Origin of the sequence: Paraburkholderia sp. MM6662-R1 (genome assembly GCF_050436245.1) — a bacterium.
In the GTDB taxonomy this organism is placed as follows: domain Bacteria; phylum Pseudomonadota; class Gammaproteobacteria; order Burkholderiales; family Burkholderiaceae; genus Paraburkholderia; species Paraburkholderia tuberum.
Genome location: NZ_JBNDLV010000004.1, coordinates 170496 through 285336 on the forward strand (window position 1 = coordinate 170496; position 114841 = coordinate 285336).

General features: G+C 63.4%; 109 protein-coding genes, 1 tRNA gene and 2 pseudogenes (2 of these 112 only partly in view). 42 read left to right on the top strand and 70 right to left on the bottom strand.

From position 1 onward, the window contains the following. Together OKW39_RS30545 and OKW39_RS30550 are read right to left on the bottom strand one after the other, a co-directional pair. Positions 1–126, bottom strand: the 5' portion of a protein-coding gene (locus tag OKW39_RS30545; protein WP_429564363.1) for a hypothetical protein. The gene continues 81 nt to the left of window position 1, outside the view; the window shows 126 of its 207 coding nt (coding positions 1–126); the start codon lies at positions 124–126; its stop codon lies beyond the left edge, outside the window. Positions 127–146: 20 nt separating this feature from the next. Then, positions 147–881 (bottom strand): SDR family NAD(P)-dependent oxidoreductase, encoded by a 735-nt coding sequence (locus OKW39_RS30550; protein WP_090810503.1) that lies wholly within the window; start codon positions 879–881, stop codon positions 147–149. A 130-nt stretch (positions 882–1011) separates the two neighbouring features. On the opposite strand from OKW39_RS30550, the gene OKW39_RS30555 reads away from it, so the two are divergent. Both OKW39_RS30555 and OKW39_RS30560 read left to right on the top strand, forming a co-directional pair. Then, complete coding sequence (locus OKW39_RS30555) at positions 1012–1590, top strand: TetR/AcrR family transcriptional regulator (protein WP_090809671.1); 579 nt, start codon at positions 1012–1014, stop codon at positions 1588–1590. A gap of 690 nt (positions 1591–2280) precedes the next feature. Next, positions 2281–2634: a BON domain-containing protein gene (locus OKW39_RS30560; protein ID WP_184070392.1), complete on the top strand. Its 354-nt coding sequence runs from the start codon at positions 2281–2283 to the stop codon at positions 2632–2634. Between the two features lie 225 nt (positions 2635–2859). Here the strand turns inward: OKW39_RS30560 and OKW39_RS30565 are convergent, their stop codons facing one another. The 7 genes from OKW39_RS30565 to OKW39_RS30595 all read right to left on the bottom strand — a co-directional run bounded on the left by OKW39_RS30565 (position 2860) and on the right by OKW39_RS30595 (position 8230). Then, complete coding sequence (locus OKW39_RS30565) at positions 2860–3051, bottom strand: hypothetical protein (protein ID WP_429363890.1); 192 nt, start codon at positions 3049–3051, stop codon at positions 2860–2862. 214 nt (positions 3052–3265) lie between these two features. Beyond that, on the bottom strand, positions 3266–4018 hold the full coding sequence (locus OKW39_RS30570) for a hypothetical protein (protein ID WP_429564364.1): 753 nt from the start codon (positions 4016–4018) through the stop codon (positions 3266–3268). A 259-nt stretch (positions 4019–4277) separates the two neighbouring features. Next, the gene (locus OKW39_RS30575; protein ID WP_429564365.1) at positions 4278–4541 is read right to left on the bottom strand and encodes a hypothetical protein; all 264 of its coding nucleotides are present in this window, start codon (positions 4539–4541) and stop codon (positions 4278–4280) included. Next, complete coding sequence (locus OKW39_RS30580) at positions 4468–4761, bottom strand: hypothetical protein (RefSeq protein WP_429564366.1); 294 nt, start codon at positions 4759–4761, stop codon at positions 4468–4470. The genes OKW39_RS30575 and OKW39_RS30580 overlap by 74 nt, the downstream gene beginning before the upstream one ends. A gap of 398 nt (positions 4762–5159) precedes the next feature. Further along, on the bottom strand, positions 5160–6143 hold the full coding sequence (locus OKW39_RS30585) for a hypothetical protein (protein WP_429564367.1): 984 nt from the start codon (positions 6141–6143) through the stop codon (positions 5160–5162). Positions 6144–7068: 925 nt separating this feature from the next. Then, a complete protein-coding gene (locus OKW39_RS30590; protein ID WP_429333766.1) occupies positions 7069–7380 on the bottom strand; it encodes a hypothetical protein in 312 nt (103 codons plus the stop codon). A 466-nt stretch (positions 7381–7846) separates the two neighbouring features. Continuing rightward, positions 7847–8230 (bottom strand): hypothetical protein, encoded by a 384-nt coding sequence (locus OKW39_RS30595; RefSeq protein ID WP_090809669.1) that lies wholly within the window; start codon positions 8228–8230, stop codon positions 7847–7849. Positions 8231–8474: 244 nt separating this feature from the next. Here OKW39_RS30595 and OKW39_RS30600 point away from each other — a divergent pair, with 244 nt between their 5' ends. The 5 genes from OKW39_RS30600 (at position 8475) to OKW39_RS30620 (ending at position 10652) form a co-directional block, all read left to right on the top strand. Next, a complete protein-coding gene (locus tag OKW39_RS30600) occupies positions 8475–8918 on the top strand; it encodes an Hsp20/alpha crystallin family protein (RefSeq protein WP_429363899.1) in 444 nt (147 codons plus the stop codon). Positions 8919–8946: 28 nt separating this feature from the next. Continuing rightward, a complete protein-coding gene (locus OKW39_RS30605) occupies positions 8947–9354 on the top strand; it encodes an Hsp20/alpha crystallin family protein (protein ID WP_429333763.1) in 408 nt (135 codons plus the stop codon). Positions 9355–9639: 285 nt separating this feature from the next. Further along, on the top strand, positions 9640–10203 hold the full coding sequence (locus tag OKW39_RS30610) for an Hsp20/alpha crystallin family protein (RefSeq protein WP_429365538.1): 564 nt from the start codon (positions 9640–9642) through the stop codon (positions 10201–10203). Positions 10204–10251: 48 nt separating this feature from the next. Then, positions 10252–10324, top strand: a tRNA-Lys gene (locus tag OKW39_RS30615). Between the two features lie 178 nt (positions 10325–10502). Beyond that, complete coding sequence (locus OKW39_RS30620) at positions 10503–10652, top strand: hypothetical protein (RefSeq protein ID WP_429564368.1); 150 nt, start codon at positions 10503–10505, stop codon at positions 10650–10652. 170 nt (positions 10653–10822) lie between these two features. On the opposite strand, the gene OKW39_RS30625 is transcribed toward OKW39_RS30620, so the two are convergent. From OKW39_RS30625 to OKW39_RS30645, 5 genes are all read right to left on the bottom strand, one after another. Next, a complete protein-coding gene (locus OKW39_RS30625; RefSeq protein WP_429564369.1) occupies positions 10823–12172 on the bottom strand; it encodes a DUF3734 domain-containing protein in 1350 nt (449 codons plus the stop codon). An 11-nt stretch (positions 12173–12183) separates the two neighbouring features. Next, positions 12184–12966: a 3-hydroxybutyrate dehydrogenase gene (locus tag OKW39_RS30630; RefSeq protein WP_429564370.1), complete on the bottom strand. Its 783-nt coding sequence runs from the start codon at positions 12964–12966 to the stop codon at positions 12184–12186. A 28-nt stretch (positions 12967–12994) separates the two neighbouring features. Then, entirely contained in the window at positions 12995–13774 is a 780-nt protein-coding gene (locus tag OKW39_RS30635; protein ID WP_429564371.1) for an acetoacetate decarboxylase, read from the bottom strand. Between the two features lie 422 nt (positions 13775–14196). Then, positions 14197–14346 carry a DUF3331 domain-containing protein gene (locus tag OKW39_RS30640; RefSeq protein WP_090809656.1) on the bottom strand — a complete coding sequence of 50 codons (150 nt, stop codon included), beginning with the start codon at positions 14344–14346 and terminating at the stop codon, positions 14197–14199. Between the two features lie 83 nt (positions 14347–14429). After that, complete coding sequence (locus OKW39_RS30645; RefSeq protein ID WP_429564372.1) at positions 14430–15722, bottom strand: NAD(P)/FAD-dependent oxidoreductase; 1293 nt, start codon at positions 15720–15722, stop codon at positions 14430–14432. A gap of 135 nt (positions 15723–15857) precedes the next feature. Here OKW39_RS30645 and OKW39_RS30650 point away from each other — a divergent pair, with 135 nt between their 5' ends. Beyond that, positions 15858–16520, top strand: coding sequence for a TetR/AcrR family transcriptional regulator (locus OKW39_RS30650; protein WP_429564373.1), 663 nt, complete (start codon positions 15858–15860; stop codon positions 16518–16520). A gap of 49 nt (positions 16521–16569) precedes the next feature. Here the strand turns inward: OKW39_RS30650 and OKW39_RS30655 are convergent, their stop codons facing one another. The 3 genes from OKW39_RS30655 to OKW39_RS30665 form a co-directional block, all read right to left on the bottom strand. After that, the gene (locus tag OKW39_RS30655) at positions 16570–17616 is read right to left on the bottom strand and encodes an FUSC family protein (protein ID WP_429564374.1); all 1047 of its coding nucleotides are present in this window, start codon (positions 17614–17616) and stop codon (positions 16570–16572) included. Positions 17617–17932: 316 nt separating this feature from the next. Then, positions 17933–18745, bottom strand: coding sequence for an IclR family transcriptional regulator (locus OKW39_RS30660; RefSeq protein ID WP_090809648.1), 813 nt, complete (start codon positions 18743–18745; stop codon positions 17933–17935). 109 nt (positions 18746–18854) lie between these two features. Continuing rightward, entirely contained in the window at positions 18855–19421 is a 567-nt protein-coding gene (locus tag OKW39_RS30665; protein WP_090809646.1) for a VOC family protein, read from the bottom strand. Positions 19422–19568: 147 nt separating this feature from the next. On the opposite strand from OKW39_RS30665, the gene OKW39_RS30670 reads away from it, so the two are divergent. The 4 genes from OKW39_RS30670 (at position 19569) to OKW39_RS30685 (ending at position 23909) form a co-directional block, all read left to right on the top strand. After that, a complete protein-coding gene (locus OKW39_RS30670; protein ID WP_090809645.1) occupies positions 19569–20420 on the top strand; it encodes a fumarylacetoacetate hydrolase family protein in 852 nt (283 codons plus the stop codon). Positions 20421–20477: 57 nt separating this feature from the next. Then, complete coding sequence (locus OKW39_RS30675) at positions 20478–22010, top strand: bifunctional 3-(3-hydroxy-phenyl)propionate/3-hydroxycinnamic acid hydroxylase (RefSeq protein ID WP_429564375.1); 1533 nt, start codon at positions 20478–20480, stop codon at positions 22008–22010. A gap of 90 nt (positions 22011–22100) precedes the next feature. After that, complete coding sequence (locus OKW39_RS30680; protein ID WP_429564376.1) at positions 22101–23447, top strand: MFS transporter; 1347 nt, start codon at positions 22101–22103, stop codon at positions 23445–23447. A 75-nt stretch (positions 23448–23522) separates the two neighbouring features. Then, positions 23523–23909, top strand: a complete 387-nt coding sequence (locus OKW39_RS30685; protein ID WP_429564377.1) for a nuclear transport factor 2 family protein — start codon at positions 23523–23525, stop codon at positions 23907–23909. Positions 23910–24433: 524 nt separating this feature from the next. On the opposite strand, the gene oxlT is transcribed toward OKW39_RS30685, so the two are convergent. From oxlT to OKW39_RS30710, 5 genes and pseudogenes are all read right to left on the bottom strand, one after another. Further along, positions 24434–25723, bottom strand: a complete 1290-nt coding sequence (gene oxlT / locus OKW39_RS30690; protein ID WP_429564378.1) for an oxalate/formate MFS antiporter — start codon at positions 25721–25723, stop codon at positions 24434–24436. Positions 25724–25833: 110 nt separating this feature from the next. Then, positions 25834–26142: pseudogene (locus tag OKW39_RS30695) on the bottom strand (gamma-glutamyltransferase); the annotation flags it as partial. A gap of 218 nt (positions 26143–26360) precedes the next feature. Continuing rightward, positions 26361–27107, bottom strand: a complete 747-nt coding sequence (locus tag OKW39_RS30700; RefSeq protein WP_429363914.1) for a GntR family transcriptional regulator — start codon at positions 27105–27107, stop codon at positions 26361–26363. Positions 27108–27228: 121 nt separating this feature from the next. Further along, entirely contained in the window at positions 27229–27447 is a 219-nt protein-coding gene (locus tag OKW39_RS30705; RefSeq protein ID WP_429565464.1) for a methyl-accepting chemotaxis protein, read from the bottom strand. Beyond that, complete coding sequence (locus tag OKW39_RS30710; protein WP_429564379.1) at positions 27435–28187, bottom strand: methyl-accepting chemotaxis protein; 753 nt, start codon at positions 28185–28187, stop codon at positions 27435–27437. Before OKW39_RS30710 ends, OKW39_RS30705 begins: the two co-directional genes overlap by 13 nt. Before the next feature lie 63 nt (positions 28188–28250). Between OKW39_RS30710 and OKW39_RS30715 the strand changes: the two genes are divergently transcribed. The 4 genes from OKW39_RS30715 to OKW39_RS30730 all read left to right on the top strand — a co-directional run bounded on the left by OKW39_RS30715 (position 28251) and on the right by OKW39_RS30730 (position 31547). Then, positions 28251–28394, top strand: a complete 144-nt coding sequence (locus OKW39_RS30715; protein WP_429564380.1) for a hypothetical protein — start codon at positions 28251–28253, stop codon at positions 28392–28394. 61 nt (positions 28395–28455) lie between these two features. Then, entirely contained in the window at positions 28456–29292 is an 837-nt protein-coding gene (locus tag OKW39_RS30720; RefSeq protein WP_429564381.1) for a PadR family transcriptional regulator, read from the top strand. Positions 29293–29360: 68 nt separating this feature from the next. Next, entirely contained in the window at positions 29361–30197 is an 837-nt protein-coding gene (locus tag OKW39_RS30725; RefSeq protein WP_090809630.1) for a siderophore-interacting protein, read from the top strand. Between the two features lie 66 nt (positions 30198–30263). After that, positions 30264–31547: an MFS transporter gene (locus tag OKW39_RS30730; RefSeq protein WP_184011232.1), complete on the top strand. Its 1284-nt coding sequence runs from the start codon at positions 30264–30266 to the stop codon at positions 31545–31547. 48 nt (positions 31548–31595) lie between these two features. Here OKW39_RS30730 and OKW39_RS30735 read toward each other — a convergent pair whose 3' ends face one another. The 10 genes from OKW39_RS30735 to OKW39_RS30780 form a co-directional block, all read right to left on the bottom strand. Then, positions 31596–32690, bottom strand: coding sequence for an AI-2E family transporter (locus OKW39_RS30735; RefSeq protein WP_090806509.1), 1095 nt, complete (start codon positions 32688–32690; stop codon positions 31596–31598). Positions 32691–32938: 248 nt separating this feature from the next. Further along, entirely contained in the window at positions 32939–33121 is a 183-nt protein-coding gene (locus tag OKW39_RS30740; protein WP_018425391.1) for a CsbD family protein, read from the bottom strand. Between the two features lie 179 nt (positions 33122–33300). Then, positions 33301–34578 (bottom strand): hypothetical protein, encoded by a 1278-nt coding sequence (locus tag OKW39_RS30745; RefSeq protein ID WP_429564382.1) that lies wholly within the window; start codon positions 34576–34578, stop codon positions 33301–33303. Further along, on the bottom strand, positions 34578–36221 hold the full coding sequence (locus OKW39_RS30750; RefSeq protein ID WP_429564383.1) for a hypothetical protein: 1644 nt from the start codon (positions 36219–36221) through the stop codon (positions 34578–34580). The genes OKW39_RS30745 and OKW39_RS30750 overlap by 1 nt, the downstream gene beginning before the upstream one ends. A 300-nt stretch (positions 36222–36521) precedes the next feature. Next, positions 36522–37685: an enoyl-CoA hydratase/isomerase family protein gene (locus OKW39_RS30755; RefSeq protein WP_429564384.1), complete on the bottom strand. Its 1164-nt coding sequence runs from the start codon at positions 37683–37685 to the stop codon at positions 36522–36524. Next, complete coding sequence (locus tag OKW39_RS30760; protein ID WP_429564385.1) at positions 37682–38482, bottom strand: enoyl-CoA hydratase; 801 nt, start codon at positions 38480–38482, stop codon at positions 37682–37684. Before OKW39_RS30760 ends, OKW39_RS30755 begins: the two co-directional genes overlap by 4 nt. Then, positions 38479–39396, bottom strand: a complete 918-nt coding sequence (gene mmsB, locus OKW39_RS30765; protein ID WP_429564386.1) for a 3-hydroxyisobutyrate dehydrogenase — start codon at positions 39394–39396, stop codon at positions 38479–38481. The genes OKW39_RS30760 and mmsB overlap by 4 nt, the downstream gene beginning before the upstream one ends. A 31-nt stretch (positions 39397–39427) precedes the next feature. Next, entirely contained in the window at positions 39428–40969 is a 1542-nt protein-coding gene (locus OKW39_RS30770; protein ID WP_184054522.1) for a CoA-acylating methylmalonate-semialdehyde dehydrogenase, read from the bottom strand. A 117-nt stretch (positions 40970–41086) separates the two neighbouring features. After that, the gene (locus OKW39_RS30775; protein WP_429333698.1) at positions 41087–42778 is read right to left on the bottom strand and encodes an AMP-binding protein; all 1692 of its coding nucleotides are present in this window, start codon (positions 42776–42778) and stop codon (positions 41087–41089) included. Between the two features lie 146 nt (positions 42779–42924). After that, positions 42925–44058: an acyl-CoA dehydrogenase family protein gene (locus OKW39_RS30780; RefSeq protein WP_184066390.1), complete on the bottom strand. Its 1134-nt coding sequence runs from the start codon at positions 44056–44058 to the stop codon at positions 42925–42927. A 222-nt stretch (positions 44059–44280) separates the two neighbouring features. Here OKW39_RS30780 and OKW39_RS30785 point away from each other — a divergent pair, with 222 nt between their 5' ends. The 7 genes from OKW39_RS30785 to OKW39_RS30815 all read left to right on the top strand — a co-directional run bounded on the left by OKW39_RS30785 (position 44281) and on the right by OKW39_RS30815 (position 51072). After that, entirely contained in the window at positions 44281–45327 is a 1047-nt protein-coding gene (locus tag OKW39_RS30785; protein WP_184031459.1) for an AraC family transcriptional regulator, read from the top strand. A gap of 85 nt (positions 45328–45412) precedes the next feature. Next, positions 45413–47035 (top strand): NfeD family protein, encoded by a 1623-nt coding sequence (locus tag OKW39_RS30790; RefSeq protein ID WP_090806529.1) that lies wholly within the window; start codon positions 45413–45415, stop codon positions 47033–47035. Beyond that, on the top strand, positions 47032–47802 hold the full coding sequence (locus OKW39_RS30795; RefSeq protein WP_090806531.1) for a slipin family protein: 771 nt from the start codon (positions 47032–47034) through the stop codon (positions 47800–47802). The genes OKW39_RS30790 and OKW39_RS30795 overlap by 4 nt, the downstream gene beginning before the upstream one ends. Before the next feature lie 214 nt (positions 47803–48016). Continuing rightward, positions 48017–48283 carry a DUF4148 domain-containing protein gene (locus tag OKW39_RS30800; RefSeq protein ID WP_090806533.1) on the top strand — a complete coding sequence of 89 codons (267 nt, stop codon included), beginning with the start codon at positions 48017–48019 and terminating at the stop codon, positions 48281–48283. Positions 48284–48426: 143 nt separating this feature from the next. Beyond that, positions 48427–48921: a YaiI/YqxD family protein gene (locus tag OKW39_RS30805; RefSeq protein WP_429564387.1), complete on the top strand. Its 495-nt coding sequence runs from the start codon at positions 48427–48429 to the stop codon at positions 48919–48921. Positions 48922–49086: 165 nt separating this feature from the next. Continuing rightward, positions 49087–50388, top strand: coding sequence for an NCS2 family permease (locus OKW39_RS30810; protein WP_429363935.1), 1302 nt, complete (start codon positions 49087–49089; stop codon positions 50386–50388). 150 nt (positions 50389–50538) lie between these two features. Then, the gene (locus OKW39_RS30815) at positions 50539–51072 is read left to right on the top strand and encodes a cytochrome b (RefSeq protein ID WP_090810140.1); all 534 of its coding nucleotides are present in this window, start codon (positions 50539–50541) and stop codon (positions 51070–51072) included. A gap of 165 nt (positions 51073–51237) precedes the next feature. Here the strand turns inward: OKW39_RS30815 and OKW39_RS30820 are convergent, their stop codons facing one another. Beyond that, positions 51238–51528, bottom strand: a complete 291-nt coding sequence (locus OKW39_RS30820) for a DUF1488 domain-containing protein (RefSeq protein ID WP_026226687.1) — start codon at positions 51526–51528, stop codon at positions 51238–51240. 305 nt (positions 51529–51833) lie between these two features. On the opposite strand from OKW39_RS30820, the gene OKW39_RS30825 reads away from it, so the two are divergent. Then, positions 51834–52142: a 2Fe-2S iron-sulfur cluster-binding protein gene (locus OKW39_RS30825; RefSeq protein WP_429564388.1), complete on the top strand. Its 309-nt coding sequence runs from the start codon at positions 51834–51836 to the stop codon at positions 52140–52142. A 54-nt stretch (positions 52143–52196) separates the two neighbouring features. On the opposite strand, the gene OKW39_RS30830 is transcribed toward OKW39_RS30825, so the two are convergent. The 3 genes from OKW39_RS30830 to OKW39_RS30840 are packed head-to-tail and all read right to left on the bottom strand — an operon-like array spanning position 52197 to position 53355. Then, positions 52197–52391 carry a YqaE/Pmp3 family membrane protein gene (locus tag OKW39_RS30830; RefSeq protein WP_090806541.1) on the bottom strand — a complete coding sequence of 65 codons (195 nt, stop codon included), beginning with the start codon at positions 52389–52391 and terminating at the stop codon, positions 52197–52199. A gap of 21 nt (positions 52392–52412) precedes the next feature. Further along, a complete protein-coding gene (locus OKW39_RS30835; protein WP_429564389.1) occupies positions 52413–52652 on the bottom strand; it encodes a DUF1653 domain-containing protein in 240 nt (79 codons plus the stop codon). Positions 52653–52710: 58 nt separating this feature from the next. Then, positions 52711–53355, bottom strand: coding sequence for a helix-turn-helix transcriptional regulator (locus OKW39_RS30840; RefSeq protein ID WP_018425410.1), 645 nt, complete (start codon positions 53353–53355; stop codon positions 52711–52713). A 237-nt stretch (positions 53356–53592) separates the two neighbouring features. Here OKW39_RS30840 and OKW39_RS30845 point away from each other — a divergent pair, with 237 nt between their 5' ends. From OKW39_RS30845 to OKW39_RS30865, 5 genes are all read left to right on the top strand, one after another. Continuing rightward, positions 53593–53811 carry a hypothetical protein gene (locus OKW39_RS30845; RefSeq protein ID WP_090806545.1) on the top strand — a complete coding sequence of 73 codons (219 nt, stop codon included), beginning with the start codon at positions 53593–53595 and terminating at the stop codon, positions 53809–53811. Positions 53812–54402: 591 nt separating this feature from the next. Then, positions 54403–54684, top strand: a complete 282-nt coding sequence (locus tag OKW39_RS30850; protein ID WP_184054546.1) for a hypothetical protein — start codon at positions 54403–54405, stop codon at positions 54682–54684. Between the two features lie 144 nt (positions 54685–54828). Beyond that, the gene (gene infA, locus OKW39_RS30855) at positions 54829–55098 is read left to right on the top strand and encodes a translation initiation factor IF-1 (RefSeq protein WP_090806547.1); all 270 of its coding nucleotides are present in this window, start codon (positions 54829–54831) and stop codon (positions 55096–55098) included. 742 nt (positions 55099–55840) lie between these two features. Further along, the gene (locus tag OKW39_RS30860; protein ID WP_090806551.1) at positions 55841–56416 is read left to right on the top strand and encodes an ANTAR domain-containing response regulator; all 576 of its coding nucleotides are present in this window, start codon (positions 55841–55843) and stop codon (positions 56414–56416) included. 7 nt (positions 56417–56423) lie between these two features. Beyond that, positions 56424–57575, top strand: coding sequence for a CmpA/NrtA family ABC transporter substrate-binding protein (locus OKW39_RS30865; RefSeq protein ID WP_429333691.1), 1152 nt, complete (start codon positions 56424–56426; stop codon positions 57573–57575). A 91-nt stretch (positions 57576–57666) separates the two neighbouring features. Here OKW39_RS30865 and rhaS read toward each other — a convergent pair whose 3' ends face one another. From rhaS to rhaM, 6 genes are all read right to left on the bottom strand, one after another. After that, positions 57667–58677 carry a rhamnose ABC transporter substrate-binding protein gene (gene rhaS / locus OKW39_RS30870; protein ID WP_429333690.1) on the bottom strand — a complete coding sequence of 337 codons (1011 nt, stop codon included), beginning with the start codon at positions 58675–58677 and terminating at the stop codon, positions 57667–57669. A 39-nt stretch (positions 58678–58716) separates the two neighbouring features. Further along, a complete protein-coding gene (locus tag OKW39_RS30875) occupies positions 58717–59748 on the bottom strand; it encodes an ABC transporter permease (protein ID WP_090806558.1) in 1032 nt (343 codons plus the stop codon). Beyond that, positions 59741–60796 carry an ABC transporter permease gene (locus tag OKW39_RS30880; RefSeq protein WP_429564390.1) on the bottom strand — a complete coding sequence of 352 codons (1056 nt, stop codon included), beginning with the start codon at positions 60794–60796 and terminating at the stop codon, positions 59741–59743. Before OKW39_RS30880 ends, OKW39_RS30875 begins: the two co-directional genes overlap by 8 nt. Continuing rightward, a complete protein-coding gene (locus tag OKW39_RS30885) occupies positions 60793–62322 on the bottom strand; it encodes a sugar ABC transporter ATP-binding protein (protein WP_429564391.1) in 1530 nt (509 codons plus the stop codon). The genes OKW39_RS30880 and OKW39_RS30885 overlap by 4 nt, the downstream gene beginning before the upstream one ends. A 47-nt stretch (positions 62323–62369) precedes the next feature. Beyond that, positions 62370–63263 (bottom strand): amidohydrolase family protein, encoded by an 894-nt coding sequence (locus tag OKW39_RS30890; RefSeq protein WP_429564392.1) that lies wholly within the window; start codon positions 63261–63263, stop codon positions 62370–62372. Between the two features lie 74 nt (positions 63264–63337). After that, on the bottom strand, positions 63338–63655 hold the full coding sequence (rhaM, locus tag OKW39_RS30895; RefSeq protein ID WP_429564393.1) for an L-rhamnose mutarotase: 318 nt from the start codon (positions 63653–63655) through the stop codon (positions 63338–63340). Between the two features lie 121 nt (positions 63656–63776). On the opposite strand from rhaM, the gene OKW39_RS30900 reads away from it, so the two are divergent. Further along, positions 63777–64772 carry a LysR family transcriptional regulator gene (locus OKW39_RS30900; RefSeq protein WP_429564394.1) on the top strand — a complete coding sequence of 332 codons (996 nt, stop codon included), beginning with the start codon at positions 63777–63779 and terminating at the stop codon, positions 64770–64772. A 19-nt stretch (positions 64773–64791) separates the two neighbouring features. On the opposite strand, the gene OKW39_RS30905 is transcribed toward OKW39_RS30900, so the two are convergent. The 5 genes from OKW39_RS30905 to OKW39_RS30925 all read right to left on the bottom strand — a co-directional run bounded on the left by OKW39_RS30905 (position 64792) and on the right by OKW39_RS30925 (position 68832). Further along, the gene (locus OKW39_RS30905) at positions 64792–65574 is read right to left on the bottom strand and encodes an SDR family NAD(P)-dependent oxidoreductase (RefSeq protein ID WP_090806570.1); all 783 of its coding nucleotides are present in this window, start codon (positions 65572–65574) and stop codon (positions 64792–64794) included. Positions 65575–65631: 57 nt separating this feature from the next. Beyond that, a complete protein-coding gene (gene rhmD, locus OKW39_RS30910) occupies positions 65632–66810 on the bottom strand; it encodes an L-rhamnonate dehydratase (protein ID WP_184066173.1) in 1179 nt (392 codons plus the stop codon). A 110-nt stretch (positions 66811–66920) separates the two neighbouring features. Then, a complete protein-coding gene (locus tag OKW39_RS30915) occupies positions 66921–67673 on the bottom strand; it encodes an SDR family NAD(P)-dependent oxidoreductase (RefSeq protein ID WP_429564395.1) in 753 nt (250 codons plus the stop codon). A 163-nt stretch (positions 67674–67836) separates the two neighbouring features. Further along, positions 67837–68070 (bottom strand): hypothetical protein, encoded by a 234-nt coding sequence (locus tag OKW39_RS30920; protein ID WP_184066177.1) that lies wholly within the window; start codon positions 68068–68070, stop codon positions 67837–67839. Between the two features lie 144 nt (positions 68071–68214). Then, a complete protein-coding gene (locus OKW39_RS30925; protein ID WP_429333682.1) occupies positions 68215–68832 on the bottom strand; it encodes a copper-binding protein in 618 nt (205 codons plus the stop codon). 943 nt (positions 68833–69775) lie between these two features. On the opposite strand from OKW39_RS30925, the gene OKW39_RS30930 reads away from it, so the two are divergent. Next, positions 69776–70051, top strand: a complete 276-nt coding sequence (locus tag OKW39_RS30930; protein WP_090806576.1) for a hypothetical protein — start codon at positions 69776–69778, stop codon at positions 70049–70051. 118 nt (positions 70052–70169) lie between these two features. On the opposite strand, the gene OKW39_RS30935 is transcribed toward OKW39_RS30930, so the two are convergent. Then, on the bottom strand, positions 70170–70478 hold the full coding sequence (locus tag OKW39_RS30935) for a hypothetical protein (RefSeq protein WP_167368698.1): 309 nt from the start codon (positions 70476–70478) through the stop codon (positions 70170–70172). Positions 70479–71265: 787 nt separating this feature from the next. On the opposite strand from OKW39_RS30935, the gene OKW39_RS30940 reads away from it, so the two are divergent. Beyond that, positions 71266–71592 carry an H-NS family nucleoid-associated regulatory protein gene (locus OKW39_RS30940; RefSeq protein WP_429333681.1) on the top strand — a complete coding sequence of 109 codons (327 nt, stop codon included), beginning with the start codon at positions 71266–71268 and terminating at the stop codon, positions 71590–71592. Here OKW39_RS30940 and OKW39_RS30945 read toward each other — a convergent pair. After that, entirely contained in the window at positions 71589–72209 is a 621-nt protein-coding gene (locus tag OKW39_RS30945) for an arsenate reductase ArsC (RefSeq protein ID WP_429564396.1), read from the bottom strand. The genes OKW39_RS30940 and OKW39_RS30945 overlap by 4 nt on opposite strands. Positions 72210–72491: 282 nt before the next feature. Continuing rightward, positions 72492–73205 (bottom strand): J domain-containing protein, encoded by a 714-nt coding sequence (locus OKW39_RS30950; protein WP_429363955.1) that lies wholly within the window; start codon positions 73203–73205, stop codon positions 72492–72494. Positions 73206–73579: 374 nt separating this feature from the next. On the opposite strand from OKW39_RS30950, the gene OKW39_RS30955 reads away from it, so the two are divergent. From OKW39_RS30955 to OKW39_RS30970, 4 genes are all read left to right on the top strand, one after another. Further along, complete coding sequence (locus tag OKW39_RS30955; protein ID WP_429363957.1) at positions 73580–74404, top strand: NADPH-dependent FMN reductase; 825 nt, start codon at positions 73580–73582, stop codon at positions 74402–74404. Positions 74405–74726: 322 nt separating this feature from the next. Next, positions 74727–74942 (top strand): hypothetical protein, encoded by a 216-nt coding sequence (locus OKW39_RS30960; RefSeq protein ID WP_008917353.1) that lies wholly within the window; start codon positions 74727–74729, stop codon positions 74940–74942. A 203-nt stretch (positions 74943–75145) separates the two neighbouring features. Then, a complete protein-coding gene (gene iaaH, locus OKW39_RS30965) occupies positions 75146–76600 on the top strand; it encodes an indoleacetamide hydrolase (RefSeq protein WP_429333677.1) in 1455 nt (484 codons plus the stop codon). A gap of 101 nt (positions 76601–76701) precedes the next feature. Beyond that, a complete protein-coding gene (locus tag OKW39_RS30970) occupies positions 76702–77490 on the top strand; it encodes a CDP-diacylglycerol diphosphatase (RefSeq protein ID WP_429564397.1) in 789 nt (262 codons plus the stop codon). A gap of 51 nt (positions 77491–77541) precedes the next feature. Here the strand turns inward: OKW39_RS30970 and OKW39_RS30975 are convergent, their stop codons facing one another. The 18 genes and pseudogenes from OKW39_RS30975 to OKW39_RS31060 all read right to left on the bottom strand — a co-directional run bounded on the left by OKW39_RS30975 (position 77542) and on the right by OKW39_RS31060 (position 103114). Then, on the bottom strand, positions 77542–79206 hold the full coding sequence (locus OKW39_RS30975) for a glycoside hydrolase family 44 protein (protein ID WP_429564398.1): 1665 nt from the start codon (positions 79204–79206) through the stop codon (positions 77542–77544). Beyond that, entirely contained in the window at positions 79184–80359 is a 1176-nt protein-coding gene (locus OKW39_RS30980; protein ID WP_187610752.1) for an alginate O-acetyltransferase AlgX-related protein, read from the bottom strand. The genes OKW39_RS30975 and OKW39_RS30980 overlap by 23 nt, the downstream gene beginning before the upstream one ends. A 4-nt stretch (positions 80360–80363) precedes the next feature. Beyond that, positions 80364–81773 carry an MBOAT family O-acyltransferase gene (locus OKW39_RS30985; protein ID WP_429564399.1) on the bottom strand — a complete coding sequence of 470 codons (1410 nt, stop codon included), beginning with the start codon at positions 81771–81773 and terminating at the stop codon, positions 80364–80366. A 153-nt stretch (positions 81774–81926) separates the two neighbouring features. After that, positions 81927–82622 carry a cell division protein FtsQ gene (locus OKW39_RS30990; protein ID WP_429333673.1) on the bottom strand — a complete coding sequence of 232 codons (696 nt, stop codon included), beginning with the start codon at positions 82620–82622 and terminating at the stop codon, positions 81927–81929. Between the two features lie 50 nt (positions 82623–82672). Then, positions 82673–83323 carry an SGNH/GDSL hydrolase family protein gene (locus OKW39_RS30995; protein ID WP_184066211.1) on the bottom strand — a complete coding sequence of 217 codons (651 nt, stop codon included), beginning with the start codon at positions 83321–83323 and terminating at the stop codon, positions 82673–82675. 52 nt (positions 83324–83375) lie between these two features. Further along, complete coding sequence (locus tag OKW39_RS31000) at positions 83376–87122, bottom strand: cellulose synthase subunit BcsC-related outer membrane protein (RefSeq protein WP_429564400.1); 3747 nt, start codon at positions 87120–87122, stop codon at positions 83376–83378. A gap of 312 nt (positions 87123–87434) precedes the next feature. After that, positions 87435–89843, bottom strand: a complete 2409-nt coding sequence (gene bcsB, locus OKW39_RS31005; protein WP_429564401.1) for a cellulose biosynthesis cyclic di-GMP-binding regulatory protein BcsB — start codon at positions 89841–89843, stop codon at positions 87435–87437. Positions 89844–89883: 40 nt separating this feature from the next. Further along, positions 89884–92220, bottom strand: a complete 2337-nt coding sequence (bcsB, locus tag OKW39_RS31010) for a cellulose biosynthesis cyclic di-GMP-binding regulatory protein BcsB (protein WP_429564402.1) — start codon at positions 92218–92220, stop codon at positions 89884–89886. Positions 92221–92340: 120 nt separating this feature from the next. Continuing rightward, positions 92341–94473, bottom strand: coding sequence for a UDP-forming cellulose synthase catalytic subunit (gene bcsA, locus OKW39_RS31015; RefSeq protein WP_429564403.1), 2133 nt, complete (start codon positions 94471–94473; stop codon positions 92341–92343). Between the two features lie 103 nt (positions 94474–94576). Then, positions 94577–94999, bottom strand: coding sequence for a BcsR/BcsP family cellulose biosynthesis protein (gene bcsR, locus OKW39_RS31020; RefSeq protein ID WP_090806611.1), 423 nt, complete (start codon positions 94997–94999; stop codon positions 94577–94579). Positions 95000–95454: 455 nt separating this feature from the next. Continuing rightward, a pseudogene (locus tag OKW39_RS31025) lies at positions 95455–95649 on the bottom strand (tetratricopeptide repeat protein); the annotation flags it as partial. A gap of 91 nt (positions 95650–95740) precedes the next feature. Continuing rightward, positions 95741–96880 carry a mannitol dehydrogenase family protein gene (locus OKW39_RS31030; protein WP_429564404.1) on the bottom strand — a complete coding sequence of 380 codons (1140 nt, stop codon included), beginning with the start codon at positions 96878–96880 and terminating at the stop codon, positions 95741–95743. 25 nt (positions 96881–96905) lie between these two features. Next, on the bottom strand, positions 96906–97916 hold the full coding sequence (locus OKW39_RS31035) for a zinc-binding alcohol dehydrogenase family protein (protein ID WP_090806615.1): 1011 nt from the start codon (positions 97914–97916) through the stop codon (positions 96906–96908). A gap of 113 nt (positions 97917–98029) precedes the next feature. Then, positions 98030–98344, bottom strand: coding sequence for an L-rhamnose mutarotase (locus tag OKW39_RS31040; RefSeq protein WP_429564405.1), 315 nt, complete (start codon positions 98342–98344; stop codon positions 98030–98032). Between the two features lie 57 nt (positions 98345–98401). Beyond that, on the bottom strand, positions 98402–99418 hold the full coding sequence (locus tag OKW39_RS31045; protein WP_429564406.1) for an aldo/keto reductase: 1017 nt from the start codon (positions 99416–99418) through the stop codon (positions 98402–98404). 114 nt (positions 99419–99532) lie between these two features. After that, complete coding sequence (locus OKW39_RS31050) at positions 99533–100477, bottom strand: ABC transporter substrate-binding protein (protein ID WP_429363983.1); 945 nt, start codon at positions 100475–100477, stop codon at positions 99533–99535. 68 nt (positions 100478–100545) lie between these two features. Then, the gene (locus OKW39_RS31055) at positions 100546–101574 is read right to left on the bottom strand and encodes an ABC transporter permease (RefSeq protein ID WP_429564407.1); all 1029 of its coding nucleotides are present in this window, start codon (positions 101572–101574) and stop codon (positions 100546–100548) included. After that, on the bottom strand, positions 101567–103114 hold the full coding sequence (locus OKW39_RS31060; RefSeq protein WP_429565465.1) for a sugar ABC transporter ATP-binding protein: 1548 nt from the start codon (positions 103112–103114) through the stop codon (positions 101567–101569). The genes OKW39_RS31055 and OKW39_RS31060 overlap by 8 nt, the downstream gene beginning before the upstream one ends. A 244-nt stretch (positions 103115–103358) precedes the next feature. Here OKW39_RS31060 and OKW39_RS31065 point away from each other — a divergent pair, with 244 nt between their 5' ends. From OKW39_RS31065 to OKW39_RS31085, 5 genes are all read left to right on the top strand, one after another. Continuing rightward, on the top strand, positions 103359–104099 hold the full coding sequence (locus tag OKW39_RS31065; RefSeq protein ID WP_187626522.1) for a FadR/GntR family transcriptional regulator: 741 nt from the start codon (positions 103359–103361) through the stop codon (positions 104097–104099). Positions 104100–104563: 464 nt separating this feature from the next. Next, entirely contained in the window at positions 104564–105868 is a 1305-nt protein-coding gene (locus OKW39_RS31070) for an ATP-grasp domain-containing protein (RefSeq protein WP_429402951.1), read from the top strand. A 10-nt stretch (positions 105869–105878) separates the two neighbouring features. Further along, positions 105879–108578 carry a CoA-binding protein gene (locus tag OKW39_RS31075; protein WP_429564408.1) on the top strand — a complete coding sequence of 900 codons (2700 nt, stop codon included), beginning with the start codon at positions 105879–105881 and terminating at the stop codon, positions 108576–108578. A 201-nt stretch (positions 108579–108779) separates the two neighbouring features. Beyond that, entirely contained in the window at positions 108780–110078 is a 1299-nt protein-coding gene (locus tag OKW39_RS31080; RefSeq protein ID WP_090806631.1) for an MFS transporter, read from the top strand. A gap of 53 nt (positions 110079–110131) precedes the next feature. Further along, positions 110132–110914, top strand: a complete 783-nt coding sequence (locus tag OKW39_RS31085; protein ID WP_429333662.1) for a substrate-binding domain-containing protein — start codon at positions 110132–110134, stop codon at positions 110912–110914. A gap of 42 nt (positions 110915–110956) precedes the next feature. On the opposite strand, the gene dctA is transcribed toward OKW39_RS31085, so the two are convergent. After that, positions 110957–112258, bottom strand: a complete 1302-nt coding sequence (gene dctA, locus OKW39_RS31090) for a C4-dicarboxylate transporter DctA (RefSeq protein WP_429564409.1) — start codon at positions 112256–112258, stop codon at positions 110957–110959. After that, a complete protein-coding gene (locus OKW39_RS31095) occupies positions 112255–113223 on the bottom strand; it encodes a LysR family transcriptional regulator (RefSeq protein WP_090806635.1) in 969 nt (322 codons plus the stop codon). Before OKW39_RS31095 ends, dctA begins: the two co-directional genes overlap by 4 nt. A gap of 479 nt (positions 113224–113702) precedes the next feature. On the opposite strand from OKW39_RS31095, the gene OKW39_RS31100 reads away from it, so the two are divergent. Beyond that, positions 113703–114841, top strand: partial view of a molybdopterin-containing oxidoreductase family protein gene (locus OKW39_RS31100; protein WP_429564410.1) — the 5' portion only. 1009 nt of this gene lie beyond the right edge of the window; only the first 1139 of its 2148 coding nucleotides appear in the window; it begins with the start codon at positions 113703–113705; the stop codon falls past the right edge of the window.

A 114841-nucleotide genomic window follows, 5' to 3' on the forward strand; every position in this document is an offset into this window, starting at 1 on the left:
CCCGCTGCGCGCGATGCGCCACGCGAGCCACAGCAGACACGCGGAGCCGAGCGCCTTCAACGCCGTTTGCAGCGACAACAGCGCGAGCAGACGTGACAATACCCGCTGGACAATCACCGAAACCAATCCAGCTTTTCGGCGCGATTTCAGATAGCCGAGAAGCCGCCGTCGACAGACAATTCCACCCCATTCACGAAGCTCGAATCATCTGAAGCAAGAAACAGCGCGACCGTCGCAATTTCCTCAGGACGACCCATCTTTCCCCGCGGGATCAGGGATTCGAACATCCGCTTCGCCTCCTCGGTGAGAACCTGGTCCTGCATCGGTGTGGCGATCGGTCCCGGGCTCAGCACATTCACCCGGATATTCCTGCCCTTCAGTTCGTTAAGCCAAGTGCGTGCGAATGAGCGCAACGCCGCCTTGCTCGCCGCATACACGCCGTAACCAGGAAAACCTTTCACCGAAGCAACCGACCCGGTCATGAAGATCGATCCGCCATCGTTGAACAACGGCAACGCCTTCTGAACCGTAAACAGCGTGCCGCGCGTATTCAGGCCGAAGGTCGCATCGAAGTCCTGCTCGGTAATCTCGCCCAGTGGAACGGCTTCGCCCATGCCAGCGCTCGCGAACAGGATGTCGATCTTGCCCTTTTCACGCCTGACTGTATCGAACAGGCGGTCGAGGTCGTCGAGATTGGCCGCGTCGCTGCGCACGCCGGTCACGTTCCGGCCAATCTGCTTGACGGCTTCGTCGAGCACCTCCTGCCTGCGGCCCGTGATGAAAACATAGGCGCCTTCTTCGACGAACCGCTTGGCGCTCGCCAGCGCCATGCCGCTCGATCCCCCCGTGATGACTGCAACCTTACCCTCAAGCTTTCCCATGACATCTCCTTTCGTCGTGTCGGACAGCGTCTCGGTTCCCATCTGCACAAATGTGCTGTATCTTGTGGATCACTGATCCAGATACGAATTCATTATAGACGGATCACCGATCCGTTTGTCAAGGCGATTTATGCGAGCCGACGCCAGAAAAAATTACAGCCATCTACTTGCGGTCGCGCGTGACGTCGTCACCGAGCATGGCGCCGATGCGTCCATGCGAGATATCGCCCGCCGGGCCGACGTCGGGTTGGCCACACTGTTTCGCCATTTCCCGACACGAGAAGCCTTGTTCGAAGCGTTGCTGCGTATGAACGTGGACGAACTGATACAGCAGGCAGCCAAACTAGAAACGTCGAATCCGCCTGACGAAGCGCTGGTGTCCTGGTTTCGCGAAGGGGTTGCATTCGTTCGTAGCTATAGCGGCATTTGCGCCTTGTTCGCGACCGCGCACGCGGACCCTGACTCCGCGCTTCACGCTTCGAGCACAGCGCTGCGTTCAGCGGGCGCGCGACTACTGCGCCGTGCTCAGGCCGAGGGAACGGCGCGCGCCGATATGGATGGGGTCGACCTGTTCGCCCTGATGTCGGCGCTCGGCTGGCTCGACGGCCAACCCGGATTCGCGCCACGCGGGGATCATCTCTTTCACATTATTACGAGCGCCATCCTGACAAACCGGTCGAGCAACGATGTCGAGAAGGCAACGTGTTGAATCAGATCGCCGACGCATACTTTCCTACCAGGAAAGCCCCGGGGATTCGAACCAGACGACGCAAAGCTAACTGGAGCCGACACTCGAATGGCCACTACCGCACTTGATCGATCGGCCGCTTCTGGCCGATCTTTGTCCGACGTCGATCAACGGCACGCGAGCAACTTCTGCCCTTCGACGTGGAAAGACCGCAACAGCAACTTCCAAAGTACAGCGGCCGTTCACGCGGATGTCTATGCGCCACACAAGGCGCGCGCGACGGTCAAAAGGAGAGCCTTGACGGCCTGCCTCGAAGTACTCAGCTTCAACGTCCGATACAAAGACTACGAGCGTCATAACCACACGGGCGCTAGCTGGAGCGCAAACACGCGCCAGTTGAGGCGTTCAGCGTTCCTTGCCATGTGTACTGGAGTCGGGCGCCTCCGTGCAGCGCGTTGAGGCGTAACCTTTCAGCACGCTGATCGTGCACGTGGTGAGGTGGCTTCCAATGCGTCACGCGTTCGGATCTGCGGTGACGCCTCGCCAGCGATACTGCGGCTGCTCATTCGCGAACTCGCCGATGATCGGCCTGCCAGCGGGCACGCGCGTCTGGATACGGGCTTTCCCTTAATCGTGCAAGCAGCTTTGTTAGAAGCGGAATGTTGGCTATCTTTGACTCACCATCTGCCAGGCCGAACGAGAGAGGCAATCATGAAAGCATGGAACGTCGTGAATCTGCTCGTCGTCGTGGGATGCGTGACGTTGACGTCGAACGTCTACGCGCAAGCCAGCAACGCTATGCCGATGGGCTCGAGTCCGGCTGCAAGTTCAGGCAAGGCGACGCCAGCGGACAAGAAGCTGGCTCGGGATGTACGCAAGGCGTTGTCGAAAGCGCCCAACTTCAACGTGTCGAACGTATTCGTCAAGGCGCGCGGCGGCGTCGTAACATTATCAGGCAGCGTGTCGGACGGTCCTCAGATCCAGCAGGCCGCGGAAGTGGCGAAGGGCGTGCCGGGTGTAACGTCGGTGAGTAACCATCTGACGCTCTATACGAAAGGCTATTGACGCTTCGAGGCGGCGCCGGGAAGTACTGGCCGTTTTCAGCCGTGAAAAGAGGAGCCGACGCTCTCGCAGGACGAGATGTTCACCGTGCCGGTGGACTATCCCTCCTGGTGCGTGGGCCACGAACGCTCGGACCTGAAGTATCTGAAGGATTCGGTGCGCGCGATGTACCGATGAAACGTTGTTCCAACAGCGCGAAAGGCACTTGCCGACCTGATACTCGGTCGTTCAAGTCCAGTTCGAATGTTCCTTGCGCAGCTTATCCGGCCTCGGGTTGGATTTAGAAATGTTGGCGTGGGTGCGAAGGAACGCGAGATAGTTGTCGTCTTCGGCCAGCAGGTAATCATTGAACTGTTCGGTAGCAGGGTCGGCGTAGACGATGTAGCCGCGTTCGTTGACGAGAAGGATGTCGTTAGGCATGGCGGTGTCTCCTCGAAGATTAACAGTACTTGAAAAGCAGGGGCCGAACAACCCGTGCTACGAGCATGACTAGGTCGGTAAGGCCGGTCTTCGTGGTCAGGGTGCTGAGCCCTCGCGAATTCCGACTCGATGGGGGGAAGGATTGCGTTCGTCGTCCCAGCTCCGGCCATTCGCCGCGCGCGATACCCGTCGCGCGGCGCGCCGCACGCCCGGTTCAATGCGATCGGCCGTGGCCGCCGCCACCCCAGTAACGGCCGCCGCCCCAGCCGCCACCGCCACCGCCACCGCCACCGCCGCCCCAGCCGCCACCGCCGCCCCAGTTCGCGTGACCGGCGCCCGAAGCGCTGCTGCCGTAGCTACCACCTCCCCAGCTGGCGTGACTGCCGCTCCACGCACCCTGTCCATTTCCCGAGTAAGCGTGGCTGTAGTAGCCGTTTCCATAGTACCCATGGCCCCAGTAGCCGTGGGCGGCCCAGTAGGTGTGATGGCCATAGTGGTAGTGGCTGTAACCGCCGCAACACCCGCCCCAGAAGGCGAACGACACCGACGGCCACCAGTAGTAGCCCGGCCAGTACCCGTAGTACGGGTATGGATACGCGTAGGGGTAGGCCGGTGGATAGGCGATTGGATAGTACGCCGGCGCGCCATAGGCGGGCGCGGGGGCGAAATCGTACGTCGATGGCGGCCCGTCGGGCGACGTGCCGTCGGGCATGTTGAATTCCTCTGGCGCCGGAGCCGGCTGCGACGGGTCCCCGGGCGCGACGGGCACGCCATGCTGCGTGGCCGCCGTCGGCACGGCGGGATAGCCATTCGGATAGGCAGTGGAATAGGTAGCAGGATAGCCCGGGTAATACCCGTAGCCTGGATAGTAGCCGTACGGTACGTAGTAACAACCAGACAGCGCGCCGGACAACGCAAGAACTGCAACGGCGCTGCCGGCGCGCAACGTTGCATCGAGCGGGTTCATGACATGCTCCCTCGTTATTCGCGCGGCGACATGCGCCTCACACTTTCCATTCAGCTTATGTCAGGGTTCCATGTTGCACGTTATAAAGTGGTAACGGCGTATTTCAGGTAGTGCCCCCCCCGGAGATTGAACTGAACATCGCGAGGTCGTATCCGCCTTCAGCTTTTCGCTGATCGCCCAGATTTCCTTGAGCTTCAGCGGAGGCTTCTGATCAGTGAGCTTTACGCTGGGCCGCGTGCAAGGCACCGTGAGGCCCGAACTAGCCTTTTTGCATCCAGTACTCGCCCTCGCATTTACTCTCATTTAGGTTCTGTGAGACGTCCGTGTTGGTCATAAAGTGAAGGATGCCGCAAATGCCACGCAGCTTCCCCGTGCCGCCGGTGAGCACCGTGCTTCCTATGACGGTGCGGACATCGACGGACTGGCCGGTTGCAGACTGTGAGATCCCGTCAAACTTGCCGAGAATCTTGTCGCCGCCTTCCAGGTTGTAAAAACCCATAGCCGATGACGGTGCCGTTGCCATCGACGGTGTCCACGGTGCCGCGCAGCCATTGCTCCGTGACGCTTACGCCAGCAAACATCAACGCGCCCTTGGGAAAGGTGCGATGCAGTTCATAGAGTGCGAGCGAATGCCCCGGTATGTCTTCAACGTCCAGCAGGTGAAGCAGCGTGTATTTCGAATTTTCGCCTGACACCTCGCAGGATATTTTCTCCCGCCTTTGAGCGGAACTTGACTGGTTCATAGTCAGCCTCCATTGCGTAGTCCGTTCACCTTGCCGATGACTTTGCCACTAACTTCGGTAGCGGGCCACCCGGCTCTGTCGACTAGCTAGGCGCTAGGTCTACGGCTGCTCACAGGGGTACAACAGCCGCTCGCTGCACCGGATGCTAACTTACCGCCAACCGCTGTGGGCCCGCACACCGGGCCTGGCCCATGGTGTCTGTGGAGAATCCTTAGAAGATCGCATGGAGCTCATGCTGACAGCCAACCATCAGGGTGAGGCCGCGGCGAGCGCTAGGGCTCGACACGGCTTGCCGCTATTGCGCTCGCTACCTGACTCCCACGCGGGCTTTTCAAACCGTGGAATTCCTAAGCCGCCCACAAAGTGTGCGACAACGGACGGCAGCAAAAAGGGAGTCCTTAAGGCTGCGCCAGCGTTGCGACGTGCATCGTGAAGGGCATTTCGGTATTCGTACTATGCCACGTCGGGACCGCGTGCTCCGGGCGGTTGCCGACGGAGCCCAGCAGCCCCAGCGCGTCGATAGTGCCAAGGAATTGCTCATATTCGCCGACAGCTGGCTGCTCAGCGATGCTGCATGCAAAGGTCAGAACCCTGAGACGGCTCAGCTTTTCCTCCTCCAGGTCCGCGATAGCGTTCTCGATGACGAGCGCTCCTTTACTGTGTCCAACCAGCGTCCTGATGTGGTCGGTGTGTTTCAGAACGGAGTGCAGTACGTCAGAAGAGCCGCTGCCATGCTGGAACACTGGAGCCTCGGTTGGGGCCGTTTTCGCTCCCGGCACGGTCGCGACCAGACTCCTTCCTACAGATGCGGCTCCCGGCGACAACACCGCCAGTGTGTTCTGAAGAGGCTGCTTCATCCAGTACGTAAAAATTCCGAACCCGAGGAAACCACCCAGTGCCTGCTGGACGACGTCAGCTAATCCGTAGCCGGGAACAATGCCTGCCACGGGCTTTCCCATTGCGCGGGAAACATTCCACGCCAAGGCCGCAGATCCGAGGGCTGAGCTTCCCACGCCACTTACCGAGATTGAGTCAATACGGCTCACGCCGTCTTTGGCGCGGAGGAACTCGGAGACATCGAAGAAGCACTGGATGTGAGGAGTCGTGCTGGCGTCAACGATTACAATGGCACCCTCTGGGTTTGCTAACGCGCTCAGGTCGACCTCTTGAAGCGCTCGAGCAAACTGCGCGCCGAAGTCACAGGGGCCGTGGATGGTCACGTCCAAACCGTCGAGTTTCATCGCGCGATGAAAAGCAGTGACGTCATAGAAGACCATATCAATGAGCGTATTGGCGAACCGAAGCGAGCTGATGAGCGGCTTGATCTGCGCGCGCTGCACCTCGAAATCGGACAGTTTGAAGGGCTCGTATACAGTAGCCATGGGGATGCTCACAGAATGCGCGACCATACGCCTTTCTGCCGTCACGTATCACACTCCCAATGATCCGCAGGGCTGGGACAACTGCGCTGGTACGTGAAGCGTTCCTTCGGCTAGGGAGCAGGCCGACTCGCACAAAGGTAGTTAACCCTGAAGCATTGCGGCGGCCAATCTACGTGCTAGGGCCGCCATGCATTGCGCGATCGCTCCACTGGCATCCGGCAGATTCCAGAGTAAGCCCAGCCACTCCAATGACATGCTCGTGGTCGGGCGACCGGCAGCATCTGGCCGAACCCGGTCCGATGATCCGCGCAGAAACAACTACATCGCATAGTCAGAATTGTCGCGGCAAGCACTGACCCATGCCACCGGCCGAGATGCGTTCTGCATCACTTTTCGGTGTCTAGGTGTTCCAGCAATTCGTCCACGGATCATCTCGCATCCTTGTGCCTTGCTGCTTCGTTAACGCACTCCAATCACCGTAGATGCGGCCCGGCGCGGCCGAGACTAGAGCGAGGACGCGGCGCGGGACTGCTGCCGTCGTTGTGGCGATTCGAGGCAACGAGCGGCATAGTGCGGCATAATGCAATTCTCTCAGGTTCTGGCGCGGCCCTCGGAATAGCCAGAATCTTTAGCCGACCGCAACCCGGTCGGCTTTTTTTCGCCCCGAGGGGGCAGCATCAACTTAAGCTACCGTCCAGAACACGACGTTTGCGTCCGTCCGAACCGCCATCCCTTCGCCGAATCCTGAATTTCCGTAGACGACCCGTTGCCGACGGTCAAGTCGTCGCGGTTCAAACGGCAGGTATCAAAGTGGAACGGCCATACCGCGCAACGAGTAGCATCTTTTCTGCCGCAATAATGGCAGATTCAATGTGTGCCAAAGATATCTGCATCCAGATCCCGCTCACCCGCAGGTATCGTCCGGCTACGGGATCTGAGAAAGATTTCGCTTCGCCTCCAGCAATTCGATCAGCGCTTGATCGCGCTGGCGAAGCATTTCTGAAAAATCGTATGACTGAAGTTCAGCATCGACGCCCCTCGCAATAGACTCAATGTAGTCGTCCGTGTCCGGATATTTGCCGAGGTCTCTAGCCCACTCACGCTGGGCGGCACCCAGATGCTGCAGCACATGCGTGTTGCCACCGGATCCTCCGGAAGCGTGAAGATTGAGAAACGGACCGAGCAGTGCCCAGCGCAGGCCTGGGCCGTAGGAGATCGCGGCATCGACGTCCTCCACAGAGACGACCCCGCGCAGGGCAACGCGCCCTGGAGCGCATTGGCGCCGATCACGATATTGATAAAGTGCGGCGCGTCGTCGAGCCCCTCGTTGATGGCGCGCTGAACATCCTTGGGCGAAGTCGGCGAGGCTGACCGGCCACAAGGGGACCCTCGACGACGTAGGCTACATCGTCGACATTCGCCATAAATTTGACGCATCGGGCGTCTTATCAGTTGTGGCGCGCCGTTCCGGAAGCCGATTGATCGAATCCAGGCGGCGAACAATCTGCGTTCGAATGCGCTATCAGGGATATGACACGCTCTTCGAGACCCTCCCGCATCCGGCTGCAGGATGCTCCGCAACGAGGGCGGCCGAATCCGGTCGGATACTCCTCATTGCATTGCAGCAAAGGCGCCGCCGCCGTCCGCACCGGCAGGCGCGCAGTTCGCCCTTGCCGATCCCCCGCTCCTTGCCTGCCGCTACGTCACTGGATCAGCGGCACCACGCCGAGCTTTTCAGCCAGCATCCTTTCGTAGACACCAAAGTGCAGATCGACCTCTTCCTGGGTGACCACGGTCACGAAAATAGTGATCTGCGCGGGCTGCAGGCCCAGCACCGTCGCGATCGCCGCTTCCAGCTGGGGCGCGCATAGCCGGTCATCGGCGAACGTGGTGCCGACAGCAATCTCGTAAGCGGACTCCTGCCGGAACACCACTTCAACCAGCCGCGCCCGGGCGCTCATGTTGCTGTCGATCGCCAGCCGGATGACTTCGACCGCCGTGCGCATCGTCTCGGTCGGGAACCCCTTTGTTGAGCGCAACCGGATACGGTGACGCCCAAGAGTGAGCCAATCGTATTCGAATTCCATGGTGTCCTCGCATGGTGTTGCAGGGTGTCGTGAACGTAGGGGTGCGGCAATCCAAATTCAAGAACAAAAAGTCGCCATGGCCCACTTGAAATTTCTGTTTTCAGTCCTATCTTGAATATCGCTCGGGCAGCCGCGCCAGCATGGCGGCGCGCTGCGTGTTTCGATTTGTTTGCCGCAGCATGGCAGACGGACTGGAGCGCGTATGCCGGTTCGTTTTCCTGCTGCATCCAAGGAGGAAACGATCATGAGTGATCTCTACTTCGGGACCGACCTTTTCAGCGAGTTCGACCGTCTGCAACGGCAGATGGCGAGCCTCTTCGGCGGTTTCCCGTCCAGCATCCGCTCGGGGCGCCTGGGCGCCTTCCCGCAGGTCAACATCGGTTCGACCGACGACTCTATCGAGATCGTTGCGTTCGCGCCCGGTATCGATCCGGCGCATCTCGACGTATCCATCGACAAAGGGCTGCTGACCATCAGCGGCGAGCGCCAGACGGGACAGCCGGAAGCGGCCGGCGACGACTTGCGTACTTATGCGCAGGAGCGGTTCGTCGGCACCTTCCGGCGCGTCATTGAACTGCCGCAGCATGCGGACCCTGACAAGGTCACGGCGCAGTACACCAATGGTTGCCTGACCGTGAGCATCGGCAAGCGGGAGACGTCGAAGCCGCGGGCCATCAATGTTCAATGAAACCGGTCGCAGAACTGAGGAGGACATCATGAACGACACGACAGAACTTGCCAGGAAAGACGAAACTGCGGTGGCCCGTCGCGAAGACGAGCAGTCGCAACGCCCGATCACGCTAACGCCGCCCGTAGACATCTTCGAGGACAGCCAGGGCATCACCCTGTGGGCCGATCTGCCCGGCGTTACAAAGGACCGCCTTGAAGTGAAGGTACACGACGGCAACCTGTACATCGAGGCCGAGGCGGTGGTGCCCACGCCCGCGGGGCTGCGCCTGCAACATGCGGAGATCCGCCAGCCGCATTTCGCGCGGGCGTTCGCTCTTGGGGCTGACTTCGACGCAACAAAAATCGATGCGAACCTGAAAGACGGCGTGCTGAAGCTGACCATACCGCGCCGCGACGAAGCCCGGCCGCGCCGGATCGAGGTGCGGACGGACTGAAGTCGGCAGGTGGGCAGCAACGACAGGGAGAAAACCGGTGGCGGTCGTCCGGCCGCCACCTACTGACTGCGGAGGCCTGGATGCGGACGTCATACATGAATGCTGGCGCGGACGCACGCTCAGCATACGGCGCGGTGCCGGTACGTGAGCTCAGGACGCGCCGCGGATCGCGAGGCGGCCGTGACGGCATTCCGCAGATGCAGTCCGGAATGCCGAGGGCAGAGTCGTGACTTCAGCGCAATGACTGGAATCCAGTTCTCCGGCCAGACTGTAGAGGAGGATACGATGAATACGGATCCGAAAAAGTGGAATCCCTTCAAGTTCCTACGCGGGGCGGCCCGCAAGTCCGATGCGGACAGCCCGGAAAGCCCCCCGGCGAACGAACAGTGGCGTGCCCCGTGGCCTGACATTCCGCGGCTGTTCGCACGCGAACCGTGGCGTGCTTTGGAAGAGTTCTTCCATGACCCGTTTGCAGGTCGCGGCGCGCTCGAACGATGGTTTGGCGACTTCAGTTCATCGCGCTTCCAGCCGCGCATCGACGTGGTCGACGAAGGGAAGGTGTTGCGCGTGACCGCCGAGCTGCCCGGGATGGAGCGCGAAGACCTGAGTGTGAGCGTCGAGGACGGGGCGATCGTGTTGCGCGGCGAAAAGAAACAGGACGTGCGCAGCGAGGAAGACGGCTGCTACCGGCTCGAGCGCGCCTATGGAAGCTTCATTCGCACGATTCCGATGCCGGAAAACGCCGACCCCGATCACGCATTGGCAAAATTTGATAACGGTGTGCTCACGTTGACCGTGCCGAAATCGGAGCCGGCGCGATCCACGAGTCGCACGATCGATATCGGCTAGGCCAAACAGGCAAGAAGTGCCTTGGTCGCGGTGGACATCGGGCGAGACGGGCCGTTAGCTCAGCTGGTAGAGCAGCGGACTTTTAATCCGTTGGTCACTGGTTCGAATCCAGTACGGCCTACCCCGTCGGCTCGCTTGAGTCGGACCTTTGCACGCGCGACTGGACTGGATAGCCGGTGGCCGGTCAGGGGGTGCCGGATGAGCGCATCGGCTCGAGCCCGGCTTGCGGAAAGTTTCTCGTCAGCGTGTAGCTTGGTCATTCGATGCTCTTCTTGCGGAAGACTCGCCGAGCTTGATCGATGAATTCCACCAAGGGCGTCCAGCGACACCCTGCTAACGAGAAAGTTGAAGGTCTTTTCAGGGTAGGGAGTGTGAGTTCGCAGATGCAGGAAGCTGCCGTCGGGTTGCTCAATGCCGCCACCGTCAGCAATGCGCCGCCACATTGCTGACGGCCTGCTGGCTCGCGCGGGAAATCATCTGTTCCGACTCTCCGCGCTTCTGCTTGGCTTCGGTAGTCGCTTGCGCTACTGGACGCGCAGCCGAACTCACCTGCGGCAGCGCCCCTTTGGCTGGCGTGGAAAGGGACCGGCCAACCTGAACCCGGCCGGCCCCACGATGGCTAGCGGCCTGTCGCATCCTGCACAGCTTCCTTCGTCGTTTCCCCAGGTGGGGCGGACTTCGGCGCTGCCACTTCGAGATGCGGTTGCGCGACGCCCGCTTTATGGCGCCTGCGCGAGTAATGCGCTGGCTTGGTAGCGCCCTCCAGTCGCGCCGCGTAAGGCGCGCCCCCGGGACGATGCACGTCGTGCGTCACGAATCCCGAATCGTGATTCGGTATCGCAAACCAGTCCGGATGCTCAAACGACGCGCGAATGTCGTCCAGGCCCGTCTGCCAGTGCTCGCTCATCGTGTCGATGCTGAATTCGTAATCCTTATAGTGCCCCTCATACGCCTTGTTCTTGTATATGAGGTGCACAACATTGACCGTACTGCCATCGGCAACTTCCCGTGCCTCCCGGATGAGCGGATGCTGCTTCTCCAGGCCCGGCGGCACATGCTTCAGTAGCTCCTTGATGAGCTGTGCATGACGCTGGTTCGACCCGAGCATCGCGGTGATAGCGCGGGTCCGGCTGGAATACTGGATGTCCTTGGCGCGCTCGGACACATCCAGCATGTCGCCCGGGAGGCCGCCGCTCGAACTCCACAGGTCAACCTGGAAGACCAGGGTGTCCTTGTGCTGCGGGTCGCTTACAACCTCGGTCAATGGCGTGTTCGACACCAGACCGCCGTCCCAGTAATATTCGCCATCAATCTCGACGGCAGGAAAGCCCGGAGGGAGCGCACCCGAGGCCATGAAGTGCTCTGGCGAAAGGCGCATCTGGGTGTTGTCGAAGTAGACCAGGTTACCCGTGCGCACGTTGACCGCGCCGACGGAGACGCGAATATCGCCGTCGTTGATTCTGTCGAAATCGGCGAATTGCAGAAGGGTCGCCCGAAGCGCGGTGGTATCGTAAAAGCTCACTTCTTCTGGCGAGCGCTTGCCCATCCCTGGGATGGGCACCGGAAGGCGCGGCGAGAAAAAGCCTCGCTGCCCTTCGGTGAGTGCGCGGCCTGCCGCCCAGCAGCTCGACCACTTGCGCGACAGGTCGTGCATGCCCGCGGCGCGGGGTAGCCACGCGCCAAGGTTCCCAAGCATGTCCGCCGGCTGGCAGATGGTGTTCCAGAATCCATGCAATGCCTCGGTACGCTTGCCCGGAGCGTTGCCCGCGATGATGGCTGTGTTAAGCGCGCCGATGGAGATGCCGGAAATCCAGTCCGGATGAATGCCAGCTTCCTCGAGGCCTTCGTAGACGCCGGCCTGATAGGAGCCCAGCGCGCCGCCACCCTGTAGCACGAGAGCGACCTCGTCATAGGCCGGAAGCTTGAAAGTCTTGCGAGGTGTGCCTGATGTTTCTTGATCTTGACGCACTGGGCGGCTCCTTAGTGCATCGACCAGCCGTGGCTGACGATAATGGACTGGCCCGTCAATGCGGACGATTCGAAGCCGGCGAGGAATGCCACGGTGTTGGCGACGTCTTCCACCGTCGTGAATTCGCCGTCGACCGTTTCCTTCAACATCACGTTCTTGACGACGTCTGCTTCCGAAATGCCCAACGCTATCGCCTGCTCCGGAATCTGCCTGTCGACAAGCGGCGTGCGCACGAACCCCGGACACACGACATTGGCCCGTACACCGCGCGAACCACCTTCCCTGGCTACCACGCGTGCGAGACCGAGCAGTCCATGCTTGGCCGTCACGTAGGCAGCCTTCAGCTTCGACGCTTCGTGCGAGTGGACCGAGCCCATATAGATAATCGACCCACCGTTGCCCGTAGCGTACATGTGCCTGACCGCAGCTTTGGTCGTGAGGAACGCGCCGTCCAGATGGATTGCGAGCATTTTTTTCCAGTCGGAGAAAGCATAATCTTCAATCGGGTTAACAATCTGGATGCCCGCGTTCGAGACCAACACATCGATGCTGCCAAGCCTGTCGACAGCCTGCTGGATGCCGGCGTTGACCGCTTCTTCGCTCGTCACGTCCATTGATACAGGCAGCGCTTTGCCACCCTCCTTGCGGATGCTCTCGGCCACGCTCTCAGCAGCCTTGAGGTTCAGGTCCGCGATTACCACCGACGCGCCGAGCGCCGCGAGCTTGCGTGCGCACTGTTCACCGATACCACTTGCAGCGCCCGTCACGAGCGCGACCTTGTCTTTTACGGACATGCCTTTTCCTTAATATGTCAGAGGGTGCTTACTGATTCGCGGCAAGCTTGAGTGCCGGCGCCTCGGCGAGGTAATCGAAAGCCACCTCCCCGATGTCGAGCGTGAGATTGGCGATAACGTGCCGCGCGCCGACGATTTTGCGCACCGGCAAATCCGCCACCGGAGCCAAGGCATGGGGGTGCAGCTCAAGCGCGGCCGGACCGCCCCACGCGCCGAGCACCGTGACATCCCGCAGGAAGTAGCGCACGAGCTCGCAGATGCGGGCTGAACCGTCGACGTGCGGAATGACTTTCAGTAGATAGTTCGGCGTGTCCGCCAGCTTCTTGCGCTCGACCTCGAGGTCAAGTGGCTCGTACTTGTAGCCCATCGTGCCCGTGGCAATGCGCTGGGTGCCATAGTCGAGCGTTCCAAGCAGCGTGTCGTTGCCGTCAACACGCAATTTCGGACTCGCCAGCTTCTTGGGGAAGCCCCAAATCTCACGACCACCGGCAATCGGGCCTTCGTCGTCGAGATACATCGCGTGTGTGTAGCTGCCTGGCGCGCCGGCATCATCTCTTACCGAGATAACCTGGCCGCTTTCCGTGTAATCGCCGAATCCCGACGAGTCTGGCATGCGAATGAATTCGTAATGCACGAGGGGGCTTGCGACTGTCAGTGGTTCCGGCACCACGGCGCGCAATGCGTCCATGTCGGTCTCGTACGAAACGATGAAGTACTCACGATTAAGGAAGCGAAACGGCGGGCGGGGGTAGGAAGGATTGTGGACGGGCATCGCAAAAGCATCTTTGCGGATTTGTTCGATTTTCAACTATCTCTCCAGTAGTGACGTCAAATGACGTCGCGTCTTTAAAGCCCACGCATACGCACCAGAGGTGCTGTGCTGCACACCGCGCCTCTGCCTTATCACAGCGTGTCGGGTTCGAGTGGCCCTGTGCTTTGCATCGTTGTACAAAGCACGGGCAATAGTAGCGCCTTGGTCCATGCATCGGTGTCCTTGCTGGCCGTAAAACACTGTCCCCCTCGCCGCAACAATTGGTTCGATCCTTGTGCGCGTCAGCTTCTCATCGGCAAAACGCCGCATATAGCGATGTCGCTTCGTGATAGGCAATGTCGCACATATAGGAATACCTATTAATTGCCACATGGCTCGTTGTTTCGTCCCCGATGCCTCGCTTGCTTCTGGCATGTCGATTCGAAACCGCGTCCCCGAGAATATAAACGCGCGCAAGGTCACAGTTGGACATTAACGGAAGCCGCGACCATCATTGCGCCTGCGTTTCGCGGCGGCGGATCGCCTGCTCTGGGAGAGTACACGGCGTCGCCCGCCTCAATCGGATGACCGCTCAACACGCACGTCCCCGGCCCCTTCGCGATGAACACCCGTCAGGGCTGGTAATCACAGCGACCGCTGCACGAGTCGCACCAGGAAACCGACAGGGTCTGCAAAGGGTTCGGCGCCACTTTCAGGTCAGGCGGATCTTCGGTTGGACGAGACCGTTGATCTGTTCCGCTGTCCACAGCAGCGTCGCCTTTCGAAAGCCATGGAGAGCCTGCTGATGGCGCCGGTAGAGCATGGCGTGACTCAGTTGAGCGAAACGTCCGCGCACGAAACCGCCACGAAAGAGTCCGAAGCGCCCAAGCGTGCCGAACGCGTTGTAGTCGCTCAGCGAGACGAGCGAACCGAAATCGCGGAAACGGAAATCGGCAAGTGGCTTGCCTGCAAGCCACCCCGGAAGGTGACGCGCGAGATGCTCGGCCTGCTGCGTGGCGACCTGCGCGGTCGGTGCAAGTTGCCGTTCGTGACCGGCAAGTGTCAGGCTTGCGCAATCGCCAAGCGCGAACACGTGATCGTCACGCGAAGACTGCAGACTCGCTCCGACGACGATCTGGTTGGACCGGTTCGTTTCGAGTCCGTCGAGATTGTTCATGAAATCCGGCGCCTTGACGCCCGCTGCCCAGACCATCAGATCGGCCTCGGCAAGCGTGCCGTCGCCGTGGCGAAAACCATTCGCCTCTGCCGCGGTAACACGCGCCGAAGTCAGCACGCGAAAACCGATATGCTCGAGCTGCGACTGGCTCGATGCCGATATCTCCGGCGCAAACGCCCCGAGCACGCGCGGGCCGCTTTCGAGCAGCGTCAGACTTAGCCGCTCTCGCACAGTCGGGTCTCCGTAACTCGACGCAACGTCAAGGAAGCGGCTCAGTTCAGCGGACAGCTCAACACCCGTTGCACCCGCGCCGACGATCGCCACACGCAGTGGTTCGTCCTTCGCGACGCTTCGAAATACGCGCGCTCGCAACGCGGCGTTGAACGCTTCGGCCTGTTTTTGACTGTCGATGAAATGGCAGTGCTCTTTCACGCCCGGCACGCCGAAATCGTTCGCCCGGCTACCCAGCGACAGCACAAGCACGTCGTACCCGACCGTTCGCGGACCGAGCACTACTTCACCTTCCGGCGTCCTGAGCTCGTCGAGCTGGACCAGCCGCCGGCTTCGATCGAGCCCGTTCATTGCGCCGGGCTGATAGGTGAAGCCGTGATCGCGGGCATGGGCGAGGTAGATCACCTGCTGCTGCTGAACATCGCGCGTGCCGGCTGCAATAGTGTGCAGCATCGGCTTCCATATGTGCGTCGGGCTGCTGTCGATCAGCGTGACGCTGGCCCGGCCGCTGCGCCCTAACAGGTCGCCGAGTCGGGTAGCCAGCAAAATTCCCGCAATCCCGCCGCCAACGATGACAATTCGTACTGGTTGCGACATAATAAATTCAACGCATGATGAATAAATCGCATCGTAGCCTAAAGCACGAGCTCCGTCAAACCGCGGCCCTCCTCAGCGTCTCACGCGCCGTCAGTTAAACTTCGGCTGAATTGACGATCCACAACTCACACCCAAATGAACGACGTAACGTCAGGACCTGCCAGGCTGATCGAGAAAAAGCGTACCCGCGGACGACCCGCGTACAGCGCTTCCGTCGGTGCCGACGTCCTCCTGCGACATGCCCGGCGCACCTTCGCAAAGCGTGGATTCGACGCTACCAGCGTGCGGGAAATCGCGCGCGACGCGGGTGTCGACCCGGCGCTGATCGCGCATCATTTCGGGTCGAAAGAAGCGCTATGGGTTGCGGTGGTAGAGCAGATCGCGGATCAGGCTGCGCCAATGATCGACGCCACAGCCAGGTTGCGCTCGGCCACGCTAGGTGCGCGTGAGCGTGTCGAACACGCAGTGGTTCTTTTCATCGATCAGGTTTTCGACGAACCCGACCTTGGTATGTTTTTTTCGACTGCCGCGACCGAAGAAGGCGAGCGCTTCAACATACTCATCGGGCGTCTGGTGCGCCCCTATCACGACGTGTTCGTGCCTTTGCTCGAAGATGCATCGAGGGCGAAGGAATTGAAACCGCACCACCCCGAGGTCATGTTTTCCATGCTGATGAACGCCATCAGCAATACCGTGGCTTACCACCATATGCTGCGGGCTTTCTCGTCACTTCCTGAAGATCAGACCAGGTTCAAGCGCGCGGTGCGGGACACGGCGCTGAACATGATCGGAAAGTAATCAGCAAGACCCAATGCGCTTCGCGACAAGCCCGGAATCCTCCACCTGCTTATCGTGCGCGTCGTCCCCTGACGCATTCGCTGCCCAAGAGAACTACCATGGCGATGACCGCCCCAAGGAACGTGTCCACGATCCGCTCGCCGACGAGGGCGAGGGGAGCGCTCGTCCCGCCCACCGCTGAGATGGTCAACGCGGTTGGGGTAATGAAGGTCAGGGCCAGGGCGTAGTGCCGCGCGGCCACGACTTCGATCGCGAACTGGAGCAGCGCGAGGACCCCGACGAGCCAGAGGCCTTTCGGGTCGACGAGCTGGATCAAGCCAAAGACAGCCGCGCCCAAGACCGTGCCCACAACGCGATGCACGGCCCGAATGGCACTTGAGCGCGAGACGTGGCTGCCCTGCAGCACCGCACCCGCGACCATAACCGTCCAGTAGGCACGGTGCTCCCCAAAAGACAGGCTCAGCAAGCCGGCGCTGGCGACCGCAACGATCACCCTCGCGGCGATCGTGGCCTTTTCCCCGTCGAGCAAGCCGGGAGGAAACCGCATGCGCAAGCTGGACGCTTCGCCCTTGCGCTGGTGCACAAGCGGCAGCGCGAGGGGTGCGATCACGAGCAAGTACGCACTGAGCGCGCCGACCGCGACCAGAGAGGGGATCATAAAGACGCCAAGGGGCGAACCGCTGAAACGCGCGGAAGCGGCCAGATGACCGCTGACACCGGCGACCAGCACGAACTGCATCGGCCCGGGCGGGCCCATTCCGACACCGAGCAGAATGATGCTGGCGAGCGCAGCCACGGCGACGAGGCAGGCGATGGTCGGCCACGCATTCGTCGCGCACAGTACGCCCAGCGTGGAGGCGGCCACGAACCCCGCCGCGACGAACGGCAAGGCCTGGAGCCGGTCGCCCAGGCGCAGCGTCGAGCCGTAGAGAGCCGTGAAGGCGCCGAGAGAAGTGATGAGCCCGAGTGACGGGTGGCCGGCCAGCATGAACGCGCTCAGAGGCACGCCCATGGCGACGCCCCCTCCGACGCCGGCCGACCACCGCCACGGGCCGTCGTTGAAGCCGAGCAGGCTTTTCAGTACGCGGGGCGGCAAGAAAGGTCTTCTCATTTGGGATTGTTTTGTGAAGCGGCCAGGCGATTGGAATGAAATTTGAATCGAAGGCCGGGATCGCGTTTTCGCTCCGACGGCGCTCCGGATTGCACGCCTTGTCTGTCGACACTTCAGAGCCGCATTCCGCAGGGTCGCAAGTGACCAACCGCCTTTTTGCGGCTTCAAGACGGCCCTCTCCTGACGACCCGTCGGTCTACACGTTCGTGCTACCAGTTCGTTCGTCGCAAGTGCCGCTTCCCCCGAACCCACCGAGGTTCAAGTGCGCGAGCGCGATCGAATGACGTTCACGTGACGGCCATCATGCGGACCGCTTGCCTCGCGCAACGGTGTGCGACGACGTGATGGCTCCGGTCCTCCGACTTTCAACCAACGCACGCGTACGCTGCGAGATTCGCGCCGCTGCCTCCCGGATCGATTCGACAAGACGGTCCAGATTGGCAAATTCGAGTCGCTGGGTCGGCACGATCACCGCAAGCGAACCGACTGCTTCACTGGAGTCGTCCGTAAATAGCGGCGACGCCAGTGCAGAAACGCTGCTTTCCAGTTCGCCCCTCGACAGATAAAAACCGGCACGCCGGATTTTGAGCAGCGACGCGCGAAACTCGTCGAGTGTCGCCCCAAGGCCGCTTTGCGCGATCTCGTCAGCATACTGATCGAACAGGACCGCGAGCTTGGCCTTCGGAAAGGTGGACAGGATCGCTTTTGGAGCGGCGCCGAGAAACAGGGGGCGAGGACGGCCCCGGCCGTACCGGAGGTCAAGCGCCGCGCCGTGAGTCTCACGATGCGTGTCCACGAGTTCGTTACCGTACCAGCGCGACATCACCACATCGAAGCCGGAGTGTTCACTCAACTCACGCATGATCGGCTGCCCGACCGCAAGCAGCGGATCCGACATGCGCAGGTGGTAGTCAAGCTTGATGATGCGAGGGCCGAGACCATAGTCTCCTCCTGCAAACCGGATGAGCAAGCCTGCATCCAGGAGCTCGCGTACATAGCGATAAGCCGTTGGGGTTGAGCAATCGAGTTCGGCGGCAACGTCTTCGACGGACAGGAACGGCTTCGCCTCCGAAAACAGCTCGAGTATGGATAAAAGTCTCGTAATGCTCGACATCTATTGCGCTGCGCCTCCTCGTGTGTGAACGGAATTATATGCACTGGCAAGATCGCCATTGACGCCTTCAACGACCACCGCACGGAAACAGTCGCACGCAGCGCCACGCTTATGCAAGCCCCATGCGCTCGGCCATTTCGGTTTGCCAGACACTTCGCGGCCTGAATCCCGATAGCGTTCTTGCGTGGCGTTCAACAGCCGCCATCAGTTCAGCATCGGGCAAGCCGAAGTCCACCGGCACCCGCATCGGCTGGTCGACGTACCACGGCGTGTCGATGTAGAGCTCGAGGCGATTGCCCTCGGGATCGCGCGCATAGATCGAAACCGAATTGCCGTGGGTGACGGGGTTGATTTCCTGCAGGCCTTCCGCAATGAACTGCCGATGAAACCGCCTCAACGTGGCAAGGCTGTCGGCTGTGAACGAAATCTGGTTGATCGGATTGAACGCCAAGTGCTCGGGGCGGCCGCTCGCGAGCACGATCTGGTGATGCACCGCGGGATCGCGGCTCAAGAATACCAACTGCACAGCGCCGTGCGGCGTCTGCAGCGAACCCCGATCCGTCACGGTGAATTCCATCACCCGCGTATAAAAGTCCTCCACGCGCGCCATGTCGCTCACATAGAAGCCCATGTGACTGAGCGACAGCCCTGCCCTCGCTTTCTTCATACCGTCCATGCCTGTCTCCAAGTAGTGATAAACCCTAAGAAAAAACACGTTGTGACATTAGATAAATTTAGTATATTCTCACTATAAGATAAATGCACGGGTTTTTTACGAATCCTGGCCTTGATCCTACCTACTTTTTATCTACCCGGAGCATCAATGAAACTCGCCAGCTTCTCCACCCACCTTGGCTCATCGTTCGGCATCGTTCGCGATGAAACCGTGTTCGACCTTGGCAAACGTCTCGGCGGCCGTTATGCCGATCTGAAGGCACTGATTGCCGCCGACGCATTCCGCGAGGCCGCGCAGGCCGCCGATGGCGCGCAGGGCGACTACCCGCTGTCGGAAGTCACGCTGCTGCCTGTGATCCCGAACCCTGAACAAATCTTTTGCGTGGGACTCAACTACGCAGACCACGTCAAGGAAACCAACCGCGAAACCACCGAGCATCCGGTCATCTTCATGCGGGTGCCGGCTTCCCAGGTGGGCCATGGCCAGCCGATGCTGCGTCCGCCTGAGTCGCAGAAGTTCGACTATGAGGGTGAGATTGCCGTCATCATCGGGCGCGGTGGACGACGCATCGCCGAGGCCGACGCGTGGAATCACATCGCTGGCTACGCCTGCTACAACGACGGTTCCGTGCGCGACTGGCAGCTTCATACGGGCCAGTGGGGCCCGGGCAAAAATTTCTATCGCACCGGCGCGTTCGGACCGTGGATGGTGACGAGCGACGAGATCGAACCCAATGCGGTGATGACGCTCGTCACCCGCCTGAATGGACAGGAAGTGCAACGCGCGACGACGCAGATGCTGATTCACGGCATTGCCAAACAGATTGCCTACCTGTCGACGTTCACCCCGCTCTCTCCGGGAGACGTGATCGTGACCGGCACGCCTGGGGGCGTCGGCGCGAAGCGCAATCCGCCGCTGTTCATGAAGGCCGGCGACGTGGCGGAAGTGGAGGTTGATCGGATCGGCGTTCTGTCCAATCCAATCGCCGACGAAGCGTAAAAGTCGTAGCCGGGCGCGTTCGTGCGCGCTCGGCGTGTCTATCTGGCGGAACAAGACATGTTAGAGAAAACCATTTCGACGCACGCGTGCGACTACGACGTGGCCGTTATCGGTCTCGGGCCCACCGGGGCGACGCTCGCGAACCTGCTGGCAATCGAAGGCTTGCGGGTGCTGGTGCTGGAGCGAGACAAGGAGATTTTCGCGCTTCCTCGCGCGGTGCATTTCGACGGTGAATGCATGCGCGTGTTCCAAACCCTCGGTTTAACCGACAAGCTGCTACCCAAGCTGTTCGTGGGTCCCGGCATGAAATTCGTGAACGGGGAAGGCAAGTTGCTGATCGACTGGCAACGGCCAACCTGTATCGGACCACAGGGTTGGAGTGCGAGTTACAAGTTCCATCAGCCCGATCTCGAGAATGCGTTACGCGAGCGTCTTGCGCAGCAATCGAGCGTTGACGTCCGGTTGCGCCACGAAGTGTTCGCGCTTGACGAGGCGAGCGATGGCGTCCAGTTGCGCTTCGAGGATACGTGCTGCGGCAAACTTGGACGTACCACCGCGCGATATGTAGTCGGCTGCGACGGTGCACGCTCGATTGCGCGACGCTTCATGGGCACCGAATTGACCGATCTGAAATCGCATGAACGCTGGGTTGTGGTCGACGTATTGCTCGATGCGCCGCGGCCCGATCTTGGCGACTACTCGGTCCAATACTGCGACCCGGCGCGCCCGACCACTTACACGCGTGGTCCCGGAAATCGGCGCCGCTGGGAAATCATGGTGATGCCCGGTGATGACGTGACGCAACTCACGTCCCCCGAATGGCTGTGGGACAAACTCGCTCGCTGGATTTCTCCGGCCGATGCGCGCCTCGAACGTTCTGCCATATATACATTTCACTCGGTCGTGGCGAACGGTTGGCGCCGTGGCCGACTGCTGCTTGCAGGCGATGCCGCACATCAGACGCCACCCTTTATGGGCCAGGGGATGGGAGCCGGCATTCGCGACGCGTCGAATCTCGCGTGGAAGCTTGGTGCCGTCATTCATGGCGAAGCGCCCGATACCCTCCTCGACAGCTACGAATCCGAACGCTCGCCGCACGTGCGCTTATTTATCGAAACGGCGGTACAGCTCGGCTCAGTCATTCAAACAACGAGGTCAGACCTGGCCGAAGTCCGTGATGAAGAAATGAGCGCAGCGATTCGCAATTTCGTGACCCCACAACCCAGGCTTGGCCCGGGCGCATGGATCGATGAACCATCGGGCGTGGCCGGGCATATTGCACCGCAACCCCGCCTGCTGGACGGACAACTCGTGGACGACGTGGTCGGCTATCGGTTTGCGCTGCTTGCGCGACCGGAATTGCTCCGTGAATGCCCCGACGTCGCCAATAGCGCTGCGCAAGCGGGCGTCGGGATTGTGGCCAGCGATGGAGCGGCTGTTCGCGAGTGGTTGGAGTCGATCAACGCTCCAGCGGTGCTTGTACGCCCCGACCGGTATGTGTACGGCGTCGCGCAGGACGGTGAATCCTTGCAAAACCTTCTGCACCACGCCGTATCCGGCTTGCAAACCGAAGGTGCTGTGGCCATGTGAGCCCGCAACCCCCGTTGTCACGCGAGATGTCTCGCGGTCGACGCACATAGACCATCGGACAAAGAATCCGATAATCAAATTGGAGGAGTCATGGGAATATCCCACAACCCGGTCGGCGGCGCCGACCGTTCACAGCCATCCGGCTTGTCCCGGTCGCAGTGGAAAATGATTCTCATCGCAAGCCTTGGCGGCTCGCTGGAATTTTACGATTTCATCGTCTACGGCTTTTTTGCCCATAACATCGCGGCCCAGTTTTTCCCGAACTCGTCGTCGCTGGTCAGCATGCTGGCTACTTTCTCCGTGCTCGCAATCGGGTACGTGATCCGACCGCTCGGCGGAATTGTGCTCAGTAGCTGGGGCGACCGGTATGGCCGACGTCCAGTGTTTCTCGGCTCAATCATTGCGGTCACGACCGCGACGATCTGTCTTGGTCTGCTGCCCAACTTTCAGAGCTGGGGCATGACCGCATCGATCCTGTTGATCCTGCTGCGCATGCTTCAGGGTTTTTGCGTGGGCGGAGAAATGCCCGGCGCGATTACCTATGCAGTGGAAGCCGCGCCGCATCGGGCGGGGCTCGCCGCGGGCATTATTATCTGCGCGGTGAACCTGGGTGTTTTGCTGGCCACATTCGTCAACCTCGGCATCCAGACCTACCTGTCCGCCACGGACGCGGCGGCGTATGGCTGGCGGATCGCGTTTCTTTTCGGCGGCGTTTGCGGGATCGCCTCCTACCTGATGCGCCGTAATCTGGACGAGTCGCCCGAGTTCAAGAGGATGCAAGGAGCTGTCGTCAAACAGCCGTTTCGCGAGACCTTGCAACGTCATGGCAAAGCGGTCGTGACGGGGGCACTGGCGATCGCCGTGATGGCCGGCGTCAACGGCATACTTTATGGCCACATGCCCGCCTACCTCGTCCAGCAGCTGCACTATGCACCACGGACCGCGGCAATTGCCCAGAACGCTTATCTGATCGTCAGTTCCCTCGGCCTGCTCGCCGCAGGCTGGCTCGGGGACAAGATTCCGCGCCGGTACCTGCTTCGAGCGTCAGCGGCGCTGCTGATCGCATTGAGCTACCCGTTCTATGAAGCGCTGGCGAGACATACCGTCAATCCGGTGGTGCTGTTTGTGCTTGCCGGCGTGGTTTTTTCACTGGCAAGCGGGACATGGGCGTCGGTGCTCGCCGACCAATTCCCTGTCCAGGTCAGATTCAGCGGAATCGCGCTGGCTTACAACCTGGCCGTTGTCGTATTCAGCGGCTTTGCGCCCTTGCTGGCGACCATGCTGATTCGCATGACCGGCTCCTTGGCAGCGCCAGCCTGGTATGTCATCGCCGCATGCACGGTCGCGCTGCTTGCGAGCTATGGGTTGCCGACGGGAAAGTCTCGGGCCGGGTCGCCTTCGAAGACAGATGGACTGAGCGGCGAACTGTTGCGTTGAGCCGAATCGAGCCACGACGCGGCCGGCACCGTCTCTGGCAAGAGGTATCCATGCAGTATTTTCGGGAGATTTACGATGAAAGATGCGTCCGTTCAGGCCGCCGTCGAGGCGTTGGAACAACAGCGCTGCGACGCCACGGTGGCTGGAGACCTGCACAAACTCGCGTCGCTACTCGACGACGATCTGACGTTCGTCCATTCAGCTGGCTACGTTCACGGCAAGTCGGAGTATCTGTCCTTCCTTACCGAGAAGATCAAGGTGCGTCAAATCGTGCGTCCGCAACCGCTCGCGTATAGGTTCCTGCCAGACACCGTGATCACGACGGGCCATCTCGAGCAATCCCTGGTGCGCAGGACCGATGGATCTGAGCTCAACATTCGCGCGCTCATAACTGAAATCTGGGTCAAACGCGAGGGCGGCTGGAAACTGCTGCATCTCCATTCCGGGCGCTTGCCGGATTGACGCAGATCCCTATCTTGCCGTCCGTCTCGGGGTAAGCCTGGACACCGATCCTGAACAGGTTCGCGAACTCCCCCTGCTTGTGCGCGATGGAAGCAATCGTAACGATGCGTGGCCGGTCAGGCGATTCAGTCGCGGCAAGTTCGAGAGCGGGCATGAGCAGCGCCGAGAGTGTGTAGCGGCCAGGCATATTGGTGCCGAACTGCAGCTCCAAGCCATCGGCGGCGTTCCGCGAGTTTCTTCTGCGCGAACGAGCGGACCGACGCGACGGAAGCGTGAAGATTGAATATGTGGGATCGAGACTATCGCGGCGGCGAACCAAAAACATATCCGGCGACAATCAAGCCGCGAGCCGCGGGAGCGTCACTGGAACATCCACGAGTGAGCCCGCTTCAACGTACAAGACCGACGGCGGCTGAACGACGCCTGTTAGAAGAGGCGTGACTGTGACGGTATGCGCGGCGCGCCCATGAAGGGCGCGCGCCACCCGGCAATTAGTTGTACAACGAACGAGCACCCACTTGCCGTCAAACGCCGCGCGGTGCGGCAAGAAAACGGCGGCGCATCGGCTTGAGAACCGCAATCGCGAGCAATGCGGTAACGATGTCAAGCGTGATCGCCGCGCCGAACACCGGCAACCAGCTACCCGCGTGCTGGTGCATCAACGCCGCGAGCGGGCCGCCCAGGATCGAGCCGATGCCCTGCGAAATGTAGAGCCAGCCATAGTTTTCCGTGGCATGCCGCGTGCCGAACGTGTCAGTCAGCGTCGCCGGGAACAGCGAGAAGATTTCGCCCCAGCCGAAGAACACCACGCCCGAGAGCAACACGAACAGCACCGCGTTATCGCGCGTGAACAGCCACAGCGCCATCGCGACGCCTTCCAGGGCGAACGCGAAGAACATCGTGTTTTCGCGGCCGACTTTGTCGGACACCCAGCCGAACAGCGGTCGCGTGAGCCCGTTCGTGAAGCGGTCGATCGTCAACGCAAGCGGAAGCGCCGCCAAGCCGAACACGAGCACTTTGGTCACGCCGAAATCGGCGGCGAAGGTGGCCATTTGCGACGTGACCATTAGACCGGAGGTCGACATCATCGTCATCATGGCGAACATCAGCCAGAAGATCGGCGTCCTGAGCGTCTGTGACGGGCGCAGATTCGCCACCGGCGAACCGGCCTCATTCACATTCGCGCCGGCGGCATCATGCGCGGGCGGCACACGCAAGCCCTGCGATGCGAGCAGCCCTACCACCGCGAACGCGGTGCCGAACATCCACAGCGTCGCCTCGACACCGCGCGCCTGCAACGACGCTGCGATCGGAAACGTCGTGACGATCGCGCCCATGCCATAGCCGGCGGCGACGGCGCCCGCCGCGAAGCCTCGCTGCGCGGGGAACCAGCGCACCATCAGCCCGACAACGCCAACATATACGATGCCCGTGCCAAGGCCGCCGATCACGCCATACGTCAGATAGAGCATCGGCGCACTCTGGACCTGCGATGCGAACACCCAGCTCAGGCCGGACATCACTGTGCCGAACGAGATCAGCGTGCGCGGACCGAAGCGGTCGATCAGCTTGCCTTGAAACGGCGAAAAAAACGTCTGCAGAATGATCAGCAGCGCGAACGTCACCTGCAGTTCAGGCAACGCGATGCCCAATTTCGCGGCGAGCGGTTTGGTCATCAACGTCCAGACATATTGCGGACTCGAGATCGCCATCATGCAGACGAGACCCAGTCCAAGTTGAATCCAGCGGTTATGCGTGACGGACGTCGAGACATTCTCGATACGCGGCGCGATCGGTTGCAAGCGTGTGTTCATGGTGTTCTCCGTTTCCTGAGCGCATGCCAGCCGGCATGCGCGAGACGTGCGCCGTCCTCCGGGCCTGAACGGCCGGAACGGCAAGTCATTTGAGAAAAAGCGCGCGGTGTCTACCAGCCCGCAGCGGCCCCGTCACTGCGCGGATCGTAGCCCGCTTCGATTAACCCATCAGGGTGCCGAACGATTGCGCCGGCATGCCCCATCGCTTCATCGTAAGGCGCCATCATCTCGACCTCGTGCCCGAACGCGCTGAGCGTTGCTGCCGTGTGCGCGGCGAAGCGTGGCTCGAGCTTGAGCGTGTCGGTCGATTGGCCCCATGTGCGGCCGAGCAGCCAGCGAGGCGCGTCGATCGCCGCCTGCGGGTTCCAGCCGAAATTCGCGATGCGTGAAAACACGGCGCTTTGCGATTGGGGCTGTCCTCGTCGAGCGAGAAACTGCAGCGCGCCGCGAGCGCATTCGGCGCGACGGCCATGCCCCTCGCGCCGCGCGTCGGATTCAGAAAACTAGATGACATATTGGACGGGGCTTTTGCTTGTATACATACCATCACTAACGCGAGAAGCATGCCAGCACGCGAGTCGCCCGCTCATGCGCGCCAGATAGGGTTTCGCACGGCTCGGTACGCGCGGCGATGTCGCTACCTGGTGCCCCGCAACCTGGGTGGTGCATAGGGGACCGCATTCGGCCCCATTGCAGTGCGTGCGCGTTGCAGGCGCTCGCCCGTCAAGGTGCGCACCGCAACGCGGCTACCCTCGATATGGCGCGCGATCAACGCAACGCTACGATCCGTTTCGCGACAACGAATCGCATCGAGGATCGCGACATGTTCGCCGTAGGTTTCGTCGATGCAGTCGCCGTACACGAGATCGAGCCGCCGCACGACCCGGATGCGATCGGTCACGCGCTGCATCGCATTGGTCAGCTCGGCGTTATCGGCGGCCTGCACGAGGGCGTGATGAAATGCTTCGTCGAGCGCGACCATCTCGCGGCCGTCACGCCGACGATGAGCAGGCGGGATCTTCCAGATTTGTTCAAGCTGACCGAGCATCTGTGCGACGCCTTCGGAGAGCGCTCCTTCGGCACTCGCAAGCTTCGAGACCGCAAAGGTTTCAATCAGCTTGCGCATTTCGTACAGGTCTTCGAAGCGCTTGAAATCGACCGGCACGACTTCCCAGCCGCCGCGCACATAGCCGCGCATCAGGCCGTCACTTTGCAGGCGCTGCAAGGCCTCGCGCGCAGGCGTGCGGGACACGCCGAAGCGCTCGGCGATGCTGCCTTCCGTCACGCGGTCGCCGGGCAGCAGGCGCATATCGAAGATATCTTCGCGGACACTGACATAGACATGATCAGCCCGCGAGGGGGGAATGCCGGTGATGTCGTTCACGCTTGGAACCTGAGTTGGCGAGTGTCGGGGCTGAGATTATTGTCCGACCCGAACGCGCCATGTCAACACGCGATGAAAAAACCGGCATCGCACGGACATCAGCCGCGAGCGAAATACGCCTTTACAGCCGACAGAAACGTATCGATGTCCGCGCGCCTGCAGCGCGGACGATTTCGATTGAATTGAAAATCGGGTTATGCCGCCATGCGCTCACGAGTAGCTGCTGGCGAGCGAAAGCGCCGGGTTGCGCGAGGACTCTGACCTCGCCGGCCACCACGGCAAAACCACGTCCCTGGCTACCTGCCCGCGCGGCCTCGACCGCCGCGTTCAGCGCGAGGATGTGGTCTGGAACGCGATCCCGTTGATGACCGAGATGATCTCCGCGATGCGCGCCGACGACGCCCGTATCCCATGCATCGTCTCCACCACCCGGCCGACCGCCATGCCGCCTTCCCCAGCCGTTTCCGAGGCGTGCCTGGCAAGCTCGTCCGCGTGTCCCGCGTTCGCAGCGTTGGTGGCCACGCTCGCGTCGAATTCCTTGAGTGCGCCGGTGGCCTGCTCGAGCGCGCTGGCCTGGAGCTCGGTGCGCGCGCCAAGATCGGCATTGCCGGCGGCAATCGCGTGACTCATGTCGGCGACTGCATCGGCGCCATCGCGCACCTGTCCCACGATGTCCGCGAGCGCTTCTCTCATCCGCACGACAGTCGCCATCACGCTACCCGTATCGCCGGTGCGCAAGTCGGCGCACTGGGAAAGATCGCCGCGCCGGATCGCATCGGCGAACGCGATCAGCTCTCGCGGCTCGGTACCGAGCGACCGGCCTATGTTGCGCACGACAAGCACCGCAACGCCAAGACCGATCACGCACGCAAGCCCGGTCAGCGCGAGCATCATCAAGCGGAAATCGACGCTTATCTGGCGTGCCTCGGCGCTGCCCTGCCGGTTCAGTGCTTCCTGAAAGTCGATCAACTGGTTGATTGCCGCGAGCCACTCGAGCAGCGCGGGGGCTGACGTCCGTCTCGACGGCCAGTACCTCCTTCGCGCCTTCAGCAGCCACGCTGGCAATCGCCTGCGTCGCATGCGCCAGGCGGTCCTCACCCAGATCCGCAATGCACACGCGAAGCCCGAGCTGCGCGAATCGACGTGGTCAACGCCGTCAACGCGCAGAACCTGATCCTGCCGGGCGGCACCGCGAAGATCGGCACGAAGGAATACAACGTACAGATGAACGGCAGCACGGACACCGTAGCCGCGCTCAACGAGCTGCCTACCGCAAAAAGAGTTTGACAGACAATCTTAAGATATATATCTTAAGATGCATCTTACGACACTCATAGGAGAGTCCCAGATGCGTCATCCTCATCATTTTTCCGGTCCGCGCGGCGCGCGCGACCGCTTTCACGCCGGTTTCCGCCTTCCGTCGCCGCAGGCGAGCGAAGTCGCCGACCTGGGCGCCGCCGAAGCATCCTCCGGCGCCCGCCACCACTACCTGCTGCACGTTTTGCGTCACGCCTTTGGCCGCCATCACGAGTGGCGCTTCGGCGGCCGTGGCTCGCGCTTCGGCGGTGGTTTCGGCGGTCCGGGCAGATACGGTGGCGGCGGCCCCGGCGGCTTCGGCGGCGACGGCGATGGTTTCCCGCGTGGCCGCAAATTCAGCTCCGACGATCTGCAACTGCTGCTGCTATCGCTGATCGAAGCGCAGCCGAGTCACGGCTACGAGTTGATCAAGGCGCTCGAAACGCGCTCGAACGGCTTCTACAGCCCGAGCCCCGGCATGGTCTATCCAGCGCTGACCTATCTCGAAGAACTCGGCTACGTCACCGTGCAGCTCGAAGGCAACCGCAAGCGCTATGAGCTGGCGGATGCGGGCCGCGAATATCTGGCCGCGAACCGCGAGCGCGTCGAGCTGATGCTCGCGCGACTCTCGCATATCGCACGCAAGATGGATTCGGTGCGCCGCGCGTTTGCCGGCGAGGAGCCGGCCGACGTCAGCGAAGGCGGCTGGGTGCCCGAGCTGAATGAAGCGCGCCGCACGCTGAAGAACGCGCTGCTGCGCCGCGACAACGCGCCGGCCGACGAACAGCGCCGCATCGCAGCGATCCTGATGCGCGCGGCCAAAGAAATCGAAGGCGGCAACCGTGGCGACATCGCAAAGCCCGGCAACGACAGCGAGCCGACCACCTGACAACGCGCGCGCGCCCGTCCACGAGGCGACCCGCGCGTCCTCCCGAACCGAACTGGAGCATCGCCCACATGCAAGAGCAAAACACTCGCCCTGATCTCGCCGTGCATCGCGTACGGCATCCGTTGAAGTTTCGTCTGCTGCAGGTCAAGCAGGTGCGCGCGCTGACGCCGCACCTGATTCGCGTGACCTTCACCGGCGCCGATCTGGACGACTTCGTCTCAGCCTCGTTCGACGACCACATCAAGGTCTTCTTCCCCGACCCCGGCGCCGACAAACCTACGCTGCCGCAAGCCGGCCCCGACGGCCCGGTGTTCCCGGAAGGCAAGCGGCCGACCGCGCGCGATTTCACGCCGCGCCGTTTCGATCGCGACGCCCGCGAGCTCGACATCGAGTTCGCGATGCACGACGCGGGCCCCGCGGCGACGTGGGCCGCGCAGGCGCAGGCCGGCCAGTATCTGGGCGTCGGCGGCCCGCGCGGTTCGCTGGTGATTCCGACCGGCTTCGACTGGCATCTGCTGATCGGCGACGACACCGCGCTGCCCGCGATCGCGCGCCGTCTCGAAGAGTTGCCGGCCGGCACGCGCGTCGCCGCGGTGATCGAGGTCGCCGATCCGTCGGCGCGCATCGAGTTCACGACGCAGGCCGAGCTGCACCTCGTCTGGTGCTATCGCAGCGAAGCCGACACCCGGACCGGCGCGCGCAGCGAAGCGCTGTTGCACGCGGTGCGCGATACCTGGCTGCCGGTGAACGGTGAAGGCTATGTGTGGGCCGCCGGCGAAGCGGCGACGATCCGCGCGGTGCGTCAACATCTGTGCGGCGAGCGCGGCGTCGACAAAACGCGGATTCGCGCGGCCAGCTACTGGAAACAGGGCGCGGTCGCGGTCCACGAAACGATCGACGACTGAGCTTCTGCTCGCGTGGCTCGCGGCATTAGCGGCGTACTTCGAACAACGACAAAAGGAAATCAAGCGATGTACTCAATCACTGCACGGCACGAGCGTCGTTTGTTGTGGCTGCTCGCGCTCACGCAGTTCACGATCATCATGGACTTCATGGTGATGATGCCGCTCGGCCCGCAGATCATGAGCGCGTTCCAGATCGCGCCGGCCGCGTTCGCGACGGCCGTATCCGCGTATTCGTGGTGCTCGGGGCTCTCGGGCCTATTCGCGGCGACCTATATCGACCGCTTCGACCGGCGCCGTCTGCTGCTCACCATTTACGCGCTGTTCGCGCTGTCGAACCTCGCGTGCGCGCTCGCGTCGAGCTTCGCGCTGCTGCTCGCCGCGCGCGCGTTCGCGGGCATCACCGGCGGCGTGCTCGGCTCCGTGATCATGGCGATCGTCGGCGACGTGATCCCGCTGCAACGGCGCGGCGCCGCGACCGGCACGATCATGACCGCGTTCTCGCTCGCGGCGATCGCCGGCGTGCCGGCCGGCGTGATGCTCGGCGCGCAGTTCGGCTGGGCGGCGCCGTTCTTCCTGCTGGTCGCGTTGTCGCTGCTGGTGTGGTTCGCGGCCTCGCAACAGGTGCCCTCGCTGGCCGCGCATCTGAGCCGCCGGCAGCCGCCGCTCGCGGAAGTACTGCCCGAGCTGTGGCGCCTGCTGAGCAACCGAAGCCATCTGAACGCGTTCGCGCTGACGTTCATGATGATGATCGCGCACATGCTGGTGATCCCGTTCATCGCGCCGATGCTGGTCGCCAATCACGGCGTCGCGCCGCGACAGCTGTCGTGGCTGTACATGGCCGGCGGTGCGGCGACCTTCTTCACGTCGCGCCTCGTCGGCAGATTCGCCGACCGCTTCGGCACGCAGCGCGTGTTTCGCTGCGCGGCGCTGCTGTCGTTCGTGCCGGTGCTGTTCATCACGCATCTGCCGAACCTGCCGTTCTACGCGCTCGTGCTGTTCTTCCCGTGCTTCCTCGTGTTGATGAACGGCCGCATGGTGCCGATGCAGGCACTGCTGACCACGGTCCCCGAGCCCGCGCGACGCGGTGCGTTCCTGAGCGCGAACAGCGCGCTGCAGGCGCTCGGCACCGGCACTGGCGCGTGGCTCGGCGGCTTGATGCTGAGCACGTCGGCTGATGGCCGCATCGCCGGGTATGGAACCGTCGGCTGGGCGGCGGTGGCGGTCGCATGCGCGGCGGTGCTGTGGGTCTCGCGCGTGAAGGGCGTGCCGCGCGAAGTGGCGGCGGCCAGCGCCGCTGGCGCGACGATGCCTCGCGCCGGCATCGAAGCTCACATCGCTGGAGAAGGTTAGCGATGCCAGGCAGCGCTCGGTGTCGCTGCGCCAACTGCGAGCCGCGCGTTACGCCTCATCGTCGGTGCTGCCCGTCAGCGCGCGCCGCGCGGCCTCGCCCTGCCCGTGCGACGCCGAGTAAAACACGCGCGCCCGGCCGATCACGATTTTCAGCGTCGCGATCACGGGCACCGCGAGAAAAATCCCAGCGACGCCGCCCAGCTGATCGCCCGCGAGCAGTCCGACGATCACCAGAAACGGACTGACCTCGACGCCTTCGCTCATCAGATACGGATTGAGCACGTAGTCCTGGAACAGCCGGTACAGCCCGATAAAAATCACGAGCCACAACAGGTGCGGATAGCCGCTGAACACGGCGACCACGAGCGTGATCGCGACCGCGGCAAGCGGCCCCGCGAACGGCACGAATTCGAGCAGCCCCGCGCTGACCGCGAGCAGAAACGCGTACGGCACGCCGAGCAGCGAGAACACGACGCCGTAGCTAAATAGCGTGGCGAGCGACAGAAACAGCAGCGCGCGCACGTACTTCGACAGCAGCACGTTCAGATCGACGACGATCTCGTTCCACAGCACGCGATGCCGGCTGTTCAGCAAACCCAGAAACGCGTCGCGCATCCGTTCGCCGTCCTTGATCAGCAGGAAGCTCAGGATTGGAATCAGCACCAGGTAGATCAGGTTGCTCGCCGCGTGGACGACACCGAGCCCGAGGCTGCGCGCCAACGGCACGGCGTTGTCCGAGCCGGTCTCGATCTGGCTGCGCACGAAATCGACGATCCGCTCGCGCAGCGGTTCGAGAAAATGCGGCAGCGGAAAACGGTTCGGCACATCGGTGCGCAGCAGCGCGGGCAGTTGCGTGAAGAGGCGCGTCGCCTGATCCTGCAATTCCACGCCGAACAGTGAGCCAACCACCGCGAGCAGCGCGACCACGACGACGAACACGACCGCGATCGACACGACGCGCGGCATGCGGCGCGGCCTCACGCGTTCGACCAGCACCACCATCGGGTAGATCAGATAGCTGAAAAACACCGCGAACACGACGACGAGCACCGTCGTCGACGCGATATAGATGAGGAAAAATAGCAGCGCGAGCAGAGACGCGGTCCAGACTTTCCTGGCCGCGCCGACGTCGAATCCCAGCATGAAGCGTCCTCGAATGGGCGATGCGGCGCCGGCGCGACGAGTGCGCCGGCTGACTCTGGACCGTAACAGAAATTTACACGTTCCGGGTGTCGAACGCCGCGCCGCGAGGGCGCGACGCGGCGAACACCGGCAGCGTGCGAGGCGCTACGCACGCGGTGCGTCATTGCACGGCTTGCGTGCCTGACTTGATGCGCCCGAAACCGGGGGGCGGGATAAATGAAGCTGCGGATACGTGAAGTTTCGGCTCGCTAACTCTTCACACGCTCTCGTACCTCTTCGGTTTCTTCGCCGATTCTCGCCTGTATCCTGCCGGCTATTTTTTCGGCCGCTCCTTCGGCCTGTTTCGCGCGATTGCCGGTGACCTTGCCAATCGCTTCCTTGACCGAGCCCTTGAGCTCCTTCGCTGTACCTTCTACACGATTCCTGTCCATGGTGCCTTCCTGCTAGGTTTGACTGTGGAGTTGCCTGCTGGCGTTGCAACGAAACAGCCAACGTACGGCGCGACGCGCCTCGTTATGGCGCGGATCGCTTCGCCAGAGGCGATCCGCGTCGGAGCAACCTTAAAATTCCTAGCATCCGGCGTTCCCGATACCCAGTGCGCCGCGCATCGTCACCTCACCGTGACGGTGTCCTTCGCGGCGTCGTTGGCGGCATCCTTGCCGTGAGCCGGATCAGAATGATCATCTTTCGCGCCATGAAAGATATGCTTGAAAAGTTCCTTGTTCTTTGCGCCATTCAAGAGGTTTCGCAGCGCGGCTTCGTCATCGGCCGGCTTGAACGAAAGCACTCTCTTGCGGTAGCGCTGCCTGCGTTCATCGAGCATGTAACTCGCCGGTAGCGGCAGTTCGCGGCTGCCCACGTCGAGATCGATGCCTTCGAAGGTCAGCAGCCCCGCATCGTGATTGATGAAGCACGCGGGAGGCTTGGTCCGGTCGATCACGTAGACGCACTGCTTCTGCAGATTGCCGGCGTCGGGCAGCTTGCCGCGGAAGATCTTGTCACGCAGGAACGTGCACATTTCTTCCCAGCACTCCTCGGTGGATTTTCCCGCCGCGCAGGACCGCAAGATTTCGGTCTTCAGAATGGCCTCTGGCACGGCATAGTAAATCGGATAACCGGCCCTCAGGTAAAGTTGCAGTTGCAACACTTCGTAACAGCGGCCCAACGCATGGATCGACGGCACGAGCAAAGACCGTTCATCCGACTCGTCGCCTTCGGTGGGTCCGGTCGCCGTCTGACTGCGGATCGACGGATGTTCCGGCAGCCCGGAATTCTCCGGTTCCGGCTGTCCGCCGCCCCACAGGATCAGATCGCGAAACAGGATCATCGGCAGGAACGAATGGACGATCAGATCCGTCGACGCCCTGCGTTTGGCGCGCTCGTTCGCATCGGCTTCCACCGGCAGCGTGGGATGCCACTTGCGCGACGAGCGCACGATATCGCCGATCGCCTTCGCCACGCAGATGCCGTTCGGTAGCCCGCCCCCCTCCTCGTCGGCCCAGGTCTGCACCAGGTCCCACGGCTCGCCAATCGGCACGCCGAGAAAGTAAAGACCGAGCGACACCGCCGTCAGCAACTCGACGTAGAACTGATTCGCCTGATATGGCGCCGCAGGAATGCCCCGCATCAACTGCGAATCGGCGAGCAGCTTCTTGCCCGATCCGACCTTGCACAGCGCGCCGGCGCAGTGCTTGAGCCGGTCGACGAGACCGCGCACGTCGCGACCGGCAAGCGGCGACTGCCCGCCGACCAGATGGTGTCTGACCATCAGCGAGATCGGCGTCGTGAAGTTCGACCGGTCCGTGTTTTTCGTCGGCACCACGAGGGACATCACCAGGTCGCTGATGATCTCCAGGTCGGCCAGCATCGCATCGATGGAAGTAGTCATCACTCGACCTCCGCTGCTATCTCTTCGATCGACGGATCGTATTGGCCGTCGATGGTCGCCGTCTGCCCCGGCTCGGACGTGGCGATGATCGCCACGGCATCCCGGATCAATCCCTTGCAGCGCGCGGCCAACACTCGCTTGCGAATTCCCGATGGCGCGTCCCCTTCGTTCGCCCATTCCTTGAATCCGAGTCTTTCGAGTACGTGATCCTCGTTCTGTCCGAAGGTGGCCGCGCCGTCCGCGGGTATGGCCTGATGGGCATCGGTCAGGCAGGTGCAGATGTACTCCTCGACGGTCGGGCCACGCGCCGCCAGCGTTTGAATTTCACGCTTGGCCCAGCGGGCGAGCGATACCGAGATCTCATCCATGTCGTGCGTCAGGTTGCGCACCTTGACGTCCTTGCCGCGATCGTCGCCGAGAATCTGATAGACGGTCCGGTCGACCACATGCAGCCACAGCGAAGTCTGCGCAATGCGGATCTTGTGTTCGCACACGACGTCTTTCGAGTCGGCCTCGAGCGCGCGCCGTACGTGCCACAGCACGACGTAATGCCATACGAGTCCAATGAACTTGCCGAAGAAGAGTGCCTTGTCCTGCATCGAGCCGTCGTCGAACTCGGGATATTCGAGGGGCGTCACCAGCGTCATCTTCGTGCGCGCGCCTTCCTTCAAGGTCCGATAGAGCGTCGCCGCGGGGCTGCTGCGATAGCCGTCCCAGGACTCGCGCGCCCACCATTGCTTGTCGATATCGAAGAAACGATAGATCGAAAAAATGCCTTTTTCAGACTCCTGAACGTTCGCCGCGCCGCCGTGAGCCTGGTGCGCCGCGCCCGGCTGCAAGCGCTTCCTCTCCTCTGCGCGGGACTGGTCGTGGTTCGGGTCGCGATAGGCGTCGTAAATCACGCGAAGACCATAGCGGGTTCCCATCGCGTTATCGATGCTGGCCACCTTGTCGCTGAGTTCCTTGCGGATGGTCTCGAGCACCGCTTCCTGCTCGTCGACGAGCTTGCGTTGCTGCTCGAGCGCGCAATAGTGTTCGGCGGCCACGTAAATGGCGGCGAGCGCCAATGCGAGTACGACCGCATCGGTATAGCCCTCCCATATCTCTCCGCCGAACAGCAATACCGCGGGGACGTAGCAGAACACCGGAATGCACCAGCGCGACGCGAACCAGCTTCGCAGGATGCCGACTACACCCTTCGAGCGGGAGTCGACGTCGGGAGCGGCCTCGCCTTCCTCTTCCGCGATACGCTTCTTCTCCTCGAACTCGCGTTCCGCGAGGGTCCGCGCCCGTTCTTCTTCTCCACGGCAAATGTGGACATAAAACACGAGGAACGTGAAGGCCGTGACCAGCAACGCAAGCAGCCAGCTCTCGCCCATGCTGGTTGCGCGATCCGCGTCGCTGACTTCCTTCATCACCGCGGCGATCTTTTTAACGCACTCGATGCCGGGAAGAAAGCAATCCGCATCCGGCACGCGATGCGAAAATGTCACCACCCAGTAGATACCGCTGCCCACCAGAACCGCAATGCCGCCTAGCGCAGTGAGGACGAGCTTTTTTGCATGAGGGCCCTGCTCGAGATGGGAAGCGGGTTTGTCGCCGAAGGGTTTGGAGCGGCGATTCTCATCTGACGGCTTTTCCATACGCATTGCCTCCTGATCGATCAAGAGCACGGGAATGCGGGAAGCGGTGACGTATAAACGCACCGTAGGTCGGACGAGCGCCGTGATGAGGGCTGCGAGGAGGCTTTGCCGGTCGGGACGGGGCTGAACTATCTATCTAAGATTGCGCCCGGAAAGATGTCAATTGGCGCGCGTAGTCTGTGTCCGCCAGACCACAATTGGCGCCGGCGGCTGATGGGCGGGACATGCCAAGCAGACCTAAGGGCGGGCGCGGGTGCGCCGGGCCGCGCGCCCCGCGCGGCATGCGATACGCCGCGCAAGTCAGTCGCCATGCTCCGCGCCCAGCGCCGCCAGTGGATGCGCGTCGCCATGCCACGGCGAACTCAGGAAATGCCGCACGCGCTCGGGTTGCACATCGGCGAGCGTCGCCGGTGACCAGCGCGGCCGACGGTCCTTGTCGATCAGTTGCGCGCGCACGCCCTCGCGGAAATCGCCTTCCTCGATCGAGCGCTTCACGATGCCGAGCTCCATCCGGAAGCAATCGGCAAGCGTCATCTGCCGGCCGCGCAGCAGCGCTTCGCGCGTCACGTGCAGCATCGTCGGCGAATGGGCGGTCAGTGCGTCGTAGGTCGCTTGCAGCCATTGCCGCACCTCGCGCGGCGGTTCGCGTTCGAGATCCTGACGCAGTGTCGCGACGATGCGCTCGACGCCCGAACGCCGGTCGAAGTGGCGCAGGATCAGTTGCGTCAGCGCGCCGAGCGGCGCGTGCGGCACGATATTGCACGGCGGCTCGAACACGGCGCGCAGCGCGTCGATGCGCTCGCCGTCGTGCGACATGCGCTGCAAACGTTCCTCGAAGCTCGCGAGCCAGTCGGCCGGCACGCACAGGTCGGCCAGTTGCAGGCGCATCGCGTCGGCGCCCGCTAGCGTCGCGCCGGTCAGCCCGACATACAGCGCAAGCTCGGCCGGCATCACGCTCAGAAAGCGGCTCGCGCCGACGTCGGGCACGAAGCCGATGCGCGTCTCCGGCATCGCGATGCGGCTGCGTTCGGTCACGATGCGCAGCCGCGCCGCCTGGCCGAGGCCCATGCCGCCGCCTATCGCGATGCCGTCGAGCAGCGCGACCACCGGCTTCGGAAACGTGTGCAACGCGTAATCGAGCCGGTATTCGTCGACGAAGAACGCGAGCCAGCGTGGGTCGCCCTGCGTCGCGAGCCGATGTACCTCACGCACGTCGCCGCCCGCGCAAAAGCCCTTGTCGCCAGCGCCCTTCAGCACCAGCGCGACGATCCCGGCATCGGTGCGGCAATGCTCGACCAGCACCGCGAGTTCGCGCACCATCGCGTGCGACAGCGCGTTGAGCGCGGCAGGCCGGTTCAGCGTGATGATCGCCACGCGGTTGACGACGCGAAACAGCACGTCGGGTTCGGCTTGCGGGTTCGTCGCGGCGCGCATTTCGACCGCAAAGCCGCGCAAAGTGCTCATCGCTGCGTCTCCCGCGATGCACGGCTCGTCTCCCAGCGCGGCGCGCGTTTTTCGAGGAACGCGTTGACGCCCTCGCGCTGATCGGCGCCATCGAACAGATCGACGAAGCGCTCGCGTTCAAGCGCGAGCGCGGCGGCCCGCGGCACGCCATGCCGCGCCTGATGGATCAGCGCCTTGCTGAAGCTGACCGCCTGCGGGCTCAAACCGGTGACGCGCTGCGCCATGTTCAACGCGGCTTCACGCGCGGCGCCGCGCTCCACCACTTCTTCGACGAGACCGATGCTGAGCGCGGTCGCCGCATCGACGCGCTCGCCGGTCAGAATCATCCGCTTGGCCCAGCCTTCGCCGACGAGCCACGGCAGCGTCTGCGTGCCGCAGCCGCATGGCAGCAGACCGACCGCCGTCTCGGGGAGCGCCAGCACCGCATGCTGCTCGGCGATGCGGATATCGCAGGCGAGCGCGCATTCGAGACCGCCGCCCATCGCAAAGCCGTTGAGCGCCGCGATGACGACGGGCCGCGCGTTCTGCAGCGATTCGAAGGCCGCGCCGAAACGCGCGGCCGCGGTGCGCGCGACTTCGCGACTGCCGTCGGCGAACGTGTTCAGATCGGCGCCCGCGCTGAAAAACTTCGGACCGTCGCCGGTGATCACGAGCGCGCGCACGCGCGCATCGGCGTTCAACTGCTCGACGGTGCGTTGCAATTGCAGCAGACCGTCAGGCGTGAAAGCGTTCGCGGGGGGCCGTTTCAACGTGATCAAAGCAACGGCGCCGTCATGTGCGTAATCGAGGTCGATCATTGCGTGCCTCCCTGGCCGTTAGCGCCGCGCTCACGCGAGCGATACAGCTTGATCACCGCCGAAAAGTCCAGGCGCCCCGCGCCGTTCGCGCTCATCGTTTGATAGAGCTGCTGCGCGAGCGCGCCGAGATAGACCGGTTGACGCACGCCGCGCGCGGCATCGGTGGCGAGGCCGAGGTCTTTCAGCATCAGGTCGGTGCCGAAGCCGCCGGTATAGCCGCGCGAGGACGGCGCGGTCTCGATCACGCCCGGCATCGGGTTATACGTGTCCGAACTCCAGCAGCGCCCGGTCGACGTATTAATGATGCTACCGAGCACCTTCGTGTCGATACCGAGCGCCTCGCCGAGCGACATCGCCTCGGCGACGCCCGCCATCGAGATGCCGAGCACCAGGTTGTTGCAGATCTTCGCGACCTGGCCCGTGCCGGTGTCGCCGCAATGCACGATGTTTTTTCCCATCGCCGACAGCACTGTCTTGACCTGCTCGTACGCGCTCGCACTGCCGCCGACCATGAAGGTCAGCGTGCCCGCCGCCGCGCCGCCGGTGCCGCCCGAGACCGGGGCGTCGACGAAGTTGTTGCCATGAGCCGCGGCGAGTTCGGCAAACGCTTTCACGCTGGCGGGATCGATCGTGCTCGAATCGATGATCGGCACGCCCGGCGCGATGCCGGCGAGAACGCCATCGTCCGCGACGAGCACGCTGCGCACGTGAGCCGCGGCGGGCAGCATCGTGATCACGCATTCGACCTCGCTCGCGGCGGCTTGCGGTGAGCGGGCCGGCTGCGCGCCCGCGTCGACGAGCGTGCGCACAGCTTGCGCGCTGAGGTCGAACACGTTGAGCGCGTGGCCCGCCTTCAGCAGGTTCAGCGCCATCGGCGCGCCCATATTGCCGAGTCCGATAAAGCCTATTTTCATGGTGTCGTCTCCGGGTGTGCCCTCAGTGCCTTCAACGCAGGCGGATCGTCGTGTTGACGCCATCGTTGACGGTGTCGTCGTCGAACCAGCGCGCGGTGACCGTCTTGGTCTGCGTGTAAAACTGCACGACCTGCTTGCCATAGGGACCGAGATCGCCAAGCTTCGAGCCGCGCGAACCGGTGAAGCTGAAAAACGGCACCGGCACCGGGATCGGAATGTTGATGCCGACCTGGCCGATATCGATCTCGCTCTGGAACTTGCGCGCCGCCGCGCCGCTTTGCGTGAAGAGGCCAACGCCGTTGCCAAACGGGTTCGCGTTGACGAGCGCGATCGCGTCGTCGAGCGTCGCCACGTTCAGCACCGCGAGCACCGGCCCGAAAATTTCGGTGCGGTAGATTTCCATGTCGGCCGTCACGTCGGTGAACACCGTCGGGCCGATGAAGTTGCCCTGCTCGTAGCCGTGCACGTTCACATCGCGGCCGTCGAGCACGAGCGTCGCGCCCTCTTTCACGCCCGCGTCGATCAGACCGAGAATGCGCTGCTTCGCGGCGCGCGACACGACCGGCCCGACATCGGTGCCCGGCTCGTGACCCGCGTTGACCTTCAGCGTCTTCGCCTTCGCGACGAGTTCGGGCAGCCACTCGCGCGCGGCACCGACCAGCACCGCCACCGAACTCGCCATGCAGCGCTGACCGGCCGCGCCGAACGCGGCGCCGGCGAGCGCGTTGAGGGTCTGTTCGCGATTCGCGTCGGGCAGCACGACCGCGTGGTTCTTCGCGCCCATCATCGACTGCACTCGCTTGCCGTGTTCGCTGCCGAGGCGATACACGTGCGTGCCGACCGCCGTCGAGCCGACGAACGAAATCGCCTTCACCAGTTCATGCGTGCACAGCGCATCGACGACTTCCTTGCCGCCGTGCACGACGTTCAGCACGCCCTTCGGCACGCCGGCTTCGAGCGCCAGTTCGACGAGCTGCATCGTCGACAGCGGGTCCTGCTCGGATGGCTTCAACACGAAGGTATTGCCGCACACGAGCGCCATCGGGAACATCCACAGCGGGATCATCGCGGGGAAATTGAACGGCGTGATGCCGACGCATACGCCGAGCGGCTGGCGCAGCGTGTAGGTGTCCACACCACCGGCGACGTTCTCGGCGAACTCCCCCTGCTGCAACGTGCCGATCGAACACGCGTGCTCGACGACTTCCAGACCGCGGAAGATGTCGCCCTCGGCATCGGGAATCGTCTTGCCCTGCTCGGCCGACAGCGTCTTCGCGATGCGCGGCATATGCTCGCGAATCAGCGCCTGGTACTTCAGCATGATGCGCATGCGCGCGCCGATCGGCGTGTCCTTCCACGTTTTGAACGCGGCGTGCGCGCTGCGCACCGCCGCGTCGACTTCCGCGACGGTCGCGAACGGCACGCGCGCGAGGACCGCCTGCGTGGCCGGGTTCACGATGTCGCGCCACTCGGTCGTCTTCGATTCGACGAACTCGCCGTTGATCAGCAGTTTGACGGTGGCCACGGCGCCGGCAACGTCGCGGCCGGTCTCGTTCGAAGCAAGGGTGCTCATGCTGAAACTCCTGTGATTTAGAAAACAGTGCCCCGACGCGTCGAATCCGAAGCTCGAATTCAACGCGTGCGATTCAAACCGGGGCGGCAAACCAGCAATGGCGAGGAATAAAGACAGTCACCGCAAGTCGGGAAAATCCTCTTCCCAATACTCGTCCGGCAGACGCGCGGGCTCGGCTGCGCGCTCCATTTCGCGGCGCCGCAATTCGACGCGGCGGATCTTGCCGGAGATCGTCTTCGGCAGTTCACTGAATTGCAGACGGCGAATCCGCTTGTACGGCGCGAGTTTTTCACGCGAGAACGCGAACACCGCGCGCGCGAGTTCGGGACCGGCTTCGTAGCCGTGACGCACGGTGACGAACGCCTTCGGCACCGCCAGACGCAACGCGTCCGCGCTCGGCACGACGGCCGCCTCGCCGATCGCCTCGTGTTCGATCAGCACGCTTTCGAGTTCGAACGGACTCAGGCGATAGTCGGACGACTTGAACACGTCGTCCGAGCGGCCGACGTACACGTAGTAGCCGTCGTCGCGACGCAGCGCGACATCCGAGGTGCGATAGAGGCCGTTGCGCATCGACTGCGCGGTCGCGTTGGCGTTGTTCGCGTAACCCGTCATCAGGCCGAGCGGCCGTTCGGCAAGCGGCAGCGCGATTTCGCCTTCGCCGACCGGTTGGTCGTCGGCGTCGAGCAGCTCGACCCGGTAGCCCGGCAACGGACGCCCCATCGAGCCGGCCACGACCGGCTGGCCCGGCGAATTGCCGATCTGGCAGGTCGTTTCGGTCTGGCCGTAGCCATCGCGAATCGTAATGCCCCACGCGTGCCTGACGCGCTCGATGACCTCCGGATTCAGCGGCTCGCCGGCGCCGACGATTTCGCGCAGCTTCACCGGATAGTCGCCGAGCGGCTCCTGCACGAGCATGCGCCAGACGGTCGGCGGCGCGCACAGCGTGGTGACGTTGAAGCGCACGAGCGCGGCGAGTGTGTCTTTCGGCACGAAGCGCGGGACGTTGAACACGAACACGCAGGCCTGCGCGTTCCACGGCGCGAAGAAGCAGCTCCACGCGTGCTTGGCCCAGCCCGGCGAGCTGATGTTCCAATGGATGTCGCCGGGTTGCAGGCCGATCCAGTACATCGTCGACAGATGCCCGACCGGATAGCTCTGGTGCGTATGCTCGACCAGCTTCGGCTTCGAGGTGGTGCCGGACGTGAAGTACAGCAACAGCGGATCGCTGGCGTGGGTGACACCATCCGGCGTGAAATGCGGCGAAGCCTCGTACGCGGCGGCAACATCGATCCAGCCGTCGCGCGGCGCACCGACCGACAGGCGGGTGAGCGGCACGTCGAGCGCATCGAATTTGCCCAGCTCCGCGCTGTCGACCACGACGAACTTCGCGCCGCCGATCTGCACGCGGTCGCGCACGTCCTCGGCGGATAGCTGCGTGGTGGCGGGCAGCACGATCGCGCCGAGCTTCATCGCGGCGAGCATGACGTCCCATAGCTCGACGCGGTTCGGCAGCATCAGCAGCACACGGTCGCCGCGGCCGACGCCCGCGCCGCGCAGAAAGTTCGCCATCCGCGACGAGCGCTCCGACATCTGCGCGTACGACAGACGCAGGCCGTCGCTGGAAGGATCGTCGACGATCCACAGCGCGGGGTTGTCGTTGTCATGCGCGATCGCGTCGAAGTAGTCGAGCGCCCAGTTGAACTCGCCGAGCGCGGGCCACGCGAATTCGCGGTACGCGCGCTCGTAGTCGGTGCGATGGCGCACTAGCAGATCGCGCGCTTCGAGAAAGGCTTTCGCTGCTGTCATCGTCGTCTCCTGTCGACCAGAGTTAGCGCTTTAGCGCTTACTTCGGTCTCATGCAACGTAGTGGCGCGGGGCGCGCTCGGTTATTTTCGCCGCGGTGATCCAGGCGAGCATCCACGGCCAGGCTATTGTGCGCTCAAACGCCGCCCTCAAACATGGCGCGCGATCACCATCCGCTGCACTTCGCTCGTCCCTTCGTAAATCTGCGTGATCCGTGCATCCCGATAGTGGCGTTCGACCGCATAGTCCTCCAGATAGCCGTAGCCGCCATGAATCTGGATCGCGTTCGAACAGATCTCCTCCGCAAGCTCCGACGCGAAAAGCTTCGCCTGCGACGCCTCCGACAGACACGGCCGCCCCGCCGAGCGCAGCCGTGCCGCGTGATGTACGAGCAGGCGCGCGGCATTCAGGCGCGTCGCCATGTCGGCAAGCATATTCGCGATCGTCTGGTGGTCTTTCAGCGGCTTGCCGAACTGTTCGCGCTCGTTCGCGTAGCGGCGCGCGGCGTCGAACGCGGCGCGCGCAATGCCGACTGCCTGCGCGGCGATGCCGATGCGTCCGCCTTCGAGATTCGACAGCGCGATGCGCAGACCCTCGCCCGGCTCGCCGAGCAGATTGGCCTCGGGCACCGCGCACTGATCGAGCGAGATCGGACAGGTGTCGGACGCGCGAATGCCGAGCTTGTGCTCCGGCCGGCCGACGTCGAAACCCGGCGTCGAGGTCGGCACGATGAAGGCGGACAGGCCGCGCTTACCGCGCTCGGGATCGGTGACCGCGAACACGATTGCGAGACCGGCACGCGCACCGTTGGTCACGAACTGCTTGCTGCCGTTCAGAATCCACTGCCCGTCGCGCCGCTGCGCGCGGGTGCGCAGATTGTTCGCCTCGGAGCCCGCCTGCGGCTCGGTCAGGCAAAACGCGCCGATCGTCCGACCGATAGCGAGCTCGCGCAGATAGCGGTCTTTCTGCGCGGCGCTGCCGAAGTTCAGGATCGGCGCGCAGCCGACCGAGTTGTGCACGCTCATCAGCGTCGCGCAGGCGGCGCAACCGGCCGCGATCTCTTCCAGCGCGAGCGCATAGGCGACGTAATCGGTGTAGGAGCCGCCCCACTCGGCCGGCACCATCATGCCCAGAAAGCCGAGTTCGCCCAGTTGCGCGACGACCCCGGCCGGCAGTTGCGCGTCGCGATCCCATTGCGCCGCGTGCGGCGCGAGGCATTCGGTCGCGAAGTCGCGCGCGGCGTCGCGGATCATCCGTTGTTCGTCGGTGTAGAAGCTGTCCATGACTGCGTCCTCGTTGGTGCTGACGGCCGTGCTGGCGATCGCTGTGATGCGGCAAGTGTAGGCAAGCGGCCCGCGCCGTTCGATGCTCGCTCCGCTCATTCTTGCTGAGCGCTTTTGCCATACTGCTACCATGCACGTGCATGGAGCCTCGCCATTTCAGGGGGCTTCATGAACCACGATCCAGCCTATGCTGAGCGCTTTTGCCAGAAAAGCCGAATCCCGATGAAAAGCGACAAAGGCACGATCTCCGTCAGTCTCGTCGAGGAAACGCTCGCGCTCGCGACGGCGCGCGGCCTCGACGCGCGAGCGCTCGCCGAAGCGGCCGGCATTGCCGCGGCGATGCTCGCGTCGCCGAAAAGCCGCGTATCGTCGGCGCAATACGGTGCGCTGTGGGCCGGCATCGCACGCGCGCTCGACGACGAATTCTTCGGCCAGGACTCGCATCCGATGAAAAGCGGCAGCTTCATCGCGATGACGCAGACGGCGCTGGGCGCGCGCAACGGCGCGCAGGCGCTTGCGCGCGCGGTCGGCTTCATGCGGCTCGTGCTCGACGATCTCGGCGCGACGATCGACACCGACGCGCAGCGCGTGCGCCTGAAGTTCGTCGAGCGCGCGGGCACGCGCAAGCCGGCGATGTTCGCTTACGCGACGTATTTCATCCTCGTGTACGGGCTCGTGTGCTGGCTCGTCGGCCGGCGCATTCCGTTGCTCGAAGCGCGCTTTCGCTGCGCCGCGCCGCCGGCCGCGCACGAATACCGGCTGATGTTCTGCGAAGACATGTATTTCGACGAGCCCGAGTCGTCCGTCGATCTCGACCCTGCGTTTCTGGAACTGCCGGTGATCCAGACTTCGCGCTCGGCGCGGCCGTTTCTGCGCGATGCGCCGGGCAGCTTCATCGTCAAGTACCGCAATCCGGGTTCGCTCGCCGCGCGCGTGCGCAAGACGCTGCGCGCGCTGCCGATGTCGGGCTGGCCCGCGGCCGATCAGATGGCCGCGCGCCTGCACGTCGCCGAGGCGACGATGCGGCGGCACCTGAAGCAGGAGGGCCACACGTATCAGTCAATCAAGGACGCGCTGCGGCGCGACATCGCGATCGCCGAACTGCAGCGCACGCAGCGCACCATCGCCGATATCGCCAACGCCGTCGGCTTCGCGGAGCCGAGCGCGTTTCATCGCGCGTTCCGCAAATGGACCGGCATGCGCCCGACCGACTACCGGCCGGCCCGGGCCGCGGGGCTCGATCTCACGCGACGCGCCGAATCGGACTAAGCTTTAAGCGGCAACAGGCCAGCCTTGATCGAGGGTAGGGGCCCGCGCCGCCGGTTCGCACCGGCTGGCGCGACGGCCGTCAGCGATGAACACGACTCCGCGTCTCCCGCTCCGGCAGTCCGGTCCGCGCAGGCCGCTTATCCGCGGCGGCATCGTGGGCCGTTTGATGCGCGGCATCGCCGTGCTCGGCGTGCTATGCGCGTTCGGCTTCGCGACGCGCGAAGCGCTGGCGCCGCTGCAAGCGGCCAATGCGGCGAGCGCGGCGAACGTCGCCGCCGCGACCGCCAACAGCGTCGTCGTGATTCCGGTGAATGGCGCGATCGGACCGGCCACCGCCGATTTCATCGTGCGGGGCTTGCAGCGCGCGGCCAGCCAGCGTGCACAGCTCGCGGTCCTGCAACTCGACACGCCCGGCGGCCTCGATACGTCGATGCGGCAGATCATCAAGGCGATCCTCGCCTCGCCGGTGCCGGTCGCGACCTTCGTCGCGCCGAGCGGCGCGCGCGCGGCCAGCGCCGGCACCTACATCGTCTACGCGAGCCATATCGCGGCGATGGCGCCGGGCACCAATCTCGGCGCCGCGACGCCGATCCAGATGGGCATCGGCGGCAACGAGCCGCCCGCCGGCGGCCCGCCGGCAACGCCAGCCACCCCTGGCACGCCGGGACTGCCGCACATGCGCACGCTGCCTGGCGGCGCGTCCGCGCCTGCGTCACCCGGCGCATCATCCGAAGCCGCCAGCGCTCTGCCGCTCGACACCCAATCGACCGAACTGCGCAAGCAGGTTCACGATGCCGCCGCCTACATCCGCGGCCTCGCGCAGATGCGCGGCCGCAACGCCGAGTGGGCCGAGCGCGCGGTCCGCGAAGCGGTGAGCCTGTCCGATGAGGAAGCGCTCGCGCAGCACGTCGTCGATATCGTCGCGCGCGACGTGCCGGACCTGCTGCGCCAGGTGGACGGCCGCACGTACGTCACGAGCGCGGGCAGCGTCACGCTGCACACCGCGCATGCGCCGCTGATCACGCTCGAACCCGACTGGCGCAGCCGCTTTCTCGCCGTGATCACCGATCCGAGCGTCGCGCTGATTCTGCTGATGCTCGGCATGTATGGCCTTTTCTTCGAATTCGCCAATCCGGGCTTCGTGCTGCCCGGCGTAGTCGGCGCGATCAGCCTGCTGCTCGGCCTGTTCGCGATGCAGATGCTGCCCATCAGCTACGTCGGCCTCGGGCTGATCTTTCTCGGCATTGCCTTCCTGATCGGCGAAGCGTTCCTGCCGACCTTCGGCTCGCTCGGCTTCGGCGGCGTAGTCGCGTTCGTGGTCGGCGCAACGATGCTGATGGATACCGGCGTGCCCGGCTATGGCATCCCGCTGCCGCTGATCGCCGCGGTCGTCGTGTTCAGCGTCGCGTTCGTGCTCGGCGTGTCGCGGCTCGCGCTGCGCGCGCGGCGGCGGCCCGTGGTGACGGGCTCGGAGGCGCTGATCGGCTGCCTCGGCGTGGTGCTGGACGGCGGCTTGCTGCCTGAACCCGAACACGCGGCGGGCGGCCCGCTGGCCGGCTGGGCGCGCGTGCACGGCGAGCGCTGGCGCGTCTCGAGCACCACGCCGGCAGCACCGGGTCAGAGCGTGCGCGTGACGGCGCGCAACGGCCTCACACTGACCGTGGTGCCCGTCACGTCGGTCGACGCCTTACAAGGAGAACGCTCATGATCGGCTTCACATTCGGCTTCGGCAGCATCCTGATCCTGCTCGTGGTCGTGCTGATTGCGTCGTCGGTGCGGATTTTTCGCGAGTACGAACGCGGCGTCGTGTTCATGCTCGGCCGCTTCTGGAAGGTCAAGGGGCCCGGGCTCGTATTGATCATTCCGATCGTGCAGCAGGCGGTGCGCATGGATTTGCGCACCATCGTGTTCGACGTGCCGACGCAAGACGTGATCACGCGCGACAACGTATCGGTCAAGGTCAACGCGGTCGTGTATTTCCGCGTCGTCGATCCGGAGAAGGCGGTGATCCAGGTCGCGCGCTACTTCGAGGCGACCAGCCAGCTGGCGCAGACGACGCTGCGCGCGGTGCTCGGCAAGCACGACCTCGACCAGCTGCTGTCGGAGCGCGAGCAGTTGAACACCGACATCCAGAAAGTGCTCGACTCGCAAACCGACGCGTGGGGCATCAAGGTATCGATCGTCGAGATCAAGCACGTCGATATCAATGAAACGATGATCCGCGCGATTGCGCGTCAGGCCGAAGCCGAGCGCGAACGGCGCGCGAAGGTGATTCACGCGGAAGGCGAGTTGCAGGCATCGAAGCAGTTGCTGGAGGCGGCCCAGACGCTCGCGCGGCAACCGCAGGCGATGCAGTTGCGCTATCTGCAGACGCTGGTGACGATCGCCGCCGACAAGAACTCGACGATCGTGTTTCCGCTGCCGATCGACCTCGTGAGTGCGGGGCTGGAACGCTTCAACAAGCCATCGGCGTGATAGGACGATATTTGTCAGGACATCCATTCGGCGCGGATTAGCGTCGACGTTTCGGCATACCCGCCCGCTTGCGCGTTGCTTGCGCTGAGGTGGCGAACGAGGCTCGCGGCGGGTTCGATTTGCCGGCAGAAGTGGTGCGTTGCTTGTACCGCCTTACCCGGCGCACCGAAAAACCACCAGGTCCGGCTGTTTTTCCGCTCCGCAGGAGCTCGCCATGAAACTGTCTTCCCGCATTGGACTCGGCGCGCTGTTGGCCGCCGTGGGTATCAGCACCGTCTACGCGCAAGCGGTGACGCAGCCCGCCGACCCGTCGGCGCCGAAAACGCGCGCCCAGGTCCGCGCTGACCTCGCGGAATGGCTCGCCGCCGGCTACGATCCGTTCGACTGGATCGACTATCCGGAGAACGCGCAGCGCGCGAGCCGCATCGTCGCGCAACACCGCGAGCAGCAGCAAGGCAACGCCCGGACGGCCGTGCAGTAAAGCGGTCGCGGCTGGCGTAGTCGCAGCAGCCTGAATGCCGCCCGCCGCGAGCGGCATGGCAAGGCTTGCGTCGCGCCAAGGTATCATCCGGTCCCTCCATCCCCCACGCAGCAAACCAGCCGCACACAGCCGGAACCCGCACCATGCCAATCTGGGTCGATGCCGACGCCTGCCCGGCCGTCGTCAAGGACATGCTGTATCGCGCGGCGCGCCGGACCGGCATGCCGCTGACGCTGGTCGCCAATTCGTTCCTGCGCGTGCCGCCGTCGCCGCTGATCCGCGCGATCCAGGTGCCGGCCGGCTTCGACGCCGCCGATCAGTTGATCGTCGAGCGCGTCGTCGCGGGCGACCTCGTGATCACCGCCGACATCCCGCTCGCCGCCGCCGTGCTGGCAAAAAATGCCCACGCGCTCGATCCGCGCGGCAACTGGTACACGCCCGGAACGATCGAAGAACGGCTGCGCATGCGCTCGATGCTCGACCAGTTGCGCTCGAGCGGCGTCGACACGGGCGGGCCGGCCGCCTTCAGCGCGCGCGATGGCAAGGCGTTTGCTGGCGAACTCGATCGCTGGCTCGCGCGTCAGGCGCCTCGCAATGATGCGCAGGCGCCACAGTCGCACGGCAAGCCGCCCGCCTGACGGGCCCGGGCGGCCTGCTCGCGCCGCCACAGGCGCCGGGGCGCTGCCGTTCGTGATTACAATTCCGCCGTAACGCCGCCGCGCGGCCTGCCTTGCTGCGCCGCGCTGTCACCGCCTCGATGACAAAAACACTGTCTGAACGACGAAAGAGAGGAAACCCGCCACATGGACTCGATCAAACGCTACTTCGGCTTCGACGCCGTCGACACCAACCTGCGCACCGAAGTGCTAGCCGGCGTGACCACTTTCCTGACGATGGCCTACATCATCTTCGTGAACCCGGCGATTCTCGGCGACGCCGGCATGCCGAAGAGCGCGGTGTTCGTCGCGACCTGCCTCGTGGCCGCGCTCGCGTCGCTGATCATGGGTCTGTACGCGAACTACCCGATCGCGCTCGCGCCCGGCATGGGCCTGAACGCGTACTTCGCATACACGGTCGTCAAGGGCATGGGCTACACGTGGCAGGCCGCGCTCGGCGCGGTGTTCATCTCCGGGTGCCTGTTCCTGATCGTCACGCTGTTCCGCGTGCGCGAGGTGATCGTCAAGGGCATTCCGCATTCGATCCGCATCGCGATCACCAGCGGCATCGGTCTCTTTCTCGCGATCATTTCGCTGAAGTCGGCCGGCGTGGTGGTCGGCAATTCGGCCACGCTCGTCACGCTCGGCAATCTGCATGACCCGCACGTCGTGCTCGCGGCGGTCGGCTTCTTCGGCATCGTCACGCTGGATCATATGCGTGTGCGCGGGGCGATCCTGATCGGTATCGTCGGCGTGACGATCCTGAGCTTTTTCTTTGGCGGCAACCAGTTTCACGGCATCGTGTCCGCACCGCCGTCGATCGCGCCGACGCTGTTCCAGCTCGATATCCGCAGCGCGCTGTCGAGCGGCGTGCTGAACGTGGTGCTGGTGTTCTTCCTCGTCGAGCTGTTCGATGCGACCGGCACGCTGATGGGCGTCGCGAACCGCGCGGGGCTGCTGGTGGAAGGCAAGATGCATCGCCTGAACCGCGCGCTGCTCGCGGACAGCACCGCGATTCTCGCCGGCTCGATGCTCGGTACTTCGTCGACGACGGCGTATATCGAAAGCGCATCGGGCGTGCAGGCCGGCGGCCGTACCGGCATGACCGCGATCACGGTCGCCGTGCTGTTCGTCGCGGCGCTGTTTTTCGCGCCGCTCGCCGAAGTGGTGCCGCCGTATGCGACCGCGCCCGCGCTGCTGTACGTGTCGTGCCTGATGCTGCGCGAACTGGTCGACCTGCCGTGGGACGACGCGACCGAAGTCGTGCCGGCCGCGCTGACCGCGCTGCTGATGCCGTTCACCTACTCGATCGCGAACGGCGTCGCGTTCGGCTTCATCTCGTACGCGGGACTCAAGCTGCTGACGGGCCAGGCGCGCCAGGTGAAGCTGGTCGTGTGGATCATCGCGGCGATTTTCCTGTTCCGGTATTTCTATCTCGGCAGCGAATGAGGAGGTCGCGCGGCCGGGGGGTCGAATGTGTCGTCGGGTTCGGGGACCGTTTATCATCCGATGTTTCGAATGATGATCGACCGGGTCGCGACCGACCGGGTCGCGATCGACCCGGTCGCAGCGGCACGGGTCGCCACCCCAGGAGCCTCGATGTCCTCATATAACCGCACGACGGACCGCTACACGAAGCCCGCGATTTTCTTTCACTGGATGATTTTTCTGCTGGTCGCGCTGGCCTATCTGGCCATCGAAATCCGCGGCCCGCGCGGCTCCGACAGCCGCGCGTTCTGGACCGGCGTGCATTTTTGGGCCGGCACGCTGGTGCTCGGGCTGGCCGTGTTGCGGCTGCTGTGGAGATTGTGGGCCGGCGCGCCGGAGGAGCTCGAAAGCAATCGGCTGCTCGCTTTTCTCGGGCGCTCCGCGCACCTCGCGCTCTATGTGTTCATCTTCGCCCAGCCGCTGCTCGGCATGCTGATGGTCAATGCGGGCGGGCGGCCGGTGTCGCTCGCATGGACGGACATCAGCTTCACGCTGGTGCGTGCGGATGCGATCGCGCGGCCGCTGTTGAAGGACGCCCACGAGTGGCTCGGCAACGTGTTCTATTGGGTGATCGGACTGCACGCGCTCGCGGCGATCGCGCACCATGTGGTGTTCAAGGATCGGGCGCTGCGGCGGATCATTTGAAAGTAATGGAGTTGGCTGCGTGCCGCCGATGCATTGCACGCGGTCGCGGCTTGCGCGCAGGCCAGCCAGCGGTAGCGGCACGGGTGAATCCGAACTTCGCGCTTCGGCAGCAGTCGCGCTTGCCGAAGCTTCGGTACCGGTAGCCAGCCGATAATTTCAGATTGGTCAGTTACGCCAGTTCGCCTCGTAAAACCGCACGTAACCGCTTCTGAGCACGAGACACTGCGCGCGCGTTTCCGACAACAGCCGGCGCGTGGCGGCCTCGATGCGCGGCCGGTGCGCGTCGAACGCGACGATCATGTCCTCCAGCCGGGGGGACGCGGCGCCGAAGTGATCTTCAAGCGCTTCCGCGGTGATCATGCACTCCACCCTCTGCCCATCGACCATTGCCGGAAACGCCAAAGTAAGTTCGCGACCTGAATATTCAGGGGCTTCGTTCGGGAATTGGATCTGCATGGGAGTCACCTGGAAGAGTGCGCGCACGATGCGCTCGGGTAATGCACGCGCTGATTGCTTGCTACCGCGTCCGCCGCTCGTTCCTCCTTGTCCCATGCAGCCGGCGCGGGCCGTCGCCTCGACGCGGCATCGTCAGTTCGCGCCACGCGGAGGTGAATTGATTTACTTTAGACGAGTTCGGGCCAGGTGCAAGATTTCCCCGATTTTTTCTTGAAGGCGCGACTGACGCGCCGATGTTGCGGCGCGGCATAAAGCGGTGTCCGATCCCGTGTAAAGTGTCGCGCACCTAGTCATTGACCTGCACGATGTCCGCCCCTACCCGCCCGCCCGTGGTTCGCGTCGAACCGCTCGGCCAGAGCTTCGAAGCGCCCGATTCGCTGACGATTCTCGAAGCCGCCGCTTTCGCCAATCTGCGTTTGCCGCGTTCGTGCCGCAACGGCACGTGCCGAACATGCTTGTGCCGGTTGACGTCCGGGCGTGTGCGCTACTCGATTGACTGGCCCGGCGTGAGCCGCGAGGAAAAGGCGGACGGTTATATCCTGCCGTGCGTGGCGGTCGCGGAAACCGACGTGGTGATCGAAGTGCCGGATGCGGTCGCGATACCGGCACGGTGAGCGCGAGCGTGGGGGCCTGGCGCCGCGCTCGCCGACGCTTTCACGCGCTGTGTCTTAGCGCCCGTTGCCCATGGCGCGGGCGATTTTCTTGTCCGTGTTGTACTGGCTCAGCGAATACACCGACCAGATGGCCGCCGGCACCCAGCCGATCAGCGTGATTTGCAGAATCAGGCAGATGATGCCCGCAAACGGACGGCCGATCGTGAAAAACTGCAGCCACGGCAGAATGATGGCAAGCAAAAGACGCATTCGGTTTTCCTGTTCCTGTGATTACGGCAGCATGGGTGAGTCCGCGGGGGACGCATCTGCCTCGTTGCTGAACTCGTCGAGCGGCGCAAAACGCGGCACGACGCCTTCCTGCTCTACCAGCTCGAAAAACACCGTCGCTGGACGGGTCCAGATCGTTCCATTGGCCGCCTTGTAGACGATCATCGTGACCGTCGGATCCGATTCGAGCGTGGCCTCGCAGACCAGCTCGTAAATGCCGCCTTTGTAGTGTTGGTAGCGCATGGTGTTTGACCTTATTTTGGGCGTCGTCGAAGCATTTTCAAGCACGGCGCGCCTGAGCTCAGCCGCCCTCTTTCATCTGCTTCAGGATCTTGTAGACGGTCGCGCGGCCCATCGTCAGCACCGCGGCCACGTAATTCGCCGAGCTGCGGCCGCGAAACGCGCCCTGCGCGTGCAGCGCCTCGACGATTTCACGCTTGTGCTCGCGCGTCAGCGCATTGATGCCGATCTGCCGGTCGCGCAGCCACGTGTGCAGATACGTGTTGATGCGGTCCTGCCAGTCGTCGCGGAACAGATCGTCGGCAGGCGCGTCCGTCATCGCGCCGCCCTTGATGAACAGATCGAGCGTCGAGCGCACATCCTCGAACACCGCGATGTTGAAGTTCACGCACAGGATGCCGGCGGGCTTGCCGTCGTCGTCGAACAGGATGTTGCTCACGCAGCGCATGCGGCGGCCGTCCCAGTTCAGCTTCTCGTAGGGGCCGATGGTCTGGCCGCGCGCCGCGAAGTGCGCGTCGTCGAGCACCGACGGCGCGCCCACCTCGAGCCGCGACAGATTGTTCACCAGATACGCGATGGTCTGATCGCGCAGATCGTGAATCACCACCTCGGCGCACGGATAGAGCAGCGCGGCGATGCCGTCGGCGATCGGCGCGTAGCGCTTCAGCAGCAGGTCTTTGACAGGAGACACGTTCGGGTTGCGCATGGAAAAAACGCGAGGTTCGAAGGAGGCGGCGCGCGATAGCGGATGACGACGAAGCCAGATGCCCGCCGTGGACGCCGGCGCGCCCGCTCGGTCCGCAATTCAGGAAGCCGCCATTGTAGCGGCCTCGCGCTGGCGCCGCGACTCGACGCCGGACGGCAATTTTGTCTACCTCGCGAGCGCATTTTTTTCGTGCGATAAACACTGATCCGCCGACACCCAACCGAACGGAACCAACCGATGGCCACACTCGAAGCGCTTCGCGCCGTGCTCGACGACAAGCGCACGCCGGAGATCATTCGCAACCACATCATCGATTCGCTGCAGTACGCGCTGCGCAACCATGGTCAGGTCTTCACGGCCAAGGAAGTCGAATGGTTGACCGGCTGGGACGATGCGCGCCTGCCGCTGGCGGCCGCGCGCGAATTGCGGAAGCGCGTCGCCGAGACGTCGCGCTGACGCACGCGTTCGAATAGGAGCCTCGCGCGCGCCACTCGCGCGATTCGCGAGCCCGTCATCGGTCCCGCATCCGACACGACTTCGCCAACTGCCCGCGAAGCCCCGCCAGTCGGGCGTTCCGGTCGTGCGCTGAAGTTTGCGCTATCCAATCAGGCCTATTTCAGGCATCATGTTGCAATTGTTGCACCTCGCACCCATATAGCACTGGCAGCACCAGGCAGTCTCAACCCGGCATCTCCGCACCACCCCCGACTGTTCGACCGCCCTTATCTGCGATCCCGTCACTCCGGCAATGCGCCGCCCGTATTCGCCGTCGCGAGAAGTACACCGAGCGGTTCAGCATCATGCGTCCGGCGCCCGAATTGACGCGCCGCTTCAGCGTTTTTTCGGTCGAATCCGCGTTTTCGCGCGACCGCTCGAGCCATTGTCATTGAGCCCGCCGGGTCTAGCAGGCCTGTGCCAACCATTTTTAACGCGGCGCGCCCATCGGTGCTGCGCCGCCGGTCCGTACCGTGACGCGTCAAAGGAGCGTTGCCGGAAGCGGCGCCCCGCACGCGGCGCGTGGACCACGCAATACAGGACATGTTTCTCATGAATCCAGCAGTCAAGACCTACAAAGGTTACGAAATTCACCCGCTCGTTTATCCGCGCCGCCCCGCGGGCGCGCCAGCGACCCGCAATCCGGGCGCCGGTTACGACGCTTCGGTGCGCATCTGCCGCGTCGGCGCCAATCCGGCGGCCGACGGCCGGGTATTTCGCCTGCAGTATCTGTTTCCGTTCGACGGCATGGGCAAGGCGCGCATCGCGTGCATGGCGCATGCGGAACGGCTGATCGACGGCCAGGTGAGCGGTCAGTCGGTCACCGATCTTTGAGCGGCGTCATCGGCGCGTCACTCATGTCGCTCAGCGTGCTTTCGGGCGCCGCTGCTTTTCAAACGAATCCACAGTCGCGCCGCTCGCAATGCCTGCGGCCGGTTTCCCCTATTTCCCCTTTATCCCATCGACCAGGAGTTATGCATGGCGAAAGAAGAACTGCTTGAACTTGACGGTATCGTCGACGAAGTGCTTCCGGATAGCCGCTACCGCGTGACGCTCGACAACGGCGTCGTGGTCGGCGCCTATGCGTCCGGGCGCATGCGCAAGAACCATATCCGTATTCTCGCGGGCGATCGCGTGACGCTCGAATTGTCGGTCTACGACCTGACCAAGGGGCGGATCAATTTCCGCCACAAGGACGAGCGTGCGAGTGGCGGCGGTGCGCCACGGCACGCGGCGCGGCGGAGGTAAGCAGGGGTCACGGCGCCGCCCTGCGTACCTGTGATGTTGTGCAGGCGATGCGGGCAGCCCGCCCGAACCCATGCGAAAGCGCGAGGCCCGACAGACTCGCGCCATACCTTCCGACTCCGCGTTCTGCTTGAACGCGCTACGTCAGCCTCGCCGCCCAAGCGCGTGAAATAGACGTCTTCCCTGACATTCGGGGTGCTCTCCAGCGCATGCGCGAACGTCGTACGCCGCAACACGCGCGGCGTCTTGATTGGAATCTGGCGGCACGCCGCTTCGGCGACCACGCACGTCGCAGCGCGTCTCGCTAAACTCCAAACACCGCCCCCAAATCCTCCCCACCCGCGCTTTTGCGCACCTGCTCGACCACCCGCTCCTCCAGCTCCATCTGCGCCCGCTGCTGACCTCGATCAGCCCGTTGATGACGACGATTCGCGGACGCGACCGGCTTGAGCTTCTACGGCGCGTCATTGTCATTGCTGACCAGTCTGCCGGTGGTCGCGACGAACGCGATGCGCCGCTTCGGTGCATCGGGCGTCCGCTGTCCTGCATGCCCCTCGCCGGTGCAGCGCGACCGGCGTGGCCGCGTCACCTCTTTCGCGGACGATTCGCAGCGATCGCCCGCAAAAAACCCAATCGATCCCCGCCATTCGCGCGAATGCGTTCACACACCTCGCCAAGCCCCGTCGCGCGAAGGCTGGCATATCCATTGCTTTACAGATAGTCAGATGTCCCTTCCCCCGACTCCATGCTGCGTGTTCTCCTTGTCACCGACACCGACAAACCGATCGGCGATCTGCGCGACGCGCTCGCCTGTCTCGGCTGCGAAATGCTCTCCGGCACCGCGACGCCGCAGGCGCTGCATCGCGCGGTTCAGGACGAGCGGCCCGACGTCATCATCATCGATACGGAGTCGCCGTCGCGCGATACGCTCGAACAGCTCGCCGTGATGCACGCGACCGCCCCGCGCCCCGTGCTGATGTTCAGCCACGACGCGAACCAGCAACTGATCCGCCAAGCGGTCAACGCGGGCGTCACCGCGTATCTGGTCGAAGGCCTCGCGACCGAGCGGCTCGCGCCGATTCTCGAAGTCGCGCTCGCGCGTTTCGCACAGGAGTCGCAATTGCGCGAGCGGCTCGCGCAGGCCGAAAACGAACTGGCCGAGCGCAAGCTGATCGATCGCGCGAAACGCCTGCTCATGGATCAGCAGAAACTCACCGAACCGGCCGCCTACGCGAGTCTGCGCAAACGCGCGATGAACCAGGGCGTCAAACTCGCCGAGGTGGCGCGCGAGGTCGTCGCGTCGGCCGGCTCGCTCAAATGATGCGCTCATGAATCCAGCCACTTCCGTCACCGCCGCGGCCTTTGCGGAGCCGCCTGAAAAGACCCATCTGCGGCTCGGTTTCGTCGCGTTGTCCGATGCGGCGCCGCTGATCGCGGCGAAGCTGCTCGAGTTCGGCCATGCGCACGGGCTCACGCTCGAACTGTGCCGCCAGCCGTCGTGGGCCGCCGTGCGCGACAAGCTGCTAGCCGGCGATCTCGACGCCGCGCACGCGCTTTACGGGCTCGTGTATGGCGTGCAGCTCGGCCTCGGCGGCCCGCGCACCGACATGGCCGTGCTGATGGTGCTGAACCGCAACGGCCAGGCGATCACGCTCTCGAATCGGCTCGCCGAGGCGCTCGCGAAGCATGGGACATTGCGCGAGGCGCTCGCCACGCTCGGCCGCAAGCCGGTCTTCGCGCACACCTTCCCGACCGGCACGCACGCGATGTGGCTGTACTACTGGCTCGCGGCGCAAGGCGTCGATCCGTTGCGCGACATCGACAGTGTCGCGATTCCGCCGCCGCAAATGGTCGCCGCGCTTGCCGAAGACCGGCTCGACGGTCTGTGCGTCGGCGAGCCGTGGAATGAAATGGCCGAGGCGCACGGCGTCGGCAAAACGATCGCTTATTCGAGCGAGGTGTGGCCCGAGCATCCCGAGAAAGTGCTCGCCTGCCGACGCGATTTCGTCGATGCGCATCCGCGCACGACCCGCGCGCTCGTGCAGACCGTGCTCGAAGCGTGCCGCTGGCTCGACGGCGCCGGGCATCGCGACGAGATCGCCCGCTGGCTCGCGCGGCCCGATTACATCGGTATCGACGAGACGCTGATCGCGGCGCGGCTCGGCGACCACCTCGACACGGCGAACCCGCGCCGCCTGCCGATGCGTTTCTTCGACGACGGCGCGGTCAACTATCCGCATCCATTCGAAGGCGCGTGGTTCCTCACGCAGTTCGAGCGCTGGGGGATCATCGATGCGCACAACGACTACGACGCGGTCGCCGCGCGCATCAACCAGACGCAGTTGTATCGCGAGGCCGCCGCACGCGTGAACGTGCCGGTGCCCGGCGAGGACGTCACAAGGGAACTGATCGATGGCGCGGTGTGGGGAAGCGGCTCACCATCCGCCGCTTATGCGCGGCGTTTTGCGATCCGCCGCTGAGCGGACCGCACGCGAAATCCCCGAGATCCGCTGCGCCGACTGCCCACGACCCGCCAACGGCGATCAGGTGGACAGTCGGCGTTACCGAAGCTCAGAAGTTGTACTTGTCGATGTTGCTCGCATCGAACGTGGTCGGCGGCCCGAGAATGATTTCGCCGTGCGCGCCAATCGTGCGCTTGCCGAGCTTGCCGGCGTCGAACGTTTCGCCCTCCTTACCCGTGATCGTGCCCGACGCGAGCGACGCCGCCGCGTACGCGGCCAGATAGCCGAGCTCGCTCGGATCCCACAACTGGAACGCGGTCACGGTGCCGTTCTTCACGAACGCGCGCATCTGGTTCGGCGTGCCGAGGCCCGTCACCGCCACCTTGCCCTTGCTCGACGACGACGAGATATAGCGCGCCGCCGCCGCGATGCCGACCGTCGTCGGCGCGACGATCGCCTTCAGGTTCGGATACGCCTGCAGCAAGCCCTGCGTTTCGACGAAGGACTTCTGATCGTCGTCGTTGCCGTACGCGATCTTGACGAGCTTGATCTTCGAGTACTCCGGTTTCTTCAGTTCCTCCTGCATCCACTTGATCCAGGTGTTCTGGTTCGTCGCGTTCGGCGTCGCCGACAGAATCGCGAATTCGCCCTCGCCGCCCATCAGCTTCGCGACCAGTTGCACCTGGCCGCGGCCGATGCCTTCGGCGTTCGCCTGATTGACGAACAGCTGGCGGCCTTCGGGCGCGGTATCGGAGTCGAACGTGACGACCTTGATGCCCTGACCCATCGCCTTCTTCAGATACGGCACGACCGCGTTCGCATCGTTGGCGGCAATCACGATCGCGTCCTGGCGCTGCGTGATCAGCGTGTTGATGTACGACACCTGCGACGACGCGCCCGCATCCGACGGCCCGACCGCCTTGCCCACGCCGCCGAACTCCTTGATCGCGGCGAGGCCGCCGTCGTCGGCGATCACTTCGTACGGGTTGTTGATCTGCTTCGGCACGAACGCGATCTTCAGCCCGCTTTTCAGTTCCGCGGCGAACGCGCCACCGCAGCTGATCGCGAGCAACGCGGCGCAGAGCGCGGCCATGCCGGTGTGACGTAGAGGTTTGAACATGAAGTGTCTCCTGCGTTGTTGTTGGACAGAGAGGGGAAGCTAGGTTGCGGATGAAGAAGACGTGGCGGCGGACTTCGCGATGAAACGCCGGTCGCGCGCCGCCCGCCAGCGCGCGACGAGGTTCGGAATCAGCACCGACGCGAGCAGCAGCACGCCGGTCACGATGGTCAGCGTTTCGCTCGATACGTCGTCGAGCGTCAGCGCGTTCTTGAGCACGCCGATGATCAACAGCGACAGCAGTACGCCGACCATCGAGCCGCGTCCGCCGAAAATGCTGACGCCACCGAACAGCACCGCGGCGATCACCGACAGCTCGAAGCCCTCGCCGTTATCGCCGCGCGCGCTCGTGAAGCGCAGCGTATAGACGATGCCCGCGAGCGCGCTGACGAGACCCGACAGCACGAACAGGCGCAAGCGAATCTTCGCGACCTCGATGCCGGAGAACGCGGCGGCGGTCGGATTCGCGCCGATCGCATAGAGACTGCGGCCGAACGCGGTGGCTTGCAGCAGAACCGTGAACAGCACGGCGGCGGCGATCACGATCACGAACGGCAACGGAATGAACGTGGGGCCAAGCGTGTTCATGCCGAACGCCGTATACGCGGCCGGAAAATCCGCGACCGCCCGATCGCCGAGCAGCACATACGCGAGACCGCGAAACAGCGCGAGCGTACCGATCGTGACCGCGAGCGACGGCAGGTTCAGCTTGACGATCACGAGGCCGTTCAGCAGGCCCGCCAGCGCGCCGCCGATCAGCACCACGACGATCACGACCGGCATCGGCAGACCCATGTGCCACAGCACGCCCATCAGCGCGCTCGACGCGCCCAGCACCGACGCGACCGACAGATCGATTTCGGCGGCGACGATGATCAGCGTCATCGGCAGCGCCATTAGCGCGATCTCGGTCAGATCGGCGAATACGTTGCTCAGGTTCGCGCCGGTCAGAAACACCGGCGACAGCCAGCGGCCCAACACCAGCGACACGATCAGCACGATCACCAGCAACACTTCCCATTGCAGCGGCGTTTCGCGCTTGCGCGTGAGCAGCGCGGAATCGGGTTTAGCCATGATCGCGTTTCCTCATCATGCGTTTGGCGACGGAGCGGGCCAGCAGCGTATCGGCGGCGATCGCGGCGACGATCAGCGCGCCCTGGATCGCCTGCTCCCAGAATGGCGACACGTGCAGCACGACGAGCGCGATGCTGATCACGCCGAGCACGAGCGCACCGAGCGTCGCGCCGAGGATCGTGCCGACGCCGCCCGTAATCGCGACACTGCCGACCACCGCCGCCGCGACGACCTGCAATTCGATGCCCTTCGCGGTGCTGGCATCGACGGTGCCGAAGCGCGCGAGCCACAACGCGCCCGCCAAGCCCGCAATCGCGCCGGACAACAAAAAGCCCGACATCACGCGACGCTCGACGTTCACGCCCGCAAGCCGCGCGGCTTCCGGATTCGAGCCGATCGCATAGTGCTCGCGACCGCCGCGAAACTGCTTCAGATACACCGACAGGCCGGCGAGTACGACGATCGCGATCAGCGCGAGCGTCGGGATGCCGAGCAGCGTGCCGGTCGCGAGCCGCGAGTACGCGTCGGGCAGACTGGTCGCGTTGATCTGGCCGCCGTGCACCCATGCGTAATCGGCGCCGCGAAAGATGTACAGCGTCGACAGCGTCGCCACCAGCGAAGGCACGCGCCCCACCGCGACGAGCAGCGCATTGATGCCACCCGCGACGAGCCCGATCGCGAGCCCCGCGGCCAGTGCGACGAGCACCGGCATATGCGGGAACCCAACGTACAGGCTGCCCACCGCGTACGCGCTGATACCCACCGTCGAGCCGACCGACAGATCGATATGCCGCATCAGGATCACGACGGTCATCCCAGCCGTCAGCAGACCGATGATCGACACGTTCAGCAGCACGTCGCGCAGGTTCTGCAGATTCAGGAACTGCGGCTTCGCGAGCCCGGTCCCCGCGATCAGCAGGATCAGCACGACAAATAACGTGGTTTCGCGGCTCTTCGCGACGCTCGCGACGAGGCCGCCCGATGAAGCGGCGGAACGCTTCGGCAGCGACTGCCGCACCGGCGCGGGATGGGTCGAATGGCGCATCATGCTGCACGTCCCAATGGTGAAAGTCCCTGACCGAGCGCGGCGCCCATGATGCGCTCCTCGTTCGCGTCGGCGCGCGCGAGCTCCGCGCTGATGCGGCCTTCGTGCATCACGAGCACGCGATCGGCCATACCGAGCACCTCGGGCAACTCGCTCGAAATCATCAGCACGGCCATGCCATCGCGCACGAGTTCGGCGAGCGCGCCATACACCTCGGCTTTCGCGCCAACGTCGATGCCGCGCGTCGGTTCGTCGATGATCAGCACTTTCGGGCCGGTCGCGAGCCACTTGCCGAGCACGACCTTCTGCTGGTTGCCGCCCGACAGCGTACCGACCGGCGCCCCCGGGTCGCTCGCCTTCAGGCGCAGACGCGTGCCCCACTTGTTGGCGAGCTGCGTTTCGCTGCGCGTCGAAATGAGCCCATGCCGAACGAGCCGTCCGAGCACCGTCATCGACGCATTGCGCGCGATGCTCAGTTCGAGCGCGAGCCCTTGCTGGCGGCGATCCTCCGGCACCAGCGCGAGCCCGGCGCGCACCGCGGCCGCGGGCTTGCCGGTGTCGAGCCGCTTGCCGGTCAGCCACACTTCGCCCGAATCGAGCGGATCGATACCGAAGATCGCCCGTGCGACCTCGCTGCGTCCCGCGCCGACGAGGCCCGCGAGCGCGACGATCTCGCCGGCGCGCACGTCGAACGAGACATCCTTGAACACGCCGATGCGCGTCAGGCCGCGCACCGACAGACGCACGTCGCCCGGTGTGCAATCGGCCTTCGGATAGAACGTTTGCAGATCGCGGCCGACCATCTTGGCGACGATCGCGTCGGTGCTCAGATCGGCGGTCAGCGCGTCGAAGACTGTCGCGCCGTCGCGCATGATCGTCACGCGCTGCGTCAGCGCGAACACTTCGTCGAGCCGGTGCGTGATGAACAAAATCGCGACGTCGCGTTCGCGCAGCTTGCGCACGATCGCGAAGAGCCGCTCGACTTCGGGCAGCGACAATGCGGCCGTCGGTTCATCCATGATCAGCACGCTCGCGTTCAGCGACAACGCCTTCGCGATTTCGATCACCTGCTGATCCGCGATCGACAGACCACGCACCAGTTGATCCGCGCGCAACTCGACGCCGAGCGACGCGAGCAGTCCGTCCACTTCGCGATGCATCGCGTCGTACTGGATGCGGGCGAAGCGGTCGACCGGCTGCCGGCCCATGAAGATGTTCTCCGCGATCGACAGATCGAAGAACAGCGTCGGCTCCTGATAGATGACCGCGAGCCCGGCGTCGCGCGCTTCGGCCGGCGTCGCGAAGCGACGTGGCTCGCCCTTCACCAGAAGCTCGCCGGCGTCGGGCTGATGCACCCCGGCGAGAATTTTCACGAGCGTCGATTTGCCCGCGCCGTTCTCGCCGAGCAGCGCATGCACCTCGCCGGGCCACAGCACGAGGTCGCCGTCGGACAGCGCGCGCACCCGGCCGAAGGATTTGCTCGCGTGCCGCAATTCGAGTCGCGGCACCGTGGAAGGGGATGGCTGCACTGCGTGTCTCCTTTTTTGCGGCTGTCTTCTCTTCGACGCGCCGCGCGTCAAATCCGGTAGTACCGTTGCGCGTTGCGTCGAAACAGCGCGTCCTTCTCAGCCTCGCTCGCATCGCCAACGATCGCCGCATACGCGCGCCACAAATCCGTATACGAACCAAATAGCCGGTCGACGGGAAAATTCGACGCGAACATCGCACGTTCGACGCCGAACGTATCGATCGTTTCGAGCACATAAGGCCGCAGGCTTTCGACGCTCCAGTGATGATCGAACATCGCGAGCCCGCTGATCTTCACCGCGACGTTCGGACACGCCGCCAGCAGGCGCATGCCTTCGCGCCACGCGCGGTAACCGGCCACGCTATTGCGATCGACGAACATGCCCGCATGATTGACGACCAGAAGCGTGTCCGCATGCGCACGCGCCAAGGCGGCCGCCTCCTCCATTTGCGACGGATACAGTTGCAGATCGAACGACAGGTCGTAACGGCGCAGCAACGCGAAATGCTCGCGCCACCGCAGCTCGCGCATGTAATGACGGCCGACGTAATCGAACAGTTTGTTGTCGTGCACGTTGAGAATCTGCCGGATGCCGCGCGTATTCGCGAACGACGCATGCGCTTCGAGCAACTCGGGCGCATTTTGCGCGGACAGGTCCACGGCGGCGACGATCGCATTCGGCATGCCGCGCGAGGCGTCGCGATCCGCGATCGACTGCAACCAGCGCGTTTCCTCGACGGGATCGGCCGGATCGTGATTCGCTTCGACGTGCACGAGCTTCAGCACGTCGATGTCGCCCGCTTCACCGAGCAGATCGTCGAGCAGATAGTCGTGCTTCAGATCGCGCGCATCGCCGACGAACGACACGCCCGGGTTCTCCAGCCACGGATAGCGATGCGTCTTCAGATCCCACAGATGGATATGCGAATCGACAACCTGCATGCGGCACCTTCGTCCGGTGAAAAGCGTTTCGAGGTTCGTGCGTCGTTGCGGGGTTCAGCTGCGTTCAGCGCGACTCAATGACTGAGATGAAAGACCGGTTCGAGCGTCTGCGACAGCGGCGTGTGATCGGGCGCGGTCTGCATGATGTCGGCCATGTAATCCCACCATTTGCGCATCACGTCGAGTTGCGGCAACTGGTCCATCGTGTGATCGCTGGTGCGCGAGAGCACCGCGAAAAGATGATGCGTGTCGGGGTCGAAGAAAATCCGGTAGTCGCGCACGCCGGCGTTGTGCAGCGCGTCAACGAGCTCGGGCCAGATCTGCGTATGACGCCGTTCGTATTCTTCGCGCATGCCGGGGTTCAGCACCATCCGAAAAGCGATTGTCTCCATGGCGGCCTGTCTCCTGTCGACCTCTTCGGACGACTATAATTCCTGCATCGATAGCCTCTCAATCCGTTGTTGGGATTGGTCGATCCACAAACCGAATCGCACGGGCACTCCTACTGGCACCATGAGCCAACATTCAGCCGCCGTCGCACTCGTCAATCGTCTCAAGTTCAAGCATCTCGCCCTGCTCGTCGCACTCGACGACACCCGCAACCTGCATCAGGCCGCCGAGACCGTCAACGTCGCGCAACCGAGCGCAAGCCGCATGCTCGGCGACATCGAGGAAGCGTTCGGCTTCCTGCTGTTCGAGCGCAACGCGCGCGGCATGACGCCGACGCCGCTCGGCGTCGTCACGCTCGCATACGCGCGCCGCGCGCTCGCCGAGCTCACACGCTTCGCCGAAGACCTCGATGTCAAACGCCGCGGCGGTCACGGCCAGTTGACCGTCGGCGCGATCATGGGCGCCGCGCCCGATCTGCTGGCGATGTCGGTCGCCGCGCTGAAGACCGAAAGCCCGCTGCTCAGCGTGCGCATCCTCGGTGAAACAAGCGATCAGGTCGTGCAATTGCTGCATCGGCGCGAGGTCGATCTCGCGCTGGGGCGCCTGACCAACCCTCTGCAGCACAACGACTTCGGCTTCGAGCCGCTGGCGCGCGAAACGCTGCTGCTCGTCGTGCGCGCCGTGCATCCGCTCGCGCGGCGCACGCGCATCACGTTGCGCGAACTGGTCGCGTGGCCGTGGGTTGCGCAACCCGTCACGAGTCCGGCGCGCGTGCTGTTCGAGGAAGAACTCGCGCGTGCCGGGCTCGCCACGCCAGTCAATCTGACCGAATGCGCGTCGATCTTCGCGACGCTGCAATTGCTCGAGAATTACGATGCGGTCGCGATGCTGCCGGAGTCGGTCGTGCGCGATCATGTGCGCGGCGGCCTGCTGGTCGCGCTGCCGCTCGAAATCGGCAAGAGTCTCGCCGGTTTCGGCATTCTCACGCGCAAGGAAGAGCAGCTCGCCGAGCCGGCGCTGCGCTTCATCGAACTGCTGCGCGGCTTCTCGCGCGACCTCGCGCGCGACGATCCGGCCGCCGCACCCGGCACGCCGACTACGCCCGTCACGGTCAATTGACGCCCGCATCGCGCGTCGCCTATTGCAGGTTCACGAACAGCCCGCCGTCGACGAGCAGCGCGGCGCCCGTCACATAGCGCGCGCGGTCCGAGGCGAGAAACACGACGCAATCGGCGACGTCGTCGGGACGCCCGAGGCGGCCGAGCGGAATGCGCTTTTCGAAGTAGGCCTTCTTCGCTTCGTCGGCGAGATCTTCGGCGTTCAGATCGGTCGCGATCGTGCCCGGCATGACAGAGTTGCAGCGGATGCCGAACGGCCCCAACGCAATCGCGCACGACTGCATCAGCGAATGCACGCCGGCCTTGGTCGGCGTGTAATGCGTTTGCATGCCGCCGCCCACCAACGCGCTGATCGAACTCGTCGCGACGATCGCGCCGCCAGTGCCCTGCTTTTTCATCTGCTGCGCGGCAGCCTGCGTGACGAAGAACGCGCCGTTCAGATTGACCGCGACCGTCGATTCGAGCACGTCCGCCGGCATGTCGAGAAACGCGTGAAACGGGCAGATGCCGGCATTGCTCGCGAGCACGTCGAGCTTGCCGAACGCGTCGAGCGTCCGTCGCACCAGCTCCTGCCCGGTGTCGCGCGCCGCGACGTTGCCTTCCACCGCGATCACGCGCCGCCCCAACGCCTCGATTTCGCCGACGACTTCCTCGACCGCCGAGCGCCGGCCATACGATGCGTCGTTGTCGCCCCAGTAGTTGATCGCCACGTCCGCGCCTTCGCGCGCGCAGGCCACCGCGATCGCGCGTCCGATGCCGCGCGAGCCGCCGGTGACGATCACGACTTTGTCCTTGAGCAGCACCCTAATCTCCTTTGCGGCGATTCGCCGTTCGGCACAGGTTCAAAACGTTCGACACGTTCAATGCTGATAAGGCCGCACCAGCGCGCATTCCGGATTGAGCCGCACGCCAAAGCCCGGCGTGTCCGGCACCTTCATACGCCCGTTCACCGGCACCGGCTCGTCGAGCAGCAGCGGATTGAACATCGGCACGACCTCGTCGGCTTTCGGCGCCATCATCAGAAACTCGGAGAACGGCGAGTTATGGCGCGTGACGACGAAGTGATAGCTATACACCGACGACCCATGCGGCACCACCATCACGTTGTGCGCATCGGCGAGCGCGGAAATCTTGATCAGCTCGGTGATGCCGCCGCACCAGCCGACGTCGGGCTGGATCAGATCGCAGCACTGCATCTCCAGCAGCATCCGGAAGCCCCAGCGCGTCGCCTCGTGCTCGCCGGTCGACACCATCATGCCGCGTGGCACGTTGCGGCGCAGTTCGGCGTAACCCCAGTAATCGTCGGGAGGAAGACATTCCTCGACCCATTTGAGGCCGTATTCGTGCGCGCCTTGCGCGAGCCGCGTCGCGTAGCGCAGGTCGAGGCTCATCCAGCAGTCGTACATCAGCCAGAAGTCGTCGCCGACGCGCGAGCGCATGTCGGCGAGCTTGTCGAGGTTTTGCCTGAGTCCGTCTTCGCCTTCCGCGGGACCATGCTGCAACGGCAGCTTGCCGCCGATGAAGCCCATCTCCTTCGCGAGATCGGGCCGCGCGCCGGTCGCATAGAACACCAGCTCGTCGCGCACCGGACCGCCCAATAGTTGATACACGGGCTCCTTGCGAACCTTCGCGAGCAGATCCCACAGCGCGAGATCGACACCGGAAATCGTGTTCAGCACGACGCCCTTGCGCCCGTAGTAAAGCGTCGCGAAGTACATCTGATCCCACATCTTCTCGATGTCGGTCACCAGCTGCCCTTCGAGAAAACGCGCGAGATGCTTCTCGACGATAAATGCGCCGATCTCGCCGCCGGTCGTCACCGCGAAGCCCACGGTGCCGTCGCTCGCTTCGATCTCGACGACCAGCGTGCCGAGCACATTGATGCCGAACGACTGGCGGCTCTGGCGGTACTCGGGATAACGCGCCATCGGCGTCGCGATGTGATCGTCGATCCAGTGTCCGCCGGCCTGGTCGTGATAGTCCGCGCCGCCGCCGCGAACGATGAAGGCACGCACGTGCCGGATGGTAGGCATGGCCATGAAAGGGCTCCGTGAGAGAGGCGTGGAAGCGGCTCGACAACGCGCGTTCGACGCGTGTGCAATACGCTGCGGGACGTGAGCACTGCGTGAGCAATGCGCGAGCAGCGCGCTCAATAGGTGGCGCGGCCGCCCGACAGGTCGAATACCGAGCCGGTGCTGAACGCGCAGTCTTCGGAAGACAGCCACAGGATCAGCGACGCCGCTTCTTCCGGCAGCAGGAAACGGTTCATCGGAATCTTCGACAGCATGTAGTCGATGTGCTGCTGCGACATCGAATCGAAGATTTCGGTCTTGGCCGCGGCCGGCGTGACCGCATTGACGAGGATGTTTCTGGTCGCGAGTTCCTTGCCGAGCGACTTGGTGAGCCCGATCAACCCCGCTTTCGATGCGCTGTAGTGCGAAGCATTCGGATTGCCCTCCTTGCCCGCCACCGACGCGATATTGACGATGCGGCCGTAGCCCTGCTTCAGCATCTGCGGCACGACCGCGCGGCAGGTCAGGTACGGGCCGATCAGATTCACGTCGATCACGCGGCGCCACATGTCGGGCGCAAGCTCCCAGGTCGTGCCGTTGCCGCCGGTGATGCCCGCGCAGTTGATCAGCACGTCGATCGAGCCGTGCCCGGCGACCGTTTGCGCGGTGGCCTGCTGAACCGCGGCGTCGTCGGTCAGCTCGACCGTGATGGCGCTGACCTTACCGAGTTCGCTCAGCTCGCGCTGGCTGCGCGCGAGCCGTTCGCTATCGACGTCCCACAACGCGGCCGACGCGCCCGAGCGCAACGCCCGCTGCGCGACCGCGTAGCCGATGCCACGCGCGCCGCCGGTGATGACGACCGTGCGCCCCTCCAGATCGATCCGATTCATTGCTGTGCTCCTGTAGGCCGCCGTGCGGCGTGCCATCGAGTTGTTGTATATCGCTGCGGTCAATATACGGGCGGTGCGATGCGCCAACAATTCGACTATTGGAGGGGGCGATAGCAAAAGTGGATCGGCAGCGGGGAGCGGGCGCTAAAGGGAAGCGAAGCGGCTAATCATCGGCAGCGACGAAAAGCATCGAGACATACAGAATGGTCGACACGACGATGATGCCGACGCCGAGCAGCACCTTGGTCTGGTCGAAGTTGATCCCGCCGATGATCGCTATGCCGATCCCGAACACCGACGATAACGTGCCGAGCGCCGCGAGGCCCACGTGTATCTTGCTGCGGACCAGCCGTTTGCGCTCCGATTCGGCAGTGGTTTCCGTTTCGCTCTGTTCCATTCCCCGCTCCTTCGCGCGCGACGCGATGACCATCGTGAAACCTGAGCCGCAATGGCCGGCGCGACGTCGAACCGCCGGTTGCGGTTCGACGCCGCGCACCTCGATACGCTTCAGCGTAGTTTATTTAAGCCTTCTCGATCGCCGTTATTTGACGTCCGCGCCATTGCGCGACACCGACGCCGCGATGGCCGAGACGAACACCGCGCGCACCGAATCGCCGACCTTCAGTTTCTCGAGCGCAATGTCCGGCGCCACGTCGAGCGTTTCCGTGCGCGACGGCCCGCGCAGCGTGATCGTGCGCTTCTTGCGATCGATCTTGCGCACCGTCGCGACGACCTCGATGCGCCGCGCCGATGCAACGACACCGTTGGCCGCAGGCTGCGTGACTTCGGTATCGATGCGCTGGCGGATGCCGTTCGGCGCGAGTTTGTCGACGCCGACCAGCACCGCCTTCTTGTACGCAATCGTCACGACGTCGCCGACATGCAGCTTGCTGACGTCGGCGGCTTGCGGATTCACGTCGAAAGTTTCCTCGCCGCCTTGCGGGCCGCGCAGCGTCACGCTGTTCGTCGCGGGATCGATCGCGACGACGCGCGCCTTAACGTGCAGCAGCGCGGCGGCGCCAATTGCCCGCTGTTCCGGCGCGGACGCGGCCGCGTTGTCCTGTGCCAGCGCCGGACCCGCCGCGGCGACGCAAACCACCAACGCAACCGCGATCGCCTTCACCCGCATGAGCCCGGAGTCCGTTGAATTACAAGCCATGAAATGCTCCTTTTGATTGCGTCGATGTTACGGCAAATGTTTTGTCGCAGATCGCGCACTACGCTTAGCACCGGCAAGTGCAATCGCTTCGAATAAAAAGAAAAAACGGACTATTAATCGCTTTTATCGGACGGGGTTACGCTTTCTGAAACCAATGGCGGTTCCTTTCTAATGCGTCGATTTGTCCCGGAGAGCCAATCGCAAAAAGCGCGTGCTTCTCCATGCGATGCAATCGGTATGCGGAGTCGTGGCGGATGAGCTTGCGCAAGGCGCCGCGCGGCTTTGCGCATGCGTTCCCGCGAGCGTCAGCGGAGGGGTAGAGAGCTAGCCATAACATATTCCTCGCAACGAGATGGACTACCGGGCGACCCAACGTGAGCGGGTCCGGAAATTGCCGAACGTTATGACTATTTCAAACGGTTTCGGGGATGCTAGCAAACGCGCAAAGGAATGGCAAGACAAGTGGCTGCGCATCGCCATTCCCGATTAATCGGGTTTGCCGCGTCAAATCTTTTATGACGGTGGGCGATTCATTTGCCATAAAAATATGATCGCTGCAATTCGCTGAGCTCAGATGCCCGGCGACGCCGTCCTCGCTCTGACTCTGTCCGGTTGCCTGACAACAGTCGAATCGGCGCATTCGATATGCATTGAAAAGCGGTGGGCGCGCGGCAGATTGGCAATCGCCGAACGACTCCGCACAAACCCTTAATGGATGATACTGAAGCGATTACGCATCGCTGCGCGACGAATACAAAAAATTGTCGTCAATCATTGGAATACTGCGAACACGGGTTATTGATCGAGCGAATTTTGCCGTCAAGGCAACGAAAAGAACGCTTGAGCCGATGGCCACGGTCATGTGGGCATCACAGGCACAGCGTTTGCTAAAGCTCGCGTCACCGTCTAACGCACACACATTGTTTATCGAAGGACACCACACATGGTCACGACTCGCCCCTGCACCGCCGCCTGCGTCATCGACGGCCTCCTCGTCACGCTGACGTTCTATCCGGACAACGGCGTATTGCGTATTGCCGATTCGTCCGGCGCCTGTCTAAGAGAAACGCGCTGGCATGGGTCATGGCGCGCTCTGCTCGAGGAGTTCCGCGGCTACTACGAAGCGGCGGAAAACGACGCGGCGCGCGGCGTCGACGATATCGTCGCTCGCCTCGGCGAGCGCTGCGCTGATGCCCAGCGGGAATTGGCATCCGCGTGAAATGGCATGCGCTTGCGATCAAGCGCGTGAAAGGCGGCGGCGGCAGCGCTCGGCACCTGTTCGTTGCCTCGCGATCCGGGGTCGTTCCTGGCGCCCCGCTGCCGCTCGCGAACTCTGGTCATTGACCGAAATAAGTCTTGCACTCCGTGCTGAACGAGCATGACTGGCTGCGCCGGCCTCCCGCTTGCGACTCGCCCGCCGGAACACCACCATACGACGCGTTGCGTATGCCCTGCTCGCGCGGGTCCCAGTTCTGACCGAACGACATGTCGGTCGTCGCCTGCGCCGATTCGTCCGCATCGTGCTCCATCATCGCGCGACCCGACACGGCGTGCTCCGCCTGGCCGCTCAACTCCTCGGCGATGGCCGTTCTCGGCGCGAGAAACAGAACGGCGGTCGCGGCAATCATCAATATACGTACTCTCATTTCCGGACTCCTCGAATCCGGCGCAGCAGTGTTCGTCCTCCACAAGAATTGATCCGCGAACAGCCAACCTGCCCAATCGGGCCGAGGAACGGAGCGATGCCAATGCGCTACTGCTGCGACGGGTCACCGAACTAAACAGATGAAGAATTACCGCGCTTGCGCCCGATACTCGACGCGTTCCCGAGCGTCGGCGGAATCGGCGCGCACAAGGCGGCTGTAAGTCTGCATTCGCAGCTTGTCGTCCTTCTTTTATAGTTCGCGCACCCCGGAATTCAATCCAGGAGCATCCAGCAGTGTCGCCAATCGTCCACACCGTTCGATAAACCGCATTCACCGACAAATTCAACGTGAACTAAGCGTGCTTTGCTCGCGCATTGCGCTATCATGTTGCTACAACGCACAAAAAGCGAACCCGCACATCGACGAAAGTCCGGTGAAAGACGGACAGCGTGGAATGACTCCATCCATTCGCAATCATTGCATCGAGACACAGAGTTTTTCATAGCGAACGTCAGGCTTACCGGCCTCGTTCGTCGCGTTGCGACATGCTGAAATATTTGCTGATCGAGACTCTCGGTTCGAGGGTCGGTTGTTCCAGCGGCCGTCTTTGTCCGAGGCCGTATTGCAATTCAGGGAGCAACGTTTTTTAACCCGGCACATGGCATTTCCGTCAATCGACAACCCCACCGCGGGGCGGCCCCATTCAGTCGGGCTCGACGCTTCGCAGCTTTTTCCCCGCAATCTGTCTTCGACAGCACGCTGCACGTTTTAGAAGGACGAATATCCTATGGACGAAAGGAAGCGAGATAGCATGATTGCCTATCTCCGCCATCGTATGGAAGAGTTTGGTATCAGACCAGAAGACCTTGCCGCAGCGCTGGCGACCGAGTCATTGGCCAAAAAGGCTGAGCGCTATCGCAATGCGACCGGAGACAGCTGGGACGGCAATGGCGAAATGCCGCAATGGTTGAAGCAGGCTATTAGTGCCGGCCAGAGCATTGAGCATTTCGAATTGGCCACAAAACCGGCGCCCACGCCCCAACCGAAAAAACAGGTGGACTGGTCGAATGACCCGTTCGCCGGCACGCGGCTCGGGCGCCCGAATAACCGCTAGGTGCAGGCCGCCGCGCTCGAAGGCGCGGGCACAATGGCTGCGGCTTCGAAACGAACCGCCGTGCCACGCACCGGTTTTGCGCCACCGCTTGCCACATTGACGGCATTCACCGTATTCCCCGCATTGGCGGCATTCGCCGCATCGACGAGATTCGCGTGATTCGAGGCAGGCTGCGCATATTGCGGCAGCTCGATAAGCGCGCTGACCTGCCGGACGATCTGCCAGAAGGTCTTGTCGAAAAGACAGGCCTGCTCGTCAGCGGACCCGTGGCCGCCCGCGAGCGGATCGGTAATGGTCCAATAGACGAACGCCGGTGCGCCGGGAAATACCGGCGCGTGCAGTCCGCCGACGAATTCGTCGAGCGCGATCACGATGTCCATGCGCGGCGCCCATTCGCCGGTGAATTCGAGCCAGCTTTTAGGGCTCAGCACCGCGCGCCCGGAAATGCCGGGCCGCAATTGCGCGACCGCGAGTGGATGAAGGCGCGCGGCCGGTTCAGGGCCCGCGCTGAACGCGTCGAACCGGTGCCCCGCCAGTTCGCGCAGTAAAGCTTCGGCAATGATGCTGCGGATCGAATTATCGCGGCAGAGAAACAACACCTTATATTTTCTGGACACGCTTACCCCGTACCGATGTTTTTTATTGGCCTCTGGGCGGAATTGTGCCGCTCCAGTCTTGCGCCCCCGTGACACAACGGCGTCTTTATTATTTGCGCCTCGGGATTCGCACCAGGTATCTCGACTCACGGGCACAGAGCACAACTTTGCGAACGATCGGCAGTGTACCAGTGTCCGGCCCACTGTTTCAGCACCCTGTCAATATTTGCCAGATCAACCGACGCTGCCGCCGGCCCGCCGGTCCGGCACGATGGGCCTGGCCCGGTCGCCGTCGGCGGCGGGTCAGAACTTCAGGCTGTTGAGGAACTGAAACCACAGGTTGCCGAGCGCGCCGGCCGGATGCATGTCGCTGACGGTTTCGTCGCGCTTCGCATGGTTCTCGCGTCTGGAAGGCTGCGTGTCGTGAGGGGCGGTTTGCGAGGCCGCGCCGGTGTCTTGCGCGCGGTCCGCCAGTTCGGGCTCGGACGCCTCGGCTTGCGCCGCTTGCGCGCTCTTCGCGGTCTTTCCCGCGCGCTGGGCGTTTTGCGCGGCGTCCGCCTCGTCGCGGCGCGCGGCCTGCAACGCCGCGACGCTGTCGGCGATCTGCGCGGCGCGCTGCGGTTCGCATTGCCGCCCGAGCAGCACGCCGAACAGCACGTCGCGATTGTGGCCCTGGTCGGCGAAGCGGATCGCGATCGACACCATCTCGGCATACGCGGCTTCGTCGGCCGCGCGCGCCGCTGCCTCGCGCTTCGCCTGCGCGCGTTGCCGACGCGTGTGCTGCGCCTCCCACTCGCGCATCTGCTCGGTGTAGACCGCGTCGTAGACGTTGCGCTGCTCGGCATCGGACAGGATCGCGTACGCGTCCTTGATTTCCTGGAACGCCGCGCGCGCCACTTCCTCGGCACCGTGGTTGCGGTCCGGATGCCACTTCATCGCGGCTTTCCGGTAGGCCCGCTTGATTTCGTCGTCGGTGGCGTGCGCGGGCACGCCGAGCGTCTCATACAGGGTTGCCATGCTGGACTCGATCTCGCGAAAAATCACTGCGGGCATCGTAGCATGCTCAAAGCGGCGTCATCGTGACCCGGCCTCCACGCAAGCACGCGCATGCCGGCATTGCCGCGATGGCACGGCGGCAGATCGTCCTCCAACGGCCCACGAAAAAAAGGCCCCACCACTTGCGTAGCGAGACCGAGTCCCATGTCTAAGGAGATGTCATGGAGGAGACGAGCCCATCTTATCGTCAGACCCGCACGCGCCCAACCAACGGTTCGCCATATGCTTATCGGCCGCGCGCTCACGTGCATTGCAAAGCGGCTCGGCGACCTGCTCATGCATGGTTATATCGTTAGAACAAAAAGTCCTTAGCCGCGCGGCGGCCGCTCATTAAGATGACGCTTCAAAGTCCGGTTCGCTCCGGCCGGTCCGTTCGCGGCCATGCACGTGCGTTGCTAGCGCTGCATGAGTTCCGCATAAACCGCACCGTGAACCGCAATCGAAGGAGCATTTCGTTGAGCAGATCCGATCATTTCCGCCCGCCGCTCGTCGTCGGTATTGGCGGTACGACGCGCGCGGCCTCGTCGACCGAGCGCGCGCTCGCCTTCGCGTTGCGCGGCGCCGAAGCCGCGGGCGCCCATACCCGCCTGTTCGGCGGCACTTTTCTGCATAGCCTGCCACACTATGCGCCAGAACAGCCGGCCCGCACCGACGAACAACTCGAGCTGATCGAGGCGGTGCGTCGCGCGGACGCGGTGATCATCGCGACACCCGGCTATCACGGCGGCGTGTCCGGGCTCGTGAAAAACGCACTCGACACGCTCGAGGAATTGCGCGCCGACGAGCGCCCGTATCTGGATGGCCGCGCGGTGGGCTGCATCGTCACCGCCTACGGCTGGCAGGCGGCGGGCTCCGTGCTGACGTCGCTTCGCTCGATCGTGCATGCACTGCGTGGCTGGCCGACGCCGTTCGGTGCCGGCATCAACACGCTGGAGACGCGCTTCGATAGCGCGGACAGCTGCTCCGATCCGAAGGTGATCGAGCAACTCGCGACCGTCGGCCAGCAGGCCGCGCAGTTCGCGCTCGCGTTCAATGCACAGCGTGCGCACGGCACGCCCGCCGCGTCGAGCCATGCGACTGCGAGCCTGGCCGGCGCACCGAGCCCCGCCACCTCCATCGCCACTGACGGTCGTCCCGCGCGCGTCCTGCACCCGGTCTGAATACTCCCCCAGGCACCGTGACGCCGCCGCAATCGCGCGCGGCGCCACGCTTTGCGCCGAGCGACCGTGCGCCACATAACAGACACCGCGCCTCCACGCGAATAGAGTCACCGGACACAGCGACTTCGATCCAATCCGGGCTTCTGATTACCACTGCGGCCCCGCGCTGGTTTGCTTTCGACGAAAGATTGGTTCAACCGCTGCAGAGCGCGCCCTACGCTTGACCTGCCCGCCGCTTCACTCACCTATGGCAACGACAGGGCCGCGCCGCACGCATTGGTATTCCGCACGACATTCGCGGGCACACAGACAAGTCAAGATCATGAACTCACACATCCGCTACAAGGGCTACGAGGTCGAAGCGGCAACGCAACTGCTCCCCAACGGATTATTCGCCGCCAATCTGACGATCGAGCAGCGCGACGAGAATACGCGCAAGGCTTATTCGTTCGACGCGCTCGACTACTTCTTCGACGAAGAGCATGCGCTCGCCTACGCGTCGGACTGGGGGCGTATGTGGATCGATAATCACCAATAAGGCGATCCCGGAGCGCATCGATGTCGATGACAGCGAGCACGACAAGCGTTGCGCATCGCCCGGCATCGGGTTTCAGGCGGATGTGCCAGAATAGGTGAACCCTTGCGTTCGCTGTCTGCCCGCGTGACCTGTCCGCTACTTCGACGGATGCAGTCGAAACTCGCGCCGCCCGCGACGCACCCATCGATACGGAGACGCCGGTCATGACATGGACCGTCGACGCACAGCTCGCGCTCAGCGCGACACAAGCGGTCGAGGCGCTGCAATCGGGCCGCCTCAAAGCCGCCGACTACGTCGCCACCCTGCTCGCGCGCGCCGCCGCGCTCACGCACCTGAATGCGCTCACCACGCTCGACTTCCACGGCGCGCTCGCCGCGGCGCAGCGCATCGACGCATTGCCGCCGACTGAGCGGGCACGTCTGCCGCTCGCCGGTTTGCCGATCGTCGTCAAGGACAACATCAACACCGCAGGTCTGCCGACGACGGCCGGCACGCCCGCGCTCGCGGGCTTCGTGCCGAACACCAACGCCCCATCGGTGCAACGCCTCCTCGACGCGGGCGCGATCGTGCTCGGCAAGGCCAACATGCACGAACTCGCGTTCGGCATCACGAGTACCAACCTGTCCGCGCACGCGGGGCCGGTGCGCAATCCGTACGATCCGTCGCTGATACCGGGCGGCTCGTCGGGCGGCACCGCGGTGGCGATCGCCGCGCGCATCGCGCCCGCCGGACTCGGCACCGACACCGGCGGCTCGACCCGCATCCCGGCCGCGCTGACCGGCACCGCGGGCTTGCGTCCATCAGTCGGCAATGGCGGTGCCGAGCGGCGCTATCACGACCCCAACGCGGTGGTGCCGATCAGCCATACGCGCGACACCGTCGGGCCGATGGCACGCAGCGTCGCCGACCTGGCGCTGCTCGACGGTGTGATCACCGGCGACGGCACGTTGCCTGCGATTGCGCTCGATGGCTTGCGCATCGGCTTGCCCGCGCCGCTGTGGGATGCTCTCGAGCGACAGGTCGAGGACGTCGCGCGCGCCGCACTGCAAAAGCTCGAAGCGGCGGGCGTCACGTTCGTGCCGGTCGCGATGAGTGAGTTGGAGTATCTGAACGGGATGGTCGGCGCTCCGCTCGCCATTCACGAAGCGCGCGACGACGTGCTCGCGTGGTTGGTCGCGAATCGGGCGCCGGTGCAAACCGTCGCCGCACTGGCCGTGCGCATCGCGAGCCCGGATGTGCGCGCGATCTACGACGACGTGCTCGCCGACGTGCTCGGCTCGCACTACTCGGCGGCGCTCAACTACTGGCGACCGCGGCTGCGGAACTACGTCGCCGCGACGTTCGCGAATGCCGGTCTCGACGCGTTGCTGTTTCCGACGACGCGGCTCGTCGCGGTACCGATCGACGATCTGAACGGCTCGTCGACGGTCACGATCGACGGCGGTCCACCGATCGATACGATGGAAGCGTTCCTGCGTAATACCGACCCGGCCAGCACATCCGGCATTCCGGGGCTGTCGCTGCCGGCGGGTATCAGCGCGAGCGGGCTGCCGGTCGGCCTCGAACTCGATGGACCGCTCGGCTCGGACAGGCGCCTGCTGGCCATCGGTGTCGCGTTCGAACAGGTACTGGGAACGTTGCCCGCGCCGGTGCTATGAAGCCCGTGTTTCACGTGCGCGCTATCAGGTTTGTGCTTTAATGCCTGCGCGTTGCAGCCCGCATTCCGACGCTTTGCCCGCCCGAACCTCCCTAAGCGACGATGACGAACCCCGCCACCGCCCTCTCATCTCGCGGCCTCGTACGCCGCGTCGTTCACTTGAGCGCCGTGCTCACGGTCGCTTTCGCCGCCAGCGCCTGCGCGCGCCTCGCGACGGTCGATTCCAACGCGCTGTGGAAGATCGTCGACATCCGCTGCGTGCCGTCGCAGCAGGCCACGGGCACACCGGGTCAATGCACGGTCGTCGATCTCGACAAACGCTACGTCGTCCTGAAGGACATTCTCGGCCGCTCGCAGTTTCTGCTGATGCCGACCGATCGCATCACCGGCATCGAAAGTCCGCTGATCCTCGCGCCCGATGCGAAGGACTACTGGCGTGACGCGTGGGATTCGCGTCATTACGTGCAGCAAGCGGTCAAACGCGAGTTGCCCGACGATCAGCTCGGCCTCGAAATCAACTCCGAATCTCGTCGCTCGCAAAACCAGCTGCATATCCACATCGATTGCATGCGGCGTGAAGTCAGCGCCGCGCTCGCCGATCACGCTCACGACACGCCCGGCGAGTGGCGTTGGCAGACGCTCGATGGCGAGCGCTACAGGATCATGCGGGTGAACTCGCTGAGCGGCGCCGACAACCCGTTCCGGATCGTCGCCCGCGACAATCCCGATCCGGCGACGATGGCCACGCAAACCATCCTGGTTACCGGCGCGGGCCCGTCCGCGGCTCGGGATGGCTGGCTGATCGTCAACAGCGGCATCGACATCGAAGGCGGCAGCGGCACGGCCGAAGGGCTGCTCGATCACGCGTGCCGCGTCGCGGACGATCATTGAGCGTTTGCCGAACACGCAGAATTGGCCCGCACCAGCATGCGAGTAACGGAGTCATTGCCGGCCCGCGCCGTGCAAAACCAGCAAGGTTACGGTTTTCGGCGGCAGAGTAAGGTGCAATTGGCCGCTCGCATAGTCGGTGTCGTGCAGACGGGATAGGGCATTGTCCATGAGTTGCCAGGTCTGGGCTTTGGCTTGAGTCACATCAAAGTTGTTGATCGCAATGGTGGCGTCAGCCGGTTGATCAAGCTGCTTGTTGATAACCACGATGGTCATGACGCGGTCGTGATCACGCACGGCGGCAAAGGACGAGACCCGATCCGGGTCGGGCTGCGTGTCGGCGATGCTGGTGGTGCCGAAGCCCGAGCCCTGGCCATCGTAGTTGCGATAGAGCTTGATCGCCTTGTAGACCGGCATGTCCCGATTCAATGTGCCCCAGCGCGTGGCAATGTCCAACCCTTCCCGGCCAAAGATGCCCAGCACGTCGGCCTGGGCCGTGGCGCCGTTCATGGTCGTATCGCCGCCCCAACTGTATTCCGTCAGCGCGATCGGCGTACCCGCGTAGTAATAGCTGTCGACCCACCGCCGCATCAACGGAATCAGGGCCACCACGCTATTGATCCAGGTCGGATCCTTGTAGCTCGTATCCCACAGGTCGCGCGTGGAGCGGTTACGGGCGAGTTCGATGGCAGGCGTTTCAGCCGTGGCCGCATTCTGGTTTTCCTTGAATTCTCCGCCCTGTGGGTAAAAGTGCAGGCTGAAAACGTCGACAGGGCGGTCGGCCTGCTTCCATTGCGTGAGCAGCCATGGGACGTAATCCATGCCTCGCGTTTCGTTTTCCCGGTCCGGCGGATTGCCCTGACCGTGCGCGGCGAAGTACTGCTGATCGAAGCCGCTAAAGCGATACCCGGTCCAACCCCACTCTTCCGGCGCCACGACCCGCGCGCCCGGGTCTGCCGCCTTCACGGCGTGCGAATAGGCGATCACCTTGTTCGCTACCTCGCTGGCATGGGCGCCGATGGGATGCATGTCGCGATGGTTGAGTTGCCACAGACTCGGCTCATTGTCCATCAGGTAGTAATGCACACCGTCCGAGCCGGCACTACCGGATCCACGCATGAGTTGCCTGACGCGCTCCTGCTGGCTCTGCGGATCGTCCAGCAACGAAGCATCGTCCGGGTCGTTCCTGATAGGGGTGCCGTCGGGTGCGATGCCGTTGCCCGCGTCAGACAAGCCGTGAGCGTCGACACTCTGCTGCTTGCCGTACCTGTTGACCGAAAAACTGACCAGCGGCTTACCGTCCTTATCGAGTCGCGCTACCCTGCCGATCATCGGGATGGTCAGCATCGGTAAAGCGTGTCCGTCACGGGTAAGCGCCGCGAAACGGTCGTTATATTGGTAGATGTCTTTTGGATCGGTCGGCAGGCTTTCGAAAAACCAGTCCTGGCCCGTGTTGTGTGCGTCGACCCGCCAGTTGTAAGCCGAAGCGGTGTTGCCGCCCGAGCGGTTGATCGGCACGCGCAGATCCCGCAGGATTTCCGCCGTCCCGAAGTTCAAGCCATAGATGAGCGGGCTGATTGGATGCCGGTTGGCCGCGGCATCCACCGTAATGGTCACCGGCAGCGGCGCAGCCATGGGCAGATCGGCGTATAGCAGCGCGCCCGCCCCTAGCATCAGCGCCATCAAGCTATGGCAGTTAAAGTGTGCTGGCTTCGACATGCGGAGTCCGTGAGTCTATGGCGCTGGATTTCGGCACGACGACCGTATCTTCCGCTTCGAGCGGCGACTGCAGATCCCGTTCGTCCAATTCCCAAACGACGAGCCTGGGCGGTGTCTGAGCATAAGCCGGACTTGCGAAATAGGCGCGCGCCGAGCCGCCGAACTTGCCGCCCTCGCGTGCGAAATTACCCACGCCTGTTCCGAGTGCCAAAGCGAGCTGAGGCACGAAATCGGACGTCGTCGAATAAGAAGTGCCGATCACGGCGATGCCAGGCAGATCGGCATCGCCGAACAGATCGTCGGCTGACGCGGCCGCCTGAGCCTGAGGAATGTAGTCACGGCTGGCCGCAATCTCAGGCCTCGGCTGCCAGGACGGCGGCAAATCATCCAGGCCGGCCAGACGCACAAGATCGCCGGGCCGCCGGCCGGGAGGCTTGTCCGTGACGCGATAGTCGGGCTTACTCGAACCCAGCGGGACCCCCATCGCACGGATGCGCTGCGCCACGGCCTGCGCCGCGGCACCCGCGCCGTCCTCGGTCCAGTGCGTGTCAGTCCGAAAAAAAGCGCCGCCCGGCGCGCCACGCAGCGCCGCACTGAGATCCAGCACCTGCACGCCGTCAGCGGTCAGACGCGAGGTCCAGTCAGCGAGACGCGCACCCAACGAAACCGGACGATACAGACTGCACAGATGTTGCGGCTCGATACGCGACTTGTCGGGCACCACGACGACCAGCAACGCGATACCGTGCCTCGCCAGCTCGCGCTGCACGGCGGCCACCGTGTCCGCGCGCGTGGCGAGATGACTGTCGCTATCGGCATACACGCTGAGTTCGTCGCGCAGGAACAACCAGCCCGGGCAGCCCTGCCGCACGCGCGGCCCCAGATCGTGCAGCGTCAGCCAGCCCAGCGCACGCTGCGCGCGCGCCGCGTCGGCGGCGATCGGCGTATCGGCCATGCGATTGGCGAGTTCTTTCGATACCGCACCGTCCAGAATGCCGGCGCGGGTCACGGCATGAGGCAACACCGATTCGGTCGTCGACGCGAACCTGAGATTGGAAAGCAGGCCCGCGAACAGGAAGACCATCAGGATGACGGCAGCGATCTTGCTGGCGCGCGAGGCGGGTAATTGAGGTAGCGGCTTGGGATCTTCCATGGCGTCAGAACTGGAAGTAGAGGAAAGGCACCGCGCCGCGCGCGACGATCAGACCGAACGACAACAGAAAACCCGCGAGCGGCCACCCCGCCTGCCATAGCTGCCGCAGCGCCGTGTCGGGAAGGCGATCCCAACGCTGTTGCCAGAGCGGCAGCAGCACGCACACGATGCCCAACCCGGCAGCCAGAGCGTGCACGGGCCGCAGCAGCACGAGCGTCGCGTCGCTCAGGCCGATGCCATTCAAACCGAACTGGCCGCGATACATGGCGAGCGCGGCAGGGAAACCCGCCGCGCGAAACAGTGTCCACGCGAGCATGACGAAAACCAGCGTCAGCACGTGCGATAACCAGGACGGCATGGTTGGCATGTCGAACCGGCGCCAGAGGCGCGCGACCATCAGGGCGATGCCATGAGCGAGGCCCCACAGCAGGAAGTTCCAGCTATCGCCGCCGTGCCACAGGCCGGCGATCGCCATGGTCAGCAACAGATTGCGGCAGGCTTGCCACTCACCGCGGCGGTTGCCGCCTAGCGGGATGTACAGGTAATCGCGTATCCAGCTCGACAACGACAGGTGCCAACGGCGCCAGAAATCCTGAATGCTGCTGGCAAGGTACGGATGGTTGAAGTTCTCGGGAAAGCGAAAGCCCAGCATCTGCCCCAACCCGATTGCCATGGCGCTGTAGCCCGCGAAATCGAAGAACAGCTGCAGCGTGTAGAAACCGCAGCCCAGCCAGGCGTCGGCCAGCGTGGGCGCGTGCAACGAGAAGATCGCGTCGACCATCGGCGAGAGTGTGTCGGCCACCAGCACCTTCATGCTCATGCCCACCATGAGCCGCCTTGCGCCGGCTGCAAAACCGTCCCAGTCGATCTCGCGCGACACCAGCTCGCGCCTCACCCAGGCATAGCGAATGATCGGCCCCGCGATCAGATGCACGAACATCCCCTGATAAGCGCCGTAACGGATCACGCTGCGATCGGCCGCCACCGTGCCGCGCTGCACGTCGATCAGATAGGAGATGGATTGCAGCACGATGAACGAAAGCCCGATGGGCAGCACGACGTGTCGCCAGGGGATGGACCCTGCATGGCCTGCCCCCAGCACACTGTCGAGACTATCGACCACGATGTTGGCGTACTTGTACCAGCCCAATATCAGGACGTTGACGACGATGAACACGGCCAGCCAGCCGCCGCGTGCACGCTGGCTCGGCGCCCTGTCTATGACCATGCCGCCGAACCAGCCCCAGAAGGTCAGCGCGATGAACAGCAGCAGAAAGACCGGGCTCCACCAGCCGTAGAAAAGCCAGCTGCAAAACAGCAGCACGCCATTGCGCCATCGCGCGGGCAACGCGAGGTAGATCGCCAGAAAGGCCGGCAGAAACAGCGTCAGGAATTCGAGGGACGCGAAAACCATGCATCGTTCTCAATCGAAAAAGATATCTGGACCGACGCGCCATCGCGAAACACACCGAACCCCGCTCTGCCCGTCGTAACCAGATGACAAACGGGGAACAGCCGGAAATCGGCGATGAGCGGCGTCGCTTTCAAGGAGGAGCCGCAAATGCGATCAGTGGCTCACCGCGTCGTTCGCCATGAAGATGCGCGAATGCGCCCCGCCCGGCACGAGCAACACCGTATAACGCTGCCCCGCCGCGAGCGTACCCAGGCTGAGCGGCTGCCCCACAGGCTGGCCGCCGCAGACCAGCTGCACCGAGAGGGCGACCGGGTTGACCTGGCGCCGCCTGGCTTGTCCCACAGCCACGCCGTCGAGCAGCACGATGTCGCGACCCGGCACTTTCAGCGTGGGTGCCGCGCAGCCAGCGTCGAGGTTGTAGAAAGCCACCGAAGCTTTGAGCGCATTGAAGTCGTCGGGTTTTTCGCGGACCGTCACCGTATGCAGGCCACCCGCTTTATCCGCGCCATCGAGCGCAACGATGCTGACGAACTCGCCAGGCTGCACCGTCGCCGATACGTCCTGGTGCGCGCTACCGGCTCTCAGTGTGCCGGCCACCGGTTTGCCGGCGGCGATCGGAAGGAAGTGAGTGGCCGGGTTCGCGGCGTCGAGCGTCAGACGCGCTTTCGACCCCACCGCGCTCACGTCGACCGGACCCGAACCGCCATCGACAAAACGCACGAACGACGAGTCCTCCGCGGGACCGGTCGGGTATAGCGGAATTTCTGCGGCCATGGCCGGCTGCACGGACAAACCGAGACCGGACAGAGCGAAGCCGGACAACAACAGGGAGGAGAGGAAATTTTTCATTCTTTTCTCAAACGGGAAACCTGGACAGGCGCAGCTCGAAGCCCGGCGCGTCATTTCTGCGGAACGACAGGCAGCTTGACCAGTGCCTTCATGATGTCCGTGCCCCAGTACTTGTAGCCGGTCGTCGTCAAATGCTGACCATCGACCGTCGCCCATTCGCCCGGCCTGGAAAACGTGAGCGAGTCGATGTACTGACACGGCGCGACATTGGCGGCGAGGAAAGACGACAGCTGCTTCACACGGGCGAAGCTCTTCTGGTACTTGCCGCCCTCGGTGCCCCAGACCGGCCCTACCCAGACGCAAGCCGTCTTGTTGGCGGCCAGGTCTTGCGTCAGCGCCGTGACCTGCTGCCAGGCCCAGGCCTTCGGGAAATCGTCCTTGCTGTATCCGCCGATCGTGTCGCCCTGGACGATGATGACGAGCTTGGCCTTGTTCGCGGCGATCAATTGATCGACCGGTTGGGTCTTCGCGTTGTGGTCGATGACCAGCGGCGCCTTGCCGTTACGCTCGGCGCCACCGCATGTGCCGGGCACGGACTTCACCCAATCGCCAGGAATACTGCCGCAAACGCTGTAGGTATGCACCTGCGCGCCAGCGGCGATCAACTGATCCTGCAACGTATCGATGAGATAACCGGGTTCGCTCAGATGGCTATCGCCGACTATGAGAATGCTGAGACCAGCAAGTACGGAAGCAAGCATGACTCTTCGACTCCTGAAAAATAATCAATGTCCGATCGATCAGTATGGCGGGCTACTGATCGCTGTAATGCGACTGGTAAGGGATGACCGGCATATCCAGCGCCTTCGTCTGCGGCGCAAGGGTATAGCGCAGATACAGGCCCGCCGCCCACTGCCGGTAGCTGGACGCGTTGTTGGCGCCCACCGAGGCTCCGCCAGTCAGATGATTGGTGAAGCGGTATTCGGCCGTGGCCAGCAGGTTGTAGCCGAAGCCGGTCGAGGACTGGTCGGGATGGATCGCGCCGTCGGCGAGGCCAATCGTCGAAGCCGCTGAGACTGCTGCGGCCTGCAACCCGCTGTCGGTCGGGAAATACGCCGAGCCGGCCTGGTGGTAGTACTGCACACCGACGGCCGCTTGCAGCTTGTAGGTCCAGCGCTCCGAACGCTGCGCCCACGTGAGCGGCAGGTTGAACGCATAGAACCGCTGCGGGCTGAAGTAGCCGCCGTTGCCGTAGGTGAAGTTGTTTTCGTTGTGGTCGTAGATCATGCCGCTCAGGTTCACGCCCGCGCTCAGCATGCTGTTCTGCGTGCGCAGCAGGTACCAGTACGTCCCGGCGCCGACCTCGGCACCGACGTTGGACTGGACGTTATGACCGTCCAGGTATTTCGCGGAACCGTAGCCGTAGACGCCGTAGTCCTGATTGTCGAGGCCGATCGCACCATGCACGCCGGTGGCAGTCACGCCGCCCCAGCTCAAGCCGGATCGCGAATCGGTCGAGCCAGCAAAAGACGTGATGCTGTCCGTCACGGCGCGGCGCGATACGCCCACGTTGAACCAACTGCCCTGCCCGGCATCGATGGAGTTCCTGAACATCACGCCGCCAACGACATTGGTGTACTTGAAACCCAAAGGCGTGGTGCCGATGTCGGCCATCCAGTTCCCAGTCTTGTAACCGAGACCCAGACCGACGCCGTAGGCGGTCTGTTTGCCCGGTGCGGCGACCTTGCCGGCCTGCTGCGCCCGGGTGGCGGCCGGGCCGCCGCCGAACTGACTGGCGCTGAAGACGTCGGTACCCAACGTGCCGCCCTCGAGTTCAACCGGCGTCACGCGAATGGAAAGCTTGCCGTTGTCGACCGGCAGCACCCCTTCCAGAGCTTGCTGCACGCTCGTCAACTGACCCGTACCGGGTGCTGCGTTGTTCGACGAGACGAACAGCCCACCCCTGACTTCCGGTGAACGCTGCGCACGGAGGTCGCTGAGTTCATTACGCATTTCCTCGAGCGACGGCGAACCGTCCTGAGGCTCGCTCACCGCGACCGTGTCTTGCGGCGCCAGGCCGCCGACCGGCGTGCCCGCCACGGTTGGCAGAGCGGATGGAGCAGAGGACGAGCGCTCGCGCGCAGCCGTGGATGTCACGGTCGAGGCAGTCGCGCTCGCCGCGGTAGCAGCCGGAGCAGCAGCGGGCCCGAAACCAGGTTTCTGGTTCGCCAGCACGCTGTCCGGCGCCGCGGGTTGAGGGGCGAACGTTTCGGCGGCGGGCTGGCGACTGTGGCGGACCTGACGACGGTGAGCGTCGTCGTGGTGGACAAAGGGATTGCCCGCCACGTGGACGTCTTGCGCCTGCACGCCGAGCCGCTTTTCCTTGGCGGCAATGGCGGATTCCAGCAGCGACTGCGCTTCGCGGGTCTTGCCCTGCATGACGTAAATGCGCGCGGCGCCGGCCAGCACGTCGGGATCGTTGGGCGCCTTCGCAACGGCCTCTTTCAATGCCGCATCGGCAACGCTGTTCTTGCCGGCCTGCACTGCCGCCATCGCGACGCCCAGTTGCAAACCCGGATTGTTGGGGTCGTTGACGAGCGCCTTCTGGTAAAGCGACAGTGCCTGGTCATACTTGTCATCGGCGGCGTACATGCGCGCGAGCGCGGCCGTGGCGAGGCTGTCGTTGGGCCGCTTCGCGAGGATCGGCGCCAGCGTGTCGTAGGCCTGCGCGAGGTCACCTTGCTGACGTTGCTGGTCAGCCAGTCGCACGGTGTAGAGGTAGTTCAGCTCGTCCAGTTGCCGGCGCTGGTCCGCGGTCAGCGTCTGGCCGTGCAATTCGCGCATCGCGAGCCCGGCCTGGACATACTGGCCGGTCTTGAGCAACAGGCCCAGATAAGCCAGCTGCACATCCGGGCCGCTGCCCTTCAGACCGTTAGGCATCAGCCCGTGCATCAGGCTCATGGCGCGCGGCGTGTTGCCCGCGTCGACATACGCCTGCGCCAACGCGCCCACCTTGGCCGGGTCTTGACCCGCCGCGGGTTCGAGCCGCGCCAGCATACTGCGCGCATCCTCCAGATTGCCTTCGAGCGCCGTTTGCGAGGCTTGCGCCACGACCATCTGAAAATCGATCTGCTGCGCCGTCGCAACCATGTTCGGCGTGCGCGAGGCGGTGGAGATGCGCGTCATCGTGTCCTGCGCGCGCGTCCAGTCGCCCATCTGCATGGCCAGCAGCGCGCTCGCATAGAGCGCTTCGGGATTGTCCGGGTTCGTGACGAGCAGGCCGTCGACGAGTTGCTTCGCTTCGTCGGCATGCCCCTGTTTGAGATCGTAGCGCGCCAGTTCCAGACGAATCCACGGGTTGTCGGGTGCGCTGCGCTGGGCGTCTTCCAGAATGTGCCGGGCCGCGCTCAGATCGCCACGCTGCGCGGCGGCGTCGGCCCGAGCGGCGGCGACGGCGGCGCGCAGCCGATCGAGCCCGCCGATGCCGGCCTTCTGCTCGGATGACATGCCGTCGATCAACTTCTGGGCCTCATCGGCGCGTCCCGTCTGCGCCAGGATATCGATGAGGCCGCTCGCCGCCTCGCGGTTATCGGGGCTTCTCGCCAGCACGTCGCGGTAGCCCTTTTCAGCACGCGTCAGATCGCCCTGCGCCGCATCCAACCGGGCCGACGCATTGCGCCCGCCCGGCTCGGCTGGATCCAGCCGCAGCGCCTGATCGAGTTCGCGTCGCGCGGCGGCGAAGTCGCCCACGTTTTGCGCGCCCTCGGCCTGGTTCACCAGCAGCCAGTAGCGCGCGGAATTGAGGGCCTTGGCCCAGTTCGCGCCCGCGCCCGGACGCGACACCGCCCGCGACAGCAGCGTCTGCGCCTGCGCCAGGTCGCCTTGCTGCATGCGCACGAGGCCCAGTCCCCCCAGCGCATCCGTGCTGTCGGGTTTGTCACGCAGCACAGCGGAAAAGGACTGCTCGGCCGTGGTGATGTCGCCTGACTTGAACGCGGCGAAACCGCGTGTCAGTCGTGCATCCACGACCGGACCGGCCGGCGCGAGCGGATGCGGCGCCAGCATCTGATGGCGTATTTCGTCGTCGTCCGGATGCAGCTTGAGATAGTCTTCAAACCACGATCTGTTTTTCGGCGTGGGCGTGACCCAAGTCAGCACGGAGCGCCAGACTTCGGTCGCTTCGCCGCCGATGTCCGGACGAGCGGCAAGCTTTTCCAGAAGGGCGACACCCGCCGCGCGATCCTGTTCGTCGCGCACCATATGCTGGGCCAGCGGCAACATGGTGTTCGGATCGTTCGGCGTCTCGGCATTCAGGCGCTCGAGGCCCTGGATGGCCTGATCCACACCGCCATCCGTATAGCCCAGATAGCTGTAATACTCTCGCGCCACACTGCCCTGCGGCGCTTTACCGCCCAAGGCCTTGTTATATTCGGCGATGGCCGCCAACAACGCGGCCTGATCCTTCTGGTTGACGGCGTCTTGCGCCATCTGGCGCGCCTTGGCGAAGGTGGACTTACCCGGTTCGACCGCGAGGCGCAAGCTCTGCTCGAGCAGCGGCACGAAGCGGCTGTCCGGCGCGGCCGCACGAAGTCTGGCCAGATACCCGTTCGCCGCCGCGAACTGCTGCTTGCCGACGGCGATCGTGCCCATCCCATACAGCGCCTCGGGCTGCTTCGGGTCGCTCAGCAGCAGTTTCGACCAGGACTGCGCGGCCAGATCGGGCTTGTCATGCGTTTGCCAGTAGCGGCCCTGTTCCAGCAGCATGTTGGACGTAGCATCCAGCGCCCAGCCCGGGTGGCCGACCGAGGCGACCATCAGTCCGAGAATCCAGGCCCGGTTGCGGCTGCGTCTGACTACCATGACTTTCCTTGATTATGATTGTTGCTGCCGCGATGCCCGCAGCCGCTCACGGGCTTCAGCGTCACGCCGGGCCTGGCGGCGCCGCAAGAACGAAAACAGACCAACCGCGATCAGCACGAGCGCGATGATGCCCAGCGCCTTCAGCACCCACGCGAGCGACAGGCCGAATGAAGCCAGCCACCAGTCGAGGCCGCGCCAGACGCCGAGATGCCCGACGTAGTAGGTATGCTCGCTCACGAGCGAATCGACTTCCGTGCCGCGGATCGACACGAGGCTTCCCTGGATGGGCTGCTTGCCCGAGTTCGGCGCATCCAGCAACGCGGAGACCGCATCCGTCAGGCCGTCGGGCTGATTGCTGGCCAGCATGACCACGCTGCGGCCCGGTTGCTTCGGCGATTCGAAGCCTGCGAGCACGGCGCTCACGCCCGGCCCCGACCAGGCCAGCGACAGGCGGCGGGGTTCGGCGTCGAGCCGCGGGTTGGCATGGAACCAGCCCAGCACGCGACCCGGCAGATCCGAGACGGCGAACTGCGCGCTGTGGTCATACGCCGCGGGCATGGTCCGCGCCCAGTCCTTGAGCCAGGCTTGGTCCGCACCCGAGGCGATCACGAGCAGATCCTTGTCGGACGGCATCGCGTCGATGCGCTGACCGCGCAGCACGATGACGCCGCGCGCCGGATAGCCGGTCGAATCGCCCATGCGGCCCATCACCGCCAGATACGTGCTGTATTCCGGTGTGCCCGCGTTGGGGCCCAATACGACGTCCGTTCCGGACAGGTCGGCCATGCGCGTGAACGGGAAGCCCGCCTGGGCGAACGAGGCCAGGTTCGGCATGGCGATGTAGTGCGGATACTGCGACAGATCGATCGTCGATTCGGGATCGACCGCGCCGCGCACGTTGTCGATGATGATGTCCCGGCACTCGCCCTGCTTGATGTAGTCGTACATGTAGCGGAACTGCAACTGGGTATTCGGCTGCAACAGCGCCTCCAGCGGCACTTCCAGTTTCGCCTGGCGCGGCAGGCTGCTGTCGGGCAAAACTTCACCCCGCAGCTTGCTGCCGCCCTCGAGCCGTTCGAGCGAGAGCAGCGGAATCGACTTCATGAACTGGTCACTGACGCTGAACAGCAGCGACGAATTGACCATATAAGGCTGCGGCGTATAGCGGTAATGCAGGTCGATCGGCACGTTGGGCGCGTGCCAGCCGAACAGGTCGGGCGGCACGCGCATATTGATGCGGATCAGATCGGGGCTGTAGCCCGACACCTGCAATTGTTTGGCGTCGACGAGTTCGCCCAACGACATCGGACGGTCGGTGCGCAGCCAGCGCGGCGCATCGTACGGCTTGCGCGGCGCGAGCTCGGCGAACCGCGTGATGAGCGCGCTCGAACCCGACAGCGTCTGGCTGCCCGTGACCAGCGCGTCGGCGGCCTGCTTGAGTTCCTTGCCGTCACGGCCCATCACCAGCAACAGCTTGCCGTTGGGATCGTTGGGGTTGGTCACGACGGCGAGAGTCGGACCTTGCAGCGGCGAGTCCGCCAGGCTCGCTTGCGCCGCGCTGTCGACGATGACGACCGCGTTGCCCCTGGCAGGCACGGTAGAGATCGATACCGGAAATTGCGCGCCGCGATATTTCGCCAATGCGCCGAACCACGACGACACGGCGCCAGCCGCTTCCAGCGCGGCCGTATCAGGATTGCCGGCGAACACGAACGGCAGGTCCAACCGGCGAATATCGTGCTCGTCGAAGAAGGGTCGCGGCAGGCGAGCCAGATCGCCTGCCTGCGCCAGCGGCTGGGTGTCGATGCTCAGCGTACTGTCGTTGCTGATGTTGGCCCACAGGCTCGAATGCAGCGGGTCTTCGCACTGGTTGGTGTAGTGGCCGATCAGTTGCAGACGCAGCTTGCTGTTTGCGGTGAACAGATACGGCGGCAGCGTGATAGTGCGCTGCAGGTTGGTGCCGGACGTGTTTTTGGGCACGTCGATCGATGCCGCCACCTGATCGTTGACCAGCACATTGATGTGCGACAGATCGGGCAGCAGCGCCGGCGAATAGGCATAGCGCAGGTTCAGTCGCGCACCTGTGACGACCCGATCGTCGCGCACGCCGACCGGCAGCGTATTGCTGCCGTCGACGCCGCGCAGGTTGAGCGCGTATTGCGCGCCGAGTTGCTGCAGCGAATAGGTCACCGTCGAAGAAGCCGCGGTAGCGGCTCCGGCGTCCGGCGCGGACTGCAGCGGCGCCGCGTTGCTATCTGCCGTTGCCGGCCGCGCGGACGGGTTGGCCGCGCCACCGGCCGAAGCCGACGCGTCCTGCCGCGCAGCGGCGGCAGCCGCCGCTGGTTGCGCGGCCTGGGTTAGCGTCGATGTGACAAACATACAACCGAGCAACAGTGCCGGCCATACTGGTTGCGCAGTCATGCAACGCGCAAGGCGTGCCCGGGAGATGTCAGGCCGTCTTCTAAACATGAGAACCTCTTCGTCCTTCTTCACGTTGCGATGTCTGGGGAATATCCAGGTCTAATCGATTCAGGGCACGCCGGTGCAGAAACACGCCGCCGAGCAAACCTATGAGCACGACGCTGGCGAGCGTCGCCACGAGCAGCAGCAGGATGTGGCTCGCGAAGAACCATTCGAGCGCGAGCCGAGGCGGCAAGGACCCGATGAAATAGCTTTGATCGTTGCTCAGCGTGGTGAGCGTGCCGTCATGCACGACCACGAGGCTGCCGCTGATCTTGTCGTCCGGACGCTTGCTGATGAGGTAGCGGTTGGCTTGCAGCACGTCCACGACAGCGTCGAGACCGTCCGGCGTATTGCCCGATACGACCACCGCGCTGCGGCCGCGAGCCAGCGGCGACTCGAGTCCCGCCAACATGCCGTCATGGTCGTCGCTGCCATACAGTGCGGCGATGGCGGCCTCGCGTTCAGCCTGCGCATGCCCACCCGTCAGCTTTTCCCACCACGCGGCGATCCAGCGGTCCGATGAAGCAACCGGAGCGAAGAAGCCGCGCGGCAGATCATCACGCCATGCTTTGAGCAAGGGCTGGTTATCGCCCGACGCCAGCACGAGCAGGTCCTTGCGACGCAGCGCGTCAACGTGCGCTGGATCGCCCACCGTCACGCCCAGCACCGGATAACCCGTGGTTTGACCCATGCTGCCCATCAGCGTCAGGTAAGCAGAATAGTCGCCAGCGACCGGCTGTGCGGGCAGGATCACCGCCGTCTCGGACAGATCGGCCATCCGCGTGAACGGAAAGCCTGCGTCTGCGAAGGCGCGCAGATCCGGCATGGCTGCGTAACGCGGCAGTTGGGAAATGTCGATCGTCGAAGTCGGATCGATGGCGCTCAGGAGCGGGCCGCCGGGCACATCCTCGACGTGGTCTTTCGGCGCCACCGACTCGTAGCGATAGTCGAATTGCAGCGTCGTCAACGGCGGCAGCAGATAGGTCGGAACGCGTATCACCGCATCACCGTCCGACGCGTCGCCTGTCAGCGGCAAGGTCTGCAGGGGCGTGTTGCCGGCCAGCACACCGAGCTCCGAGCGCGTTGACTCCGGACGGGCCGTATAACGGTAGTGCAGGTTCAGCACCGCGCCGCTGTTGTCAAAACCGAACAGACCCGGCGGCAGACGCAGGTCCACATTGATCGCCCCAGGGCGAAAGCCCTGTACCGTCAAGCGGTCCGCCGCTAGCATCTCGCCCAACTGCACTGGGCGGTCGCCCGGCAGCCAGTTGGGTGCGTCAAAAGGCTTGCGCGGCACAACGGAAACCGGGGCGTCGATCTTGACCAGAGAGCCCGACAGCGTCTTTGCGCCAAGCACCAGCGCGGTCGCGGCCTCGCGGATCTGCGCGTCGTTGCGGCCCATGACCAGCAGCAGCTTGCCGTTAGCGTCATTGGGGTTGGGCACGATGGCCAGCATCGGCCCTTCCACCGCAGGCAGGGTCAAGCCCGGCACGTCGCCCGGCAGCGCGAGCACCACCGCATGTCCATGCGCGGGTATCGCACCCAGGCTCGCGGAGAAGTGCGCACCGCGATAGCCCGCCTGCGCACCCAGCCACGAGGTCACGATACCGGCCGATTCGAGGCGCTGCGCGCGAGGCGCTTGCGGCAGCACGACGGGCAGCTCCACCCTGCGCACATCGCGCACGTCGAGGAACGGCGCGGGCAGTTGCGACAGGTCACTAAACAGGGTCGCCGGAACCACGGTCAGTTCCAGCGCACTGTCCGGCCCGGGCTTCAGCCACAGGTCGGAACTCAGCGGATTGTTGCCCTGATCGCTCGCCTTGCTATGCGCGATCAACTCGAGGGTGAGCTGGTTGAACCCGGACAGCAGCGACACCGGCAGATCCACACTGATATGCGCCGGCGTCCGCGGCGCCGGTTCGGGCAACGCTACGGTCGCCCCCACAACGCTGTTGAGCAACACCTTGAGATGTGAGAGCGTAGGCAGCAAGGTGGACGAGTAACTGTAGTCCAGCACGAGCCGCGCGCTGACTACGCGCTCGTCGCGGCGCAAACCGAAGTCCATGCCCGCATAGGCATCCTCGCCGAGCAAGGTCAATCCCTGTTCCGCGTTTTGCCGCAGCAGCGGGATCCGGTAGGTATACGCGTCGGCCGGCGCCGCCGCGCTGAGTTCCGGGTGCGGGCTTTGCCGCACGGCATCGACCGGGACAGCCGACGCGGGCACCGTCGCGGCCAGCACGTCGCCCGCTCCGAGCAACAGGACCGAACACAACACCGCGCCCAACCGGCGCGCGCTCGTCAAGGAGCGCAAAAGCGACAGGTAGCCGACACTCACGATTGCTTTGTTCCCAAGTCGCTTGCCGGGTCTGCGGACGAACGGCCAAGGCGCTCACGCCCACCCAGGAACAGATGCCGGAACAACTCCCCGAAGCCGCGCATGCCGACGCCGAGCACCTCAAACAGGCTTCGCAGCGGCCTGTCGGGACGATAGCTGCCCCATGAGGCGATCCAACTGTCGGCGCGCGAAAACGTCGCCCCTATCCAGGCGCGCTCCTGAGCGATCGTCAGGGTCGGAAAACTCACGCCGATGGTGCGTCCGCGGCACACCTGCACTTCGGCCGGGGAAAACGTCCTCGTAGTCGTCGCGCAACACCGCCACCGTGATGCGATCGCCGTGCTCCGGCAACGGTGCGCCCTCAGGCAGCACCAGCCCCAGACCACCGTGCGAATAGTCGCTGGTCTGACAGTCGATGCGAGTTCCGTCGGCGTGAATCACGGCGGCCGGCAGTTCGATCTGGACCCGCGGAGCGAGACGCAACTGTCTCGATTCGCTCGCTACGCCCGCGGCCGCGCTGAGGTTCATGATGTTGTAGGTTACCCATACCAGGTTGAACAGAATGCTCGTCGCTTCGGGCCAGCCCGGACTGCGGATCAGACCTGCGACACCCACCATGAATCCGGTCAGATTGATGAGCAGCAGAACGATGTAGGGCCGGGCCATCGCCCAGTCCAGGAAGGACTGACGGATCACCCCGCCCTTGGACGTCACGTTGAAGCCTTTGCTGCCTGGAAAGAGTACGGCTTGCAACGCGGGCAGAATCACGTACCAGGCCAGTACCGTTTCGTAGACTTCGCTCCAGAACGAATGTCGGAAACGCCCTTGAATGCGCGAGGCGCCGAGGCTCGAAATGACGAGGTGCGGCACGACATAGGCCAGCACCATCAGCGCGGAAGCATGAAAGACGTGCGCGCCAAAGAACAGATACGCCATCGGTGTGATCAGAAACACGATGCGCGGCAAGCCGAAGAAAAAGTGCATCATCGCGCTCAGGTAACACAGACGCTGAGGCAGTGTTAGCCCCGCGATCAACAGCGGGTTGAAGCGACGGAATATTTCCGCCATGCCTCGTGCCCAGCGTATGCGCTGACCGACGTGACGCCCCAGACTCTCGGTGGCGAGACCCGCTGCCTGAGGGATGGCGAGATAGGCCGTGTTGTAGCCCCTCGTGCTCATCTTGAGCGCGGTGAGCGCATCTTCCGTGACACTTTCCGTCGCCACGCCGCCTACATCCTCCAGCGCCGAACGCCGCAGCACCGCGCAGGAACCGCAGAAAAAAGCGGCATTCCACAAGTCGTTGCCGTTTTGCAGCACGCCGTAAAACAGGTCACCCTCGTTGGGCACCTTGCGGAAGGTTTCGAGGTTGCGCTCGAACGGATCGGGCGAGTAGAAGACGTGCGGCGTCTGCACCATGGCCATCTTCGGATCTTTCAGGAACCAACCCATGCAGACCTGCAGGAACGAGCGCGTGGTGACGTGATCGCAGTCGAACACTGCGATGTACTCGCCGCTCGTCCTGGAGAGTGCCGCGTTGAGATTGCCTGCTTTGGCATGCGCGTTGTCCGGCCGGGTCAGATAATCCACGCCAGCCTGCTCGCAGAATTGCCGGAATTCGTCACGACGGCCGTCGTCCAGCACATACACGCGCAGCTTGTCGGCCGGCCAGTCGAGCAGCGTGGCGGCCAGCACCGACTGCCGCACGACCTGCAGCGGCTCATTGAACGTGGGAATGTACACATCCACCGTCGGCCACGCCGAGCTATCGGCCGGCAATCGCGCAGGCCGGCGATGCAAAGGCCAGAGCGTCTGAAAGTAGCTGCACAACAGCATGAGCACCGCGTACCCTTCGGCCAGCAGCAGAAGGCAGCCGAAGGTCATGTCGAGCGAGGTGGTAAAGGACAGCGTCTGCGTCAGGCGCCAGTACAGGTAGCGCAAGGACACAAACACCGACAATGCCACCAGGGACACCGTGATGATCCTGCCGCGAATGCGGTTCAGCAGAACCGCGACGACCATGCAAAGGATGCCAAACGTCCATTGCTTCGACGCGGCCAGATTGACCGTCATGGCAGAAGTGAACAACAGCGCGGCCAATAGCGTCACTGCCAGCCGCAGCCAGTTCGACGCCCATAGCCGTGTCCCCGCTTCCAGAAGTTTGTCGTCCCAACTTCCGGCATCGTCACTCTGGTCCGTGTTGCGCGTTTGCCGCCGCGGCTCCGTCTTGCTCAGCCTGCGTTTGATCTGTGCCATGGAAAGGTCTTCTAGCGCGTGCGCCGGTTCGGCACGACGCGCTGGTTCGCGGCCACCGTGGTTTTAACCAGGCCGTCATTGACGGAAAAGACTGTGACGAAGTTCATGACGTCTGGCGTTGCGGAACACCTTCTTGAGGCTCACTCCGTTCCCGCAGGCGCGCAAACACGGCGCTCAGAGAGTCCGGCTGTTGAGGAGCGGTGACAGGTTCGGGATTGAACTGAAGGACCGGCTGTTCGGGGGCGGCTTGCAATACCGGAAGAGATCCGGACACGGCAGCGGGGACGGCTGGCGCAATCAGCTGCGGCGGCGCGGCGGGGGCCACTTCAGTCACATCGGTGGGAAGAACGGCTTCAGCCTCGCGAGCCGAGTCGTCCCGGGTCGTGTCCCCTGGCGACGACGTGGTCTGCATGGACCAACGCCCACGCGAACCTTGCCCCTGCTCGATTCTTTCTATTTCTTGATAATGCGACGGGCTCACGCCCAACATCTGGAAGAGATTCGAAATGTCTGATGCACTGCTCATACGCCATCCCCGTCGAACTGCCCATATTGTTTGTTGCAGACTGCACCGCGTACCGGTCGGGCAATCTGCTGTAATTTTTACTTAGGAATAAGGATAACCATTATTTCCGTTACATTATTGCGTCCGCCATAATAATTCCCAAATCGTGAGGCGGCACCGTTGATACACTCGCCCTTTAGAGACCTCTTCAAGAGAGCCGCGCCTAGGCCTTATTTTTCAGCCAAGGCAACCGAGGGCCCCGCCGCTGCGGTACCAGCGTGTAAGCGGCGCGTATTGTACAGCGGAACTTAATGCGTGGACCCAAATAATTCCAATCTATATATCGGCTATTTCAGCGCAAAGTTAAGCGTTTAAAATGTTAAATACGGTCAGTCAAACGTTTGCTTTTTATTGCGCGTCCGATTATTCCCGAATTTGCGCTGGGAATCGGATTTGAAAAGCGCGCCGTGATGTTACGGGCTGTCGTCGCGCCCGAGCATCCACACCCAATGCGGGTCGACGTCGAGCAGCAGCCGTGTCGGCACACCGAGCGCGCCCGACAGATGAGCAACCGACGTGCATACGGTAATGACCAGATCGAGATTGCCGACGAGCGCCGCCGACTCGTCGAACGACTTCAGCTCTTTCGTGCAGTCGACAACATCCAGTCCGTCGGACGCCGCGTTACGAGGGCCGACGTCGGAAATGTAACGCGGGACCGGTCGATAATCGCGTCGTACATCTATGAGGACGTGAAGAACGTCAAGGCAAACGACATGCGACGCGCTCCAGCATCGCTCGTATTCGCAGCGGTCCAGGCTTCACGCCGAGTTTGTCGGCAAGTTGCACGAGCGGCAGAAAACGCCGCTGCAATTTCTCTGTGTGATTCTGCGCGATGTCCGCTATCCGGTGCTCAAGAAACGGATTGAGTAGGCGCTCGCGTAACTCGACGAGATAGGCGAGAGCCTGCTCGCGCTGACCGAGGACCGCAAATGTCGGGAGCACATCTTCCGCCCAGACAGTTTCCAGGCTGGCGCGTAGTATCGGGTCGTTCATTGCCTGACATACGGTCTCGTCAACCGGTCTGCGGTCCTCTAGCCACCGCTGCGCCAGATAGCTGTGACCGAGATTGAGCAGGAACAACTTCAGGCGCTCGAAGTGCTGCAGATCGTCAGTCAAAACGATGTTTTCATGAGTGCAGGGTAGAACCAGCCCCGGCTGCTGCTCAATCGCCCAGAGCGCATACGGTTCGGCAACGGCGCCCACCGGTTCGATCGCCTGCGAAACGATGCGGTCAACGAGCGAATTGGCCCATATGCAACCCGTTCGAAGGTAGGTAGTGAACGGCTCCGGCAGCCGCCACTTTACCGCGAGAGTCACGACAAGTTCGCGCAACGTATCGCCGTTATTGACCACGAGTTCGCATGGAAAAAGGGAGAGCGGCGCATCAGGGTTTCGTTCCCAACGGGCATGAAGCAACACCAGCAGCTTGGCCGGAAAGCTCTGTGGCACGCGCTCCGGATGATTCACGAGCGTCGCGGTATCTCGGTCATCGAGCCGGAATCCCCTGTCTCCCGTATTGGAAACAATCACTTCGACGTGCTCTGCCACGGCGTCTCGCACTTGTGCCCAATGAGACTCGGCGTGCCATGCTGCGCGCACCGCGTCGCCGCTCAGCATCTCGTCCACCAGCACGCCGTGACGCATGCCTCGAAGCCGTACCGGATATCGCCCGCCCTCTGCCAGCGCTGCAATACGCTTCTGACTGGACTGGCTGCTGGTGGTCTGCACGACTGTAATGCCACCGAGCGCGGCACCCCGCGTCATGGCTTCCGAAACAAACAGGTCGACATGCGCCTGAAGAAAGCGGCTAGTGCCGAACTGGAGAATTGGCTGGCTCATGGCAAATATCCGATATGCGTCAGAGTCAGCATTCGACGATGGCTTTCACTACACCTGCGGACGGTTCGAGCAGTTTCGAAAATTCGGCAGGAACATCGGCAAGCTTCATCCGGTGCGTGTTGAGTGCCGCATCGGGCACCTGACCGGCACGCATGGCCCTGAGCACAGTTTCGAAATCTTCCGCAGTCGCATTGCGGCTTCCGATCAAGGTGGCTTCGCGCTTGTGGAACTCCGGATCGGAGAAAGTGATCTTGTCTCTCACCACGGAAATCAACACGTATTTCCCGCCGTGCGCAATAAACTCAAAGCCGCGCTCCATGGCAGCCGGATTACCCGTCGCATCGAAGACCACATCGAAGAATTCGCCGTCGGTGAGTTTCGCCAGCTCGTCGACGTCGGTATCACCGATTTGCACAGTAGCCGCCACTTCAATTTTCTCAGCGCAGAAGTTGAGACGATCGAGCCGTGTATCGAGCGCCGTCACCGTGGCCCCGCGCAGACGTGAAAAGATCATTGCGGCCATACCGATCGGACCTGCACCGACCACCAGCACGCGCTGTCCCGCCTGAACGTCCGCGCGACGAACAGCGTGCGCGCCAATGGCGAGAAACTCGATCATTGCCGCCTGATCGAGCGTGATTCCTTCAGCCTTGTGAACGAACTGACGCGGCAAACTTAGATACTCCGTCAATGCGCCATCACGATGCACGCCCAATACCTGAATGTTCACGCAGCAGTTCGTTTTTCCGTTCCTGCAGGCAATGCACTGACCGCATGACAGGTAGGGCATCACGTAGACCGGGTCGCCGGCGTCCAGGCCGGAATCCGTGTCGGCTTCTTCGACCGTGCCCGACAGTTCGTGTCCCATCACGCGGGGGTAGGCGAGAAATGGCTGATTGCCGGTAAAGATGTGCAGGTCGGTGCCGCATACGCCGACGCGTCGCACGCGCAGCAACACTTCGCCGCGATCGCGCGGCGGCCGTGAGCGCGTCTCAGCGCGTAGTACGCCGGGAGTTTCACAAATAATAGTGAGCATGAGGTTTCCTTTTTCAGCTACAGAACCCGCGAAGCCATAGTGCGGTTTCGATGCGAGCCCGGTTAATTTGTTTCTTCATGGCGAGGTCAAACGAGTGCCGTGTCGAGACAACGCTATTCGAGGTAAAAGACCTCTTCCATCCGTGCCCAGTGTTTCGACGGCGCACGACTCGCCAACGGTTTCTGGCACGGGCTGCACAGGCTCCACCAACGTTGTGTTTCCGGGTCGCTCGCAATCTCGGCCATATCGCTTTCATAGTCGGTTCCGACGTATTCCCAGTAACCAAACAACAGGTTCTCGGGCTCCCGCAGGAAAATCGAGTAGCGGGTGACATTCGAGCGTTTCAGGCGATCGAGCACCGTCGGCCACACCTGCGCATGCAAGCGTTTGTATTCGTCGATGTGCTGCGGATCGATACCGATGACCATTCCCATTCGTTGCACTACATTCTCCCTATTAATGGTGATGTGCGTCGATACACAGGCTCACTCGACCACCTCGGGCACAGGTGCGGTGTCCGCGATCAGACCGTCCGACTTCAGTTCCTGCCACAATCCGGCTGGCAGCGCCTGCTCAAACCACGCGACGTTCTGCTGGAGTTGTTCGACACTGCGCGCGCCCACCACGCACGACACAACCGCAGGATGCGCAAGCGGAAACTGCAGTGCCGCGGCGGGTAGCGGAACCTCGAATTCGCGGCAAACCTCAGCCAGCCGGTTGACGCGCGACACGACACCGGCGGGGGCGTCCCCGTAATTGAACTTGCCGTTACCTGCCAGCACGCCAGAATTGAACACACCGCCGACCACGATCGAATTCCCATACCGTACGCAATTGTCGAGAAACGGCGCGAGACAATCCTGCTCGAGGAGGGTATAGCGGCCCGCCAGTAACGTCACATCGAGTTGTAATTCCTGCATGGCTTCATGCGCGACCTGCCACTCGTTCACGCCGAGGCCGATGGCTTTGACCGCCCCCGCGTTGCGCAGCGTGTCGAGCGCGCGGAAACCGCCCCCTTCTGTAAGCTGTTTCCAGAATTCGACGTTTGCATCCCCGTGTGTCATTCGACCGATGTCATGCACATACAGCAGATCGATCTGCGCAATACCGAGACGCTGCTGGCTGTCTTCGAAAGACCGCATGACGCCGTCGAAGCTGTAGTCGTAGTGCGGCCGGAAAGGAAGCGGCTCAGTCCAGCCGTCGTCGCCGCATTGAACAGTCGGATCCGGCCGAAGAAGCCTGCCGACTTTCGTACTCAGCACGAACTCATCGCGTGGCCGCGCTGACAACGCGTTGCCCACGCGGCGTTCCGAAAGCGTGTACCCGTAGAACGGTGCAGTGTCGAAATAGCGCAGACCGAGCGACCATGCTTCGTCCATCAGCGCGCGCGCCTGTTTCGGCGGCATCGTGCGATACAAGCCGCCAAGTTGCGAACAGCCCATACCCAGTGCGCTCAGTTGCACCCCGGCACGCGACACCTCACGCAGATCACTTGCTTTCATCAGGAATTCCGTTCCCAGGGATTCATTGCCGGATGTTCAACGCTTCACAGCGCGTCTTGAGTAGCGCTGGACTCAAGGGCGGACAACGCCGTCTGGCGTCGTCCGCATCGCGCTTCAATACAACACATTCTTCGCGGCGGGCTGATCGATGTTGTCCTTCTCGACCATCACGACACCGGTATCCAGTTGCTTCGTAACCGGCTTGTGTTCGATGACATCCACCGCCGTTTTGACACCCTTGTAGCCCATCTGATACGAGCCCTGGACAGCGATGGCCTGGATGGTTCCGTCCTTGATGAAGCCCTGGAGGTCCTGGTTGCCGTCAAAGCCGATCGCGACGACCTTGCCGGCTTTCCCGGACTGCGCCAACGCGCGCCCCATTCCCACAGCAGTCGGTTCATTTGCACCGAAGATGCCCTTCAGATCCGGATTGGCCGACAGCACGTCGGTCGTCTGATTGAGCGCGGTCGCCATCTGCGACTGCGAGTAGAACGGTCCGACAATCTGCAGCTTCGAGTGCTGCGCGAGATACTTCCGGAACCCACCCACGCGGCCAATCTCGGAACCCGCGCCGGCGACGTACGACATCACAGCGACTTTCCCCGTCTGTCCGACACGGTCGATCATCGCTTTCGCGCACAACTCACCGGCCTTGACGTTATCGGTCGAGAGAAACGACTGGTAATACTGCTTGCCGGAATCGGACACGAGCGAATCGATCAGGACGACCGGAATTTTTGCCTCCCAAGCCTTCTTCATTGCCGGGATCAGTGCGTCGGGATCGGACGGCGCGAGCACGATCGCCGCGACATGCCGGTTCACCGCGTTCTCGACCATATTGACCTCGTCCGCCACGGCTGACTCGGTCGCCGGTCCCTGAAACGTCATCGTGTAGCCGTTCAGCCCTTTCATGCCCTCTGTTGCGCCCTTTTGCACGTTCTGCCAATAATTCGAGTTGGCCGTCTTGACGATCACGGCGATCTCTCCGCTCGCCGCATTCGCGTGCGCCGTCACTGCGGTCAAAAGTGCGGCGGCCAATGCCAGATACATCTTTCTCATGTCTCACTCCTTGGGTTGGTGATTGCACTGCTTTGTTGGACTTCTCGAATAGCATCATTCGATGTGCTTCATCGACGGTTTCTGACCTGGTCGATCCAGACCGTGCCGAGAATGACCAGTCCGATGATGATTTGCTGGATGAAACTCGATACGCCGTTCATGTTCAGGCCATTGCGCAGCACGCCGATCACAAACGCACCGATGGCCGTACCGGAGATCGTGCCTACACCGCCCATCAGGGACGTCCCGCCAATCACGGCGCTGGCGATCGCATCGAGCTCGTACATGACGCCTTCGTTCGGTTGCGCCGTGACGAGGCGCGACATCAGCACACAACCCGTCAGACCGGCGAGCACGCCGGACAGCACATAGGTAAACAAGGTGACGCGGCGGACATTGACGCCGGAGAGCCGCGCGGCTTCGGCATTCGATCCGACTGCGTAGATGTGGCGGCCAAGCGAGGTGCGCGTCAGCATGATCGACACGGCCACCGCCAGCACGACCATGATGATCACGGGATACGGGATCCCCGGAAATGCCGTATCGGGGAACCCGTCTGCCCCGATATGCGAGATGCGGAACAATGCGCCATTTCCGAGTTCGCCGAACGCGTCGCCGAGTCCCGAAACCGGGCGCGCGCCAGTGATCTGAAGCGCGAGACCACGCGCGACCAGCATCATGCCGAGCGTGGCGATAAAAGGCGGCAGACCCATACGCGTGACGCACAGGCCATTGACGAATCCGCACAGGCCGCCCACCACGACGCCGCCGAGCATGCCGAGAGGAATCGGCACGCCGGCCTTGACGAGCAACGCGGCGACCACACCGGACAGCGCGAGTACGGAACCCACGGACAGGTCGATTCCGCCCGTAATGATCACGCAGGTTGCCGCCACGCCGAGATAGGCAATCGACGTCACCTGCAAGGCCACTGTCATGCCATTGTCGACCGAGAAGAAAGCGGAACTGGTCAATGAAAAGACGGCCACCAGCATGATCAGACTGCCGAGCGCGGCAAATTTCTGAATCAGGTCGCGACGCCGGAGCTTCGCGCTGGTGTCGACAGTAGTGGTCTGTTCGGATGTTATTTCAAGCATGATTTCGTCCCGATGCGAAGTGCATGATTTCTTCCTGATTGGTGTGGCGCGTCTCCAGGATCGTGGCGATCCGGCCTTCGTGGAATACCGCGACGCGATCGGACATGCCGAGAATTTCAGGCAATTCCGAACTGATCAGCACAACGCCGATGCCCTGCGCGGCGAGCTGGTCCATCAGCGTGTAGATCGCGTATTTCGCGCCGACATCGATCCCGCGCGTGGGCTCGTCGAAAAACAGAATCTTCGATTTGCGAAACAGCCATTTGCCGATGACAACCTTCTGCTGATTGCCGCCGGACAGGTTGCGCGTGAGTTGATGGACGGTCGGCGTGCGGATCCCGAGCGTTTCGACGTAACGCTGTGCGATGGCCGCTTCTTCGGCGAAACGAATGAAGCCGGCGCGACCCGACACCGCCTCGATATTGGCCAGCGTGATGTTGGTCGCGACCGGCATCTTCAGCGCGAGGCCGTCGCTCTTGCGGTCTTCCGACAGATACGCGATACCGTGGCGAATCGCATCGATAGGCGAGCGGATCGAGACGCGCTCGCTCCCGATATGAATCTCGCCGCCGTCCGGTTGGTCAGCGCCGAAAATCGCCCGTGCCACTTCGGTCCGGCCTGCGCCCATCAAACCGGCAAAGCCGAGAATCTCGCCTCGCCTCAGTTCGAACGAAACCGGCCCAAATGCCGGTGCGCGCGACAGATTGTCGACACGCAGCAGCACGTCCTGCGTCGGGACCGAGCGGCGCGGCGGGTACGCATCGTTCAGCGCCCGGCCGACCATTCGCGCAACGATTTCATCCATGCTGGTCGCCGCGAAATCGTCGGTTGAAATGTGGTGCCCGTCGCGCAGCACCGTCACGCGATCGACAATCTGCTTCATTTCGTCGAGACGATGAGAGATGTAGACAATGCCGACCCCGCTCTCGCGCAACTCCTTGATGATCCGGAACAGGTGCATGGTTTCGGATTCCGTGAGCGACGAAGTGGGTTCGTCCATGATCAGCACCTGGGCGTCGAGCGAGAGCGCCTTGGCGATTTCGACCATCTGTTGCTGGGCGATCGACAGCGTCCCCACCAGCCTCGTGGGCGGCAACGACAATCCAATGCGGGCGAGCGCACGCTGGGCGTTCCCATTCAGTCGTGCGCGATCGATGAACGGCCCGCGTTTGGGCTCGCGTGCCAGGTAGATGTTTTCCGCAATCGACAGGTGCGGCACCAGGTTCAGTTCCTGGTGAATGATCGCAATGCCTGCTTCCTGTGCCTCGAGTGAGGACGCGAACCGCCTTTGCATGCCGCGAAAAACGATCGTGCCGGCATCCGGCCGGTATTGCCCGCTGACGATTTTCATCAGGGTTGACTTGCCGGCGCCGTTTTCGCCACAAATCGCGTGTACTTCGCCGCGGCGCAATTCGAAGTGCACGTCCTCCAGTGCAACGACACCGGGAAACCGCTTGCCCAGCCCGCTCAGTTTCAATAGCTCCGGGGGTTCCTTCGAAGCGAAGCCGTCCACCACGCGCGGGGCCAGGTCAGTGCTCAGATCTGTCACACCTGTCTCCTTCTTTTGTGTAGAGGCGCTGCCGCCGGTCAGGCCAATCTGATGCAGATTAAAGAATAAACGGCGATTTTGGTCAAGCCAATTTGCAAGATACTTCTTCCGGCCTTACCAAGGGCAAACCCGCACTGTTCCTGCAAAATGCGCTGAAAACCTTGTCAGGCTTGCGTGGTAGACTTTGATCGCTGGTCGACGGACGACCCGGGCCATTTATCCTTCCGGCAGCAAAATGAAACAGACCGAGCCAAAGCGGCTTTACCAATTAGTCGCCGACCAGATTCGCGGCCTCATCCACGGAGGGGATTTCCCGCCGGGATCGAGACTGCCGCCGGAGCGCGAGTTGTCGCAGCAACTGGGTGTTTCGCGCCCGTCTCTGCGCGAGGCGTTGATCGCACTGGAAATCGGCGGCAGCGTCGAGACCCGCATGGGTTCGGGCGTCTATGTGCTCGAAACCGCAAACGAACGTGAAGGGTCACTGGCTGTATTAGGCGAAAGTCCGACGGAAATCATGCAGGCCCGGGCCGTCATCGAAGGCAGCCTCGTCGTGCTCGCCAGCACGCGGCTTACGGCCGGCTCTCTGGACCGGTTGCGGCGCAGCGTGGATGCGATGCATCGCCTCGCCTCTGCCGGCAAATCTCCTGTGGAACCGGACCGGCAATTCCACCTGATCATCGCGGAAACGGCCGGCAATACGGTGTTGAGCCGGTATGTGGCCGATCTGTTTGACGCGAGGCGCGATCCGATCGGGGCGAGGATTAGCGAACTCGTCGAAAATACGGCCACATGGATGGCTGCGGTCGAGGAGCACGAAAATGTTCTGCATGCCCTGCAAGCAGGAGACCCTATTGCTGCAGAAGCGGCGATGCGATCGCATCTGAAATCTTCTGAAGAGCGTTGGGTCGGAAGTGACATCAAGAAAGTTGCACCCAACGATGCCGACGGTAAAGCTGGCCGCGTGCGACTGGGTTGAGTTGCGAAGTCGACCGGTGTTCCTTCAGCTCGGCCAGTTCCCTGCGCAATCCTGAACATCGCCGTGAGGCCCACCATGAAAGCAGCACTTGTCGCCACAACGTAACGGCGTTCGACGATATTGATAACCGTTGAACATCAATGCTTCAAAAAATTGCACTTCTCGTTCGGGGCGTCTTGAGCAAATATCGATGCTCAAGAAGTTCATAAACGCGTCGACAGAGAACGCATCGGAGACAGGCGCGAAACGCAGAACAGCGTTTCGCCGCATTCCAGTGCAACCCGGTCACGGGTGCCGCCAACGGTAGCCGATGCCGATCTCGCATGACCCACCTCGCGTTGTGAATCCTGCCGCCGCTTTCAAGCGAGTCCACGGCAGACGAGCTTTCGCGCCTTGCGCAGCGAGCTAAACGGACTCAGTACCTGCTTCATTCGTCATTGCCTTGAATTTCAGGAGACACTCATATGCAGATCACCGGAATGTTGCACGGCGCGCGCCTATTGCAATTCGTCGGATTCCCGGCCAGCGAAGTGCTGGGGCCGAGCGCCAGCGAAGAGGAGATAAAGTCGCTGATCGACCGCCACGGGCAGGTCTTTATCAAGCCGGTATTCAAGGGCGGCGTGGGCAAGAAGGGCAAGGCCGGGTTGCTCGGGCGCGCGACAGATCTCAAGACGGCGCTCGCCGAGAAAGAGCGGCTGTACTTCGCCGAGCACGTCGTGGGTCATGTGAGGGCCAAGGCGAACGGCGTCACGTTCGAAGCAGGCGTACCGGCCAAACATGAAGTCTACTTCTCGATCACCGATTCCACCCGCTTTCGCGCTCCCACCATGACGCTGTCGCACGCGGGTGGCATGGACATCGAAGAGGTCGATCCAAAGCTCGTGGCAATGGTGCCCTTTGATGCATTGACCGGCCTGAAGGCGTTCGTCGTCGCGAATGCGTTGAGCGAGATCGGCGCGCCGCGCGAAATCATTTCCCCGCTCGTGCAGCAATTGCCGAAGCTCTGGGAGCTCTTTCACGACTTCGGCATGACGACGCTCGAGCTGAATCCGATCCGCATGCGCGAGGACAAGAACGGTCGGCTCACACCCGTGGCCTGCGACTTCAAGTGCGGGTTCGACCGTGACGACCCGCGCTTCTCGCGCCTCGGCCTGCCTGCTCACCTGTTCGCTGCCGACTACTCGGACTTCGAGCAGGAGATCAACCAGCTTCGCACGCACCAGGGTCAAAGCGATGTCTATGTGATCAATGACAAGGGAACGATCCTCGCGCCCACGTTCGGCGGCGGGGCCAACTCGCTCGTCACGGAGATGTTGGGCGACGCAGCCATCATCTCTTCGGATTTCGGCGGCAATCCTCCCTACGAAAAAATGAAGGAAGTGGCGCGCATCTGCTTCCGGCATTGGCTGAAGCAGTCCAACGTACTGTTCATCATTGGCGGCAAGTCCAACAACACCGATATCTACGAAACACTGCGCGCGATGGCCGATGCGCTGCGCGAGCACTTCAGCGAGCACGGTCCCACCCCGCTTTATGTCGTCCTTGGGCGCGGCGGTCCAAACCTTGTTCGTGGCATGTCGGCACTGCGCGACACCTGTGATTCGCTCGGTCTTCCCTATCGCCTGTTCGGCTTTGACTCCGACATCAGCGAAGTGATCCAGTACGCACGGAAGGCCGATGCGTGGATGCAATCGGGAGGGCGCGCGCAGGTCGCAGCGCGCATCGGCGCACGTCAGACGCAACCGCAGGCGGATACGGCAAAGGCGTAAGGAGATCGACATGGTCAAGCAAGGCAATAATCATTTCAGGTATTTCGTCGGCATCCAGTCGCTTGCACAAATAGTCACGCGCGAGGACCGCGTTTGTGTGCTCAACATTCTGGGAGGCGAGTCGTCGGACGTGACGCCGGTGAGCCACGCGTTTTCCGGTGGGAATATCGTATTCGGCACTGCGCCTGGCAAGCGCGGGCAGGTGCTCGTGACGCCTGCCGGCGACATCCCCGTCTATAACAACGTGCGCGAAGGCCTCGAAGCCGGGCATCGTTTCAATTGCGGCGTCGTCTATCTGCCGCCGTCGGCCGCGCGCGATGGGGTGGCCGAACTGATCCGCGTCAATCCCGATCTGCGCAAGATTTTTATCATTACGGAGAAGATCTCCGTGCACGACGCCCGGGAAATTCGCGCGATGGGCCAGCAAGCAGGCATCGACATTTTTGGCGCGAACGGGCTGGGCGTCGCGGACTCCTGGCAGCGGGTGCGCATCGGGGGCGCGCTCGGCGGCGATGATCCCGGCGCAACCTTGCGGCGGGGCTCGATCGCGATCTTTTCCAACTCGGGCGGGTTTAGCACCACCATTGCGCAATATCTGCGCATGAGCGGCTGGGGTACAACGACCGTCGTATCCAGCGGCAAGGACGTCTACATCCACTATGCGGCGCCGGAGTTCGCCTTTGCCCTCGCCAACGACGCGCGCAGCAAGGCTGCCGTACTGTACTGTGAGCCGGGCGGCTACTACGAGGCCGACGCCACATTTACGAAACCCGTCGTTGCCTGCGTGGTAGGCCGCTGGAAGAGTCGTCTGACGCGCGCGGTGGGGCATGCGGGCGCAATGGCGGGCGGCGCCGACGATGCTCTTGCAAAGGAGCGTTGGTTCATGGAGAAGTTCGACGTCGAGCGTCTTTTTACGCCGGACGATCCATGCTGCTCGGTGAAGGGCGCCGTCGTGACAAACATCGCGCACATTCCCGCCGCGCTCACCGCAGTGATGCGCGCGAACGCGACGATGCCCGACTTTGAGCCGGAAGGCAGCCTCTCGCTCAAACCGTGGTTTGGCTCGGATCAGGGAATCGAACTGCCAGACGACCTCGCCCTGCCGGTCGTGGAAGCAGTCGCGCCGTACAACGAACAGATTACGCGGGCGAACAGCCAGATCGGCGCAATCCCGCCGCGCCAACCCTTGAAGGACGCTTCGGGCGCCTCGCAGATGGACGCAAAAACGCAGGTGAGCAGCCTGCACGGGGTATCCATGCTCGAAGCAGCAACGCGCTCGCTTGAGGAGAACATCTGCCTCGCGCTGTTGCGGGAGTTCGGCGGGGCAAACGACACAAAGCTCATCGACGTGGCTGTTGGCGCTGCAGTGAATCTGCACGGGACACCAGAACTGGCGGCCGCGCAGGCTTCGCGCGAGGCGGGCAATGCGCCCAATGCCGTGCTCGCGGCCGCGGCGGCGATCGTCGGGCCGAATCGCCAGCGTGCTGCGCGCGAGGCGGCAGCACTGATGATCGACGCCTTCGCGACAGCCAGGCTCACGGACGCGTTCGACGAGACCTTTGATGTCGAGGCCGTCCACACCGCGGACACTGCAGCGCTGTTCTGCGATGAACCCGATCCAGAGGCGCAAGCCATGCTGGGCGGGCTCGCCTCGCGCGGCGTAAGTTCCGCAATCATCCGATGGCTGTCGTGTGGCCCGGGCCATCCGCGCCCGGAAGCAGTACTCGCGGCGATCACGACGACACTCGCCTGGGGCCCGCTCATGCGCAAGCGGATCTCCCGCCTGACCGCAGAAAGCTTGCCGTGGTGGACAAAGCTCTTCGGCACCATGATCGGCGCCTCAGCGGACGCCTCGCGGCACGGCCCGGACGGATTTTGCGGCTTCGCCACCGAAGAATTACTCGGCGAACGCACTCTGACGGAAATCGCCTTCGCAGCGCTGCTAAACCTGAAACCGACTGCCGACGACCTTTTCGCGTTCAAGACCCTTGTCGGTTTGCTGCTCACGAACGGACCCGGCGCCATTTCGGCGCAAGGCGCAAAGGGCGCAGTCTCTGCCGATGGCCCGGAAAGTCCCGAACGGGTGCAGCTAAACAAGGCTCTGGCGGGGTTCCTCACGCACACTGGATATACGCATGGCGGCAACGGCTACGAAGGCATTGCGTTCCTCAACGAGGCGTTCCGCAGCAGCGGCCTTGAAGATCCGACCGATGCTCGTCATACCGTGGACCTCGAAGCGCTCGCCCGGCGCTCCGTCGAGCGATACGCGCAGTACAAGACGCGCCAGAAGCAGTTGGGGAGCCTCGATATTGCGAAACTTCCGGGTATTAATCATCCGGTCTTCAAAGACAAGCCGGTGAACCACGACCCGCGGGAAATCTTCATCGCCAACCTTTATGAAGCCCGCGGCGAGTACAACGCGTTTCATGCGTTTTACCGTGTGCTGGTGCAGGCTTTGTTCGACGCAGGTGTCTCGCGCAATGTCTATTGCGTCAATGTCGATGCCGTGATTGCCGCGTTGCTGTTGAAGATGCTGTGGCAGCCGCTCAAGCGCGGGGAGTTCAGCGAGGCGGACCTTGAAACGGCCGCGTTCACGATCTTCCTCTATCCGCGCATGCTGGGCTGCGCTGCGGAAATTGACGATCATTTGAACCGCGGACGCAATATGGACACGCGTACGGCCGCTTCCCAGTGTCGTTTCGTGGCCTGACCGCTGGCCTCTGATGGTCGCCGCCACGCGCTGGCGCACAGCTAACGCGCGGCGGCGGCGAAAAAGGGGCGCCGATTGATAACCATTCGACATCAATCGTTCGGAAGATTGCACTTATCGTTTGATTGGCCACGGGCCAAAATTCCCGAACAGACAAAGAGCGGGACCACCGCATATCTCGGGATTTCAGGAGACACATTGATGCACCCCTCGCCCTCTACCCTTTCGCTGGGACATTCAAAGGCCGCGGCGGTTTTCCGCGTGACGGCCGGAAATTTTCTGGAGCAGTTCGACTTCTTTCTGTTTGGCTTCTATGCGACGCAGATCGCCAACGTCTTCTTTCCGGCCGGGAGCGAATTTGCCTCGTTGATGATGACGTTCGCGGTCTTCGGTGCCGGTTTTCTGATGCGCCCGCTCGGCGCGATCGTGCTCGGCGCGTACATCGACGACGTCGGCCGCCGCAAGGGGCTCATCGTCACGCTCTCCATCATGGCGAGCGGCACCATCCTCATTGCGTTCGTGCCGGGCTACGCGACCATTGGCCTTGTGGCGCCCGCGCTTGTGCTGCTCGGGCGGTTGTTGCAGGGCTTCTCCGCGGGTGCGGAGCTGGGCGGCGTGTCGGTGTATCTCGCCGAGATGGCCACGCCCGGCCGCAAGGGCTTCTTCACGAGCTGGCAGTCCGCGAGCCAGCAGGTGGCGATCGTCGTGGCCGCGGGCCTCGGCTTCGCGCTCAACCAATCGCTGAACGCCGCTACCATCGCGGCGTGGGGATGGCGCGTGCCGTTCTTCGTCGGCTGCATGATCGTGCCGTTCCTCTTCGTGCTGCGTCGTAATCTGCAGGAAACCGAGGAGTTCAAGGCTCGCCAGCATCGCCCGAGCATGAAGGAGGTATTCACGACGCTGGTCCAGAACTGGACCGTCGTGATTGCAGGCATGATGCTGGTGGCGATGACCACCGCGAGCTTCTATCTCATCACGGTCTACGCGCCGACTTTCGGCAAGACGGTCCTGCACCTCAGCACCGCCGATAGTTTGCTTGTGACGCTGTGTGTGGCCGTGTCGAACTTCGTGTGGCTGCCGATCGGCGGAGCCCTCTCCGACAGGATCGGCCGCCGGCCGCTCCTCATCGCCATGACGGTGCTCGCCATCGTGACCGCGCACCCGGCCTTGTCGCTGCTCGCTCACGCGCCCAGCTTCCTCAACATGCTGCTCGCCCTCCTTTGGCTCTCGTTCATGTACGGCATCTATAACGGCGCGATGATCGTCGCACTGACGGAAGTGATGCCGGCGCAGGTACGCGTCGCGGGCTTCTCGCTCGCCTATAGCCTCGCGACCGCCGTATTCGGCGGTTTCACACCGGCGATCTCCACGGCGCTGATTCACATGACTGGCGACAAGGCCGCACCCGGCTACTGGATGAGCTTCGCGGCAGCGTGCGCCCTGATGGCGACGTTTGCACTCTATCGCCGCCGCGCAGCGACGCTGACTCCGGCGCACTGATTCGCGTCTCGCTCCGCATGCGGCTAAACACACAATCTGACACGACTCCGATCATGAGAAATCTGTTTCTGAAACTATGCGGCGCAGCACTGGTCGCAACCTCGGCTGTTGCGGCGAACGTGCAAGCCGCCGACCTGCACGTCATGAGCTCGGGTGGCTTTACCGCAGCGTACAAGGTGCTCGGCCCGAAGTTCGCATCCGAGACGGGCAACACGCTCGACACCGCGCTTGGTCCGTCGATGGGCAAATCGCCCGAAGCGATCCCCAACCGGCTTGAGCGTGGCGAGCCCGCCGACGCCGTTATCATGGTCGGATATGCGCTTGACGAACTGATCCGGAAAGGCAAGGTCATCCCCGGATCGCGGGTCGAGCTGGCCGACTCGCGCATCGGCATGGTCGTGCGCGAAGGAGCGGTGAAACCCGATATCAGTTCGGCAGAAGGTCTTCGGCAGACCCTGCTGCATGCGAAGTCGATCGCGTACTCGGACAGCGCAAGCGGTGTCTACATTGAGCGGGAGTTGTTCAGGAAGCTCGGCATCGAGGATCAGGTCAAGCCGAAGGCGAAGATGATCCCGCGGATTCCAGTAGCCTCGGTGGTGGCGAACGGCGACTACGAAATCGGCTTCCAGCAGGTGAGCGAGTTGCTGCCCGTCAAGGGGGCGACCTTCGTCGGAAAGATTCCTGAGTCCCTGCAGTCGGTCACGCGTTTCGCCGGCGGCATTCCCGTCAGCGCACAGCATCCGAAGGAAGCGAAAGCCCTGCTCGACTACCTCGCTTCACCTGGCGTACAGGCAGACGTCAAATCGACCGGGCTAGATACCGTCTCCGCTCATTGACGCAAACCTGAATGAAGGCTTGCCTCAGGCGGCCTTTTCCTGTCACATCCCCGAGGTATCTCTCGCGGGATCCCCCGCGCCGCCTGGCGCAGCCGCCCCGAGCATTCGCGCAAGACGCGTACGATCGCAAGCACCCTCCCACATGGAAACGAAGATCACCGCGCAGGCGTTGCTGATCACGCTCGTCAGGGCGCGCGCCTCGGACATGAAGCGGTCGATGCCCACCAGTAGCGCCACCCCGGCGACGGGCAGATCGGGAATCACCGTCAGCGTCGCGACGAGCGCCACTAATCCGCTGCCCGACACACCCGCCGCCCCCTTGGACGTGAGCAACATAACGGCGAGCATCATCGCGATCTGCGGCGCGGAAAGCGGCACGTCGCACGCCTGCGCGATGAACATCGAGGCGAGCGTCAGATAGATCGCGGTGCCGTCGAGATTGAACGAGTAGCCTGCGGGCAGCACAAGCCCCACAACGCCCTTGTCGCAGCCGAGCGCCTCAAGCTTCGCGATCAGGCGCGGCAGTACCGGCTCCGTCGACGACGTCGCGAGAACGATGAGCAACTCCTCGCGCATGTAGCGCAAGAGCCGCCAAAGTGCGAAGCCGTGCAGCCGCGCGAGCGGAGCGAGCACCAGCGCAATGAACAGCATGCATGCCACGTAGAAGGACACCATCAACATCCCGAGCGATCCGACCGAGCGGATGCCGAAGCGGCCCACCGTGAAAGCCATCGCGCCGAATGCCCCGAGCGGAGCGAGTCGCATGATCATCGCGAGGATGCGGAACAGAGCCTGGGCAATGCCGTCGATGAGCGCGAGCACCGGCCTGCCCGCCTCCGGACAGGAATTTAGCGCAAAGCCGAAGAGCAGCGAGAGCAGCAGCACCGGCAGCACCTCGCCCTTGTCGAAGGCGCCAAACATCGTCTCGGGGATGACGCTCAGCGCAAATGCGACAAGGCCGCCCGGCTGCGCGTGCTTCGCATATTGCGCGAGGATGCTCGCGTCCAGATGGTTAGCGTCGATGTGCATGCCCGCGCCGGGTCGCAGCACGAAGGCCGTGACGAGTCCGAGCGCAAGCGCCACGGCTGTCAAAAAATAGAAGAATCCCAGCGCCTGAAAAATTGTGCGCCCGATGGCCTTCCCGCTCGCAAGCGACGTGATCCCCGAGACGATCGTGCAGAAAACGATCGGCGCAATCATCATCCTCACGAGGCCGATGAACCCGTCGCTCAAGGGCTTGAGCAGCGGGCTCGCTTGCGGCAAGAAGTGACCGAGCGCCATGCCGAGCATCATGCCCAGCAAAACCTGCAGATAGAGCGATCGAAGCGGTCTTGCCAACCTCATGATGCGGTTTTCCTGCCTGGCCGCTCTTTTGGAGACGTGTTATTGCCCACGGCATCGCTGCATGCGACGCCGCCGCGCTTCATCTCGACAATCGTTCTGTGAAACTCCTGCGCAGCCGGTGTAAGCGGACGTCCGCGGCGTCTCACGATTCCCACGCGCCGCTTCACCACTGGTTCAACGAGCGGCACGCTCGTGAGGATGGGGTGATCGCGCCCGGGCATGGCCATCGACGGCACTGCGGCGACACCGAGCCCCGCTTCGATTAAACCGAGCATGGTCGTTACGTGACGCGTCTCGCAGACGCTCGGCGCACGCGGCGCCACGGCCGACAGCGCCTGATCGAGCAGCAGTCGGTTGCCGGAAGTTTTGTCCACCGAGACGTACTCGTGCTCGTAAAGCTCGTTCCAGGTCACGCGTTTTTTGCGGGCAAGCGGGTGATCACGGCGGCAGGCGGCCACGAAGCGCTCCTGCAGCAGAACCTTGAACTCGACCTCGGACTCCTGGCTGCCCAGAAAACTCACGCCGAAATCCGCCTCTCCGCTGATGACGGCGCCAAGCACCTCATTCGCGCTCATATCCAGCATCTTGACCCTGATGCGCGGGAAGCGGCGGTGATAGCTCGCGACGGCGCTCGGCAGGAAGTAGTAGGCCACCGAAGGCACGCAGGCGATGGTGACACGTCCCAGTCGGCTCGAAGAAACATCGCGGATGCCGAGCAACGCGACGTCGAGATCATCAAGCAGCTGCTCGGCGCTCGGCGCGAATACCCGGCCGACGGTGGTGAGCGTGACGCTGCGCGTGGTGCGCTCGAATAGACGCACGCCGAGTGCTTCCTCGAGCTTGTCGATCCGGCGGCTCAAGGCCGGCTGCGAAATGCTCACCGCCTCGGCGGCCTTGCGGAAGCTTCCCAGTTCCACTACTGCTCGAAACGCCTGCAAGTCGTTCAAGTCGAAGTTGATACCCACGAGTCATCCTCCACATCCTGGATGCGGCTATTTTGCATGAAGCAGCTCAAAGCGCCCATTGCGAACTACGCCCGTTCGCTCGGCCCTCCGGCGGTACTGCGGACGTGAGGCGCGACGGGCCGGTTTCACGGACTCAGCCGTCATTCATATGAGAGACGCGGGCATCGCCCTCTGGCCGACAACGGGCGAAAGCACGGCGCGCCAAAGTCGTGTGAGACAGCAGCAGGGCGCTAGAACAGCGAGGCCTCTCGATGACAGTGTCGGTCGGGCAGCGGCGCTCGCAACAGGTCACCGGGCTATTTGCCAAAATATGAACGTCGTTTATAATAGCGAATGAACGGCCGCAGCCTGGCGGCGATCTAACGCTAGTCGTATGCGGGTGCTCTGTCATCGCGCAGGTATCCGGCACGGCTTTAACCTTTACGCCGAAAGTTGTGGGTGGTTACGAGGTGTGGGCCACACTACACGAGGAGCTCGCCGTGCCACGCGAAGCCGTCACCGCCTGCCGCATCTGCGCCGGCAACTGTTCACTGCGCTTGACCCTGGACGACGCCGGACGCGTCGTTGCTGCGCGCGGCGACCGCGACAATCCGCTCACGCGCGGCTACGCCTGCATCAAGGGTGCGTATCTGCATGAGGCGCATAACAGCGCCGAGCGGGTCCTGCACCCGCTGAAACGGCAGCCCGATGGCAGCTTCGTGCAGATGCCGCTTGACGTGATGCTGGCCGAGATCGCGGCGCAACTCCAGGCACTGATCGAGCGCCACGGCCCCGATGCGGTCGCAGCCTTTCGCGGCACCATGAACTACTCTAACCTCGCCGCCAATCATATGTTGCCCGCCTTCCTCGCGGCGCTGGGTTCGAATTCGTTTTTCTCCACAATGACCATCGACCAGTCGGCCAAATGGGTGGCATTTGAGCGACTGGGCGGCTGGGCTGCCGGCAAAGATCCGTATGCGCTCGCCGACGCGCTATTGTTCGTCGGCACCAATCCGCTGGTGTCGCTATCCACGTTCAACTTTGCATTGCAGAATCCGGTCAAGCAGCTCCACGAAGCGAAGGAGCGCGGCCTTAAGCTGGTGGTGATTGATCCACGAGAGACCGAGACCGCCCGCCATGCCGATGTCTTCCTGCAGGTGCTGCCGGGCGAGGACCCGACCGTCCTGGCTGGCCTGCTGCGCATCATTCTGTGTCGCGGCTGGCACGATGCCGAATTCTGCGCGCGCTACGTCAAGGACCTGCGACGACTGGCGCGCGCGGTCGAGCCGTTCACGCCCGAATACGTCGCCCAGCGCGCCGGCGTAAGCGTCGAAGGGCTCGAAGCCGCCGCTGCGGCCTTCGCGGAACCCGTGCGGGAGGCCGGCGGCCTGCGCCGCAAGCGTGGCTCGGCCGCGTCGGGAACCGGGCCCAACATGGCGCCGCACTCCAATCTGGCCGAGCATCTGGTCGAATGCCTCAACGTCGTGTGTGGCCGCTTCGCTCGCCCCGGCGACCCTGTACCGAACCCCGGCGTAGTCGCCCCACGCTACCAGCGCCGGGCCGAAGTGATTGCGCCACGCCGTTCCTGGGAATCCGGCTGGAAGAGCCGTGTCGGCGGCTATGGCATGCTGTTCGGCCA

Coding starts and splice junctions, on each gene's coding strand:
- OKW39_RS30650 (WP_429564373.1), top strand. CDS start 15,858: ATGAACGACGTAACGTCAGGACCTGCCAGGCTGATCGAGAAAAAGCGT.
- OKW39_RS30585 (WP_429564367.1), bottom strand. CDS start 6,143: ATGGCTACTGTATACGAGCCCTTCAAACTGTCCGATTTCGAGGTGCAG.
- OKW39_RS30940 (WP_429333681.1), top strand. CDS start 71,266: ATGGACGAAAGGAAGCGAGATAGCATGATTGCCTATCTCCGCCATCGT.
- OKW39_RS31035 (WP_090806615.1), bottom strand. CDS start 97,916: ATGCTCACTATTATTTGTGAAACTCCCGGCGTACTACGCGCTGAGACG.
- OKW39_RS30735 (WP_090806509.1), bottom strand. CDS start 32,690: ATGCTGGGATTCGACGTCGGCGCGGCCAGGAAAGTCTGGACCGCGTCT.
- OKW39_RS30970 (WP_429564397.1), top strand. CDS start 76,702: ATGACGAACCCCGCCACCGCCCTCTCATCTCGCGGCCTCGTACGCCGC.
- mmsB (WP_429564386.1), bottom strand. CDS start 39,396: ATGAAAATAGGCTTTATCGGACTCGGCAATATGGGCGCGCCGATGGCG.
- OKW39_RS30915 (WP_429564395.1), bottom strand. CDS start 67,673: ATGAATCGGATCGATCTGGAGGGGCGCACGGTCGTCATCACCGGCGGC.
- OKW39_RS31070 (WP_429402951.1), top strand. CDS start 104,564: ATGCAGATCACCGGAATGTTGCACGGCGCGCGCCTATTGCAATTCGTC.
- OKW39_RS31065 (WP_187626522.1), top strand. CDS start 103,359: ATGAAACAGACCGAGCCAAAGCGGCTTTACCAATTAGTCGCCGACCAG.
- bcsA (WP_429564403.1), bottom strand. CDS start 94,473: ATGGCACAGATCAAACGCAGGCTGAGCAAGACGGAGCCGCGGCGGCAA.
- OKW39_RS30680 (WP_429564376.1), top strand. CDS start 22,101: ATGGGAATATCCCACAACCCGGTCGGCGGCGCCGACCGTTCACAGCCA.
- OKW39_RS30565 (WP_429363890.1), bottom strand. CDS start 3,051: ATGCCTAACGACATCCTTCTCGTCAACGAACGCGGCTACATCGTCTAC.
- dctA (WP_429564409.1), bottom strand. CDS start 112,258: ATGAGGTTGGCAAGACCGCTTCGATCGCTCTATCTGCAGGTTTTGCTG.
- OKW39_RS30610 (WP_429365538.1), top strand. CDS start 9,640: ATGAATACGGATCCGAAAAAGTGGAATCCCTTCAAGTTCCTACGCGGG.
- OKW39_RS30795 (WP_090806531.1), top strand. CDS start 47,032: ATGATCGGCTTCACATTCGGCTTCGGCAGCATCCTGATCCTGCTCGTG.
- OKW39_RS30880 (WP_429564390.1), bottom strand. CDS start 60,796: ATGATGCGCCATTCGACCCATCCCGCGCCGGTGCGGCAGTCGCTGCCG.
- OKW39_RS30810 (WP_429363935.1), top strand. CDS start 49,087: ATGGACTCGATCAAACGCTACTTCGGCTTCGACGCCGTCGACACCAAC.
- rhmD (WP_184066173.1), bottom strand. CDS start 66,810: ATGGCCATGCCTACCATCCGGCACGTGCGTGCCTTCATCGTTCGCGGC.
- rhaM (WP_429564393.1), bottom strand. CDS start 63,655: ATGGAGACAATCGCTTTTCGGATGGTGCTGAACCCCGGCATGCGCGAA.
- OKW39_RS30860 (WP_090806551.1), top strand. CDS start 55,841: ATGCTGCGTGTTCTCCTTGTCACCGACACCGACAAACCGATCGGCGAT.
- OKW39_RS30805 (WP_429564387.1), top strand. CDS start 48,427: ATGCCAATCTGGGTCGATGCCGACGCCTGCCCGGCCGTCGTCAAGGAC.
- OKW39_RS30830 (WP_090806541.1), bottom strand. CDS start 52,391: ATGCGTCTTTTGCTTGCCATCATTCTGCCGTGGCTGCAGTTTTTCACG.
- OKW39_RS30815 (WP_090810140.1), top strand. CDS start 50,539: ATGTCCTCATATAACCGCACGACGGACCGCTACACGAAGCCCGCGATT.
- bcsR (WP_090806611.1), bottom strand. CDS start 94,999: ATGAGCAGTGCATCAGACATTTCGAATCTCTTCCAGATGTTGGGCGTG.
- OKW39_RS30675 (WP_429564375.1), top strand. CDS start 20,478: ATGTTAGAGAAAACCATTTCGACGCACGCGTGCGACTACGACGTGGCC.
- OKW39_RS30845 (WP_090806545.1), top strand. CDS start 53,593: ATGGCCACACTCGAAGCGCTTCGCGCCGTGCTCGACGACAAGCGCACG.
- OKW39_RS31080 (WP_090806631.1), top strand. CDS start 108,780: ATGCACCCCTCGCCCTCTACCCTTTCGCTGGGACATTCAAAGGCCGCG.
- OKW39_RS30800 (WP_090806533.1), top strand. CDS start 48,017: ATGAAACTGTCTTCCCGCATTGGACTCGGCGCGCTGTTGGCCGCCGTG.
- OKW39_RS30600 (WP_429363899.1), top strand. CDS start 8,475: ATGAGTGATCTCTACTTCGGGACCGACCTTTTCAGCGAGTTCGACCGT.
- OKW39_RS30975 (WP_429564398.1), bottom strand. CDS start 79,206: ATGTCGAAGCCAGCACACTTTAACTGCCATAGCTTGATGGCGCTGATG.
- oxlT (WP_429564378.1), bottom strand. CDS start 25,723: ATGAACACACGCTTGCAACCGATCGCGCCGCGTATCGAGAATGTCTCG.
- OKW39_RS30570 (WP_429564364.1), bottom strand. CDS start 4,018: ATGAACCCGCTCGATGCAACGTTGCGCGCCGGCAGCGCCGTTGCAGTT.
- OKW39_RS30900 (WP_429564394.1), top strand. CDS start 63,777: ATGAGCCAACATTCAGCCGCCGTCGCACTCGTCAATCGTCTCAAGTTC.
- rhaS (WP_429333690.1), bottom strand. CDS start 58,677: ATGTTCAAACCTCTACGTCACACCGGCATGGCCGCGCTCTGCGCCGCG.
- OKW39_RS30710 (WP_429564379.1), bottom strand. CDS start 28,187: ATGCGACGCAGGCGATTGCCAGCGTGGCTGCTGAAGGCGCGAAGGAGG.
- OKW39_RS30785 (WP_184031459.1), top strand. CDS start 44,281: ATGAAAAGCGACAAAGGCACGATCTCCGTCAGTCTCGTCGAGGAAACG.
- OKW39_RS31045 (WP_429564406.1), bottom strand. CDS start 99,418: ATGAAAGCAAGTGATCTGCGTGAGGTGTCGCGTGCCGGGGTGCAACTG.
- OKW39_RS31055 (WP_429564407.1), bottom strand. CDS start 101,574: ATGCTTGAAATAACATCCGAACAGACCACTACTGTCGACACCAGCGCG.
- OKW39_RS30725 (WP_090809630.1), top strand. CDS start 29,361: ATGCAAGAGCAAAACACTCGCCCTGATCTCGCCGTGCATCGCGTACGG.
- OKW39_RS31075 (WP_429564408.1), top strand. CDS start 105,879: ATGGTCAAGCAAGGCAATAATCATTTCAGGTATTTCGTCGGCATCCAG.
- OKW39_RS30960 (WP_008917353.1), top strand. CDS start 74,727: ATGAACTCACACATCCGCTACAAGGGCTACGAGGTCGAAGCGGCAACG.
- OKW39_RS30595 (WP_090809669.1), bottom strand. CDS start 8,230: ATGGAATTCGAATACGATTGGCTCACTCTTGGGCGTCACCGTATCCGG.
- OKW39_RS30925 (WP_429333682.1), bottom strand. CDS start 68,832: ATGGCTTGTAATTCAACGGACTCCGGGCTCATGCGGGTGAAGGCGATC.
- OKW39_RS30685 (WP_429564377.1), top strand. CDS start 23,523: ATGAAAGATGCGTCCGTTCAGGCCGCCGTCGAGGCGTTGGAACAACAG.
- OKW39_RS30665 (WP_090809646.1), bottom strand. CDS start 19,421: ATGGACGGTATGAAGAAAGCGAGGGCAGGGCTGTCGCTCAGTCACATG.
- OKW39_RS30865 (WP_429333691.1), top strand. CDS start 56,424: ATGAATCCAGCCACTTCCGTCACCGCCGCGGCCTTTGCGGAGCCGCCT.
- OKW39_RS30645 (WP_429564372.1), bottom strand. CDS start 15,722: ATGTCGCAACCAGTACGAATTGTCATCGTTGGCGGCGGGATTGCGGGA.
- OKW39_RS30760 (WP_429564385.1), bottom strand. CDS start 38,482: ATGATCGACCTCGATTACGCACATGACGGCGCCGTTGCTTTGATCACG.
- OKW39_RS30555 (WP_090809671.1), top strand. CDS start 1,012: ATGCGAGCCGACGCCAGAAAAAATTACAGCCATCTACTTGCGGTCGCG.
- OKW39_RS30780 (WP_184066390.1), bottom strand. CDS start 44,058: ATGGACAGCTTCTACACCGACGAACAACGGATGATCCGCGACGCCGCG.
- OKW39_RS30620 (WP_429564368.1), top strand. CDS start 10,503: ATGAATTCCACCAAGGGCGTCCAGCGACACCCTGCTAACGAGAAAGTT.
- OKW39_RS30770 (WP_184054522.1), bottom strand. CDS start 40,969: ATGAGCACCCTTGCTTCGAACGAGACCGGCCGCGACGTTGCCGGCGCC.
- OKW39_RS31030 (WP_429564404.1), bottom strand. CDS start 96,880: ATGAGCCAGCCAATTCTCCAGTTCGGCACTAGCCGCTTTCTTCAGGCG.
- OKW39_RS30630 (WP_429564370.1), bottom strand. CDS start 12,966: ATGTCCGTAAAAGACAAGGTCGCGCTCGTGACGGGCGCTGCAAGTGGT.
- OKW39_RS31040 (WP_429564405.1), bottom strand. CDS start 98,344: ATGGTCATCGGTATCGATCCGCAGCACATCGACGAATACAAACGCTTG.
- OKW39_RS31085 (WP_429333662.1), top strand. CDS start 110,132: ATGAGAAATCTGTTTCTGAAACTATGCGGCGCAGCACTGGTCGCAACC.
- OKW39_RS30950 (WP_429363955.1), bottom strand. CDS start 73,205: ATGGCAACCCTGTATGAGACGCTCGGCGTGCCCGCGCACGCCACCGAC.
- OKW39_RS30550 (WP_090810503.1), bottom strand. CDS start 881: ATGGGAAAGCTTGAGGGTAAGGTTGCAGTCATCACGGGGGGATCGAGC.
- OKW39_RS30790 (WP_090806529.1), top strand. CDS start 45,413: ATGAACACGACTCCGCGTCTCCCGCTCCGGCAGTCCGGTCCGCGCAGG.
- OKW39_RS30575 (WP_429564365.1), bottom strand. CDS start 4,541: ATGGCAACGGCACCGTCATCGGCTATGGGTTTTTACAACCTGGAAGGC.
- OKW39_RS30990 (WP_429333673.1), bottom strand. CDS start 82,622: ATGAAAAATTTCCTCTCCTCCCTGTTGTTGTCCGGCTTCGCTCTGTCC.
- infA (WP_090806547.1), top strand. CDS start 54,829: ATGGCGAAAGAAGAACTGCTTGAACTTGACGGTATCGTCGACGAAGTG.
- OKW39_RS30750 (WP_429564383.1), bottom strand. CDS start 36,221: ATGGAAAAGCCGTCAGATGAGAATCGCCGCTCCAAACCCTTCGGCGAC.
- OKW39_RS30740 (WP_018425391.1), bottom strand. CDS start 33,121: ATGGACAGGAATCGTGTAGAAGGTACAGCGAAGGAGCTCAAGGGCTCG.
- OKW39_RS30730 (WP_184011232.1), top strand. CDS start 30,264: ATGTACTCAATCACTGCACGGCACGAGCGTCGTTTGTTGTGGCTGCTC.
- OKW39_RS30825 (WP_429564388.1), top strand. CDS start 51,834: ATGTCCGCCCCTACCCGCCCGCCCGTGGTTCGCGTCGAACCGCTCGGC.
- OKW39_RS30980 (WP_187610752.1), bottom strand. CDS start 80,359: ATGGAAGATCCCAAGCCGCTACCTCAATTACCCGCCTCGCGCGCCAGC.
- OKW39_RS30930 (WP_090806576.1), top strand. CDS start 69,776: ATGGTCACGACTCGCCCCTGCACCGCCGCCTGCGTCATCGACGGCCTC.
- OKW39_RS30560 (WP_184070392.1), top strand. CDS start 2,281: ATGAAAGCATGGAACGTCGTGAATCTGCTCGTCGTCGTGGGATGCGTG.
- OKW39_RS30755 (WP_429564384.1), bottom strand. CDS start 37,685: ATGAGCACTTTGCGCGGCTTTGCGGTCGAAATGCGCGCCGCGACGAAC.
- OKW39_RS31050 (WP_429363983.1), bottom strand. CDS start 100,477: ATGAGAAAGATGTATCTGGCATTGGCCGCCGCACTTTTGACCGCAGTG.
- iaaH (WP_429333677.1), top strand. CDS start 75,146: ATGACATGGACCGTCGACGCACAGCTCGCGCTCAGCGCGACACAAGCG.
- OKW39_RS30955 (WP_429363957.1), top strand. CDS start 73,580: ATGACGCTTCAAAGTCCGGTTCGCTCCGGCCGGTCCGTTCGCGGCCAT.
- OKW39_RS30580 (WP_429564366.1), bottom strand. CDS start 4,761: ATGAACCAGTCAAGTTCCGCTCAAAGGCGGGAGAAAATATCCTGCGAG.
- OKW39_RS30840 (WP_018425410.1), bottom strand. CDS start 53,355: ATGCGCAACCCGAACGTGTCTCCTGTCAAAGACCTGCTGCTGAAGCGC.
- OKW39_RS30835 (WP_429564389.1), bottom strand. CDS start 52,652: ATGCGCTACCAACACTACAAAGGCGGCATTTACGAGCTGGTCTGCGAG.
- OKW39_RS30890 (WP_429564392.1), bottom strand. CDS start 63,263: ATGCAGGTTGTCGATTCGCATATCCATCTGTGGGATCTGAAGACGCAT.
- OKW39_RS30985 (WP_429564399.1), bottom strand. CDS start 81,773: ATGGTTTTCGCGTCCCTCGAATTCCTGACGCTGTTTCTGCCGGCCTTT.
- OKW39_RS30605 (WP_429333763.1), top strand. CDS start 8,947: ATGAACGACACGACAGAACTTGCCAGGAAAGACGAAACTGCGGTGGCC.
- OKW39_RS30670 (WP_090809645.1), top strand. CDS start 19,569: ATGAAACTCGCCAGCTTCTCCACCCACCTTGGCTCATCGTTCGGCATC.
- OKW39_RS30875 (WP_090806558.1), bottom strand. CDS start 59,748: ATGGCTAAACCCGATTCCGCGCTGCTCACGCGCAAGCGCGAAACGCCG.
- OKW39_RS30820 (WP_026226687.1), bottom strand. CDS start 51,528: ATGCAGATCCAATTCCCGAACGAAGCCCCTGAATATTCAGGTCGCGAA.
- OKW39_RS30850 (WP_184054546.1), top strand. CDS start 54,403: ATGAATCCAGCAGTCAAGACCTACAAAGGTTACGAAATTCACCCGCTC.
- OKW39_RS30935 (WP_167368698.1), bottom strand. CDS start 70,478: ATGAGAGTACGTATATTGATGATTGCCGCGACCGCCGTTCTGTTTCTC.
- OKW39_RS30920 (WP_184066177.1), bottom strand. CDS start 68,070: ATGGAACAGAGCGAAACGGAAACCACTGCCGAATCGGAGCGCAAACGG.
- bcsB (WP_429564401.1), bottom strand. CDS start 89,843: ATGACTGCGCAACCAGTATGGCCGGCACTGTTGCTCGGTTGTATGTTT.
- OKW39_RS30745 (WP_429564382.1), bottom strand. CDS start 34,578: ATGACTACTTCCATCGATGCGATGCTGGCCGACCTGGAGATCATCAGC.
- OKW39_RS30720 (WP_429564381.1), top strand. CDS start 28,456: ATGCGTCATCCTCATCATTTTTCCGGTCCGCGCGGCGCGCGCGACCGC.
- OKW39_RS30775 (WP_429333698.1), bottom strand. CDS start 42,778: ATGACAGCAGCGAAAGCCTTTCTCGAAGCGCGCGATCTGCTAGTGCGC.
- OKW39_RS30995 (WP_184066211.1), bottom strand. CDS start 83,323: ATGCTTGCTTCCGTACTTGCTGGTCTCAGCATTCTCATAGTCGGCGAT.
- OKW39_RS30660 (WP_090809648.1), bottom strand. CDS start 18,745: ATGTCGAGCATTACGAGACTTTTATCCATACTCGAGCTGTTTTCGGAG.